Genomic DNA, 115343 nt, shown 5'->3' with positions numbered 1-115343 from the left:
ACCAATGGAAATGGAAGACCATGTACCTGATAGCACACCAATAAACATCGCTGTTGAGAAACCCGCTAGCGGTGCTCCCCCCATAATCCATAGTGCACCAACAGTAATCAGTGTTGTGCCTGAAGTCACCATCGTTCTAGAGAACGTCGCGATGACAGCCTGGTCATTGATGTCTTCCATTTTCCAACTTTGTTTCGCGATCAGTAGCTCACGAATTCGATCTGAAATGATGATCGAATCATTCAATGAGTAGCCTAAAATTGCCAATACGGCAGCAAAAACCGTTAGGTTGAATTCCATTTGGGTAACGGCAAAGAAGCCGAGGACGACAATTACGTCATGAGCCAGAGCAAATACAGAGCCACTCGCTAGGCGCCACTCAAAACGGAAACACAAGTAACCAAGGATGCTCAGCACACAAATCAATAGTGCTAAACCGCCTTGATCAAACAAATCCTGACCAACTTGAGCACCAACAATACTGTTGCTGACGACATCAACTTGATGTGAAACTGGCTTTAATACTTCTTCCACACTTGGCAGAGTTTGTCCTTCTTCTGGGGCGGAGTAGCGAATAAGCCAACGACCATCTTCACCTGTGCGGGTGACAGAGGTTGATTCACCAAGTTTTGGTTGCAGTGCATCAAGCAGATCGTGGTTGGTTAACGACTTATCGACTTTCACTTCTGTCACCATACCACCAGTGAAATCCAAGCCAAGATTCAACCCTTTAAAGCCCAGAGCACCAAGTGCGATCACCGTCAAAACGATAGAAACTAGCGTAGTAAAGTGGCGAATTTTACGAATATTTTGTTTTAGCATTTCGACCATGATTAAACCCTCACATCACGACGGGCATCTCGGCCCCAAATTAAATTGATCATTGCTCGAGAGGCAAATACGCCTGTAAACATACTGGTTAACAAACCTAATCCGAGTGTTAAGGCAAAGCCTTGGATCGGGCCGTTACCGATGGCGTATAAAATCACGGCGGTGATCATGGTAGTAATGTTGGCATCAAGGATGGTCGAGAACGCGCTATCAAAGCCTAGATCAATCGCTTGAGCGAAACTGCGGCCTTCACGCATTTTGTCCTTAATACGTTCGAAGATAATAACGTTGGTGTCCACTGCCATACCAACGGTTAACACCAACCCTGCAATACCTGGAAGCGTTAGCACCGCACCTGGTAACAAGGCAATTAGGCCAAGCAAACAAAGCATGTTGGCACAAAGCGCCACATTCGCCACCCAACCTAAGCGACGGTACCAAAGTGCCATAAAGGTCAGTGTTAACCCCATACCTAAAGCAAGTGCCGCAAAACCATTTTCAATGTTTTCAGCTCCCAAAGAAGCACCAATAGTACGCTCCTCTACGATAGTAACCGGGGCTGTTAGCGAACCCGCACGAAGTAATAGCGCTAACTGCTGCGCTTCGTCCATGCTGCCAGCGCCGGTAATACGGAACTGGCTACCAAGTTGAGATTGAATAGTCGCAACGCTGATAACGCGCTCGCTGCGCTCTGTTACGCCACGATCGTTTGTCTTGTATTCGCGATAAACCGTCGCCATTGGCTTGCCAATATGCGTTGCAGAGAAATCACTCATCTTTTTACCGCCCGCGTGGTCAAGCGAGATGTTAACTTCTGACATACCCATATTGTCGACGCCTGCACGAGCATTAACAATGTGCTCACCCGTTAGGACTGGTCGTTTCTCTAGAACAACAGTTCGGCCATCGTTATCTTTCAGTACAAGATCTTGGCCGCTTCGCGCTTGGCCTGCATCTTTCACTTCGTAGAATGCCAAACTCGCAGTGGCACCAATAACGTTTTTCGCTTGTGCTGGGTCTTGTACACCTGGGAGCTCAATACGAATGCTGTCTTTACCCTGACGCTGAACTAATGCTTCCGTAATACCTAGCTCTTCAATACGACCACGCATAATCTTCAAGTTTTGTTGCAATGTCGTTGATTGGAACTCTTGAATATTCTGCTCACTTGGCTCAAGAACAAAACCGCGAGACGAGCTTTTCACCAGCCAACCAGGATAGTTTTGACGCAAGAATTTGTTTACTTCAGCTAGGGCGGTATCACTCTCACTGTTTACCGCAATGCGGTTACCACTTTCTGCGCGAATTTGTACACCACGCACGCGCTGATCTCGCAGGCTTGCTTTGATCTCATCGATCAAAGCATTACGTTGCTCCTCAAATGCTTTATTTACGTCAACATTCAAGAGGAACTGTACCCCACCGCGAAGGTCAAGACCGAGTTTGATTGGGCTAAACCCCATCTCATTCAGCCACTCTGGAGCAACAGACACATATGAGAAGGTAATGCTGTCTTCTTTATTTAGCTCATTGTTTAGTAACGCACGAGCTTTGCTTTGCGCATTTTCATCATCGAATACAATGGTTGTTTTACCATCTTTTTCGATGATTTTGTCTGCTGAGATGTGATTGGTTTTCAGTAGTTGATTCAACTGAACAACCGACATTTCACTGCTGTTTTGGTTTGAAAACGTTAGCTGGATCGATGGTTGCTCACCGAACCAAGTCGGAATCGCGCTTAACGTTAAGATAATGACCGTCGTGATTAATACGACATATTTCCAAGCTGAATAGTGATTCATCAGCTTTCTGTTCTTTTGCTGCTTTGCTGTTTTTTTCATGTAAACATCATCCCTTCACTACGAAGTGAAGCTTTTAATAACAAGGCTTAACACACGACAGATGCCCCCAGAAAAAATTCAGGGTATGAAATGCTCAGGACGGTTACGCCCTGTTGAATACAATCGTCGTGTTAAGAGTGCACAATGGTGCAAATAGATGGTGTTTAGGCAGAAAACTGACTATTGAGTGCGACGTACATTGCGTTGGTCTCTTTCCAACCAGAAATGCGATGCTCGCTTGTGAAATGATAAAAAGTGTACTGGTTTTGACGCCAATTGATATCCATCAGGCTGTAGGCATAACCTGCGTCAGCATAGAAAGGCGTGTTTAGGTCACCAACAACGTCAACATGCTCATCATCGAGGCCTTCACGTAAGTGAGAAACCCAACGTTGAGTGTTAAATAGGGCTAGCGTATCGAGTCTTGCGTGACTTTCAGAAATCGGAGACTGCGTCGTTTCTTCTGAGACCTCAGAAAAATCGATTGAGGTATTTGCAAAAGCAATACTCGCAACAAATGGTTGCAGCTTAGAAAAGTAAGGTAAATGAGCTTTCTGATCGATTTGCGCAGCAAAAACATGCGCTGGTAGCAACACCATCGCAAGCAGCATAAAAAGCAATTTTTTCAAGCAAATCTGAGACATAATAACTCACTAAAAACAAAACGAGTCGAGTTTTTTCACTCGACTCGATGATAGTATTCCTATTAATTATGGTTCACAACTAAAAAGTTATAAATCTCTAGAGGCTTTAAACTAAAGGCGCTCTGTTAGCGGTAAAAGATATCGCCTTTATCGACATCTAAATAGATTTTGTTTTCTTGCTCCAAACCACCACAATAAATGAAGTACACATTGCGCTTGTCATAAGTAACCGAACGAACCCAGCCACCGAGCTCTTCAAAATCACTCGGATCACAGGTTTCATCGTCTAACAATTGCTGGGTTTTCTTGCGGAAGATGTCCAAGTGGACTTTTAAATCATCCGACTTCTGCAAATATCCATCCAGTATTTCCAAACGCTCTTGTTCTTTAATAACTGGCTCTGCATCAGATAATCCTTCGGCATTCAACCACTCAGCTTTTTCTTCACCGCCCTCTTCATAAACAAGGTAACCAGAGATTCGATACCAACCATCCACTTTTTCTAACACCGATACTTTTTCTCCCTTATAGAGCGTATCGACAACCAAAGCATTAGCATTTGGCTTATTGTAAACATTGATTCGACGCTCAATGACATAGTATTCAGTCACTTCAGGAGGGGAGGTTTCTAAATCCAGAATCGGTTTGGATGTTTCTTCTTCCACTGGCGCTTGCTCCACTTGCGCAGCTTTTGGCGCTTCAGGTTCATCTTTTTGCATAAAGAAGAAATAGTATCCAGCACCCGCCCCACCGAGCAACAGTATGACAATCAATGCGATGAGAATTTTCTTCATGTACTTTTCCTTTTCATTCTTTGTTCTTATCTCACCGGCAACACGCATGTCGCGGAAATTTGGGTATATACTCAAAAGGGTCGGTCAACTAACGCGAGCAATAATGATCAACAAACTCAATTGGATACTGTTGCTTCTTCTGTTCCCCATTATGGGGCACGCCAATATTCAATGTAACCCATCGTCGTGGAATGACAATCTTACCCAATTCAATCGTTTAGAGTCCAATTACAATAAGCATGTTGAGGTATTCAATGCACTTTTAGCCGAACATAAGCAGCGTCAGTTATTGTCCCAAACCTTTTCCCTACATGAACTCGTATTACTTTGGCGCGCCCGCTCGAACCAAAATGCGTTCAAAGCTCAATTAAAAGCCTCCATTCAATATAAAGAAGAACTCACGACTAAAGCTAATGAGTTGATTAAATTGAGCACACAATCTCAATGGTCAGCAAATGGATGGAAGAAACTTGCCCAAAAGTGCCGTGAGTCAAACGAAACTGCCAATCAAATCACTGCGGAGTGGTATAACACCAACGCTTTGCAACTTACCGAGGATTACAAACGCCTTTCTTCACAGTACCAAGCACTAGCGCAACTCTATGATAAAGAAGCGAGATCGCTTCAATACGCTCAAGATGTTTCGAGGTAAAAATCGAGCCCGTTTTGAAAAGACGATGTCGGTTTTTCACTCCAATATTGGACGTTATTCGTGCTTTAATTCCCTCTTTTAGTGATCCCAACATTATATGTAAAAAATGGGACTGTTCCCTTTTACAAACTTGACTAAACCATGACCAAGAGAGGCAACTTATAGAGACATACGTCACAATAATGCTTTACTTATGGCCAATTTTTGGTTAATTTACCCATTAATAAAATTTAATAAAAAGTCACATTTGGCTGGAGATGATGCTACAACCATGGTTATCAATCGATTAAGTAACAGGGACTGTCCTAATGCTACCAAAGCCAAGTTTTTGTCAGTAGTTAGGCACGTAAAAGAGTTTGGTTCAATCAGCGATTTGGACCTTTGTAAAATCTTCGGAGAAACAATTTGGAGTGATGGGAGGGAATACCATTCAGCTGCGTTCTCATTCAAGGTTGATAGATACACAGGTAACTGTGAAATCTCACAATACAAGCACCAATAAGGCTTAAGAATTTATAAGGCGGAGTCAGGAAACTGATTCCGCTTTTTTGATCATCGCGATCGTAAAGTCGTGATCGGAATAACCCTCGATCAATTGTGCGTCTGGACATAGCCATCGGCAATAGCGTAACACCCCAACTTTATTATGCGATGCGAGCATTCTCATGCTCGGCAGCTTTTCTTCATCCAATAAGTTAAACACGCACCCTTTCTCTGCGGCCCGGTACATTTTCTCGATCATCTCAATGGTATGATTTGGATTCGCGGATTGATAATTCAATGATCCAGAAGCAAAGACATAATCACTGCGGGGCAATACCAACGTTGAAAAGTCACCGCATACGAACTCACTTTGAGTACGAAAGTCCCGCTTTCTGGCCTCAGAGATAAACTGTTTTTGCTGATCAATGCCAATATAACTTTGGGGGCGCAGATTGTTGAACTCAATAAACGCTAATAAGTCTCCGTAGCCGCACCCAATATCTAAAAGACTTGAACCGTCTAACGTTAACCCACGGCACAAGGCTTCAAATCGACTGATTTGGCTGTACTTATCTCTCCATCCCAGCGTTCGCGCTCTGTCTGTACCGAACTGTCGGTATCGCTTTCGGTGATAGTGAGCAATCTTAAGTCTATCGAGAAATTTCATCTTTCTTATGCATAAATCGGCAAGCTTCCATTTCCTTTCACTTGTCTAATCGCCAAGTGCGTATGGATATCTTTTACGTTTTCTAATCGTTGTAGCTTTCTAGTGAATGTTTCATAGCCAGCGAGATCTTTGCTGACCACTTCTAACAAATAATCATAAGCCCCTGATACAACATGGCACGAGATCACCTCGTCCATTTCAACAACAGCATGTTCAAATTCATCAATCGAAGAAGCTTGGTGGTTGTTCAAACTGACTTCAACAAATACAGTCATCGCAATACCCACCGTGTCTCTGGACACAATGGCTCGATAACCGCTAATTACGCCCTCCTGCTCTAAACGCTTAATGCGTCTTGCACAAGGTGATGCCGATAATCCTACTTTGTCAGCGAGCTCTGCCGTAGTCAGGGTTGCATCCTTCTGCATCAAGTTGATCAGTTGCCTGTCAATTTTGTCCATTTATCCTTCCGTGCCAATAATCACTAACAATTGACATTTATACGCGCTTTATCACCAACATCAAGCTTAATTACGTCAAACTTTGCCTCCCTTTGGCACGAGTTTTATTCAACAATTAACACATCATTTACAAATGGACATGCCGACAATGATCTTGGGATACGCAGCTATATTAACGACCTTACTGCTTTGGTCTGGTTTCTTTATTTCTTTAAAAGGGGGCGCAATTTCTAACTTGCAGCCAGCCGATATCGCGCTAGTTCGCTTTCTAATCCCAAGTTTAATTTTATTACCATTTGTGATTAAGCATAAGCAGGCGCTTCGCGTCGTGCCTAAACGCTACCTAACTGGTGTTGTGGTAGGGAGTGGCCTGCCCTACCTGCTGGTCGTCGGCACAGCTATGCACTTCGCTCCCGTGGCGCACGGCAGTGCATTAGTACCTGGCACTTTGCCATTATTTGTTTCGGCTATCGCGGTGTTGTGCTATCAACAGTCGCTGAGTGCTCACCGCTTAATCGGGCTTTCTACGGTGTTGTTAGGGATTTTCGTATTCCTTCTTTCTAATAGCGGTGCAGAGTACAACTGGTCTCAATTACAAGGCCACATCCTGTTTCTAACCGGTAGCATTATGTGGGCAGTTTTCACTATCAGTGCTCGTGTTGCTAACCTTAATGCGCATGTCTGTGCTGGATTCGTTGCAATCGCGTCTTTGGCACTGCTCATCATTGCGGTTGGCTTCGGATGGGTAGATAGTTACCTAGCGATAACGCCGATCAGTCAGTGGCCGCGGGAAGAATTATTTGGCCACGCGATGTTGCAAGGTGTCGGCGCAGGCTTAATCGCCTCTTTTACCTTTATCTATGCAATCCGAATTATTGGCGCCGAAGCCAGTGCTGCTTTTGGGTCATTAACTCCAGTCGTCGCGACACTTCTTGCCGTTCCAATTTTTGGTGAACAACCAGATTCACTGACTTGGTTAGCGCTGATGCTGGTAACCTGCGGCAGTATTGTGGCAAGCCAAATCTTTATGAAAGATGGAATGAGCCAAACTTATCGCCCACCACTTCACAGATAGCGATAATTTTACAAAAACTTTTGTCCTACTATCTTGAATAACAAAATGGCGTTTTGATAGCCTCGATTTAACCAATAATTAAAACGCCAATGTAATGCCTGCCACTCATACTAAAGATGAACTGCATAGATTCCTCAAACCGGGAATGAAACTTTCGACTAATTTCGAGTTTGGGCCTAAGGACCAGTATACGTATTCCACCACCTATCTTGGGATGAAAGAGAACGCGTATTTGATTCTTGATATACCGATGCGTTTGCTTGAAGAGCAAGTGATGAGAAAACTCCCAAACGCCGATGTCATCGTGCGTGGTGTATCAGATACGGAGTTAGGCCATGTCATTGCATTTAAATCCAGTGTTCTAACAACTGCGGTTCGTCCTTCGCCCCTTTTATTTATTCGAATTCCAGGAACATTTGCAACCAAACCAGTCCGGGAACACGAACGATATAAGCTGCAAATGGATTGTAAGATTGTTCACGCGGGGAATGTTTACGACGGTAGCCTTATCGACTTCTCACTGGCAGGTATTGGTATCTCAACCTTTATAGAGCCAGAATTCAACGTTGGTGAAAGTGTCACTATCGACTCTTCTCTAAGTCACTATATCGGAGAAGAAAATCGGTGTGTCATTGCCAACATTAAGAAGTTGGTGAAAGGCTGGGTAATAGGAATTAAGTTTGAAAGCCCAATAGCGATGAGTCACGAGCTAAAAACAGAGTTACTGGAGCAGTCCTTTCTAACCAGTAACGTCTGAACTTACTGCTGGCTAAAGCGCGTCGCCTCAAAGCTGTTGAGCACTCTGTGCACCGCATAGGTCACGAGCAGAGTGACAACAATAGCAAACAAAATACTACTCACGCGATACAGAGCGCTGAACATTAAATCGCCATCCGGAGTAAGGTATTGGCCAAATAAAATACCTAATGTGGTTAATCCGCCAAATCCGGCTCCTGAACCACTAGACTCTTTTACGTGCATATAGCTGAACATCATCGCGCCAATCCACAGTAATGGGACGATAAACAGCAAGGTATCCGACCAATCGTATAGTACGAGCTGCCCAGCGATACCAAAGGTTACCCCCATCAAGGTCCCCATTGCTCTTTTGCGCGCATACCCTAAAGCACCGTTCCAATGCATAGGAAACAATAAAAGCAAAGTTGTCGCCTGAGCGGACATAGAATCACTAAGATCAAATAGCTGGAACACCAAGAAAGACATTGTAGCGATGCTCGCCCCCATAAGAGCTTCATGACGCATGCGGTGACTCTGTTTAGGCTGAGATGGTTTTGCCGGTAACTGACGAGGCTCTGCATCAGGGATCAAAAATGTCACGACGTAGGCCACGATCACTGAAATAACGTTCGCTTGTAGGTTGCTGAATATTAGATCATTTAAGTCGGTTGTTGGATAACTCGCAAAATGCAGCATGATGCTTAAGCTCAGCACGCTATTTGCCCCAAAGAGGAATAAGCTCCCTTTTGACATACAGGCGAACTTATACAAAAACAACCCGAAGGCGATGATCGTCATCATGCCAGGATGTCCACCAAATAGCCCACCAAGAATACCGACCTCCAATCCGCATACGACCGCTGAAAAAATCAGCTGTCGTGCAGCATGCAGGCTCATGACTGGTACCATTCCAAGTAACAACATCGGTGTTACGGTAAAAAATACGCCATAATTCCAGCCAAAGACCTTACATAAGGTGAAGCCAATGGTCGCGCCAGTTGCAATGCGCAAACACTGACGGAAGTCGTTTTCCGACATGGGATGATCCCATAACTTCATATCGCCTCCCCGTTAATAAATGTAATGAAGAAGACTCAAAAATCGGATCTGACATCTCGCTAACCAGCCAGATAACGAGTTTTCTGGCAACAGTTGCACAGTCGCACGTGCCCCGGCCGGAAATGCGCGCTGTTGAGGTTCATCGATAGCTAAATGTAAACGTAAACGCTGCGCGTCTCTCACCCAACGGTTTGAGTCAGTCGGTGTCGCTAAGCGGCCATCTGCATCAAACTGGCCTGAGCTTACCCCTGCATCCACACTCGTAATACGAGCTTCAAATACGTCACCTGGCAAGCTATCAAAAGCCACTAACGCCCGACTGTTCTGATTGAAGTGTCGCAGACTCTTTTCACGAAAGTCGGCAATAATATCCACGTCATCCGAGACTAAAGCCACAAGAGGCGTACCAGCTGCCGCATAGGCACCCGTTTCCAGCTGCAAGTTAGCGACAACGCCATCATGTTCAGCAATTACTTGAGTGTAAGACAGATTAAGTTCCGCTTGTTTTAGCTGGTTTTGTGCCACGCGGATATTTACATTCGTTGCACCTAAATCGCCTCGGTTTACTTCCAACTCTTTTAAACGAGCGCGTGCGGCCAGTAAGTTTGCTCTGGCTGCCGTTGCACTACTTTGTGCGTCATCACGCTGTTGTTGCGAGGTGCCATTGCGATGAAACAATGTATCAAGACGTTTGGCTTCGCGAACTTTTTGCTCGGCGACAATTTTGCTTGCTTCAACGTCCGCTTTTGCCGCTGCAATAGAGGCATCAAGCTGTTCATTATTTTGAGTCACACGCTCAAGGTTAAGTTGAGCCTTTTCTACGGCGAGCTGATAAGGCTGTGGATCAATCTGGAATAGTAGATCGCCTTGGCTTATTTCTTGGTTGTTGGCAACATAAAGATGCGTAATCTGTCCACTCACACGGGGAGCTACTTTAGTTACCACTCGCGTTGCCATTGCCTGGGGCGTCAGTGGCATGGCGAGATCTGCGACTAGAAAATAGGCAAAGACAAGGACAAACGCGACGCAAGAATACTTGATCCAACGTGCGAATTTTTGATCTGGAGTCATAGGCGTTTACTTCTCTTTTAATTCGGGTTTCTGACTTATTCGCTAAGTGAATCAAGTGCATTGTGAGCAATCTGATCGAGGATCAATGAAAGCTTTTGAAGCTCTTGGTCATTGATTTCTGTCAGTAGCTTGCTCCGTACTTGAAGAATTCGAGTCTCCATTTGCTTGAGTAGGGTTTTACCTTCTTCTGTAAGGCTAACAATGCGTGCTCGCTTGTCATGCTCACTGCAATGGCGAGTGATCAGAGATTGCTCTTCTAATAGCTTTAATGTGCGCATCAGCGATGCCAACTCAATCTCAAGCGCTTCAGCCAAATGCTTCTGACTAACGTTGTCGCCCATTCGATAAAGTTTCCATAACGCAGTCCAACGCGGGTACGTCAGGTTTAAAGGCTCCAACTCGCGATCTGCAACCATTTTCCACAAACGGGCAACACGAGATAACTTTTCAGCCAGAGAAAGGTCGCGCAAACTGTTGATGTCTTGAATCATAAGATCTACTCAATTACTTAGCTTGCTAAGTAATATAAAATAGTTAGCACGCTAAGTAAATAAATTTTTGTGATTTAAATCACATAGAATATGCCATTGGGGAACAAGTTTGCGTAACGCAACGTAGTACTTGGGTTGAATAGTAGTGATATACGACACTAAAGGTGATATCAGCACTCCTGGCTTATCAACAAGTGAAGCATTGAGATACAAAAAAAGCACAACCCTAAGTTATGGCGTTGTGCTTTTCGGTTTAGTGAGCGGTTGAATTATCAATTAAGGCTCATAGCGAATGAGTTCATCACGTTCGTTCAATTAAGAATCGCTGCTTGAAGTCAACAAAGGCTTCATGCAGCGCATTTTCTTTAATCGGTTTGAGCAATACGTAATTCGCGCCCGCCTCCATAAACGCATCACTGGTTTCTTTCGCCGTATCGGCAGTACAAGCATAAATTGGCGTGCCTAACTTCAGCTTCTGTCGGATCTCTTTGGTTGTTTCAATTCCTCCAAGATGCGGCAGTTGGTTGTCCATCAAAATCAAATCGTAAGTATGATCTTTTAAGAACTCCATCGCTTCCAATCCATCTTTTGCCCAATCAACCTGCATTTTGTACTTGTTACAAAATGCTTTAAGAATGAAGGCATTAGTATGGTTATCTTCTACCAACAGTACTTTTAGACTCTCTGCGAATAACTCACCAGGTTTAACTCTCAGGCTTGAATCAAGAGGGGTGAGCACTCGCTCACGATCTTTCACTGGCATTGTAATAACAAAGGTCGTACCCAAACCTTTTTGGCTACGTACTTGAACGTCACCTTCCAGCATATCGACGAGGCTTTTCACAATGGTCAGTCCCAAGCCACTGCCACCGTATTCTCGAGTGGTCGTTGCTTCCTCTTGAACGAAAGGTTCGAACATTTGGTCGAGCTTATCAGGCTCTATGCCGATGCCCGTATCCGTAATTTCCACTACCAACACACTATTTTCGGCGCCGTAGAACTGCTCCAGTTCAGCATGCAAGCGTACGCTGCCCGAGGGGGTAAACTTAACTGAGTTACTGACTAAGTTGAATAAAATTTGGTTCAGACGAACTTGGTCAGTAAAGATTTCAACATTGGGATCAATCTTGTTTTCAATGACAAGGTTAACGCCTTTATTTTCGCAAATTGGACGATAAATGTTTTCTAACGTTCGAATCGTGTCAGTGAACGAAAACGGGTGCTTTTGAATATTAAACTTACCCTGCTCAATCTTCGAAAAATCCAAAATATCATTCAAAACAGCAAGTAAGTGCTCACCACTATGTCGGAGTACATCAATTTGGTTATTCTGCTCTTCCGTTTCGACCGAGTCTTTTAATAATTGAGCAACTCCTAGAATGCCATTGATTGGCGTTCGGATTTCATGGCTCATTTTAGCCAGAAAATCGGCACGTGCTTGGGCGGATTTTTCTGCCTCTTTACGTGCCAAGTTACTTTGTTTTTCCGCTTCAATAAGCGTCGTAATATCCTGACCTTGAACAATGATACCGCTGATATCACCGTCAACTCGAATCGGCGATAAGTTCCAGCGATATACCTTGTCTCCAATTGGTACATTGACGCCAGTTAACGTGGCTCCTTGAGCTGCCATTCGCAGGTGAGGCATCAACTTTTCTTTGAAGCCTTTAAACACTGGGTGCATGGTTTCAATGTCGTTTTCCATGACCAATTCTTTACGGGCTGCCGGATTGATTTGGATGAGTACTCCAGACTCTGACCACACCATAATCGGCGATAACGCAAAGTTAAACAGATCGCGGAATGAACGCTTTTGCGCTTCCAGCTCTTCAAAGGTGTTTTCTAGTGTCGAACCAATATGATCGAACTCCTCGATATCCGATCCGCCAAATCGTTCGAACCCTTTTTCTTCACGAGCCGAACGAGTGTATGCCATCAACGAGCCAAGCTCTTCGACGACTCGATTCTCAATCCACTCTTTGGTCATCAACGCAATCATCACCATCCCGATAACTGAAGCCAACATCGCCAAAAGGTGCTGGATTTGCAGCGTCACAACACTCTGATTGTCTTGCACGGTTAGTAAACACAAATCCGTCGTGGCAGCATTGACTTCGATAGGGGTTTTAATGATCAACAACTGGTCAAGCTTTTGCTGAGACTCTCGCCGCTTCAGAACATCAAATATCTTGTACGCTTCATCTCCGACTAGTGAGCTGGCTAGTGGCGTATCGTTGGCCACCAAAACAACATTATCAACGTTTCCTTCGTTTTTTAGTCTTTCCATCAACCCGAAGTTGTTATCTAGAACAACAACATTGTAAGAATACCCCATCACTTCACCGGTTTTAGGTTGTAAAACCGGTACACGACGCAGTAACAGGTGGCGAGTTCCCATTGGGGTATGTGAAGGAAGGTAATACCAATTGTTGCTAAAAGTCACTTGGCTCGCGAGGTCATTGAGAATCAAGTTATTGATGCCATAGAAATGCGCATTCCCATCATCCCAAATAATGCCTTGGTGATCGGTGAGAAAGCGAAATTCTGGCGTATGAGAAGGATCACTCTGGTCAATACTCATGAAAAAGTAATTGAGAGCTTCTTCATCCCGTTCTGTATAAAAATCTAAAACAACATCACTCTTCGAGTTACTGTTGTGATGAATCTGAATCGCAGCAAAATGGCTATCAAAAATATTAAGAATCAGCGCTGACGTCTGTTGCTTGGTTCTATCCACTTCCTGCCAAATAATTTGCTTCGAGAAGTAATAACTCTGAACGAAGATGCCTAAAATGATCGGAGCAAGTACGAGAATGATTATTTTCGTAATAAGCGTCGACAATGAGCGACGCTTTCTTGTTTTTGATGTAGTTGTCATCAATTGTCTGAGTATCTAAATGCGCGTTTTCTTAATGCTTCAATTCTTTCTGGAGAATCAGATTTCGTGACGACTTCAAAATCACCAGAATAAACGGTTGGAACGGGTTTCCCTTCAAGATCCCACTTAATCGCTTCTGCCATTGCAATGCCAGTATCATCGTTCATACGCATAACAGTAACGTCTAACTCCCCTTTCGAAAGCGCTTCTAATTCTGCAGAGCCGCCACCCCAGCCGTTGATCATGACATCTTCACGCCCTAATTCTTTCAGCGCATCAACAGCCCCTAGCGCCACATCTGTAGAACACGCATAAATAAAATCGACGTCAGGGTATTTTTCCAAACTCGCTTTTGCTGCTTCATACCCAGACTGCTTTGTCGCTTTGGTATAGTAAGCAGATTGTAGTTCAAAGTTGTTATCACGGTTGACTTGATTGATAAAGGTATTACCTCTGATATCGCTGATATATCCTTCTGAAAAGTAGAGCACACTATAATGGCTCTGTTTTGGAAAACGCTTACCAAACTCCACGGCAAGCTCACGGCTGCCTTCAGCATGATCAAAACCAACATAAAGGAACGGTTGGTGATCCTCCCAATCTCTTACCGGTGTAGTGATATTTTGTAAGATCAACTTGGTTTTCTTTGAGTCTAAGACGTGTTCAACAAACTTACGATGCCTAGTGGTATCGAGAGTGAAAATCAGATAATCGGAGTTGCTCTTCAGCGCTTCCATTAAAGACAAACTTTGTTGCTTAATATCTGCGTTGGGACGGGTAAAAACTTGATTAAGTTGATAGTCGATATCAAGTTTATCTAAACGCTGTTCAAATGCGTCTATATTTCGAATCCAATAATCCGAAATCTGTTGACCTGGATAAACCACAGAAATTTTTAACGGACGCTTTTTGTCTCTTTCAACCGGAACAGGAGTCTCTCGCACGGCGTCAGCCAACGCATTCGTTAACTGCTTCTGTTCTGGAAAATGTTCTAAAAATTCTTGATATGCCCAATACCCGTTGAGGACTTGAGTGGCTTGCGCTATCGGCGCGACAGTGGCCATTGACATCAGGGAGAATACTAACGCTTTTTTCATCTACTGCTCTTTTAGCTTTTTATGAGCCTAATTCAGCTCTATTCGTTACCTAGCCGAGTCATCCTTTACTCTTGTAATCTACCTTCCTCTGAGTGCCTGTTTCAATAATAAATTGGTTCTTAGTCTGAGTTGGAACGAATAAACGTTTATTGTGTACCTAATTGTAAGGTCACAAAATATCATTTCTCCTTTTCATACTTTGAGTGTTTAAACAGAACACCAACCCATTATGCGTCAGTTTGTTCTTACATGGTACTCCAAAACTAAAAAGAAACCGCCTCAGTGGACGGTTTCTTTGTTATTCGGCATGTCGCGAACGCTTATTTCGATAAAGCCATTTCTAACATCATCTGCTGATTTTCATCAACGACAATACTTGCTTTTGACGTAACAAGTAGCTCTTTCTTAGCTTTTGTTAGTTGCTTAATATAATACTCAGCCCGCATGGCAAGTGTCTTTGAATCAAAATCCGAAGACCACTCCAATACCAAGGGACCTTTTCCTTTTAAAGCTTTCGCTCCTTTGCCCGTTTGGTGCTGATTAAATCTTCGCTCAACATTGTTTGTGACACCGCAATACAGCGCATTGCGGTTATTTCGTATCAAATAGACACTCCAACGCTGCGCTGTATTTTCAATCATGAAAGTAGTGACTCGACCTTAGCTTTTAGTTCATCGAGCTCTTCTTTAAGCTGAGCAACTTCGAGCTCTAACTGGCTGACTCGATCAGAATTAGAGCCAGCCGCTGACACTGGCACTGCTAGCTCAGAGACGTCAACGTCGCCACAGAACAAATGCATATAGCGTGATTCTCGCTTCCCGGCTTCACGCGGTAACTTGACCACTAATGGTCCTTTTTCTTCGCTTGCTAAGTGCTCCAAAACCGTTTCAACTTCTTTTACATCATGAAATGTCGCGAGACGATTGGTACGAGTGCGAATTTCCCCAGGCGTTTGAGCACCACGCAAAAGCATACAACATACGATTCCCTTCTCTTGTTCTGTCAGTTTTAAATCACCAAACTCCGTATTACAGAAACGGTGCTGATACTTGCTAACACGGCTGTTAAACGCACTTTCGTCACTGACGAGCCTACGTTCAATTAGAGCATCAACGGCATCGAGAACGTCTGACTCAGAGAGCGACATTACGGGATCACGGTTGCTTTTTTGATTACACGCGTTGGTTAATGCGTTTAGGCTGAGGGGGTAAAGATCTGGGGTGGTGACTTCTTTTTCGATCAAGCAACCAATGACTCGTGCTTCAATTGCCGTTAGCTCAACTTTCATAATGCATTTCCTTATTATTTTTGCATTTGACTTGGTACCTAAATCGCTTCGATATCATGCATCATACATTGGCAAAGAGATGCAAGAAGCGTTAGCGATTCAGGTGTCGGTGTCAGGCTAAAGCATAGCGCAAGACCTGGCACCCTTTGCGAATCGGGTCAGGTATCAATGCTCCGAGAGAATTGGCACTTTCGTCAAATTGCCATCTTGATCAACCATCATTATTTTTGAACGATTCAGCTCAACTTCGATGATTTCGAGTTGCTCGCGAGCGTTGATATACGCTGTTTTTAACTTTTCAGCCACAGAGCGAGTGGCTTGCTCATTATCTTGACTACTTACTTGCTCCGCAGTGTTCCCAGAGTCCATATCAAGTTCATCATTTTGCATTCAATGGTGTTGATAATATAGTGAAGGCCACGTTATGACAATGAATCGATGGATTCTACGATGTTGCCCAAAACTCGATTAGAGAAGCGTGATTATGTGGACACATCGCAATTGGTTGAGAAATGTTCAACTCTGCATTGTGATTGATCTAAAGACTGTTATGCCACTGGATGTTGTGCTTTAATCGAGGAAGATATTCATAAAATTAGGAAAGAGAACTATGAGTAGCGTATTTGAAATCGTTAACCAAGCTCGTCGTAAAAACAAACTAAAACGTGAGCTGCTTGATAACGAAAAGAAAGTTCGTGATAACCGCAAACGTGTTGACCTTCTAGAAAACCTTCTAGATTACATCAAACCAGAAATGACTCACGATGAAATCGTCGCAATCATCAAAAATATGAAAGCAGACTACGAAGATCGTGTTGATGACCACATCATCAAAAGTGCAGAAATCTCTAAAGCACGTCGTGACATCAGCCGTCGTATTCGTGAACTGACTGAAGAAGACAAGCAAACTAGCGGCAAAAAATAAACGCTTAAGCTAGATTTTCCAACCCCGAGTAAAGCTACCTTACTCGGGGTTTATTTTTGTCTCTAAACTAAGCGCCGTGTACAATCAATCCAACTCTTATTCCTAACGCATTCAGCTTTCTATGTCCTCAACTACGACAAGTACACAACCAACACTTGCAAAACAATTATTTACGATGACTTGGCCAATGCTATTTGGCGTTCTATCTTTAATGAGCTTTCAGCTTGTAGATAGTGCGTTTATCGGTCAGCTCGGCGTTTTACCTTTGGCCGCTCAAGGTTTTACTCTTCCGTTGCAAATGGTCATTATCGGAATTCAAGTCGGTTTAGGTATCGCCACGACCGCTGTCATTTCTAAAGCGCTTGGTGCGAATGAAAGTCGTTATGCCAAACAGCTCGGTGGCTTAGTTTTGATGATTGGCTCAATCGGTGTAGCCGTTTTTGGAGGGCTAATTTGGCTTTTGCGCTACCCCATTTTATCTCTATTAAGTGCTCCAGAGTCTGTGATGCCGATTATCAACAGCTACTGGCCTTGGTGGCTGCTAAGTTCATGGACTGGCGCGGTTTTATATTTTTACTACAGTATTTGCCGGGCTAACGGCAACACCATGTTGCCTGGCACAATGATGATGGTAACCAGCGGCGTGAACCTTGTGCTCGATCCACTATTTATTTTCACGTTTGACTTGGGTATTAACGGAGCAGCAATAGCAACCATCGTTGCTTTTGGGTTTGGTATTTTAGTCGTCGCGCCTCGCGTGAAGAAGAACCACTGGGCAACAACGCAGTGGCAAGACCTCAACGTGGCTAAAAGTGTTGCGTCTATCGGTAACATCATGGGACCTGCGATGATCAGCCAACTGCTGCCTCCGTTGTCGTCCATGTTAGCAACAAAGTTATTGGCAAGCTTCGGGACCGCCGCAGTCGCCGCTTGGGCGCTCGGTTCACGCTACGAATTCTTTGCTATCGTTTCGGTGTTAGCGCTGACAATGTCTATGCCCCCAATGGTCGGGCGCTTACTTGGCGCAAAGAACTACCAAGATATCCAATCGCTAGTCAGTATTGCCGTAAAATTCATTCTGGGCTTTCAACTTTTGATCGCAGCCATTACGTTTGCCGTCGCAAACCCACTTGCACTACTGATGACCAGTGATGTTCAAGTAGAGCAAGTATTAGAAATGCATTTGCTGATTGTTCCTGTCAGCTTAGGTTCACTAGGTGTATGTATGTTGATGGTTTCTCTTTGCAATGCATTAGGTAAGTCTTACACCGCGCTCACCATTTCAGCGCTACGCTTGTTTGTCTTTTTCCTTCCTTGCTTATGGGTTGGCGCTCAAATGGGGGGAATCCGAGGTCTACTTTTAGGCGCTTGTATCGGCAACATTCTGGCGGGCATTTCCGCTTACCTAACCTATCGACAAACCATACGTAAACTCGCTAGCGCTCAAGCAAACGCATAACAATGCATGGTTAAAATAAAGCCCCTTTGATTGTGGCTTTATCGTCTTGAAATGTTATCGATTTAGGCGAGTTTTAATTCATTGAAGAGCTCAAATAGCTGATTCGATTTATAAGGCTTAGGTAAATAAGCATCCATACCTGCAGCAAAACAGTTGTGAATGTCTTCTTCCAAAACACTCGCGGTGAGCGCAATAATGGTCGTTTTCTCACGCCCGGCTTTCTTTTCCCAACGACGAATTTCTTTCGTCGCGGTTAGTCCATCCATCACCGGCATCATACAATCCATTAAAATTGCATCGAATTCTTCTCCCTTTGTGATGGCTTCCAACGCTTCTTGTCCATTGCTTGTTATCAAATAGTCATACCCTGCTTTATCCAGAAAGAAACTCGCGATTTTCTGATTCATCAAGTTATCCTCCGCGATTAAGATCCTCCTGTGAGAGCGCGACGTTCGATATTCATACTTTGGAACACCATTAGTGACAGCGTCACTTGAAATGGTTTTTTCTACCTTCGCTAAATCGTCAATGACATGCTTAAATCGATTGCCAAGAAAAGGCAATGTGAGTACAGCATGTACTCTTTCTGCATTGTCGTAGGGAGTGGATAGATGATGCTGACAAATAATCACACGACGAAGATCATATTTGAGTGACAATTCATCTAAGGCTTCATCCGTATTGGAGTCGTCACTATGGCACAGAAATATGACATCAAAGTCATCGTTTATTGCTTTTACTTCATTAACATTATTCGCACCAAAGAGATTGATTTTCGCTAATCGACACTCTTTCAAAAGTTGATCAGCGTAATCGTAATTTGTGCAGATCAAGAGCCCTTTATTTATCACGTCCGAGCGCCAGCCAAACACCGGAATAACATCAACCTCAATAGAGAATTCAAAGCATGTGCCCACTCCTTTTGTGGATGTCGCTATAAGCTGCCCTCCCATCATGGATACCAGTTGACGACAAATTGCCAATCCCAGTCCCGTTCCGCCGAACTGCCTCGACACCCCTTCATCTTCCTGAGTAAAGGGTTCAAAAATCGTCGTTAACTTATCTTGTTCAATGCCTATCCCAGTATCTTCGACTTTAAACATCAGCGTTCCGCGCTCGTTCTCCGGTAACTCGTCATAACTGACATCAACATGTATATGACCGCTTTCGGTAAACTTGACCGCATTCGATACCAGATTCGTGATGACCTGCTTGATTCGATGATCATCAACCATCACTCGAGTTGGAATGTTTTCAGCTAAGTTAATCCCCAGCTCTAGCTGTTTAGATGTGGCTTTGGATTGAAATAAAACCATCGACTGGTACACCACCTCTCGGATATCGGCCTCGACTAACGACAACTCCAGTCGACCAGATTCGATTTTAGAAAGATCCAAAATATCGTTAAGCAAGGTAAGTAATGTTTGAGATGAAGAGTCAATGTCATCAACGACTTCTTGTTGATGGGAAGATAACTCGCTTTGAGAGAGTATCTCCGTCATGCCCATAATACCGTTTAGGGGGGTACGTATTTCATGCGACATGTTGGCAAGAAATACTGATTTAGCGCGATTAGCAGACACTGCTGACTCTTTAGCATGGAGTATTTCGTCTGTTTGTCTCTGCTTTTCTTCAACCACTCGATTCACTTGCTGAGCGAAAATCGTCAGTTCATCACTGCCATCGACTTTGACTTTCGTCTGTTTCTCTTCATCGTTGATCAGCGCCGTTAAGGTATGAATAATCGCATCTAGTTTGCTATTAACCCGAAACCAAGTGCCAAAGCCAAGCCAGCAAAGCATGACGATAACCAAAATAACGCCAGAGGTAATCATCGCAATATTGGTCTTTTGTTCATGAACTTGTGTTAGGAGCGACTGCTCTGTTTGTTTCGTGAACCCATCAATGAGTACTTGCAAGCGTTGCACACGGAAATCGAGTTCTCTCAAATACGCTTCATAGTCACTACGTGACATGTCCCCTGACATTAATCGCCCACGAGATGCCAAATTTCTCTGATATCTCGGCGACGTAAACAAGCCTAGCAATTTATCAACTTGATCGTATGACCCTCCTAAATTTAAAAACGCATCCAAATTTTGCTGCTGTCGATCAATAGCCTGAAAAAACAGACTCTGGCTCAACCGACTCTTAGGATCTTGAACTAGGCGATGTGTCAACCAGGCTTCTTTCTGTGTCCAAAAAGACAGCTGAGCAAGGTAAGCAATAAAATTCTGCATTCGAATACCGTCCTCACTGCCATACCACTGATGATTTTGTAGCAAAGAGCGCGACATATTTTGAAGCAGTTGAAATGCCCAATCGCCAAGGTCATCCATCTCGTCCAACCTACCGGATAATACCCCTAGCATGGCCTCTTTCAGCTCATCAGCATATTCAGCGGTATTGGGGTTACTGACGAATTTTTGATGCATGGAAGAAATAACACCGTCTTGTTCTTCTATATTAAGTGCGGCTGATGCTTGAAGCGTAGGCTGGCGGCGTGCTTTCTCTATGGAGTAAATAAAATGAGAGGCTTGGGATATCAACTGAAAACCTTGGATATTGATTACCGTTTGATTGAGACGGCTTACGCGCAACGCATTGTCAGAAAACTGCTGAACTGCAAAAACCACTATCACCACCGTGGGTAATAGTGCGAGGAGTGCTAAGCGTGTTTTTATTGATAATCTCAACATCCATCAGCCCAATGGTTGATCTCATCCGATTATTTAATACTAGACTAGTTTCTAGCATTGAAAGGCATATACGACATGGTTACTTTAAAACAACATTCACCTACCAAAACCATGGTCATTCCGCTTGTTTCGCCATCGGTCAATGAAATGGTAATTGTGACTCGAATCATACTTTTTGATCTTCAAGCTGAGTTCAAACAGTTAAGTTTCACTCATACCTAAGATGCACATCACTTTTCATAAAATTCCAAACCATATGTTCACCTATTTCGTTGCCTTATAGAGACAAATCACACAAAAATGCAAACGAATTCACAGTGACAACAAAACTAATTTGAAAACACACATTATCATCGCGAAAAAAGTGGATGACTTTTTAAATGTCAATACGTGAAAACCACCGCTTTAGTCACATTAATTCACCACTAACACGACCTTAACTAGTGTTTTACACTGGATTTAATTTTCCTAGCAGAATAAGGGCTCTGACCTTAGAATCCGCACACATAACTATTACAACCCGATTACATAACCCACCACACTCTTGCACGCTGCCGAAGAGGCAACAGCAGGGAGTATGGTTAGCCCCCAAAACGTGAAAGGTCTAATACAACAATGAGTCCAGAGAAATATCTCCAAGACTGGCAAACTAGCCAAACGATTGCTGAATCTATTTCCCCTCTAATTGGTAAGCTATATCGTCAAAAAGGAATCGAAGTGGTTCTGTTTGGTAAAACGCTTATCAATGCTACTACTATAGACATTCTCAAAACTCATCGCGTTGCAAGACGTTATACAGGCAGCCCACTCTCACTTGAGCACACGATGCCTATCATTCAAGCGCTATGTGAAATGAGCATTTCTTCGTGTCGTGTCGATGTTGGCCAATTGGCAACTAAGTACTGGAATGAGCATGACGATACTGCATCTCTAAATGATTTCCTTATCACTGCACTCGATGGCGCACGCGATGCAGACTCTTCATTGAAAGCGCGTGATGTAGTTCTTTATGGTTTTGGTCGCATTGGTCGACTACTAACTCGCCTTCTGATCGAGAAAAGTGGCCCAGGTTACCCACTACGACTACGAGCGATTGTGGTTCGTGGCGGTAAAAAAGGCGATTTAGAGAAGCGTGCTAGCTTACTGCGTCGTGACTCAGTCCACGGTCAGTTCAACGGTAGCATCGTGATCGATGAGGAACGTAAAGCTCTGATCGTTAACGGTAACTACATCCAAATCATCTACGCAAACAATCCAAGCGAAGTGGACTACTCTGCTTACGGTATTAGCAACGCGCTTGTTGTTGATAACACAGGTGTTTGGCGTGATTCTGAAGGTCTAAGCCAACACTTAGCGTGTCAAGGTGCAGAGAAAGTGCTGCTAACGGCACCAGGTAAAGGCGATATCAAAAACGTTGTATTCGGTGTAAATGAATCAGTTATTCAAGAAGATGACACCATCATCTCTGCAGCGAGCTGTACCACAAATGCAATCACGCCGGTTCTTAAAGCGCTGAATGATAAATATGGTGTCCTTTCTGGTCACATCGAAACCGTGCACTCATACACAAACGACCAAAACTTGATCGACAACTTCCACTCTGGTGACCGCCGTGGACGTAGTGCTTCTCTGAACATGGTTCTAACTTCAACTGGCGCAGCTAAAGCAGTAGCAAAAGCACTGCCAGAGCTAGCTGGTAAGCTAACAGGTAACGCAATTCGCGTACCGACACCAAACGTTTCGATGGCAGTCGCTAACCTAAACTTAGGTGAAGACGTAGACCGTGATTCACTGAACGATTACTTGCGTGAAATGGCGTTGAACTCTGAGCTTTCGGCACAGATTGACTACACCGATTCAACAGAAATTGTATCAACTGACTTAGTTGGTTCTCGCCATGCAGGCGTCGTGGATGGTCAAGCGACTATCGCACAAGACAAACGTTGCGTACTTTACATCTGGTACGACAACGAATTCGGTTACAGCTGCCAAGTTGTGCACTGTATGGAACAAATGATGGGTGTTCGTTACCAAACATTCCCTCGATAGGTGAACTTTGCTCCACAACGTTAACCACATAGCGTAACGGACAATATCTCATATTTGTTCTAAATAATAAGCGCGAAGCGCATTACTAATATTTTTCCCCGTTTATACGCCTGATCACCCTCAGGCGTTTTTTCATTTCGCTCATTTGACACTCTCCGGACAAAGTGAAGACTATCATTCATGTTTTGTTCATGTTCACAGCATTAATCTGAACACATGAATTACAGAGAGGTCATGATTATGAATCGGATTATTGTTACCGCACTAGCACTGATTACGGGCTTTTTTACATTAGTATTTAGCTTGATCATTGCGATTCCGTTGACCATCGCAGCATTAATTACAGGCAAACGTATTGAGAAGCGCGTGAAGAAAATGCAGAAAGAAATGCATGAAGAGTATGAATTCAATACTGGTAAAGCCGATGCTATTGAAGGTGAGTTCGAAGAGGTTCGCCGATAAGTAAATAGAATTTATATAAGTTTCTCTCCCCCGACTGCTCCTGAGAAACTTCTTGCTTTCACCCTGTCTTTTACAATGGCAGGGTGCTTTTTTACAAAAAAGGCAGCCACCTGGGCTGCCTTTAATATTTTGTTGTCTTGGCAAATTTATACGGTTACGACCACTCGAAGTGCCAATAGCATGAGAACAATCCCTGACAAACGATCAATTAACACCGCTTTAGAACGAATTCTGTCCACCACTTTAGAGCTCGATAACACTAGGGTGATAAAAGTATACCAAAGCCCGTCCACAACAAATGGTGTAACCACAATGATCATTTGATTGCTCAAATCATTACCTAGCGCTACAAACTGACTAAATAGTGCGATAAAAAACAAGGCAATTTTAGGACTTAAAATCGAGATAAAAAAACCTTCTCGAGCAGACTGGCTTACCGTTGTTTCCTCGCCTGACTCCAACTTCGCCGCCACACCGCCTTTCGAACGCAGCGCATTGAACCCTAAATATGCAAGATATGCCGCGCCTGCAAGGCTGATCGTCTTGAACAACATAGGGCTTTGCTGCAAAACAACAGCGAGGCCAATCAGCGTAATAAACGCATAAATGCCAATTCCAATAGCGTGTGCCCAAGCCGTTGCCAAGCCATTGATGCGTCCACCAGCCAAGGCATGTTTTGCCACAATCGCTAGGCTAGGCCCAGGTGACATAGCACCGAGTAAACACACGGTAAAAAGTGATAACCAAACTGTTAGTGTCATAAATAACCTCTCTCCATTTGAATTCAATCTATCAATTGAAGAGCTATAATTTGAAATCAAAGTTTCGCATAAAAGTCATGATTTAAAATCATAGCCTAATGGATGGAGTATTCCGATATTTTCATCACCGCGTGGATTTGCTCTCGCACCCACTGATGAGCTGGATCATTGTCGTATTTAGGATGCCACATCAGCCAGTATTCATGGGTAGGTGTCTCAAAAGGAAGCGCTTTATGAACCAAAGGCCAGTGCTTGGCCAAATTATTTGCAATGTGCTCCGGAACTACCATTAAGTGCTCACTTGAGACCAAACGATTTACCGCCGCAGAGAAAAAAGGCACTTTAAAGGTAACATGACGCATCAGCCCCCTGTTTTTTAGTGCCATATCAGTACTTGAGTCTTTGTCTCCCCCACCCGTCACTTGAATATGCGAATGACTGATGAGGTCCTCTATAGAAATCGAAGCCTTACCAGCTAAAGGGTGAGACGCCTTCATCAAACAAACTGATTTATCAGAACCAATATTGATGCTAGATACACCTTCAGGCTGAGTGGGATACATAGAAGAAGCAAGGTGGATTCCTAACTCGTGAAGCTTATCGATAAAATCTAGTTGCCACAGTTGATACGCCAAATCCAATTGTGGTGCTTGTTCACCTAAGTGAGATGCAATATCGGGCAAAACGTATTGTGCCACGTAATCACTTGAGGCAATAACCAGCTCGCCTTGCCACAGTTGCGGCTCAAAAGGTTTGTCATCGAGTAAATGGTCAAACTCAGCCAGTAACGCATCAAGCTTTGATTTTAATGCTATTGCTCGCGGGGTTGGTATCAGCTGATTACCTTGACGAATAAGCAGTGGGTCACCACACAGATCGCGCAATTGTGCAAGCTGTCGGCTAACCGCAGACTGCGTAATGTGCAAACGTTCTGCAGTTCGGCTGACATGACACTCTTCTAAAAGTACATGCAAGGACCTAAGTAGATTCAAATTGATGTTGTTTAACATACCGGCTCAAGAAGGTTTTAATAAATAATGGCACCCATGATGCTTATTTCACAAACTGGTTGCCAGTCGTATTAAAGAACTCAGCTAAAACGGTATGAGTCATGAGGTGCCTTAGCTCTGGGTAACGTTGAATTTGATCTCTGATTTCGTTCAAACGAGTCATCGTAGGTACTTCGACAAAAACCATCATATCCGTTTCACCACTGATTGCATGGCACCATTTTACGCCATCGATTTTGTATAGTTCGTCGGCATATGATTCACAATAATATGTGGATGTAGATTTATCGAACTTTAGAGCAAAATAAGCACAAATCGAGTCCCCGCCTGAAGAGGCAATTTCAGCGTGATACCCGAGAATCACTTTGTCATGTTCTAGCTTACGAATACGAGCCGTCACCGCAGAACGAGAAAGGTTCACTTTATCCGCAATTTCAGTCACCGACAGCCGAGCGTTGTGCCTGAGCAGATCCACAATCTTATGATCAAACTTGTCCATATACTTACCAAGCTTTCCTTATTTTTCTCATTCTATACCGATTCTAACTGCATAAGAAACCAACATTTTGTTGGAAATATTTAAAACAACCGTCATATTGACGGTTCAGTAAAGCATTTTGTTATTAAGATTTTGGATATGCTATTTGGTAAGCATGAGATGCGCACCGTTATCCATTCAAATAGAAGAGCGATAACGCATTGAAATCAAATACGCTTCTTATGTATTCAGCGCACTAGCGGGCTCATTAAACTCCAATAAATGAGATAATTAGAATCCACAAGCGTTTTCGTCATAAGCCCTACAACATTGGATGAATCAATTAGCATGGAACAGCTCAAAAAAGACATTTCACTCACATCCGGTATCGCCCAACTATCCACAACATTAATGGGAACGGGGCTTTTTATGATACCAGCCATTGCAGCAGGCATAGCGGGTCATTTTTCACTATGGGCCTGGATTTTATTATTCATCGCCATTTGTCCTATTGCGCTGACTTTTGCCCAGCTAGGCAAGCGATATCCCAACGCGGGCGGAACCGCATTTTTTGTGCGTAAAGCATTTAACGCCAAACTGGAAAGTAGTGTAGCTTGGCTATTTGTTAGTGTCATTCCGGTAGGGGTTCCGGCCGCGATTGCACTCGCCGCAGGCTTTCTACAGCAAATATTGCCAGAGCCTATTAGCAATAATCTGTTTGCACAAATTCTAACGGTATTACTTCTTGTGTTCGTCAACTTGATGGGCACTAAGTCATCAGGTCATTTACAAACTCTTATTGCTTTGAGTGTCTTTGCGCTCGTTGGCACATTTTTATGGAAAGGTGACGTTAACAGCGCCGATCTCGTGATGCCAGCTATCACACAAGAGTCAATTTGGCCTATTACCGCAGCGCTAGGCGTGATGTTCTGGTGTTTTGTTGGCATAGAGGCTTTTGCTCATATGGGGGAAGAATTCAAAAACCCTCAAAGAGATTTCCCTATTGCCATTATTGTCGGTTGTTTTGTAGCGGGAGCTACGTACTGGGCTTGCTCTGTTGTTATTTTAAAGTTTGGTGCATATGGTAATTCTCAATTCGATAATGCATCGATTCCATGGTTGAGTGCTCAACTACTTGGCGATGGGGCCAAATGGATAATCAGTTTGATCGGATTCTCCGCTTGTTTCGCGAGCGTTAACTTATACACACAGAGCCTAGCGCGAATGGTCTGGGCTCAAGCTCGGGAACATCGTCCTTACAGCCCACTAGCCAAGATTTCGCGTCGTGGTGTCCCTTTCTCAGCCACCTTATTAGTTGGCGGCGTACTGCTAATATCTTGCGTAATAGGAACGCTATCGCAGCTCGATCTGGAGTTTTTCCTAAAACTAGCAAATAGTGTATTCGTTTTGGTTTACATGTTGGCGATGTTAGCCGCTTATAAATTGCTTCGTGGGTTTGGTAAAGCGCTTGCGGGACTTTCTCTACTGCTTTGTACCGGTGTTTTTATATGTTTAGGCTGGTCAATGTTTTATGCACTTGGCATTTTCACTCTACTTTTACTGCCTTGGAAACAGTGGCGACATAAACGACAAACACGCGCAGTTGAATAGTCATCGCTTCCCATGTCGAAATATATGAGCTAAACGTTGGATACCAGCGTCTATGTTCTCTAACGCGATATTACCGTAACCAAGCACGGCACCATGCCAGTGACGTGCTTGGAAACCTGGATGTTCATAATAGCTCAAAGGTCGCAAGATGATCCCTTCATGCTCTGCCAGTTTTGTAAAACGCAGCTCATCCATACCGTTTTGCCATTTCAACGTAATATGAAGCCCCGCCGCTTGGCTAACGACGCAAACACGGTCGCCAAAATGCTGTTGAATGGATAAATGCATCTGTTCATGCTTAGTTTTGTACAGTCGACGCATTTTTCGAATATGACGTAATAACCCACCTTCAGTAATAAAATCTGCCAATGCTTCTTGAGTGTGCGTCGGTGAATCACCACTTAACGCATCTTTAACCACTAAGCATTGCTCTACTAAACGTTCAGGAACCACCAGGTAGCCAAGCCGCAATCCGTTAAACATCACTTTACTGAAGGAACCCACATACAACACATGCTCATCTCGACCCATTTGAGCGGCTAGCCCCTGTAAGCTGGTGTAGGGACGATGAGCAAACTGAAATTCGCTGTCATAATCGTCCTCGATGATCCAACTTGATTGCTCGACCGCCCAGTTGATGATCTTTCCTCTTTGCTCGGTATTGAGTGTGGTCCCCATCGGATATTGATTACTTGGTGTGATATACAGCGCATCGGCATCGCTTGAGGTCACAGCTTCCACATCAAAGCCTAATTTCTCTCTTACGAACAAAGGCTCAAATTGATAGTTTTGGAACTGAATCAACTTCCGCATTTGCGCGTAACCCGGTTGCTCCATCAAAACCTTATCACCTTGTTTTAGAGCTACCATCGTCGCGATTGACAACGCTTGCTGTGCCCCAGAGGTAATAATAATGCGCTCTGGAGAACAATTCACTGAGCGACTTGATGCGAGGTAGTCAGCTAAAGCACTGCGCAATGCCCAACTACCCTGAATATCTTGATTCCCCAACAAGCAGGGGCGGGACATGTGGCGAGCAAGTAACTTTTGCCATTGCGCCATCGGAAATGCGTCCAAATCCGGCACACCCGGTGCAAATGCGCGGTTGATGTCAAAGTTGGTTTTCGGTGATGAGTCTCTCTGAACTGAATTAGGTTCAGGCAAGTACTGCTCCGGCAGTTCTACGGCAACATAAAAACCCGAACCTTTTTGGCTGTTCAAGTAACCTTCCGCCACTAACTGCTCGTAAGCAGAAATCACGGTATTCCTACTTAGATTAAGCGCTTGTGAAAGCTTCCGCGTAGAAGGCAACTTCCCATTCTTCACCCACAATCCTTGAACAATTTTCTTGCGAATAGCAAAAAACAACGCTTGCTGACGCGTTCCATCACTGTCTTTTAAATGCAGGTCACCGATATCAATCAAAGACAAACTGGATCCATCCATTAGTTAAAAGTGGCTCTCTTTAAGCTACCAGTTAAACGCTACATTGCAATCAAAGAATGAGGATCAATCGCTCGTAATCGTGAGCAAACAAGGAGAGAAAATGCTATCCAACACCAATAGAACGGAAATTAAGAAAGGCGCACATAAAGCCGTCTCTGATGTTAGCAAACTGCACGCCATCATAGATGAAAGCCTAATCGCTCATATTGCGATAACCAACGAGTCAGGCCCTGTGGTCATCCCTATGCTGGCATGGCGTGTCGATGATTACGTGTATATCCATGGTGCCAACAACAGTCGACTGTTACGCTCACTCAAACAAGGAGTGCAAACGTGCTTAACCTTTACTTTGCTTGATGGTTGGGTATTGGCTCGAAGTGCATTTCACCACAGTGCGCATTATCGTAGCGCCGTGGTCTTTGGCCAGTTTGAGATGGTGGAGGATAACCAAGAGAAAGACAGGTTGTTGAATCACTTTATCGAACAGATCGCTCCAGGGAGAACAAAACAAGTCCGTTTGAGCAATGAAAAAGAGCTCAAAGCCACCATGCTGCTGCGTATCCCACTCACAGAGGCATCTGTGAAAATCAGCAATTTTGGCGTCAACGACGATGCGGAAGACATGGACATTCCTGTTTGGGCAGGTGTCCTACCCTACCGAACTGTCGTAGGTCCACTGCAAGCTTGTGAAGATTTGTATGAAGGTATCGCTGAACCAGACTACCGCAGTGCCTACTCTAATCGTTGGCAGGAATAAGCACCGTAAAACGTGCGCCGCCTAAGTGACTCTCGCCGACAGAAAGTTCCCAACCTAATTGCCTCGCTGCACTGGTAGCGATGGCAAGCCCTAAACCAAAGCCTTTCACGTCGGCGTTGCGGCTTTTGTCTAAACGCGAAAATGGCATAAATACTTCTTCTCGCATCGCTTCAGGTACGCCCGGACCATCGTCCTCAATATCGATACTCCAGCAATCCGCTACCATTCGAATCGTCACCTCAACGCAGGATTCACCGTAACGCTTGGCGTTTTGCAGTAAATTATCGAGGACGAGGTTACCCAAAGTAGGCTGAAAGTGAATCAATTGGTTCGCGAGTTCATTTTCCGCTCTCAACATGGCGGACTCTAAGCCTAGGTAATTCATACGGCTTTTGCACCAAAGTGGCAGTTCCATGGTTTCAACAGAATCGACCCAAGAGTGGTTTTTCACACTCAAGCGAGACAGCATGACGATGTCGGAAGTTAAATCCGTCACTACATCAACGTATCGTTCAATATCGTCATGTAACTCTGCCTGCATTTCACCACTCGTGCGCCTAGCTAAATCCGTCGCTAGCTGAATACGACTCAGCGGAGTGCGCACTTCATGAGGAATAGCTTGAGTAAAGATGTGTGTTTGGCGTACTCGTCTCTCAATCTCTTCAGACATGCAGTTGAAGCCTTGGGCGAGCTCTTTCACGGGTTGCGAAAATTGCTTTAGATCGACTCGCGTATTCAACTCACCAGAACCAAATTGTTGTTGTGCAGCCGTTAGTTGCCTAATTTGGCGGTCAAGACGTCGTACAGGTATGTAAACCATAATGCCTAAACTGCACACAACAACCAAAAGTAGAGTCAGTATAAATACAATCTCAGAATCTTCATTCCAATCAACATCTGGGCTAAAGAAATCCGTTTTTTCTTTGAAAACTAAACTCTTCGAGGTGTTAGGTAAAGGGAATACCGCAGCATAGGTACTGCCATCAATAAGATAAACAGGTATCCCCTGTATTCGGTACAGCAGCTTACAATCTCGACAAGGCGGTGATCCGTCCCAGTTTTCAACCAATGTTAAATCAAAGATAAAGAAATCTTGCTTGCCGTTTTCGGTTAACTTCTTGTAGAGAGAATCCGGAGTGCCTCGTTGCTCAATGTATTGATCGACAAAATAAGCACCATCACTCAAAAAAACACCGACTTCTGTTTTGCGCATGTACTCTTCCCCCATAAAGAGAAACAAAGCAACAGTCAGCGCAAGGCCAGTAACTAACCCCACATATAGACGAGTAAACAGGGAAAACATGCGTCATTTACCTGTCAGCATGTAGCCGTGGTGACGTATGGTCTTAATGGTAGCGGTATGGATATGAGCCTTAGAGAATTTCTTCCTTAGTGAGGATATACGCATATCAATCGAACGATCAGTAATGCAGTATTCAATGCCTCTGGCAAGACGGCAACATGATTCACGAGATACTGGCTTATCGACATTCAGCATCAGGAGCTCTAGAATTTCAAACTCAGAGCTCGTTAAACCAATATCTTTTTGCAAATAAAATGCTTGGGAGCGACGAAGACAAAGGCTAATGCCATATCGGCTCAGCTTTTCTTCTTCAACGGTATCAACTTGACGACGATAGCGACGCAACGCCGCTTCAATACGGGCGAGAAGGATGTTGCCTTTTATCGGTTTGGTAAGGTAATCATCAGCACCGAACTTAAATAAGCTCACCTCGCTCATTTCATCATCGGTTGCAGTCAAAACAATGATAATCCCATGATAAAATTTACGTGCCTCTTGGCATATTTCTGCGCCATTTTTTCCTGGTAACATCAAATCTAACAGCACTAGGTCCGGCTTGAGTTCCTTAATCGTTTCTAATGCATTTTGACCGTTGTCGATAACAGTTACTGTATAGCCTTCGGCTTCGAGGTACATTTTGGTTAATCGAGCAATCTCAGAGTCGTCTTCTACCAGTAAGATTGTATTGCCCACCATGAATCATTTACTCCACCAATATGATGGAGGGAGTATATCGCTCGTCCTATACTGCGCAACCCACTTAAATGATAATTTTAATAAAAAGCGGGCTTACATACGCTTACAAACCATACATATACAATAATCCTAATCATTCCACGCCCCTAAAACCATGCAATAACCTGATGTTTTATTTATTAGCAGAATATAGCTTCACATAAAAAATAAATTTCGGAATAAAAATCTACTACATTTTTAAATATATCGAATGATAGTCCTTACCAAAAAACAATATCGATATATATGACTTGGTTTGCTTATATAGACAGGACTTTATGTTGCTTCTAAGTTTCTTGCTCTAATAAAGTCTACGAGTAACATGAAATGAGATATTCCCAATTAACACCTTTAGCCATATTTTGCGCGATAAGTCTAACTGCTTGCGGCGGCAGTGAATCTAATTCGAAACCATCGACAACGACACCTCCAACACCACCAGCGCCAACATTGAGCACTGTCACAATCCCAACTGTCGTTTCTACAGAGCTTCCAGCCAAGTTAAAAGTGGCTGCTGATGCGGGCTTCACCCACTATGTGAAAATCTCCCTTTCTGAAGCAAATAACAATGATGCATTTCACATTGTGGCTGTTGATGACGGTGCGAATAATGAAAAAATCTTTCGTGCAGCCAAAATCATCCAACACCTTCTCACAAACCAACCAGACTCTAAGTACGGCGCTGACAAGTCTCGTATCGCTAAGACATTAGCCGAGCGTGATGCCACACTAATGCTGACCGAAAACGACGAACAGAATGATGAGATGCTAACCAAAATCTTTATCAACGAACTGATTCGCCAAGACAAACTGAACGATGCAGTGACAAACTCGGGCTTAGCACACTCTTTTGATACGAGTTCTCTAGAAAAGTTTGTTGTAAGCATGATGGTACTTAACGAAGATGATATGGATACACTTGTCACATCTATCGTGGCAACATTAGTAAATAGTAAAGAAACACCAAACTGGCTAAGGAACAGCCAATCTCTGATGTATCGAGAACTGACAGTTGAAGGCGATTGCCATTACATGAGTAATTTTGCCGATTACTGTGCCAATCTGGGTAAAAAAGCCGAACGAGACGCCGCTTTTGAAGAAATTTTACACTTGGTCCAAGCGCAAGGTATTGCACCTAACACGGGGACTGCGGCACTGCAAAATGACATTCAAGCTCATGCGTTAAAAATCTATAACGATATTCAAGCGGGCAAACCGACGGTGTGGCGCCCAACTCAGTATGACTGGGACGATTGGAAATCGGACGACTTCGATCCTGAAAGTGTTAAACAAACGGGCCCTTCATATTCTCACGAATACTTTGCTGCCGCTTTTGAAGCTTACATGGGTGTAGCAAAAGCAAACGGACAAGGTTTAGATGGCTACCAAGCGTTAACACGTGAAGAAATGCAAACTCAAGATCCACAAGCCGTTGATTGGATCAGCGGCTTATTCCACGGATACTTGCAATACACCGCGAACATCGACTCTGCGGGCGTCAAACTTTACACAGAAAAGACAAATCCAGGCACAGTGCCTACCTTCCGTATGGCTCCCAACAAAGACGGCTTGATAGAAGCATACACCTACAAATCTCAGTGGCTGACAAAAGTGAAGATCATTGGCGACGACGCGATGAATGTGATCGGTAATGACCAAGACAATACCTTTGAAGGCAACAGCAAAGACAACAGCATTTATGGTGAAGGCGGCGTCAACACCTATATCGTGCCACACAAACTGGCAGAATGTACCGTTATCAAAGCAAAGAGCGTTTCTGTTGAGTGCCCGAGTACAGGCACTGACGAGTTGTACGACATTCAAAAGATCCAATTCACCGACCAAATCTTAGATGTAACCGAGTTATAAACGATGAAAAACATGAAGAAACTTACTCTATTCGCTCCCCTACTCCTTGCAGGTTGTGGTGGCCTAGCCGTCATGGATCGTACTGATGCAGTAAAAGCACAACCAGAAATGCTGATCAAAACCGACGGAGATTTTTGGGGATTCGGTGCAGATGGTCATTTTGATTTTGCTGGTAAGTACAAAGGCAACTATTCACGCAGTGCTTCTAACTCAAGTTGGTTTAACCATATCTCTTTCAAAGACGGTACGATGGGCGCAGAAGTTACTCGTATCGACAACGGGGAAACTTGGCTTCTGAGCTGCTCTGGAGGCGGTATGTCGGTTAACTACATGGGCGTCGATTTTGGTGGGAATGATCCTTACACCTGTGATATCACCCAAGATGGCGTCAAAGTGGGAGAATTTGCTATGGAGCCAAAATCCGCTCTCATCGACATCAGCTTCGAGAAAAAAGAGACTGGCGTAGTGCGTATCGGCAGCACCCACTTTAATGTAGAAACCGTACATACTAGTCCCGACGCCATGATGGCGGTAGACATTCCATTGGGTTATAGCTTTAAGGAAGGCACACAAGAAATTGCCGCTGTACAGACGAACGGTACCATTGCGGTACAAATGCTCCCAGAACTTAGTGAACAAAAAAAGGATGTGATTGCCATCGGCGCTGTTGCAAGTGCACTAAGCTGGCGCCCTAAGAAATAGCCATTACATTAAACAACACCACACAAAAAATAATAAAGCCCTCTAACTTGAGGGCTTTTATTGCTTGTTTTCATAAAGACAAGTGAAGCATTACTTTTCTAATCTTCCCGCATACTGCTTGGGCGTTAATCCACGATGCTTCTTAAACATACGATTGAAGCTCGCCACATTGGTGTAACCAAGGCGCATAGCTATGTCATCAATGCTCACGCGCTTACTCAATAACCCAGCCGCAACATTACTCAATACATAGCCGGATACCATCGAGAAGTTGAGGCCTAATTTGTGCAAACGACGTTGAAACTGCTGTTCAGATAAATCAAGCAGAGAAGAAACGCGCTCTAACGTTGGCAATCCATAATGACTGCTGTAGTTCACCACTTCATAAATCACTTTCAACTCATCTTCTGGGTCGGGCATATTAAGCAAATCATCCAAATCGGAAAAACTCATCGCTAGACGGCGGTCTTCGCGATGGCTCACTTGGCGGGAAGCTAATCGGTCATCTCCCGGGATCCATATTTCTGTTTTTGGCTGACTCCATTCCACCTCGCAGCCGAAATATTCCCGGTATCGCTCAGTATTTTTTCTCGACCCTGAAATCTTGACGCGCAAAGGCTGATAGTCTTTACCAAGAAATTCGCGTAGCACTTTAATCATAAATACCGCACAACGGATACTATCGTGCACCTTTACTGACGTTTCTATAAACGGATTGTGGTAAGTCCATTTGATGATTTTGCCCGACTGTTCGCCAGCAAAAAACGCCCCAGATTGTAAGTTACTCGCACCATAATTAACGCGTCGAATCGCGCTGGCTAAATCATTCCCAGAAAATAGCCAGCGTCCCACAGGTCCAAGCTTTTGCAGTTCAATACCTCGGCTGAGGCTCAAAACCACATCCGGGTCACCACTGGCTTGTTCAACACAACGATACCATTCTGCGACGGCTTTTAGCGGGATCAGTGTCATTGGGTTGTGGAACACCGACGACGGAATCCCCAGTTTATCCGAGCCCAAATTGTATTTAGATAACGCGAGGTTATGCATGTTTTGAATGCCCATCGCACGAATAAACCGAACCGTCTTCATTACCAATCACATCAAATTTAATCCTCTATTGATTGAATCTGTCACAAAGAAAGACCTAAATCAAATCCAGATCACAATACGCCAACCGTTTGATAGAGGAGTGTTTAATGAGTTTACTGAGTGTCCCATTTGTCGGTACAGGCGCAGATACGGCGTTACATGTTGTCGCTGCTGTCGTTTTAATCGCGAGTGTCGCGGGCGCGTGTTACGGCTTTTGGAAAATCCATGAGTTGCCAATTAATAAGGCGCACAGCAAAGACCATCATCAGATAGGGCTCATCACTGCGCTCACCTGGATAGGGTTTGTCTGGCACTGGGTTTGGGTGCTAGCTGTGATCTTTGCATTCGTTGATATGGAAAAAGCCATCATCAATCTGCGTGATACATGGAGAAGTAAACCGCAAACAGAAACACAGCCAAAAGAGGAAGCGTAATGTTAGAAGGTTTAGCGGTATGGGCTCTCTTCATCTATCTGCTGCGTTTGGTTGGCATGCCTTGGAACAAAGCAACCAAATCGTTCGCTTATCTTGGCGGTTTGAGTTGGCTAATGTTCGTATGGGTAGGTTTGATTAATTTCACCCCGATGGATTTATCCGGTGGTTCTGTCGTGCAGTCACCACACATCCAATTGCGTCCAGATTCAACCAATGTAAAAGGTAAAGTTGACCACATTTACATTAAGCCGAATCAGCAAGTTAAAGAGGGTCAGCTCATTTATGAACTTGACCCAACGCAATACGAAATCGCATTAAATCAGGCGAACGTATCCGCCGATTCTGCACGAGTCGCATTAGCTACGGCAAAAGGCGACATCGAGATTGAAGAAGCGAATCATCAAGCATTGGTGCAAGATCTAGAAACATCAAAGAGCCAATTGGAAGCGGCGAAAGTTGACTACAAATTGCAGAAAAAGATGCTAGATCGTTATGTTGAGCAAAACCGAGTGGTGCAAAACACCATCACGGAAAGCGACATCGACAAACAATCGAGTGCGGTTGATATGGCACGTCACAACGTGTTGACCCTTGAGTCTCAAATTAAGAAGAAACAAGTCGATATTTCCCGCGCAAAACTGGCGATTCATAAAGCAGAGCTCGCAGTTGAAACCAAACAAGCCGAACTGCGCCAAGCTGAAGAGCAAATTGCAAAAGCGCAATGGGATTTGAACAGCACCAAAGTTTATGCCCCAACAGATGGCTTTGTGACCAACTTTATCCTGCGTGAAGGTCAGCGTGTATCGATGATGCCACGTATTAATATGTACACTAACGAGAAGTATGTGCTGATGCGAGTCAACCACCAGGCGATTCGTAACATCAAACCGGGTCAACCTGCGGAATTCTCTTCGTCTGTTTACCCAGGCAAGATCTTCTCAGCGACCGTCGAAGGCATTGTTGAAGCAACAGGTGAGTCACAAGGTAATCTGCTGGGTTTCGATGATTCTGTGCGTGTCACCACTGGAAAGAATTTACAGAACAAACACCACTTTGTTCGTCTTAAGATTGATGAGCCAGAAGGCTACGACATCCCTGTTGGCTCTGTTGGCCTCGCATGGGTCAGCGGTGAAAAACCGATAGGCTTCATGGCCTTCTTAGATGTGATTCGCGGGATCATCATCCGAATGAAGTCTCAACTGTACTTCTTCTACTCTATCTAAACTCGCAAACCGCCAGTTACGCTGGCGGTTTTCTTTTCATTTGTATCCAAACATATCCTTTTCCCGTATAACAATTAGTTAGTAAATAGCGGAGAAGATTCATGTCGGCAAAGGAAAGAAGCCTACCTACCCATCGCATCTCAAGATTCAGCAAATTCGCCTCACTTGCTACCCGTGTCGCAGGCAATGTGATTGCAGAAGGCACGAAGCAGATAGCCAAAGGCAATAAACCAAAAGCGAAAGACCTCTTGCTGACGCCACAAAACATCGCACGGTTGACAGACCAACTTGCTCACCTACGTGGCGCTGCAATGAAGCTTGGTCAAATGCTCTCAATGGATGCTGGTGATGTTTTAGAACCTGAACTCGCCGATATTCTCTCCCGTCTTCGCTCCAACGCAGACCCAATGCCTGCAAAGCAACTGAACGGAGTCATGGAAAGTTCGCTAGGAACGAGTTGGAAAGCTGAGTTTCTATCATTTAACTTCAAACCAATCGCCAGTGCATCAATAGGACAAGTGCACCAAGCCTACAGCGATGCGGGCGATAACCTAGCCGTCAAAGTGCAATATCCGGGCATACGAAAAAGTATTGATAGCGACGTCGATAATGTCGGTACACTGCTCAAGGTCGTTGGGTTGATTCCCGAGTCTGTCGACTACAAAGGATTGCTCGAAGAAGCGAAAAAGCAACTGCATGATGAAGCCGATTACACCCGAGAAGCGCAATTTGCGATTCGTTACCATGATGCTTTGAAGGAGCATCCTCATTTTGTCGTACCAAAGATTCACACTGAAAGTTGCTCAGACTCCGTTCTCGCCATGGAGTTTATTGACGGCGTACCCATTGAACACATCGAACATTATGATCAAAGTACGCGAGATTTTGTCATGCACAGTTTGCTCGAATTGCTGTTCAGAGAGCTGTTCGAATTCAAGATGGTGCAAACCGACCCTAACTTCGCCAATTACTTGTACATTGAAAGTACTCGCCAAATCGGCTTGTTAGATTTCGGGGCGACTCGCGAATACAGCGAACGATTCAGTGCCGGCTATCGCAAAGCCTTTGCGTCCGTCGTGAATAATGACGAACAAGGCTTGAATGACGCGCTTGAACAAATTGGCTTCTTCAGCCAAACCATCCTACCTGACCAGCGCCAAGCGATTCTCGATTTAGTAAAAATGGCATGTGAACCCATGTTGGTTGATGAGCCATATGATTTTAAAGCCAGTGGCTTAGCGCAAAAACTTCGCGAAGCTGGCACTATTTTGAGCATGGAACAAGAGTACTGGCATACCCCACCTGCCGATGCCCTATTTTTACATCGTAAAATTGGTGGAATGTATTTGCTCGCAGCGAGAATTGGCGCAAAAGTGAACATTCGCCAATTGGTACAGCCATATCTCACTATCAACAGCGAATAGCCTATTGTTTTTCTGTTACTTTCAAGTACCTTGAGCAAGGTTAAGATGCATAGTTGTGCATCTCAATAACATGCCATACTTCCATAAAACGAATTAACTATCGGGGTACTCGGTGAGCAAGTTTCAAGATCTCTCCACTCTAATCCAGCAAATTGGCCAAGCCGAAGAAGCGGATCAAGTCGCAACGCTCAATGAATCTATTGAAGCGGGTCTCGAACCTGGCGCAGTCGCCCTAATTCTGGAAGCCTTTCCAATCGATGATCGTGTTCGCTTATGGCGAGCTTTGCCACTAGAACTGCATATCGACGTGTTAACGGAAATGCGTGCCGACGTACGTTTTTCTATCATCAATGCATTATCTGAAGTCGAGCTAAAACTCACCCTCGCTAAACTTGATAACTTATCGCTGATCGAATGGGCGGATTCGTTGCCTGAGTCGATCATCAACGAAGCGCTCGCGTTAATCGAAAAAGATGAGTTAGAGCTTTACGATCAAGCAAACGAATATGAAGATGAAGAACTCGGCCACTGGGCTGAGCGTAAAATCATCACCCTGCCCTTTAATATTACGATTGGAACGGCTAAGCAGTTAATGGAGCGCTATAGCTACGACACGCCTCAACAAGTCTACCTGATCAACCGTAATAAACAGTATCGAGGGACAGTCAATTACTACGAAATTTTACGTAGTGATCCTGATACTCGCTTGAAAACACTCGTTATTGAAGCGGTGACGGTGCTAGACAGTAAGATGATGCTTCCCGAAGCGGTAGAAGCATTAGAGCACAGCACACTGCCCGCTCTGCCTGTGACTGATGCAGACCAAACTCTGATTGGTGAAGTCGATTGGCAATTTGCATTAAGTACGCAACGTGAAATCTACGAAGCGCGCTTAATGGCCGGTACTGGTATGGATGAAGGCGATGACTTGTTTGCGCCAGTATTAAAAAGCTCACAAAAACGCGGCGTGTGGCTGGGCATCAATTTGCTGACTGCAATTTTAGCGTCTGTCACTATCGGGCTATTTGAAGACGTGATTGCTCAAGTGGTGGCTTTGGCCGTACTAATGCCAATTGTTGCATCGATGGGTGGCATTGCAGGCAGCCAAACCCTGACTCTAATGGTTCGTGCGATGGCGCTTAATCAGATTACCCCAGGTAACCGATTCAAATTCTTAAAAAATGAGTTGGGTATTGGCTCACTGAACGGCATTGCTTGGGCGCTAATCATCGGCGGGTTAGCCGGATTGTGGTTCCAATCGCCAGTTTTAGGTGGAACCATTGCGCTGGCCATTATCGTCAACATTATTACCGCTGCTTTATTTGGCGTGTTGATACCCATTATTTTGGATAAGTTTAAATTGGATCCAGCCTTAGCAGGTTCGGTTATTCTAACGACGGTGACAGATGTGGTTGGTTTCTTCGCCTTTTTGGGAACGGCGAGTTTAGTCATGCTCTAAAAAGTCCACTGTTTATTAATCAATCATTAGCATAATAGAGTCAAATTGCATAACGCAGTTGCAAATTGCAAACAAACTCAAACTTTAAGCAACGCATGTCACAGAAACTACGTATTTTAGGGCATATTAAAGTTGGCACAGTAACTGCATTATATAAATCGACCCTTCTTAAGCCGAGGGTCACCTAGCCAACTGACGTTGTTAGTGAACTTGATTTTGTTCACATGTATATAAGCCAATCGCACTCTTTGCGGTTGGCTATTTTTTTATGTGGCTATTGCTCTCTTATCCTCTGACCGAGCTCGGTTGTACTTTTCCTGCCCACAACAGATTGTTTACTGTTTATAAAATTCAAATATTCGCCCACTAAACCATTAGAAATACCAGCTTCAACAAAAACAAATTACCTACATAAAATAAAACCAAGAAAACATACCCAAAAAAGAAAAAATAACGTCCAAACCAAAACGCTCATCATGAAATCGTTTTCTTTTCATAGAAATCGACTGAACAATCTAGAGTTATAGATAAATTTAATCCATAAACATAAATAGCAATTCAAAACATTCATTTCACATAGAAAACCTGTCTATAAATCATATAAAACACGTAAAAATAAACTTTTAATTTTTAGAACTTAAAAACCAAACCATTGTTATTTAAAGAAAAAACAGACGCCAAAAATCAAGCAAACGTTTAAATTGCAATTTTATCATTGACTATTAAATTTACATCACGATAATACGCGCCGTTTGCCTGAAAACCAGGTGCTATAATTTAATATTTCAATGTGCGGAGGTAATAATGGCTGGAGACAATAACTACAGTCTTGGACCAGTTCCCAACACGGCCAGAAAAGGCGTGGCATCACTAACCATGGTGATGTTAGGACTCACTTTTTTCTCCGCAAGTATGTGGACAGGGGGTTCTCTCGGTACTGGGCTCTCCTTTAATGATTTTTTCCTCGCTGTTCTCATCGGTAACCTAATCCTCGGTATTTACACTTCTTTCCTCGGTTACATCGGCGCTTCTACTGGTCTCTCTACTCACCTTCTTGCTCGTTTCTCTTTTGGTTCTAAAGGCTCTTGGCTTCCTTCTGCTCTTCTTGGCGGTACTCAAGTTGGGTGGTTTGGAGTTGGTGTCGCGATGTTTGCGATTCCGGTGCATAAAGCAACGGGCATCGATACCAATACTATGATCCTTGTCTCCGGTTTGCTCATGACCGCGACCGTTTACTTTGGCATCTCAGCACTGATGGTGTTGTCAGCAATTGCCGTTCCTGCCATTGCGCTACTTGGCGGCTACTCTGTCATCGAGGCAGTAAATAGCGTTGGCGGTATTAGCGAACTACAACAGGTTCAACCAACCGAGCCACTCGATTTTTCAATAGCTCTCGCGATGGTTGTCGGCTCTTTTGTCAGTGCTGGTACATTAACGGCAGATTTCGTGCGCTTTGGCAAAAAGCCGCGCAGCGCTGTGATGATCACAATGGTGGCATTTTTCATCGGTAACTCGTTAATGTTTATCTTTGGCGCGGCAGGTGCGTCGGTGACTGGTCAATCAGAAATCTCTGAAGTGATGATTGCGCAAGGCTTATTAATTCCCGCCATCATCGTACTTGGATTAAACATTTGGACGACTAACGACAACGCGCTCTACGCATCGGGTCTTGGATTTTCCAACATCACGGGCTTACCAAGTAAATACATCTCAATGGCGAACGGTCTTGTTGGCACACTTTGCGCTCTCTGGCTCTACAATAACTTTGTTGGCTGGCTGACCTTCTTATCGTTAGCAATTCCACCGATTGGCGGCGTGATCATCGCTGACTTCTTCACGAACCGTAAGCGCTACGCAAACTTTGAAGCCGCCCAGTTCCAAAGCATAAACTGGGCTGGCATTATCGCTGTCGTGATTGGCGTTGGTGCGGGACACTTCCTTCCTGGCGTAGTACCGATTAACGCTGTACTTGGCGGCGCAATTAGCTTCCTGATTCTTAATCCTATTCTCAACAAAAAAGCACTGGCTACACAGCCAGCGTAAGGAACCATCATGACAACACTACTGATCAAAAACGTAACGCTAAAAGGACAAAAAGGTCTGCAGCAAATTTTGATTGAAGATGGTCAATTCAAGCGCATTGAAAGCAACGATGTGGAGCTTAATCATAACGGTGACACCATCGATGCTGAAGGGGGCATGGCGGTGGCGCCTTTCTGCGAGCCGCACATCCACCTAGATACAACGCAAACCGCAGGCGAGCCAAGCTGGAACATCTCTGGCACATTGTTTGAGGGTATTGAACGTTGGGCTGAGCGCAAAGAAATGCTGTCGATTGAAGACGTGAAAACGCGCGCAAAACAAACCTTAAAATGGCAGATCGCAAACGGTGTACAACACGTTCGTACTCACGTCGATGTTTCAGACCCTACCCTAATTGCCCTAAAAGCGATGGTAGAAGTGCGTGAAGAGATGAAAGAGTGGGTAGATATCCAAGTCGTCGCCTTCCCGCAGGAAGGTATTCTCTCTTACCCAAATGGCAAAGAGCTGCTAGAAGAAGCCGTCAAATTAGGGGCGGACGTTATTGGCGCGATTCCACACTTTGAATTCACACGCGAATATGGCATTGAATCACTGCACTACGTATTCGAGTTAGCGCAAAAATACGACCGCCTGATCGACGTGCATTGTGATGAAATCGATGACGAACAATCTCGCTTCGTTGAAACACTGGCAGCATTAGCGCACAAGTTTGATATGGGGAATAAAGTCACGGCCAGTCACACCACAGCGATGGGTTCCTACAACGGTGCATACGCATCTCGCCTGTTCCGTTTATTACGCATGTCCGGTATCAACTTCGTGGCAAATCCATTGGTGAACATTCACTTACAAGGCCGTTTTGATGATTACCCAAAACGTCGCGGCGTAACACGAGTGAAAGAGATGCTGAATGCCAACATCAACGTCTGCTTTGGACACGATGATGTATTTGACCCTTGGTACCCACTAGGCACTGCAAACATGCTGCAAGTGCTGCATATGGGTCTGCACGTGTGTCAGGTGATGGGTTACGACCAAATCAATAACTCACTAGATCTCATCAGTACCAACTCAGCGCGCACATTGAACATTCAAGACAAATATGGAATTGAAGAAGGCAAACCAGGTAGCCTACTGATTCTTCCAGCGGAAAATGGCTTTGATGCAGTACGTCGCCAAGTGCCTGTGCGCTACTCGGTTCGTCACGGTAAAGTCATTGCAGAAACACAACCTGCAACGACTCATATTCATCTTGAACAAGCAGAGCATGTGACGTTCAAACGCTAAGGTTAGTAAAAATACCGACTAAAACGAAAAAGGGTCTGACGAAATCATCAGGCCCTTTTACTATTGGCAAACGTCACTGCTGCTCTGTGTCTTACGACCTTAGTAGCCAACTGAACGCACAAAAATGCTATTTAAGATGACCCGATACTTACTAAGTTGCATAAGGTTCTGATGGCTAAATCTCAATTACACTATCGAACTTGGAAATTCCTCTCTGCGTTCGGCATACTTCTGCCTTCACTTTAGTTGTAGATATAACTCATGACCTTATTAAGCCAGATAGAATCGCAATTTTTGGAATTTATGCAGCAAGAGATGCAAGTCGATGCGGCACATGACATAAGCCATGTTCAACGGGTCGTAAACACCGCAAAAAAACTGGCTATGGAAGAAGGCGCCGACTTATCTATTGTGCTTCCCGCCGCCTATTTACATGATTGTTTTACCTATCCGAAAGATCATCCAAACCGCAAGCAGAGCTCAATCATTGCAGCCAAAAAAGCGGTCGCGTTTTTAGAAAGTATCGATTATCCGCGGCAATACCATGATGCCATTGCCCACGCGATAGAAGCACACAGCTTTAGCGCGAATATCAGACCCAACACATTGGAGGCAAAAGTCGTTCAAGATGCCGACCGTCTGGACGCTTTAGGCGCAATTGGCATTACTCGCTGTATACAAGTGAGCACTGAGTTTGATGCGCAACTTTACGATGACAAAGACATCTTTGCTCAACAGCGAGAGCTCGACGATAAACAATTCACTCTGGATCACTTTCAAACCAAGTTATTCAAAATCGCTGAAACCATGAACACGGAGTCAGCGAGACGCGAAGCTCAAAAACGCAAAGCCTTTATGCAAGCGTATATAGAGCAATTACACGACGAGGTGACAGCATAAATGTCAGAAAGCTATACGTTAATTAAAGAGCTTAAACGCCAACTAAAGTTAGCTGGGCTGCATTATGCCGATGTTGCACAACACCTTGATTTAAGTGAAGGCAGCGTCAAACGGTTACTCGCTGAAGGTCAACACATTAGCCTTGAGCGCTTAGAACGCATTTGCCAATTGATTGGTTTAGAAATGGCGGAACTGTTTAAGCTCGCGGCTGCGCACAATAAAGGTCTAGAGTCGCTAACGTTAGAGCAAGAAAAGCAGTTGGTTGACGATAAAGCCCTGCTACTCGTGGCGATCTGTGTTGTAAATGGTTATCAGTTTGAACAAATCGTTCAGCAATACACCTTCAATGAGTTGGAACTGGTGCAAAAGCTGGCTCAGTTGGATCGTCTGAACATCATCGACTTGCAGCCAAATAACAAAATTCGTTTGCGTATATCTCCGACATTTAAGTGGCAGATGGGAGGCCCTATTCAACGTTTCTTCCAACAGCAAGTTCAAGATGCCTTTTTCCAAAGCTACTTTTCCGGTGAAGATGAAAAGTTGTCCATGGCAACAGGATTGATGAGCGTACCAACCAACAAGAAGCAGCAACAGAAACTGCAAAAGGTCATCGATGAGTTTTATCAGGCTTGCCAAAGTGATAGCCCTCTCGATATGGACGAAAAACACGGCACATCTCTGGTTATTGCGATGCGTCGTTGGACGTTCCCTCTGTTTGAACCATGGGAAAGAAAACCCACTCAGAAGTCTCGAAATTAGTAACTCAATAAACAAATGGAAATAGAAGTAACGAATTTCGTTACTTTTGGTGGCATGCAACGTCACTTGACAGAGAAAGCTGGTTTAATCGTTCATTGAGCATAAAGTGCTCCCATCTCATTCAACTTTGTTTAATCGGGGCCCGTATGTTTTTCTCAAAACGCTTTTTTCCTTACTTTGTGACGCAATGCCTTGGCGCACTCAATGACAACATCTACAAAAACGTTCTGTTATTGATGGTGACATACAGCCAAATTGATAACCTACCAATATCCGTCAATCTATTCGTTAATTTGGCGGCAGGCTTATTCATCCTACCTTTCTTTCTATTCTCAGCGCATGCTGGTGCCGTCGCTGACAGCATGGACAAAGCCAAATTAATACGACGTCTAAAGCTCATCGAGCTGGCTATCATGTCTTGCGCAGCAACCGCTATTGCGACCCAAAGTGCTATGCTGATGCTGGTTCTGCTGTTTATGACAGGCACTCAATCGGCCTATTTTGGTCCCGTAAAATACGCCTTGCTACCACAAGCACTCAAACCAAATGAGCTTGTTAAAGGAAATGCTTGGGTTGAAATGGGCACGTTCCTTTCGATTCTTATAGGTACGCTTAGCGCAGGCCTGCTGTTAGCCATTCCTAATGGTACCTTGATTGCTTCTTGTGTCGTTATTGCCTTGTCTTTGCTCGGGTTTATGAGCAGTGTGAACATTCCAACGATGCCTAGCCAATCGACTGACAAAGCGAAGTTTGAACCGATTTCTGGTTTAAAAAACACGTTAAAAGTGGCAAAAAAACAGAGAGGCATTTGGATGTCTATTCTAGCCATCAGTTGGTTTTGGTTCATGGGTGCGACTTACCTGACTCAATTCCCTAACTTTGCGCGTGAACATTTGTTTGCAGACAGCACTGTCGTTTCTTTACTGTTGGCATTGTTTTCCATTGGTATCGCGACAGGCTCTTGGTTGTGTGAAAAACTTTCCTTCAACCACGTTGAGCTTGGTATTTTGCCATTCGGTATCCTTGGTCTGACAGTCTTTGGCGTCGACTTGCTATGGGCAGTCCCAAGTTATCCATCACTTCCGGTGCACTTTTATGATGTGCAAAGTTTCGTTGCTGAATCCAAACATCTGCGCGTCATGATTGACCTGTTCCTTGTTGGTGTAAGCGGCGGTGTCTTTATTGTTCCTCTTTATGCGTTCATCCAATCGCGTTCAAACAAAGGGGAATGTGCACGTGCCATTGCTGCTAACAACATCATGAATGCGTTGTTTATGGTGGTGTCTGCTTTGGTTTCGATCGTTGCACTCAGCGTACTAGAACTTTCTATTGTGGAACTGTTTGCCATGATGGCAATAGGTAACTTCTTCGTGGCAATCTATGTCTATCGTCAAGTACCGGAATTTACACAACGCTTTATCAGTTATTTACTCAGCCATTGTATGTATCGTGTGTCAGTAAAGGGGCGCCAACATATTCCTGAACAAGGTGCTGCGTTAATCGTGGCTAACCATGTTAGCTATGTCGATGCGTTGATTTTGATGGGAACCTCTACTCGCCCGGTTCGTTTTGTGATGGACAAGTCCATCAGCGAGCTGCCTGTTCTTAGATATGTTTTCCGTCATGCAGGTGTTATCCCGATCTGTTCTCCACGTAAGTGTGCCGACACTTATCGACGAGCATTTGAACAGATTGAACGAGCACTTAACGACGGTGAAGTTGTCTGTATCTTCCCTGAGGGTCGTTTAACGTCTAACGGTCAATTGGGTGAGTTTCGCCCTGGTGTGGAAAAAATCCTTGAACGTAATCCTGTACCTGTCATCCCTATGGCACTAAAAGGGCTTTGGGGTTCTTTTTTCAGCCACAAAGGCGGACATGCTCTCACAAAACGACCGACTCGTTTTTGGTCAAAAGTGGACGTTGTTATCGGTGACGTGTTAAGCCCAGCTTCTTTAAATCGTCATCAATTGCAACAACAAGTACAGGATTTACTGGGCTGATATGCTTGCTTTACCGATCAAACTTTGCAGCAAAACGTAAATATGCACAACAAAGCACAAGTAGTTCTTTGTTAATTAGAGTAGGATATCTACAACGTCATAAATCTAGGAGGTATTATGAAAATCATCATCTTACATGGTCTTTATATGCATGGGCTGGTCATGCAGCCTCTTAGCCAAAAGCTGCGAAAGCTCGGATACGAAACGCAAGTACTCAGCTATAACACTGTTGCTATCGATGAGTCTTCACTGTTTGATTCTATTGACCATTCGCTTAACCCACTGACCGCAAACGTGCTCGTGGGGCACAGCTTGGGAGGCTTGATGATTAAGCGCTATCTCGCCAACAGACAACCGAGCACCAGCTTGATCTCTCATATTGTCGCTATCGGTTCGCCTCTTAAAGGCGCGTCCATAGTAGGTCGGATTCAAGATCTCGGATTGGGTGCAATTTTAGGCAATTCGCCACACCACGGATTAAACAGACATGATGACGCTTGGGATTTCCCTCAAAAACTCGGCAGTATCGCAGGAACGATGCCGATTGGCGCTCGCCCATTGTTGATCCGTAATGACAACACCATGTCGGACGGTACGGTTACCGTAGAAGAGACAAGACTGGACGGTATGCAAGATCATATCGAAGTGAAACAAACGCATACGAGCCTGATTTACAACACCTTCGTGCCACAGCAGGTTGATCACTTTATTCGCACAGATTATTTCCGTCGGTAGCACACTTTTCCATCATACAGATGGAATCGACTTTCCAAGCTATTCAGTTCGCAGTACTATCCTAGCTCCACTTCTTCACAACTTGAATGAAGTGGCACATTTTTAATTGTTCTCAGGGCGGGGCGAAATTCCCCACCGGCGGTATACTTTTCAAGTGAGCCCGCGAGCGCTCGATTCGTCGAGGTCAGCAGATCTGGTGAGATGCCAGAGCCGACGGTTATAGTCCGGATGAAAGAGAATAAGAATACACCAGCATAGCGAGTAAGATCGCGTTGAATGCTGGTGCACTTCTTTTTGATCGTATTTTACGACGATCTCTCATACCGCCCTGATTCTGGTGAAATTTAGGAGTTAACCATGAATCAGTCATCACTACTTGCCGAATTCGGCGACCCAATTACTCGCGTTGAAAACGCACTTATCGCTCTAAAAGAAGGCCGTGGCGTACTTCTTCTTGATGATGAAGATCGCGAAAACGAAGGCGATATCATTTATTCAGTCGAGCACCTCACCAACGAGCAAATGGCGTTGATGATCCGCGAATGTAGCGGCATCGTTTGTTTGTGCTTAACAGATGCTCAAGCGGACAAACTGGAACTGCCTCCAATGGTAGTAAACAACAACAGCGCAAACCAAACCGCATTTACGGTTTCTATTGAAGCGAAAGTTGGTGTAACAACGGGGGTTTCAGCAGCAGACCGAGTGACGACCATTAAAACGGCGGCAAACCCGCATGCGAAACCTGAAGATCTTGCTCGCCCGGGCCACGTATTCCCTCTGCGCGCACGTCCAGGTGGTGTAATGACTCGCCGTGGTCACACAGAAGGTACGATTGACCTGATGCAAATGGCAGGGCTTCAACCAGCTGGCGTACTATGTGAAGTGACCAACCCAGATGGCACGATGGCAAAAGCACCAGAGATCGTTGCGTTTGGTCGCCTGCACAACATGCCAGTGCTGACTATTGAAGACATGGTGATGTACCGCAACCAGTTCGAATTAAAACTGGCATAATTAAATCCCAGCTCTGAAAGAAGCCGCGCATTTGTGCGGCTTTTTTGATCGATCCTCTTTGCACTTGAGTAGTTATACTTATTGAAAACAAGGGGAACAACACCATGAAAGGATTACTGAAACTCGCCGCTCTCGTTAGCTTTCTCTCCATGAATTCGCTTGCTCTTGCATCTGAGTGCCCTGATATTCTTCAAGGTAAGCAAAGGTTGTTAAACTCAACAGAAGAAGTCGATCTATGCGAAAGCTTTAAGGGAAAGACACTACTAGTCGTCAATACAGCAAGCCAGTGCGGCTTCACTCCTCAGTTCGAACAGTTAGAAACCCTCTATCAAACTTACAAAGACCAAAACTTCACCGTCATTGGTTTCCCGAGCAATGACTTCCGACAGGACAGAGGAAGCGAAACAAACACTGCGAAAGTCTGTTATCTCGATTACGGGGTCACCTTTCCAATGATGGCTCGCTCCTCAGTATTAGGCGCAGATGCAAACCCCGTATTCAGCGAGATTACTAACCAAGCTGGCATCAAACCAAAATGGAACTTCTATAAGTTTCTAATTAGCTCTGAAGGCAAAGTTATTGCCACTTTTCCAAGCTCCACATCACCGACAAGTACTACGCTTACCAATATGATAGAGCAACAATTGTAAGGTGACGACCATGACAACACGCTCAACCATGCTACAACTCGGTTACTTAGGCCTGGTTCCATTTGTGTTTAGTTTAGGGCTGATTTTCACTGACATTTCACTCTTCAATTTAAGTGGCCAGCAATTTTTCATCGCTTACAGTGCCGTAATATTAAGTTTTTTATCCGGCATACTCTGGGGGAATGGCATTGAGCATTACTACCACCGCCTTAGCAGAAATATATTAATTCTCAGCAACCTTTTTGTCTTACTCGCTTGGGGCGCATTATTGCAGGGTCACAAACACTACGCGGTCGCTACCCTACTCTTAGCAATTGGGTATCTTGCTGTTTGGTATGCAGAAAAACTCGTGAGGAAAGTCGAACAAGACGCCGAGCCCAAGGGATATCAAGGAATGAGGAGCAAACTGACCTTCGGCGTAATCGTAATGCACGGATTGGCTTTAGTTTCATAACCTGGTCTGTCCAGTACTAAGATCACAAAAAAACGTCTTTTTATAAAACAATGTTCATTTCGTGAATGCACACATATTTTGAACACTGTTTTGTTTCATTTATGAATCAATCCACATATAAGTAATTCAAAGCATTCACAAAGGATATGAATATGTTTTTTCGCAAACTTTTGTTTAGCACTGCGATGATCAATGCAACGACAGGTTGCGTGTCTTACCAGGCACAACAAGCCGCCGCTCAAACAGTAAATAATACAGGCGCCGTGCTTACCAATGTGATTAAAACCACGATTGCTCAGCCATGTAATGTTGCAATCACTGCTGCTAGCTTGTTTTATCCGCATGCCATATTTATGACTAGTGTTCCGACTCAAGCATGTACAAGCGTTCTTAGATAATACGAGTGTGATAAGCATAAAAAATGGCGACTCTACCGTCGCCATTTTTAAGTATCAATGCTATTTATAGTTACAGCGTCAATAAGTAATTAACTAATTGATTGTACTCGTCGTAAGTACGAATTTCGTTGGCCAAAACAATGTATTTATTGTTCACAACCACACCCGGAACCCCTCTCAACGTGCTAGCAGAGAATTGCTTATCAAAACCTTTCTGCATTGAGTTTACGGCGAAACTGTTGTACGCCGCATCAAACTTCTTACCTTCTACGCCATTATCAACGAAGAGCTGTTTCAGCTCAGCTTCATCTTTTGGCGCTTGTCGCTTTTGATGAATTTGGGCAAACATGGCAGGAATCATTGTATCTTCAACCCCGAGCGACACCATCGTCGCGTAGGACTTGGCCATCGGAATCGCCATATCTCCGCCCATGAATCCCACATGTACCTTTTCAAACTTTGCCTCTTTTGGCAGAGCAGGTTTTAAACGCTCAATAAGCGACTCAAACTTGTAGCAATGTGGGCAATAAAAAGAAAAGAATTCCGTCACAACAGGTTTCGATGCTTTCTTAACATCCAGAACTTTGTAGTGCTTCCCTTCTTCAAATTGCGCTGCGTGAGCGGTAAAAGTCAGTAAAAGTGCACTACATAAGGCAAGTAGTTTTTTCATTGTTTATTTCCTTGTGGCATTCAAATGCCAAATCATTTCATTTGGTAAAAAGGGGGAAACCCCAAGTAATTTGAGATGAGGAATTAAACAATCGGAGGACGATAAAGCTTGGTGATCACTGTCACTACTTTTTCGACTAAAGGCCTATCAATCAATGCAAGGCTGTAAGGAAGAAGCAGTAAGTCGTTTTGAGATAAGTTGGCGGGAATTTTGACCATACAGGAAGAGCTACAACTCGTGTGAGACTGTTGCACGTTATTGATAGTTGACTCATCGTGATGTGATTCTACGCAGTCGTCATTGACGCCAAGTTGTTTGTGCAGAGCAGCCTGTTGAACAATAATATCGCGTACTTCAATTGTTTTCACCGGGGCTGAAGCCTTCGCCATAGGAGCGACACTGCTCAAAAGCATAGCGGCTAAACAAACTATCGCGGTCAACAATGTACGGTTAAACTTCAACATAGCTACATCAACAAAAATGGTGATTTAAGATAATACATGATAACGGTTTGACTTCAAGATACGGACTCTGAGTTCAGCCTCGCCTAAAAACTTGGTACGTTAACGGTTCCATATCCTTGAGGCGTCTCAATACCGCTCCCCTCTCACACGAACTCATAGCGATTAAGCTATTCATCATTCAGATAGTTCTTCACATGATACCAGCGACAATTCGATAAAACTTGAAATCGTTATGAAACATGAGTAATAGTTAGAGCAGTTTTTGTACGAACAAGGAAAGATCAATGCTTAAAAAGAGATTCTTTAAGACAAAAGATGAAGTTGAAGTCACGTTCGAGCTAGATAAAGACCAGTGGGACTCCATCCATATTGCTGGGGATTTTAACAACTGGCAGCCAGAACCGATGAAATTAGTGAAGAAAAGCCGTCAATTTAAATTTAAAACGCGCTTACCTAAAGAGCAGAATGTTCAGTTCCGCTACTTGCTCAATGATGCAAAGTGGGAAAACGATCCTCAAGCCGACGCTTATGTTCCCAATGCTTTTGGCAGCGACAACAGCGTCGTGTGCACCACCGAATAAAACGTAAGTTCACCCTAATATTCCATATTAAGGCGCAACAGTTGCGCCTTTTTTAGACTTTTCAAAATGTGATTAATGATTAAGTTTGAATCATTACTTGGGGTATTTATCGAATCAACTCATCCGATAACCTTATTCTGAGAAAGCTTTATTTGAAATAATTCGTAAATTTGTTTAAGTTCCAGTGATATTAAATATTGTATACATCACTCAAATGAACGCACAACAAGTCAAACCATCTTTAATCATTGTGGAAGACGATCCCAAATTACAAGCTATGCTGGGAGAGTATTTTGTTGAACAAGGTTTCCAGGTCAAATGTATCGACAACGGGACAGACGCACCGGAAGCGATTATTGACACACAGCCAGACGTGGTTTTGTTAGATTTGATGCTACCTGGACAAGACGGCCTGAGCGTATGTCGTCAAATCCGTGAATGCTACAAAGGCAAAGTGTTGATGCTGACAGCGAGTGATGACGACTTCGATCACGTCGCCGCATTAGAAATTGGCGCCGATGACTTTGTTACCAAGCCTATCAAACCTCGCGTGCTGCTGGCACGCATTCGCATGCTATTGAGAAGAAAAGAGGCAGCCTCTACCGAGTCCGAAAACGGTCTACAAATTGGAGTGCTGTGTTTAAACCGATTACGTAAATCATGCGTCATGAACCAGGAAGAAATTGCGCTGACTGACGGTGAGTTCGATTTATTATGGGTTCTCGCAACACACGCAGAAAAAACACTCTCACGTGAGTGGTTAACGAAAACACTACGTGGTATTGAGTACGACGGTACAGATCGCACCATTGACAACCGTATTGTGACATTGAGAAAAAAATTAGGCGATGCCTCTTGCTCTCCACAAAAAATCATCACGGTTCGCGGCAAAGGCTACCTATTTATGCCTGATGCATGGAATGAATAATGAGACGGATTTATCTGGAAAGCTTTGTCGGTCTTATCATTCTATTTATGGTGAGTTTGTGGGGTTACGAATTCTTAGTCTATGAGATCAACACAGATTACGATTACCTGCTACAAGAGCAAGAAGGTCAAGCTTTCCACGATCTTATCTATCCTATCTACGAAGAGCACGGACTAGAATACACTCAGCAACAGCTTGAGCAATTTGCCACGTCCAGCCATCGCTTGTTGATTCCTCACACGCTCGAAGAACTTCCAGAAGACATCAGAAAAGCATTTGAAAGTGACACCTCTGTTAACGTTGCTTACGACGAAGAAAGGGATATATGGTTCCGCCTAGATGCGGACACCCCTATTTTCAAAATGATCGATGATCCGGATAGCTCAGTTATTCAGGCAATTAACTTTGATGACAACATTGTATGGTTATTCTTTTTAGCCGGATTTGCTCTGTATTGCATACTGCTGATCTGGTTTTTGAGCCGTCGAATTCGTGAGTTAGAAAGAGTCACGGTCGAGTTTGCTTCAGGCAACTTCAAAGCACGAGCAAGCACCTCAAGCGCTAAGTCGGTTGGAACGCTGAACAAAAGCTTTAATACGATGGCTGACAAAGTTTCTCGCCTGATCACTAGCAATAAAATGCTGACCAATGCAGTTGCGCATGAATTACGCACTCCTATTTTTCGTTTGCAGTGGCAAGCTGACTTGTTATCGGACTCTACATTAACCGAACAACAGAAAAAGCATGTACGTAGTATCGTCGAGGACATTGACGAGATGGAAGACATGGTTGAAGAGTTGCTTTATTACGCCAAAATGGAACGCCCAGATACGGCGTTGCAAACAGAAAACGTAGCACTCGCCAAGTTAGTTAGTGAGTTAAAACAGAGATGGCAAAAAGAGACCAAATTATCAATCTCACTCAATGAAACAAACTCTGAAAACGCGCGCGCATTCGCCGATCCAAAACTGCTAAAACGTGCCTTGGATAATCTGCTACGCAATGCAATGCGATACGCAAATACTCAAATTATGGTTGAGATAAAAAGTGATCAGCAAAGCTGCTTAATCCATGTACATGATGATGGTATAGGTATAGAAGAGCAGCATTGGCCTCACCTTTTTGAAGCATTTTATAGCGCGGATGAGTCCCGAAACAAAAACACGAGTGGATTTGGGCTCGGTTTGGCGATCGTCAGGCAGATAATGGAACTTCAACATGGTGAGGTTTCGATTTCTCATAGCCCACTTGGTGGTGCTTGCTTCACACTTCGTCTTCCAAAATCAGACAGTTAAGTTAACGTCTTTCCTCCTTTACAGAAGACGACACTTCAATACACTCCAGCGACAGAGCTCAGCAATAAAACAGTGTACATTTAATCCATAAATTCACAGAACAAATGGATAATACTCATGTACAAACCTTTTATTCTGGTTATGACGCTTGCCTCTACTCTTAGCGCTTGTACTTATAATCAAAAGCCTGTTGTCGACATGACTAATGTTGACCCTGCTAAATATGAACAAGATTTTCTTTATTGCCAAGGGTATGCGGACAACGTAGACAAAACGGAAGCTGCAAAATCTGAAGCCGCTAATGGCGCAGTTACAGGTGCACTAATTGGGGCAGCAGCTGGAGCGCTAGAAAGCGGGATAGGTGGGGCTGCTGTAGGTGCCGCTGCAGGCGGTGCTGTAGGGGCTGGGGCCGGAGCGTTGAGTGGAAGCAATGACTCCACCAAGACACAATCTCTCGTACTGCGAAAATGCCTTCAGAATAAAGGCTATACCGTCTACGACCTTGATTAATTCAACTCTTTTTTCTTATTCAAACCCTATATCGTTGTGTGATGAATGCCATTCACAAATGTTTCACGCAAGAACGATTAGTCTCATTTCATCGTTTGGATAGATGCACAATCTAAATTATTAAGCTGTAGTAAGGTCATATTTTGAAGCCAGGAAAAACAGGTCTACGCCGTGTCATGGATGCGACCGGCTATTCATTTCAGGGATTGAAAGCCGCATGGAAATACGAAGCCGCCTTCAGACAAGAATTGATTCTAGCCTTAGTGCTTTCCGTCTGTGCTTTTTTCCTTCCAGTCACCGCATTTGAAAGAGTACTGATGATCAGTAGCCTGCTATTGGTCCTGATCGTCGAACTTATTAATTCCGCCGTAGAAGCGGTTGTCGACCGTGTTAGCGATGACTGGCACGAGCTCAGTGGTAGAGCCAAAGATATCGGCTCGGCTGCAGTATTTGTTGCGCTCACTCTTGCCCTTTTTATTTGGGCTTCGTTCTTGCTCTGATTTTGATTCAAGACATTTACTTATGAAGACACATAATTTGCAACAGAAAGGTATCTCGTACGTTACCTTTACTTTCTTGTTGGCATTCTATTTCGCGCTGGTTGTAAACATTCCTATTTACAAAGAGCTGAATGGTATTTTTTCAAGCCTAGATAATGTCAAAATTGGTTTTATTATTACGATACCCATTTTCTTTCTTGCCGCGCTCAATTTCCTTTTTAACTTATTTAGTTGGCCTTGGGTTGGAAAGCCATTCTTTATTATTTTGCTCATAATTTCGAGTATGGTGAGCTACGCAAGTTACAACTATGGCACGCTTTTCGATTCTGGAATGATTGCTAATATTGCTGAAACCGATTCGAGCGAGGCAAGCTCTTACTTAAGTACTTATTCTGTAATCTGGACGCTACTTATGGGGGGCGTCCCTGCGATGATTGTCTATAAGGTCAAGTTGCAATCTCAGCGCCACCAATTGCTGTATTTTTCTCTCACGAAGTTGGTGTCGATGTTGTCATCTCTTGCAGTAATTGCTGTTATTGCCAGTGTTTACTACCAAGACTATGCATCTGTCGGTCGCAATAACAGCTATCTGAAAAAAATCATTATTCCTACTCAATTCGTTTACAGCACGACTGGGTATGTAAAGGAGAAATACTTCACCACGCCAGAGCCGTATCGCGAGATTGGAATCGATGCAAAGCAGTCAGATAGCGCAGTAAAGCAAGCACAGAACAAGCCGACACTACTGGTGTTTGTTGTCGGAGAAACCGCTCGAACACAGAACTACCAACTCAATGGCTATAAGCGAGAGACAAACCCTTACACCAGTAAGCTGGATGTGATTTCATTTCAAGAGGTTGCGTCTTGTGGCACTGCAACTGCAGTATCTGTGCCTTGCATGTTTTCTCAGCTCACGCGAAGCGAGTTTGAACGGACCAAGGCAGATAACCAAGATAATGCTCTCGACATCATGCAGCGCGCTGGAGTTGACCTCATCTGGAAAGAAAATGATGGCGGAGACAAAGAAGTCGCCCACAAGATCAAGAAAATTGAAGTGAACCGAAAGCAAGCAAGTCCTCTGTGTAACGGTCTAACCTGTTACGATATGGCGCTGTTAGATCACTTTGATCAAGAAGTTGCGGATATGCACGGCAATCGCGTTGTCGCCATGCACCTTATAGGAAGCCATGGTCCTACCTACTTCCAGCGTTATCCTAGAGACAAAGCGTTTTTCAAACCAGACTGCCCACGTGCAGATATAGAAAACTGTAGCGTCGAACAAATCGTGAATACGTACGACAATACGATACGCTACACTGATCTTGTGTTGGCACAAACCATCAACAAACTCAAAGCATTAGAGTCTCAATATAATACCGCTCTCATCTACGTATCGGATCATGGTGAATCATTAGGCGAAAACGGATTGTTCTTACATGGCATGCCTTACGGCCTTGCACCAGACTTCCAAAAACGTGTTCCTTTGCTCATGTGGCTATCTTCCGGCTTTAAGCAAGTGAAACAAATAAACACCGACTGTTTGTCGAATGAAGCGCAAAAGGCAGGCCAGTACTCACATGATAACGTGTTCCACTCTTTATTAGGCGTTATGGATGTACAAACCCAAGCCTACGACGGCAAGTTGGATATATTCAAAGATTGCCGCACGACTTCCTAAGTGGACCAACAAAGCCTGACTCAAAATGTGAGTCAGGCTCTTTTCTAACAAGGCATTTAAACTCATCAGCTTGCCAAGCGTTATACTACAACCTGCCATCCATACATCGAAATAAGGACTAGGATGAAAATTGGTATTATTGGTTTAGGAGATATTGCTCAGAAAGCATACCTTCCCGTTATCACTCAGCTTCCAAATATCGAACTTGTATTTTGTACCCGCAACGCAAATGCACTTGAGAGTCTGGCTAAGCAATATCGAATCTCAGAGACCTGTCAAGACTACCAGCAGCTTCTGCACTTTGGCGTAGATGCTGTCATGATTCATGCGGCAACAAGCGTACATCCTCAAATCGCAGCATTCTTTTTGCAACATGGAATCCCAACCTTTGTCGACAAACCATTAGCGGACAATGCTGATGACGTGGAAAAACTGTACGATATTGCCGAAAAAGAAAAACAACCACTTTATGTGGGCTTCAACCGACGTCATATTCCGCTTTACAACCAACACATGCCAGAGGTACAGCAAGGCAACATTTCTGACCTAAAATCGCTACGCTGGGAAAAGAACCGTCACCAACTACCAGGCGATATTCGTACCTTTATATTTGATGATTTTATTCACCCATTAGACAGTATTAACGTGACAGCCAAGACCGATTTAAAAGAGGCTTATATAACGCATCAACTTGAGGGTGCCCAATTGGCGCGTTTAGACATTCAGTGGCAACACGGAGATACTTTACTCCACGCTTCGATGAATCGTCACTTCGGTGTGACTATGGAGCGCGTTCAAGCTTGTTATGCTAACAAAGCAGTGGAATTCGACTCTTTCGTTGAAGGGAAACGATGGCAAGCGAACCAAGAGCAAAAAATCAATTTGAAAGATTGGACGCCAATGCTGACGAGCAAAGGTTTCCATGCGATGTTGCTCGACTGGTTTAACGTCGTTGAATCTGGAAAAATCGCTAGTGAAGTAGTGAAACGCAACATTGCTAGCCATCAGTTAGCAGAGCAAATTTGTCAATATATCGAGAAAGTTAACTCTAGGTAGCTTAATTCTTGGCTATATGCTTAATCGAGTATTACGCTCTATACTAAAACAAACGTAGCTTCAGGGAGTCATTCATTCTCTGTTAATACTTATGCGGCTATTCTATCAAGCAAGTGAATGAGGGAACGGATCACGTTTATTAACGGAGTGGTTCTAGTTTTACATTACTATACCCTCAGGAACCTGCATCGTCATATTCAAGAGTAAAGGAAATAGAATGAGAACACTCGGTAACATCATTTGGTTTGTATTTGGTGGCGTATTTATGGGGTTGCTATGGTGGTTTTTCGGTATCTTAGCCTTTATTAGCATCATCGGAATACCTTGGGGGCGTGCGTGTATCGTTATGGGTAATTTTTCCTTTTTCCCATTCGGAAAAGAAGCCATTTCACGCGATGAATTGACCAATGAAATGGACATTGGTACGAGCCCTCTAGGCGTTATCGGCAACGTCCTTTGGTTTGTCTTTGCAGGTCTTTGGTTAGCAATCGGTCACGTACTTTCCGCCGCAGCGTGTTTTGTAACCATCATTGGTATTCCGTTTGCACTCCAACACCTGAAGCTTGCGGTTATTTCACTCGCACCAATTGGTAAAACGGTTGTGTCGTCAGAAGAAGCTGCAATGGCTCGGTACAATATCAACCGCTAACAAACAGCCAGTATACTTTCTATCCTCTGGGCAATCGTGCTCAGAGGGCAACTCCCGTCAAAAGTAAGCCTATTATCGCTATCGCATATTCAATAATGGTTGATTGTATATCCATACCGTCACCTTTAAGTTGAAGTTCACCCTAGCTCTGTACTACTTTACTTTTTTATTAATCAATGGATTAGCTTAACCCTCCAAGCTCACCCACGCTCAAAAATCAGTATTATTTCCGCTCATCTAAATTGAGTTCATTTACGAAAAGTCGAACTATAAGCATAGTTGATATTAATGATTTTTGACGATAAATAACTCACACCAATCCAGCGATAGTTCCAGCGTTTACTTTTTCTCAGTAAACGCAAGCCGTTACGAAAGCGGGTTTCTTCCCGATCAAAGCCACCACTTCGCATCACTATCGCTTTTCTTTAAAAGGCAACAAATATTCGTTGTTATCTTGAGTAAATTATTTTGTTTGTCGCATTTAAGTTCAATCAATATTATTCGCGACATCAGAGAAATAGACCATTGAGCTCCTTAGCATTTATCACAGACATAGAACGTAAAGCCCCTTTTTTGCTCGTTTTTCTTTTTACAAATGTTCTAACTCAACGTCTATTCAGACAGGAATACACCGTGGATAAATATCAAGCTGCTTATGCCAAACGTCTAGAGAAGTTAAAGGGTAATCAATCTCCAAAAACGATAGCCCGTCTTTCGGCTTGGGAGGCATTTCTTAACAAAGAGTACGAACTCCAAGACTTAGAATACCAACTATCAGACGCAGCACACCTACACTATGAACAATCTCATGTGAAAAATGATATTTCTTTTAAGGCGTTCAAGCGGGCGTTCTATAACGAATCCATCAAAATCTACAACCTAACCGATGGCGCCTCTATACAGAAAGTATTCACTCCGCTGCTCGCATTAACGACAGTTTGGGTGCTATTTATCTGCTTTTTTGACAAGTGATCATCACTTTTATTAGAACAATAAACTTAGGGCGCTTGCATCATGATTCAAAACGATAACCAGACGCACAACGCCCCACTTAAATATAAAAAAGGAGTTTGATCTTGTATGTCTAAGATGACACTTCTTTTAATTACAACAACGATCAGTATCGGAATTACAGGCGCCGCTTTCTGTGTGGGAGTGACATATTTATTCAGTGCGCTTTCACTAAATGAGCTGCTCAATAACCTGTAACTCCCTAGGCTTAATATAAAAAGGGCATCCATCGATGCCCTTTTCTTTTACTTAAGGAGATGCCCTAGCACTTAGGACCACTTGGGTATAAAACCGTTATGCGTTAAGCTGCATTCTATTCATCCAATAGGTAAAGAACGGAACACAGTGATGGAACAAGTAGGAGAGCGTGCGTTGATTGTCGAAGGTGGTGCGATGCGAGGTGTATTTTCTTGCGGCATACTCGATCATTTTCTCGCTAACGATTTCTCTCCATTTGATAGCTTTTGGGGCGTATCGGCGGGCGCAAGTAACTTGGCGGCGTATTTAGCTAAAATGCCCGGGCGCAACTTAAAAATCTATCTCGATTACAGTTTAAGGAAAGAATTCATCTCACCATCTCAGATTCTACGTGGCGGCGATATGATGAACTTAGATTGGATGTGGAACGTCACTCTCGAAGAGCTTGGTATCGACAAATCCGCACTAAAAGCGGATTCGAGACCTTTCTTTTTAGGCGTAACACGTCAAGACAATGGCCAAGCCGAGTACCATACTCCTAATGTCGACGAGCTCGCAGAAACAATGAAAGCCAGCAGCGCACTTCCCGTACTTTACCGAAATGGTGTCTTACTGAACGGCACCCGATACGTTGATGGCGGGGTTTCTGATGCACTTCCTGTCGCAGAAGCAATAAAGCGAGGAGCCAAAAAGATTATGGTTTTACGCAGTCAACCCTCTAGCTACCAAAAGCCGAAAGGAAAGTTCAGCGCACTAACCAAACGGATGTTGAAAGAAACGCCAGGATTAATTGAGCCGATGTTGACGCGTGAAGTTCGCTACAATCAAACGTTAGCACTGATCGACAATCCACCATCGGGAGTCGAAATCATCCAAGTTTGTCCTCCTGAATCATTTAAATTAAAACGATTGAGTCGCTCGCCAGCACCATTGCGCCAAGCTTATGAGTTAGGTATTGAAGCAGGAAAAGAAGCCATCATGCGATGGAATCAGAAGTAGAAAAAAGCCACGTGTATTAGACGTGGCTAACGCAAATTCGATGGCAGTGGATTATCGTATTTGCTTCTGGTCGAGCCCAATGGTCAGGCTCAAAACTGTTTATAACTGCGCTACTCACAGAAAAGGGAGTTAGGATGTTGATGCTAGTAGCTTTCAAACAATCCTGAATTGTAGTCTTGGATTGCTTGTTCTATTTCTTCCATGCTATTCATTACAAAAGGGCCATAGTGAACCACTGGTTCATTGATTGGTTCGCCAATAAAAATCAGAGCACCACTCTCCTTTTCGGCTTGTAATTCAACCCATTCACCTTTCGATAGAATCGCCATTTCGCCTTGATTGATCTCACGATCTTTTACCTGAATACGTCCTTTATAAACGTAAATCATCATGTTGTGGTCTTGCTCCGTGGTCAAATTCAAAGCGTGACCAACCATCGCTCTCCAATCGGCCACCGTGGCAGCAACACCTGTTTCTGTTAGAGGCCCCTGAATACGTTCGTTGTCTATAGTCAGATGACCAGCAATCAAGCGAACAACACCCGAGCTTTGAGTTTCGAATTCCGTTATCGTTTCAGGTTGAAAGTCATGATATTGAGCCGGTGCCATCTTATTTTTCGCAGGCTGGTTTATCCAAATTTGGAAACCATGCAATTCACCTTCCTGCATAATAGGCATCTCACTATGAATGACGCCTCTTCCTGCCGCCATCCATTGAGCGCCACCAGAACGAAGCTCACCAACATTATCCATGTGGTCACGATGCTGGAAATGACCTTTCAACATATAAGTAAGCGTCTCGATGCCGCGATGCGGATGAGGAGGAAAGCCACCAACATAATCAGCACGGTCGTCAGACTTAAGTTCATCAATCATCAAAAATGGAGAAAAACTCGCATTATTAAACCCTGCTACTCGACGAATTTTCACTCCGTCACCATCAGCAGTGGGTTGTGATTGAATAAGCTGACGAATTTCTCTGAATGTGCTCATACTATTTCTCCTCGTTTACCTTTGTGGCCGCTTGCAAACCGCATGTTCAGCCATGGTTATCGATATGGTTCTATTTTAGATTGAAGAAAAATAATCATGAGCCTTGCTATTTGAGCTACTTATTCAAATTTTTCGAACAGCCCACTAATCCAAGCTGTCGAAATATATTTAAAAATAAGTGTAGCTATTTCCTAAACAAGGTGTATAGTAGGCCTTGGCTCTTAGAAGAGAGCTGTTAATGCAACATTTAGTTTAAGTTTCCTCTCAGTAAAATCTTGAATCCCCCAATTCAGACACCTGCGTACAACTTCCTCTTGATTGAACATTCAATAGCTTAGAAAAGATCCACAAAACAAATTCAAATTTTAATGTTTAATTCAAAGGTATTTTTATGTCTAAAGTAAACGGCTCAGTAAAATGGTTTAACGAAACTAAAGGCTTTGGCTTCCTATCTCAAGACAACGGTGGTCAAGATGTATTCGTACACTTCAACGCTATCGTTTCTGACGGTTTCAAAACACTGACTGAAGGTCAGAAAGTAAGCTTCAACGTAGAGCAAGGTAAAAAAGGTCCTCAAGCGACTGAAGTAACTCCTCTATAAGACTGCTTTTCTTGGTGTAGCATGCCCATGCTGCACCAAATCTCTCTCCTTCAAAAATATTCTCACTTTAATCACTCAGCCTAATATCAGGCATTGCTTTGTGCTACCTAAAATAAATAGGATAGTACTGCTTAATTTATTATTTATAGGAAAAATCATGTCCTCAAAAAGAACAGGCCGTCAAAGGCATTGGTATCAATTACTTAACAAAGACAAAATCACTAAGAAACAGGAGAATAAATGTTAGAAATTGAATTTAATCTAGAACAACCTCACACCTCTTGGAACGCTAAAATACATCAATTAAATGGTGATATTTTACGAAGGCACGTATTACCTAAGCTTCATTCTCATAGCTACATGATCGATTTTGAATATTGTGAGAAAACGCAATCTGGAACTATTCTCTGTGATTCAGGTTCAAAGTTAGGAAGTTTTACTGTTAACTAATTCAGTTTTCATGCATTAATGAATGATGCAACTAATTTGGAAGGTATCCAATGGCTAGAAAAAGTAAGAAGCAAGCAGAAAAAGACAAGAAAGAGTCGGAGCAAAACGCGGCGGCGGTAAAACAAAAAACGCGACGCCGTATAGAAGACATTATGGAACAAAGAGAATTTGACAAGTTATTTGATCTATAAGCTACCCTTGACTCTCTCAATACTTTCTCTGCTCCATCGTTGTGCAAGGTACCGCCACCTACCTTTGCTCAAACGAAGCCTCACTCTTTTTCCTCACTTATAACAACACGATAAGCCTCGTTCACGCTTAAAAGCCAATTTGCTCCTCTATACCCAAGTGACTTATACGGTTGCCAGTTACTTTTCTTAGAAAAACCCTTCGACTACTGACAACTAGGTTATTTGCGTATAGCCAAATTGAGAATTTTGCGTATAATCGCCTCGTTTGCTTCGTATAACCCCAATGATATGGTTTGGGGGTCTCTACCAGTTCCCGCAAAGTGCTGATTACGAAGAGTTGAGATCATCGTGGGTCTTACTCTTTGTGATAGCGTTCGATTTATTCTTATCTATACCTATTCTTAGAGTAACTGCATCCACAATACACATAAGGTGGAATATGAACGCATTTATTCAAGGTCTTCCAAAAGTAGAGCTGCACTTACATATCGAAGGTTCACTTGAGCCAGAACTTCTCTTCAAGTTAGCACAACGAAACGGCATCGACATTCCTTACTCTTCTCCGAGTGAACTACGCAGCGCGTATCAGTTCGAAGACTTACAGTCATTCCTTGACCTTTATTACCAAGGGGCGGATGTTTTGCGTACAGAGCAAGACTTTTACGATCTCACTTGGGAATACTTACTGCACTGTAAAGCGGATAACGTTATTCATACCGAAATCTTTTTTGACCCACAAACGCATACAGAGCGCGGTATTGACTTTGACACCGTTATCCACGGGATCGCCCGCGCACTACAAGATGGGCACGAGAAGCTCGGCATTACTTCACAAATCATTGCGTGTTTCCTCCGTCACCTTTCAGAAGAAAGCGCTATGGAGACTCTGCAAGCCGTTCTGAAACACCGTGATAAGATCATCGGTGTCGGTCTAGATTCTTCAGAACAAGGCCATCCACCAGCTAAGTTCAAACGAGTATTTAAAAAAGCGGTAGAAGCAGGCTTACTGACTGTTGCTCACGCAGGTGAAGAAGGCCCCGCACAAAACATTACCGATGCAATTGAAATGCTTCACGTCAGCCGCGTGGATCATGGTGTTCGCTGTGTTGACGATGAAGCATTAGTCGAGTCGTTAATTGAAAGCAAAATGCCACTGACGGTATGTCCATTATCGAACCTTAAATTGTGTGTATTTGACGATATGAAAGATCACAATATTGTCGAGCTACTGCGCAAAGGTGTCGCTGTGACGATTAATTCGGACGATCCGGTATACTTTGGTGGTTACATGACAGATAACTTTTTAGCCGTCAACAACGCACACCCAATGAGTAAGAATGAACTAGCTCAATTCACAATGAATGCGATTGATGCTAGCTTCATCGATAATGAGTTGAAAGCGAAGTATCGCCATCTCGTTAGTCAATACGTAAGTCAGCATGAAGCGTTGTAATAAAGCCATCAGTGCTACATCTTAGGTCAAACACTTAGGTGCTAAAACCTTACAAAAGCTCTGTGGTTAACCGCATTTATAAGCGCTAGACTGAGAAAGCTAAACTAGCACACAAAAAGGAATAAAATCATGATTCAACAAGGCCAAGCTCTACCAGTTGCGACTCTAAGCGAATTGACTGCCGATGGTATGGTTAACCACGACGTTACTGAGCTGTTTGCAAACAAGAAAGTCGTACTCTTCGCTGTACCTGGCGCATTCACCCCAACGTGCTCGGAAGCTCACCTACCAGGCTATGTGGTATTAGCCGACGAGTTGAAGGCAAAAGGTGTTGATTTAATAGCTTGTGTTTCTGTAAACGATGCATTTGTGATGCAAGCTTGGGGCGAAGCTCAAAACGCTTCAGAAATCCTGATGTTGGGTGATGGCGACGCAAGCTTTACTAAAGCATTAGGTCTTGAAATGGATACCGGCGGCTTTGGTGGTATTCGCTCACAACGCTACGCCATGATCATTGAAAACGGCATTGTGACCAAACTTAACGTTGAAGAACCAAAAGAGTTTGAAGCAAGCAAAGCAGAAACGATTTTAGCGGCGCTTTAATCTTACCCTTAGATACAAAAACGGAAGCCATCGCTTCCGTTTTTTGTTGGCTAACGCATTCTCACAACACTCGTTTGTTGCTTACGCTGCATTTCCGCAAAAGTCAGCACAAATGGGGATGATTGCTTTACGCGGCTCGGCAGTGAAGAAAGCGCATTGTAGGCATCCTGTTTCGTTTTAAAATCGCCAACAGTTACCGTATACCAACGCGTGCCTCGGCTGTTTTTCCAGTTAACCCAAACCGGATGCTTAGGATCGATATAACGAATGTAATCTTTCACATCTTTTTCTTGCTTTAGCGCGAGTACCTGCATCGTGTAATGGTTTGGGTTTAAATAACCATACGCATCCTGAGAGGTCATTACTCCAACACATTGGCCACTATCGACCTGCTGCTGGTAAGGCATAGCGCAGCCCATGAGCGATAAAATCAATGTCAAAGATAAAATCTTGTGCACGTGTCACTCCATTTTTGTTCTAGTTTCTTTTTTCTCGCACTCAAAAACACAAAAACGCTTCTAATTAGGCGAAAATAGCCCATACAGAAGGTTCGATGTTTTAGCGCAACGAGTATTCCAAAAAAGTAAGGCGACCACGTTGGCCGCCTTAGTAAATTGATTTAATAGAACAATAACAAGATAGAGTGATAATGGCAGAAGTTAGCTGTTTTTTAGAGCCAACTCGCGACCAATTGCTTAAACCAGTCTAAAATTCGCTTGAATAAGCTGCCTTCTTCCACCGATTCCAACGCTACAAGTTCGGCTTCATTCACAACTTTACCTTCGACTTTGTAAAGCACTTTACCAACCACTTGTTGCTCAGAAATTGGCGCTACCAAATCGCCATTATATTCAACTTCAGCTTGTAGCTTTTTCACATCCCCTTTTGGTAAAGTGAGATAAACGTCATTGGCAACGCCTACTTTAAGCTCATCTTGTTCGCCCATCCAAATTCGAGCGTTCGCAACTTCCGTTCCTGCCTCGGTTGGCATTACCGTATCGTAAAAGCGGAAGCCATAACTTAACAATTGCTTGCTTTCGGATTCACGGATATTCTCACTTTTCGCTCCCATTACAACAGCAATCAAACGCATATCACCTTGAGTCGCTGAAGTCGCTAGACTATAACCAGCACCGCTCGTATAACCAGTTTTCATGCCATCAACATTCATACTGCGATCACGAAGCAAGCCATTGCGGTTATATTGCGTAATACCGTTGTAGGTAAACGAGGTTTCGCTATACAGTGGGTAGATGTCAGGTAAGTCACGAATAATAGCTTGACCCAACTTGGCAATGTCATAAGGTGTTGAATATAAACCGTCACTGTCTAGACCATGAGGGTTGGTGAAAGCCGTGTTAGTTAATTCAAGCTTAGCAGCCCAACTATTCATCAAGCTTACAAACCCTGACTCACTACCTGCGACATGTTCAGCAATGGCCACACTAGCATCATTACCTGATTGAACAACCAGGCCACGGTATAAGTCAGATAAAGAAACGGAAGTATTGACTTCAATAAACATCTTTGAGGAATCTGGGAAGTTTTTTGCCCAAGCATTTCGGCTAATGACGACCTCATCATCCAAAGTAATATTACCTGCGTTAATTTCTTGACCAGCCACATAAGCCGTCATTAACTTCGTTAAGCTCGCAGGATTTAGCCGTTTATGTGCATCACGTTCAACCAGCACTTTCCCAGTGTGAAAGTCCATCAAAACATAGCCACGAGAACTGAGTTCCGGTGCATTTGGCACAACGGTTGGTGCTGCATAAGCCAACGAAGATACAGCAGCGAACCCTGTAATTAACACTGTGTTTAATATAGTACTTTTTCTCATCATGACATCTTATCTTAGTAGCATTTAAGGCTTACAAACGGTACCCGAATGAATTCAAAGCGCAGGGTTACCTAGGTAAAGAGCGAGTATATTGAAACGGCGCTCAGTTACAGCCACCTTGTTACGATTAGTTACTTTTACTCAATGTTTGTCGAGAATAATGAGAGGCAGGTAGAGCTTTCGTCTAGAAAGATGAGACAAGAGGCGAGAAATCATGCCGTTATGCTATGTAATTAGTGTTCAGAGAAAAAACCGTACAAGCCAGATCTAAAACTAAGCTTGTACGGGAAAAGATAGCTAAAAATTTTATCACTATCTAACTAGGGGCAACTAAGAAAATCTACAATTCAATTAATAATCCGAACTAATCATTTACTAACCAATGCTTCATCTCGGTCATAACAACATAATAATTTATTGTCAGAATTTCAGATAAAAATAAAAATTTAATTTATATATAACCTAAATATTATCTATTACTAGACAGGAGAAAAGTATAATTTCCCTTTCTTAAAACTAAGGGAGGCTTTTTTCGATGCCTTTGAGTTTGTATCGTCATCAGTAAACTGAGTGTAACAATGAGGGATAAGGCATCCGGCTTTAGCGCGAAAAGATAAGCCACTGTTATTTAAGTTCACTCTCTGCTTTTTTATCACTAAAGACTTTAAATTTCGGTTACCTTCAGTTTGTATAGCAATTCTTTCACGTACCCCAACCCAGTACGACTCAAACGACGACATTATACATATCCTCTTTCATGGTATAAGTAGTTGTAATTAAACATTGCTCAAAGCTAGATGTAGAATTCAGTAAATTATTTAAATTTTATTTATCTATAAATTTTAATTTAAATAGATTAACCTGCACATTCCACACAAAATAAAAGGTTATGTCAAAGATTAATTATCATTAAGTTTATTTATACTAGATATAAAATTAAGTTATAAATTTAAGGTTATCTAAAGTATAAATTTTTAGAATATCATCAGCTAATAGTTAATAGAAATTCAGAGGGCTTGTTGAATATGAAAACGACAAATAGAAGCAAAGAACCATCTATAGATTGAATAATCTTCAACGGGGTTACAATTCAAATAAAAGTAGCGCATCTAGTAAGATGCGCTATGGATTTGATCAGTTTTGGAGTATGAGTTCGGATGAAAACAAACTTACTTGAAGTGACTGAGCCAAGTTTGCTTATGGTTTAAGCTTCAATACCTTATCAATATCTTCTGCGCTGTGACGTTCAGGTAACTGCTCCCACTCTTCTCCCCATGAGCGATTCACAATACGACCACGCTGGACAGCTTCTCGCTCATCAATCGCTTTCGCCCAACGCACAACGTTTTTATAGCTTTCTACGTCTAAGAATTCAGCCGCATCGTAAGCACGACCCAGTACAAGGTTGCCGTACCATGGCCATGTTGCGATATCAGCGATACTGTACTCATCGCCACCTAGGAATTCATTGTTTGCGAGGCGCTTGTCTAATACATCTAACTGACGTTTTGCTTCCATTGTAAAACGGTTGATTGGGTACTCGAACTTCTCTGGTGCGTACGCGTAGAAGTGACCAAAACCACCGCCTAGGTATGGCGCAGAACCTTGCAGCCAGAACAACCAGTTCATCACTTCAGCACGCTTTGCGCCCTCTTTTGGTAGAAAGTGACCAAACTTCTCTGCTAGGTAGAATAGGATGTTACCTGATTCAAACACGTTCACTGGCTCAGAACCTGAACGGTCAACTAGGGCCGGAATTTTCGAGTTCGGGTTCACAGCAACAAAACCAGAACCAAACTGGTCGCCGTCACCAATCTTGATCAGGTATGCATCATATTCTGCTTCTTTTACGCCTGCCGCCAGAAGCTCTTCAAACATGATCGTTACTTTCTGGCCGTTTGGAGTCCCCATGGAATAAAGTTGGAATGGGTGTTCCCCAACAGGCAATTCTTGCTCATGACGAGCGCCTGAGTCCGGGCGGTTAATGCTCGCCCACTGGCCACCGTTTTCGTTATCGTTTGTCCAAACTTTTGGTGGAATATATTCGTTAGCCATTGTTATCCCTTATTGTGTTTGAATGCATTATCAAACTGGCAAACTCAGTGCGCCAGCAAGCATGATGAAGTAACCCACCGCATTCGATAAATGGGCATACCCAAGATATTAGGCCGGAATCTTCAAATAAAAGTCCTGACCTTTCACTTAATTAGAACCTTTGGTTATGGGATTTTCTTTCACGCTATAAGGAAAAACGTTGTGTTAATGTGAGTTAGGTTCGAGATGCTAACAATAATGAGTAAGCCCAACTCGGCGGCGCATCTCTGTTTGGTGATTTAGAACAACCGCTTAACTTTACAGTCACTAAGAGCGAAGTAGTGTTAGATACTTTGATTCAGAAGACTTACGTACGTGAAAGATAGTTAGGTTAGATCGTTAGAAAGAAAAACGCCCTTCACTGAATCAATGAAGGGCGTTTTAATATCTTTGTAATCGAAACCGTTACTTAGCTGATTCAAACAAACCAGTGATGCCTTTCAAAGGGAAAAGCCTTGCTTGCTCCAACCCTCTCAACGTTACCTTATTGAGGTCATCAATAAAGAAACGACTGGTCATCGTGTGTTTGCCACCATTAATGAAAATCTCGATGACAGAATTGTCGATATATATATCAATCGCCTGCTTAGCGCCCAATCTTGGTGCTTTTCGAATGCTACCAAATTCTTCTGCGTACAAATGAGACATGTGACGACGGTCCAGCATAAACTCGTGCTCTGTCGCACTAAAGACGATGTTGTCACCTTTGAGGTTACTCAGCTCAAGTTCAAAGCCATCGACCACAAGGTCTAATTGTATCAAACAACTGGTGCTTTCCAGTGTATGGGATTGTGCAAAGACCACCTCTTCTTTTCTTAAACTCTTCAGCTCAGGGAGTGGAGTTTGAACAAGAAAACCATCTTTCAACGTTAGTTCTCTAGGAAGAGACAACATTCCTGCCCACTGGTGTGTGACCGATGGTGTGTCGATTTCTGGCAACCCTATCCATGCAATAAGAATGCGACGCCCACTCTCATCTAAATAGGTTTGTGGGGCGTAGAAATCAAACCCATAATCTGGCTGTAAAATATCTTGGTGGTTTTCTAAAGTCATCGACTCTAGGTTCAACTGATCACCCACGATATACGCGACAGAATAGATGTTTTTGAAATCATAAGGATTACTACTGCTCACGCCCTGTGGCGAAAACAACATCACCGACTGACCATTAATCTCAAAGAAATCAGGACACTCCCACATGTACCCAAGGTCAGAAAACTTGGTCTTGATAGGACCTTTATGCTGCCACGTTTTCAAATCTTTGCTTTGATAGAGCGCCATTGAGCCATGCTCGGTTTTGGTTTGAGCACCCACCACCATCAAATAGTCGTCGCCTTTCTTCCAAACTTTTGGGTCACGAAAGTGCTCCGTGTAATGTTCGTTCTCAATGACCACACCATGTTTTTCAATGTTGCCGTCTGAATCCATGGTGGCAAAGCACTGTGTTGGAATTCGGTTCCAGTTTTGGTCACGCTTGTTGCCAGTAAAAAACAGCAAAGCCTTGTCGTTTTCCACCAAAGCGCCGCCCGAATAGACACCATGTGAATCGTAGTCTTGGTCAGGATGAAGACCCACGCCATGATCAGTAAAATGGATGAAGTCTTTAGTAGAAAGGTGATACCAATACTTCATTCCATGGACTGGTCCCACAGGTGTCCACTGGTAAAAGATGTGGTGCTCACCATTGAAATAGCACAACCCATTTGGGTCATTTAACAGCCCAAATCTAGGGGCGATATGAAAACTAGGAAAGCCTTTATCTTGCTGACGTGAAAGTGTCATTTCTTCGATATCACACTGAGGGATTTGCTCAAGGCGGCGATATCTTTGCTCTACAGTCCAACGGTTGTTTAAGCTCATAATTTTTCTCAACTGAAATTGGATCTGAAGATCATTGCCCAATAAATCGCAGCAATTCTGTCTGGGTTGGAAGCGCGGTCATTGCGCCTTTTTGCGTCGTCGCTAATGCACCACAGCCATTTGCCCATTGAATCGCAGAGCTAACAACAGGATGATTTTTCCAATCCTCATGTTGAGACAGACATGCCAGTAGCCCTCCGACAAAAGCATCACCCGCACCTGTGGTATCAATCGGACTAACGACTTGACCTGCGATCAGTTCACTCTGACTTTCAAAGACGCGCCAAACACCTTTCGCACCTTGTGTCACTAAGACCAAAGCAATATTCAAAGCGGCTATTTGTTGTAAACCTTGTGCCATCGATGTTGAGTCAGTTAAGAACAAAAGCTCCTCTTCAGAGAACTTAACCACATCAGCCATCGCTACAGCCTTCATCACGACAGCTTGGATTTCTGATTGATCTTGCCACACTTCATCACGCAAGTTAGGGTCAAAGCTAATGAAACCACCAGCGGCTTTTGCTCTTTTGATCGCCTCAAATGTGCTGCTTCGACTTGGCTCATTTGCCAGTGAAATCGAGCAAACATGCAGCCAGTCACCTTGCTTAAAGTTTGGGATGTCTTCAACAGACATAAACTGATCAGCGCTCGGTTTTACCATAAACGTAAAGCTGCGTTCACCTTGATCGTCTAAATCCACCACCACTGTTGATGTTCTTTGCTCAGGGTCTTTAATGAGAAACTCCGTGCAAACGCCCTCTTGATCGAGTATTGATTGCATGAAGCGACCAAATGGGTCATCACCCACACGTCCAAAAAACGCACTCTTACCAGATAGACGAGCAATTGCTACGGCGACATTCGCTGGTGCACCACCGGGACATTTGAGTAAAGAAGTCTCAGATTCCGGTATTAGATCGACAACAGCATCACCAGTTACCCACACTTGATTCATCTTGCTTACCTTAAAATTAAAGCCCTGATAGTCCAACGTGTTGAACACCTTCACTACCAAGTAAAAATTGAAAAAGGCTAGCCAAGCCATTAGTGCTTGGCTAGCACCCCAAACATTTAGGAAAAGAAGTGGATTTTGGGGGACTCCACCCTTAAGGAGTTCAGATTAAGCCGCTGCTTTTTTACCGACTTTAGCGCGGTCACGCATACCAAGAACAATGGTGAGAACAAATGCGGTCAAGAACGCGATCACCATACCCGCGATGTAGTAACCAATCTTATCTGGCGTGATGGAAATGATGCCTGGAAGACCAGCGGCCCCTAATGCCTGAGCTTTCACATTAAACATTGTAATGAACGCACTTGATAACGCCGCAGCGCAAACTGCCGCAATAAATGGGTAACGTAGTTTTAAGTTAACACCAAACATGGCTGGTTCTGTAATACCCAGCAAACCCGTGACACCCGATGGAATCGCAATACCTTTCATCTTCTTATCTTTACTCATTATGCCCACCGCCAACGCTGCAGCACCTTGAGAAACGTTAGACATCGCCGCAATAGGAAAGATAAAGGTGCCGCCTGTCGTCGCAATATCCGCAAGAAGTTGCGTTTCAATCGCAATGAAGCTGTGATGCATACCGGTAATAACAAACGGAGCATAGATAAGACCAAATACCGCACCACCAACAAAGCCAGCTGTGTTGTATAGCCAGTTCAGACCATCACCCAATAGGAAACCGATATCACGCGTGAACGGACCGACGACAGTAAACGTCAGCAAACCCGCTATGAAAATCGCCAGTAATGGCGTTAAAAGGTTGTCTAAAACAGAAGGTATGACTTTACGTAAGCCTAGCTCAACCTTCGCAAGAATGAATGCCGATACCAAAACCGGTAACACTGAACCTTGGTAACCCACTTTTTGGATTTCAAAACCAAGAATATTCCAAACCGGAATGTTGCCAGACACAGATGCGCCGCCGAATCCCCAACCATTCAGCAAGTCAGGGTGAACCATCAACATACCTAGCGCTGCCCCTAAATATGGGTTGCCGCCAAACTTCTTGCTGGCTGAAAATGCCAGCAGAATAGGCAGGTAAACAAACGGCGCGTTTGCAAACGTGTTGATCATGTTCGCCAAGTCTGTCAGTCCTGGATTGGCCTCAATCAAGGATTTACCATCAATAAACAAGCCTTGGGCAGTCAGTAGGTTGTAAATACCCATCAACAAACCGCCAGCGACGATTGCTGGAATGATTGGGACGAAAATATCAGACAGCCCTTTCACCGCGCGCTGAACGATGTTTTGTTTCTCTGCGCCAGCAGACGCAACGTCGTTGGTGGACATTTCACTCATCCCCGTCAACTTCGCCATTTCTGCATAAACTTGGTTTACGATGCCTGATCCAAAAATGATTTGGTACTGACCCGCAACTTTGAACTGCCCTTTTACCCCTTCAAGGCTATCAATCGCTTGTTCATCTATTTTTTGCTCATCTGCAACGGCAAGGCGTAAGCGTGTCGCACAATGTGCAAGTGCGGTGATGTTGCTTTTACCACCTAATAGAGTTAACAACTCTTTTGCTACTGCCGGATAATTCATTTCATACCCCATTGGATTATTATCTGAGCTTGCTAAATTTTCGGGAACGTTTGCAAAACAGATTTTTGCTCAATAAAACCAAATGATCAAAGATAAAGCAGAGAGAGTGTGAGAATGATCGTCAAATTATCTCCCTAACAGCAGTATAGGAGGTTAGAATCGCTACTTATCAAAGAGCTTTTCATCTTCTCTTTGCAAACAATCCCAAAAACGAAAAACAGAATGGATAGGAACAATGGCGAGTCTGCATGATGTCGCCCGTCTGGCTGGCGTATCAAAATCAACAGTGTCACGGGTTATAAACGATGAGTATGGCGTAAAAGAAGCGACAAAACAGAAGGTCCGCCAAGCAGTAGCGGAGTGTGGCTATGTGCCGAACCAAGTCGCTAAAGATCTAAAATCTCAAAAGACCAATCTGGTTGGTGTCATTGTTCCTAGGGTTTCCTCTCATGCTACATCCCAAGGTGTCGATGGATTAACCGATGTCCTTGAAAAAGCTGGGAAACATGTCTTACTTGCTAGCACTCACCAAGCCCACGAAAAAGAACTGGAATACATTCAGATCTTTAACCAAAAACGGGTTGAAGGGATCATTCTTTACGCCACCCACCTCGATTCCAAGCTGGTAAAAGCAATTCAAAACTCAGCGGTCCCAGTTGTGCTCGTCGGTCAAGATGGTTCCATGTTTAATATTCCAAGCATCATTCATGATGACGCACGAGTAGGGTTTGAAGCGGGAAATAGACTGGTTGCAAAAGGTTGCCAAACCATGGGCTTTATTGGCGTACAAGGTGACGATATCGCGGTAGATAAGCAACGCTCTGAAGGATTTGTTCAAGCGCTGCAACACCATGGTTTTGAGCTCGCCTTTCATGCTCGTGGTGACTTTACCATCGACTCTGGCTATTCATTGGCAAAACAACACTTAACAGAGAACCGTAAGCTAGATGGCTTGTTCTGTGCGACAGACCGTATTGCTATCGGTGCGATGAGAGCGATTCAAGAGCTCGGGTTAACACCGGGTAAAGACGTTTTAGTGCTAGGAGTTGGTGATGATGAGCTCGCATCAGTGTGCACCCCAACCTTATCAACATTTAACTATGCATTTGATAAAGCAGGTGAAAATGGTGCGAAACTGTTGCTAGACAGAATTGCCAACAGAAGTTTTGAAATGAGTAAGATGGTGCTAACCTTCAAAACAATTGAGCGTCAGTCCTGTTGATGAAAAAGCGCCAACTGAAATCAGTTGGCGCTTTTCTTATTACTCTTTCTCGGTTAGAGCCCTTTAGAACCAAGTTTCCATTTGCAGTGCAAACAGAACTTCACCACCATCACCCATCGTTGCAGCGCCCGCATCCTGGCTAATCGAGTAGCCATTCAAGTCTTCGCTCCAATCAACGTAGCTAACAGCAAAACGTAGCTCCGGACGGTCAAAGAACCCTGCTGCGGTAGACATCTTAAGCGTTGGTGCAATTGTCGCTTTGTAAAAACTGCCACTTGCTTTATCAATCGCATTGTCTAGGTCCATGTATTGGTATGAGCCTTCATAAACCATCTCAAAGTTTTGTGTAAACTCTTGCGCTAAGCGGATGTTGAACGATGCCCACGTAAATTCATCATTTTTAGCAAAGCGATCTTGGCTGTGTTCTGCTAACAACGCAGGTGCTACACGCCAGTTGTCGCCGATGCGTGTTACACCATAACTGAACAAACGTACGGCTTTTGCGTCTTCTAGCAAATCACCGTTTGAACCAATGCCTTTAAGTTCTGCACCCAGTCCATCACCCATCAAAATACCTGTTTTAGACAAGCCTTCACTCATGCCAAAGAAGTTATCGCCATGGTAAGCAAACATCGCATGTAAACCTTTGTCCGCTGCACCTTCTACGCGATCATTGTTATCAGCAGACGTCATGCCGCTCAGCATCAATTGCCAATTACCAAAGCGGTTGTTCATTGTCGCGATATAGTTTTCAACATCCGTTGACGAGCTATCAATCTCACCAAAATCACGACCATAGATCGAGAAGTTTGCTTTCCACGAATCGCTCATTTGGACGTCATACACGCCTGCACCAGTACCAGATAGGAAAACGATATCCGAGTCAAAGAAGTGAATGTCAAAGTTATCACGGTCAAATCGTTTACCTGCCCAAAACGTTGCGTCAGCAAACGCACTTGATTGAGAGAACATGCTCAACTTGTTTAGCTCAGCATATACCTGACGAACGTTTAATTGACTCTCACTCGCTGTCCATTCGTTATTGGTTTCCGTACTATCTGCCAGCATGATTCGAAACAAAGCGCTGGAACCATCATCTGCAAAGCGTTTGTGAATAAGGTTTGCTTCCACATAATGATCATCCTCAACCCCTAGTCGTCCAATTGGCGCGCCAATAGCACCAGCTGCCGTCATGTAAGGACCAGTACCCACTGCACCATTCAGATCATCATTAATGAGCAGCCCGGAACGAGCGTAGCCATGAAACTCAAAGCTTGAGGCTTTTTCATTTGCTTCTACGGATACTTTTTCTGTCTGTTCAAGCCTCTGTTCTAATTCATTAATTCGCTTTTCAAGAGCGGCAACATCTGTTGTTGCGAATGCAGGTGCAGTAACCAGCCCAAGCGCTACTGCCATCGTCAAAGTGTGTAGTTTCATTTCCATAGTCTCACGTAAATTTATACTCAGGGTTTTGCAAACGTTCCCAAGAAAAATTGCAAACATATGGTGACTTTAAATGTCCATCTAAAGCCTGAATTTCAGAGCGCTCAGATACAGAGCGTCTCTATCACTTGTATCAATGGGGCGATAATATATAAAATTTTCGGGAACGTTACCGCAAGGAAGCGATTTTGTTACTTCTATCACGTTCAATTGTGTTACTTACAGAAAAATCATTAACCAGCGCACATTTGAATGGTAATGAGAAACAGGCATTGAAATTCAGCCTTATTAACAGGTGGCATTGTGGCAGAGACGTTGGCTCAACGTCTTTTATAGATTGTCTTGTGGTTAGAGCGCACAAAAAACTTCATAGAATCAGTGAGAGCATTGGCTCCATGCATTTTAATATCTACAAAACTCATTTTTTGAACATAAATGAGTTTTGTAAAATCCAATAATCTTGCTCATGGTCACATCGGTTTCGAAAAGCCACTCATTACCAAAAAGTAATCAAGCTAATGTAGTCTAATGCATCTCAACGTTATTCTCTTTAGCGACTAGTAAGTATTTAATTTGATGTTGAAAATCTGCCTCAATTATCTCTTCTCGACCTTTGGACATAACGGTGTCGTAAACCATGTTTACATATTCATACGGCAGATATTTATCAAAAACATGAACTATATCGTCGTTAATTAAAATTTCACCGTAACAAGCTAAGTCTTCATCAAACGTATTTTGGTAACAAGATATTTTAGAACTATCCCATCCAGAGTAAAATTTGACACTCTTGACATCGTCATACATCGCAATGAATAACTTTTCGATTCCAAGCTTTCCTTCAGCCTCAAACCTCGACTCAAAGTTAACATAGCCGATAGCAATACCTTCATTAGAAGCTGAGTAATCTTTATTAACTCCGTAGTGGACTTGGTTTTCTCTAAGTTTAGAATTGCCAATAGCTTTCCAAGTTAGGCGGTTCCCATCAATATTTTCACCAAATGTAAGCTCTTCTTTGACCTCAATGATTTGGTTCGCCAATTGGTAAGTTAAAGGCAGGTCAAGATCCGGAACGTTAGTGGCAAGACTTAGACCTTTCCTGCTATGTTTTTCGTATATTACCTGATGTTTTCTTGGCTCGGAGTGAGAGCTTACAACTATCCATCCGCTTTCTTCAGTAGATGGGTTAGTTGATTCGGAGTTACAGCCCAAAATAAGAAGAGTTGACGCGCTAAACAGTACAGTTTTTAAGTACATAGTGAGTATTCAAAGTTAATTATTTAGTGGCATTATCATTTAAAACAATATCATGGGCAATAAAATCATACTTTAATACCTCAATAGTTATTCTATTTCGAAGTTAATATTTTTGATTAGCTACATTGCTAGGTTAATAACAGAGAACGATGCCAGAATGAATTACGTGTTCTAACTCTATACTTAATCATACAAATCCGGCAGTGCGAAACGAATAAAGTGAACGTGTCAAAAGCCCGAATAGCGTTACCCAACAAAAACGCCCTTCACATAAGTAAAGGGCGTTTGTTATTTGAGATTTTGATTAGCGAGCTATAACACCAACCCACCATCAATCTTGAGCACTTGTCCGGTTATAAACGCACTTTTATCAGACGCTAGAAACGCAACGCCATTGGCAATGTCTTGCGCCGAGCCCATGCGTCCCAGAGGCGTTTTACTTTCCATCATTTGAATGACTTTTTCAGGCAAGCTCTTTGTCATGTCGGTAGCGATAAAACCTGGAGCAACACAGTTGACTCGGATTTGAGCGCCTTTTCTTGCTAACTCTTTCGCCCAGCCTTTGCTCATCGCTATCACGCCACCTTTACTCGCGCCATAATTACTTTGACCAATATTGCCATCCGTTCCCACGATAGACGAAATACTGACAATACTGCCTGCGCCTTGCTCTAGCATGACAGGTGCAACGCGCTGGGTGAGTAAAAACACCGCCTTTAGGTTCACGTCGATAACGCTGTCCCAGTCTTGCTCTAACATGTCTGGCAGCAGTGCATCTCTCGTTATCCCGGCGTTGTTGACCAGAACATCAATGCGTTGATGTTTCGCGACGATGCTGTCGACCACTTCACTTACCGCTGCGGCCTCACAGAGATTCACTTGATAACTTGAAAGGTTTGGCGACTGACTCCACTCCACAGGCGAGATATCTAGCCCCACGACGTGGAATCCATCTTCGAGTAATTGTTCGCAAATGGCCTGCCCTATACCGCGAGCAGCCCCTGTAACGACGGCGACTTTTTCGTCTTTCATCTTGGTCTTCCTTAAATGTTGAGAGTACAAATTCGCTTGTATCCCTAGCGTTTTTTGTTTTTATGCCTAGTCGCGCTACAGCTGCGCTTCTCATACGCAGGGTCTTTTATATCTTATAAAAACTATAGAAACAGTCTGGGAGTCGGATGTGAACTAATCAAGGCAACTTGATGACTATGGCAAGATCAACTTAAGAAAGTGTGTTGGAAGGAGCAAAGTTACACGATTGGAGGACTTGGATAGAAAAGTATTGATCTGATGACTCAAATACTACTTCATCAGACCAATATTACTTGTCTCTTAATCTCTTACAAAAGCTGGTTTTGTTATTTTCACCAGAAAAGGTTGAAGCAAAAGATTAAACAACATTCCAGTAATAAACAGGGTGATCACAATACTCGCACCACTTGGTAAGTCGTAGCGAGCCGATGCGGCAATACCCGATAAAATCCCAACAATACCGATGCTGATACTGGCGACAAAGAATCGAGTTCCCTTCAATGCTGCCGTACATAAAGCTGGAATCACCAACAAAGCAAATTCTAAATAAATGCCGGTTAACTTGACCGTAATGGGCATCAGGATAGCAAAGATAAGATAAAAACCACTACCGCGCATAAACGCAGGTTTTAACCAAACCAATAGCAACATCGCAGCGGTAATGAGTGCCAAAGGCCAAACGTCTGCCCAAGTCGCCCATAACAGTTGCCCATTAAGAATGCCTTGAATAAAGTCTCCGCCGTGTGGGTCTTTGCTCACCAGCAGGATCGCCAGCGATGCAGACACCACAAACAAGCTGCCAATCATGGGCTCTAAATGTTGCTGGTATCGTTTCTCCATTAAGGCAATCAAACCGCAAAGCATCAAAGACATAACCCAAGGGCCAATCATTTCACCAAAGAATGAGCCTGAGAACAGCGCGTATTGGCTCAACCAGTAGTGGCTTAGTGCTGCCCCCAATGCCGCAACTTGCGCCACCGCCAAATCTATAAAGATGATCTGACGATTAAGAACTTGTTGCCCCAGAACGATGTTGCCAACTAACGCAATTAAGCCACACAAAACCGCAGGTAAAAGCCATGCATAATCTGCCATGACTTAGATCTTCACTGGAACGGGTGGCACTAACACATCCAGTAAATCATCAATGACCTGATCGTACATCTCATCCAAGCTTTCACCCTCAGAAACGGTCAATGGCAGTTGAATCACAGGTTTGTCAGTATGCTCCTGCAACCAGTTCGCTGGACGCAGATCCTGATGAGAGGAGTAAACAATCGCATCAAAACTGTCGGCATCTAACTTGGTAAGTGATTGCAGGTGAGATGTGGTCGGTGAAATGCCCGGTTTAGGTTCGAGATCGGCAATCTGCTTCATTCCGAGCCAATCGTACAAATAACGATACGTCGCGTGATAACCGACAACTTGCTTACCCTTTAAAGCCGCGCCTTTCTCATTCCATTCATTGAGCTTTTTTTGCCACTGCGCGCGAAACTTCATACCATTCACTTGGTAACTTTGCGCGTTGTCGGGATCAATCGCTTTTAAGCGCTCCGTTACTTTACGAGATAATGGAATCATGTCATTTGCCGCAAATTGAACATGTGGGTTTCCGTGCGCATGAATGTCCCCCATGCTGCGGTCAACATGATCATGAGAGTCCAACATACGCACGAAATCGGTCGCATAAATCATGCTTTGAGCACCATTTTGAACGGCACTATTGCCACTTCGATTTTGAAGCATCGGCAACCAACCTACCTCCAACTCAGCGCCAGAGCACATCGCCATGTCAGCTTGGCGCATCTTGGCAATCAAAGACGGACGAGCTTGAACATAATGCGGATCTTGCTTAGCCGTGGTTGCTGAGTAAATGGTGGCGTTTGGGGCATGACTTTCAAAAAAAGCTTTCCATTCAGGCTCACAAACGAAAATGTTAAGAGCCAAAGCAGGCGAAGAGATGATGGCAGATCCCGCCGCCATCATCACTAAACTGCATTTACTTATCGCAAGTTTAGAACGCATGTGCACCGTGCGCTCCAAATGTCATTACGTATTGCAGAGTAAACACGTTGTCTGTTTCGCTGTCTTGGTTATCAATGCGAGTGAATTGCGCACGGATCGTACCGAAATGAGAAGAATCCCATGCGATCATCGCATCCATCTCTTTATCATTCAGTGCTGTGAAATGCATGTGATCGCCGTGTGCGTGGCCATCATAGCTTTCTGCTTCGCCGTAACGTAGGCCTGCAGACCAACTTGGGTTGAAGCGGTAAACGCCCGAAACATAGTATGCGCTTAGGTTGTCTGGTGACTCTGCATCGTTCTTGTATTTGCTGTCTACTACACCGTCTAACAACATGTATTCCGCAGATAGCGTGAAGTTGCTGTACTTGTAGTTACCATCTGGTGCCCACTTCCACACAAAATCTGCGCCGTATAGGTTTGCACCCGTTACAGCCGCAGCGTGGCTGTGGTCATGTTCTTCTTCGTGACCATGGTCGTGATCTTCGAATTCTTTAACTTTGCCATTTTCGTTACGCAGGTAACTTAAACCAAACTGCCAACTGGAAGATTCAGAGAAATCATTACCAAGCTTCATCGTTGTCGTGTAAACACCAACTTTAGAGCCATCTTCAACAGAAGACATCTTGTTGCCGCTTAATGCTTCTACACCAAACTTCACGTAAAGATCGGTTGGCAGAACGATGTTTGCGCGTACACCGTCATCATAGTAATGCGAACCAAGGAAAGTACGGTAAGCAATTGGGCGTTCAACGAAACTGTCAGTGTGCATGTGTTGATTGTTGAGGTAACCGAAGTCAGATAGGAATCGGCCTGCGCGCACGTTTACACCGTATGGCAATGCCAAAGTTTCGATGAATGCTTCTTCAAGCTCTAGTTCTGTCTCATCGCCATGACTTTCAAGAACAGCGGTCAACGCACCGTGAAACTTATCGTCAATATTTGATGATAAGTTCAATTCCGTATGGCCTAGGCCAAAGCCTTCTTCGCGCTCAGAATTATGACGTTGACCATCTTGGTAGTAGCCATCAACAACAACACCAATCTGTGGGTTCGATAATGTATCGGCAAAAACAGGGGACGCAAAAATGCTACCGATCGCGAGAGAAACCAATTTCTTATTCACTACTTCTTTCCTTTTGTTATGTTATAACATTTAATTTCGAGATGTTATAATATAACAATTATCATTACACAAGCAGAAATTTAACTCGGTTCCGACTGCTAGCTCGTATTCAATCCCTGATTTTGACTATCAACAAGTGAATCAATTGATGTTTTTTATACGTATACTATTGAGAGTCAATCATTAGATAAGTAAAGGAATTTCAGTATGTTGAATATGGATTTCTCGAAAAGAATCGTGATAGAAACAGGTGAACAGGAGTGGATCGCCAGCCCTTCCAAAGGCGTGTGGCGTAAACCTTTGGAAAGAGAAGCCAAAGAATCAGGGCACACCACCAGCGTAGTGAAGTATGAGCCAAACTCGCACTTTTCGACTCATCCTCATCCTCACGGAGAAGAAATATTAGTGCTCGAAGGAGTGTTCTCTGACGAAGATGGTGACTACCCTGCTGGAACCTACTTGCGTAACCCTCCTGGAAGTCAACATGCGCCCTATAGCAAAGAAGGCTGTGTGATTTTAGTTAAACTAAATCAATTCAATTCTGATGATCTAGAAACAGTTCGCATCAACACGAACGAAGCGAATTGGTTACCTGGCATCGGTGGGCTGAAAGTCATGCCATTGCATGATTTTCAGCATGAACATGTCGCATTGGTTAAATGGCCGAAAGGCGAGAAGTTTCAACCACACCGTCACTTTGGTGGTGAAGAAATTTTTGTGTTATCGGGGGAATTTAAAGACGAGCTAGGAACCTATCCTCCCTACTCTTGGATACGCAGTCCACATATGAGTGAGCACTTTCCTTTTGTAGAGCAAGAAACGGTCATTTGGGTAAAAACAGGCCACCTGCCACTCCAAGCTCCTGCTCAGCAATCCTAATGTTGGAATACTTGGCATCGTCCCTTGAAACTAAAATCGGCTCGTAGATTACGAGCCGATGATCATTGCGTCGCTAAGAGCCCATAATTCTCGAGTGGAGCCAATCTTTGAGCTCAGCTCGATTATGTTTTAACACGTTCATTTCGTGATCATCAATCGGGCTTCCTTGCAGTTCTAGTACGCGGATTTCCTTATCTAAAGCATTGTAGTTTTTAACGGTTTCAGCAAATGATGCATCGTTTTCGGCAAGCTGAGTAATGGTATCCAAATGTTCTGGGAATTCATGAGTTAATGAGTGATTTTCACCTAACATAGAGACCTCTTGGCTAGAGTTATTGATGTATATCTCCGCTCATTTTTTGAGCGACACATTCTTAACCATAGCACTTCATTGAGCACAATATCGTCGATTTGAGCACACTTTTACTGAACGTCTTAATGATGGTTCGTCACTGTTTTCGGCCCGGTAACTCCGCTCGTTGTTATTCTGTACTTTGTCAATAATCGGCTACATTTAATACACTTCTCATAAAAAGGTACATCTAATGAACAGCATGAAAATTGGCCTAATCAGTGCATCAATAGCCGTTGCACTTGTTGGCTGTAATTCAGACAGTGACTCTGTCAGTACAATGACTCCTGTTACTTTGTCTGTATCAGATGCCCCTATTGATGACGTATCAGAAGTGGTGATCACATATAACAAAGTTGCATTTCTTCCTCTGGATGGTGGCACACCACAAGTATTCGATGTGTATAAAACAGACGAAGAAGGCAATTTGGTCGACGAAGATGGTAACCCCCTTCCCGAAGGTGAAGATCCACTCCCACTAAGTGTTAACTTACTCAACTTCCAAGGCAGTGACGCGCAAGAATTGGTGGATGATGAACTGATACCAACTGGTAATTATAAACTCTGCGTGTTTGCTAATGATGGCGATCATCCAAACTACCCATCATATGTGATTGACGAAGCGACAGGAAATCAAATCCCACTGACCGTCAAAGGTGATGGGGCTTGCCCACAAGGTGTCGGAAAGGATCCTGACTCTGGAGTGCTGTTCTTTAACAACACCTTTGCAGTCAACCCTGACAATAATGAGTTCGTAGTTGAATTTGATCTGCGCCGTGGCTTAAAAGACGGAACAGGCCAAAACGAAGGCTACAGAATTCAACGCACCTCCGTCACTTTAATTAACACGGTGACAACGGGGGAGATTCAGGGTGATGTCGCAACATTGACCTATCAAAGCTGCGAAACGGATACCCCAAGTGCAAATGGATATGCGCACGCGATCTACTTATATCAAGGAAATATCGCCGAAGAAAACATGGGGCCATTTGCCGGCGCAGAAGGCCAAGCAATGCCAATCGCGGCAGCGAACGTGGTTCAAGACGTTGATGATGCAAATTACGAGTACGAATTCGGTTTTGTAGAACCTGGTACTTACTCAGTCGGTTATACCTGTACGGCAAATGACGATTCTGAAGAAGGTATTGTCGCTGGCGAAACTTTCAGCATTTATCAATCAACTAGCGGACTTAACGTATCCGTTGGTACTGATACAGACGCAAACTTTTAAGATCCCCTAGAAATGGCAGAGTCAGCACAAGCTCTGCCTTTTCTTCATGGCGTTCTTGGTCAGCTCTTTGCTCACCACAAATCGACTCACAAGATAATACGTTCGTTTTCATCCTTAGAAGAAGCTAATGGGCAGATAGAAATCCAGCTCAAACGCCTCATCATGGCTGAGAAAGTGATTTTTATGATAATGGACATAAGCGGGTGTAGAACGCTGTTTAAAGCCAGAGTTAGGCAACCACTTCTCTAATACCATACTCAGTTGAGGAAGAAGCTCACCATATACTCCCGTTAAGCGAAAGACGGCATGTAAACCGCCTGGGATGGTCATTTGATTCACGACGCCACGCACTTTGAGCGGCGTATCAATCTCCATACAAGCCACATAGCGACACTTGTCGAGTTCTACCCAAGCAGGGTTGGAGTGATGCAAGCCGTATTGAACCGAAAAGTCCCGATTCTCAGAACTTGCCCACGCTTTCAAAATCAGCCACGCATTGCGAATGGAACGGTTATAGCCCTCATGTCGAACATACGCCGCAAAGCGTTGTGGAACCTCCATAATTTTAGGTTCTGGCAACTCGCGTTTAGCAACACGATGATAACCCGCAGCCACTTCCGGATCCTTCAAATACGGTTTTTCTGCGACTTGTAAATCATGCTTTCGCCACGCACCAGGTGACATAGCGAACGTCGCTTTAAACGCTCGGCTAAAAGAAGATACCGAGCTAAAACCGCACTTGTTAGCAATGTCTAACACCGACGAGCTGGTATCAAACATCAGTTGATTGGCGGCGTATTCCATTCTTGTGCGGCGGATATATTGATGGACAGACTCCCCTACCACATCTTTAAAAATACGATGGAAGTGTTGCTCAGAATAGGCTGCTACATCTGCTAGCTCTTTAGCTGATAAATCTCTGCTAATGTCCTGATGAATGTAAAACAGCACGTCATTGATTCTGGAAACTTGTTGATGGCTCACGGAGTAAACTTTTGCTTAAATAGCATAAATGGACACGTTTAACAGCATAAATGGACACACCAAGCTTGGCAATTTACCTATACTATTTCTGACATAAAAAAAGACAATTACGAGAAGCACAGCACATGGAAATCGCACAGTCATTACAACAAACTAAGTCATCCTATATTCGAGAGATCCTCGCAGCAGCGAGCGATAAGAACGTTATTTCTCTTGCGGGTGGCTTACCGGACGAAAAAACCTTCCCGATCGACTTAATGAAACCGACGCTCGAAAACCTCGCGAACATGCCAGAGGTGTTTCAATACGGCGCAACAGCAGGCTACGCACCGCTACTTAACTTTTTGACCGATTATTACCAGCTACCAGAATCTCATTTGGCGATGATCACAACGGGTTCTCAGCAAGGGCTAGATTTGATTGCGCGTGCGTACGTGAATCCGGACGATAAAGTGGTGATGGAAGCGCCAAGCTACCTTGGAGCCATGCAGGTATTTGGTTTAGTGCAAGCCAATATCGTGACCGTTTCGCAAACAGAATGTGGTCCAAACCTTGAAGAACTTGAGCAATGCTTTGCTACGCAGCAACCGAAAATGTTCTACGCCGTGCCCGATTTTCACAACCCAACGGGCGTATGCTGGGCGCTAGAGACTCGCCAAAAAGTTGCCGAACTTTGTATCCAATACGACGTTGCATTCATTGAAGACGCACCATACCGCGAGCTGCGTTTTTCTGGTGAAGCACTACCGCTGGTTTCGGATTTCTGCCCGCAGCACTCCATCGTGTTGCGTTCATTCTCCAAAATCGCCTCTCCAGGCTTGCGTATTGGTATGGTAACGGGCAAACGCAGTTACCTTGAGCCACTCATCAAAATCAAACAAGGTGCCGATCTGCACTCTAGTATTCCTATGCAAGCTTTGCTGCATGGTCTACTGCGACATGACAACTTCGAAACACACATTTCAACCATCTGTGCGCTTTACAAATCGCGTTACGATGTCATGTTTGCTGAGCTGCAAAAACAGCTGCCAGAAAGTTGCGTACTCAAACCTGTCGATGGTGGCATGTTTGTATGGGTCGAAATTCCAGAATGCGACACCTTCGAACTTGCGAAAACCCTTCTCGCAAACTGGGTTGCTGTGGTGCCTAGCCCAGTATTTTATCCGGAAGGTTCAAAGGTAAAAGCCGCTCTGCGTCTTAACTTTACCAATGCCACACCAGAAGAACTGACGACTGCTGTCACTCGACTTGCGGATGTACTCAACGCTTTGTAATTAAGCGCATGCGTTAGAATCTGCCTTTGAGATTCGAAAAAGTCTCAAAGGCAGCATCAAAAAAAGTTCCCCAAAAAATTTTATATTTTTCTCTCAAATCAACTCTCTACAGTAAGTGCCTGTTTTCTCTTGATCCTCTCACTCATATAAAAATGAGAACCTAATCACATATTTGATGGTTAGAAAAGTTACGTCTATCTTTCAAACAAAAGACATCAACTTCGCAGCATTAATGTTCTCAATTTCAGACACTTTACTCAGTCGTGGCTTAGCGATTGAGTAAACGACTAGAAAGCATCTGCGGGCATACCCACTACGAAGGATTGACCAGAACCATTCTGAATGTCGCGAGCCAATCTTTTGATTGGCAATTACGTCAGTGAATCGCACCAAATGACAGAGGGGTTATCAGGATGAACACTCGAACCACGACAGGACTCGTCGCCACTGGCTGGTCCGTTATCTTTTCACTTTTTACCGCATTCGCCGCGTATGCGAATACGTCTCCAAACTGTAGTGATGTTTTAGCGGGCAACACAACTGCCGTATCGCAAAAAATGATGGTTTTACTGGGCGAAGACATCACTAAATCCAACCGCATCACCACGGTGATTCCAGCCAAAAACAATCCATTTGTGACCGAAGCACTGGTCTCGGTTTCCAACGACGTGTCACCCAATGGACGTTTGCCACAAAAGACATTGGAAGAGATCAGAAAAGTACGCTCAGATTTGGAAAAAGCCGCACTGGAAGTGAGCCGATTACAAGGCACTTTTGAAGTCGCATTTGTTAGCTTGATTGATGGTTACTGCCAGTTCTCGAACCACGAACTTACTCAGCATGCCAAAATCGACTTTGACCATTTGGAAGGTCTCACGTTGTATTCAATCCCCGCTTTGCTAGCAATGGTGGATCAATCTTACGCCATGGCAGAAAATAGAATTGCTAGCGAGCAGGAACAGTTAAGCAACATCGAGAAAGAACAACAGAGACAGAAACAGCAAGCCAGTGCTGCCGCAGCAGCTCGTTACCAAGACGGTAACGTGTTGGTGAAAGTCGAGAATTTTGATGGCTCTAATGTGACGTTTTCCGTCACTAACGTCGGTTCACAAGGTTCATTACAGCCAAACTTCAACACGTTTAATGCCTATCGCACCGAAAGCGGAGAGCTAGTGTATAAATCGGAGTCTTTGTTGAACTTAGCAGATACTGCGGGTAACACGCTTGAAACCATGGGGATCGCAGAGCTCTCATCACGAGGGGGAAACAACTTGTCAATCTCTCCGGGTGAAACCCGAAAATTCGTCACCAGTATCGCTTCAGAAGTCGCACCACACACACAGTTAAGCTTGGAGTTCCCGGCCAAAGTATTAAATACCGAACAGGACTTCACGCTGTCGTTTTCTGACACGACGGCAGTGGCTACAGCGAACGTAAATTAACTGAAAAGCGCTCATCACAACGCGCACAGACGTAAACTTGTTGTTTGGCAACAAGCTCAAAGACAGGCACATTTCGCCTGTCTTTTCTTTCGGAAAAGTAAAATTATGGCTGTTTGCACTTATAAGCATTGGCAAACATGGTAACCGATGTGGAGAAGTCCAACGGCTCATATAAGTACAATGTATCTGCGCCTAAATCTGCCGCTTTGATGCGCATTTGGTTTAACGTACCCCAGACCATGTCTTTATCTGCGTGCAGCCAATAATCATAAAAGTGCCCTTCCGAGCCAATTACCGTTCCCATTAGCTCGCAGTTTTCAATCGCATTCACGTTGTCCCAAAGCACTTGGACTTGCTCAGATTCTTGGGTCGGGAACGTCACACATCCCGTCAATGATGCCGCTAACGCAAGACACATCACTCGCTTTTTCATAGTCATATCGCCTAAAAATTATTTAGATGGCGGATTTTATGAATTGCTTATGTGATGACCAACAAAATATTTCTATCGCCCCTTTAAATAGAAATAATGGAAGCGAAGAAAACTCTAAAGGCAGCGTATACCGCTAGTAATCACATGGCATCTAAGATAAAACAGTAGCGATAATATACGGATGAGGGATAGAGTTTGGTTTCTAAAAATAAGCTAATTCGCTATACGGCTACGGAAGTCGCTGATGCATTTGAAAAAGAAGATGAGCTCATTAAACAAGTTCAGTCCAACCAACTCTCGCAAGTGCTATTGCTTTGGCAAGTAAAAAGCCCGACGATCGTGCTTCCCGCGGGTAAGAAATGGCCAGTGTCTAATGAGTTAGAACATGCGTTAAATGCGTCTGGCTGGAAACTCTTTTCTCGTAAAACTGGCGGTGCCCCCGTCCCTCAAGTACCGGGTATTATTAATCTATCCCACATCTATCACTGGCCAGACGGTGAGCCTTACGACATCAAGAAAGCGTATCTCGATTTGTGTGCGATTTTGACAGTTTTCTTTGAGCAACTGGGCGTGAAAGTAGATGTCCATGCTACGCCTTATTCGTACTGTGACGGCGAGTACAACCTCAATATTGGTGGTCAAAAAGTTGTGGGAACCGCGCAGCGCGTTTTACTGAAAAAAGGCGGTGGGCAAGTGGTGTTATCACAAGCATGCATTCTGATTGATGCCGACGTTGCAAAGATTGTCGCACCGGTAAAATTGTGTAATCAACTTTGCGGTCACAGCGATGATATTCGTGGTGATGTCCACACACCGCTCTTCAATCATATATCCGACCGCCCCTCGATAGATTCACTCTTTCAGCAACTGACTAGCGCGTTTTTAATGCATGCTAAAGGCAACTAAAGGCGCGTTAACAACCAAAAAAGAAAAGGAGCTTTCGCTCCTTTCCTACTCAATCAACCGACGCTAAAAGCGAACTTCCACTTCTACCCCTTCAATCCATCGACTTTTTTCCAACGGCTCATCAAAGCTCAGTGTGACTTTTAAATAGGCAGGCTGACCTTCAAATGGGCTTTGAAGTTCCGAAGGCAATTTGTTCACAACCTCAACCGGCTTCGATACCGTCGCATTAAACTTTCGACCATCAGGAAATACGACTTTTGCTTTGGTTTCCATATTACTGTATTCGAGGTATTTAGGATTTAGAAAAGCCGTAATTTCAGGTGTCACGTTGCGAGCAATCGTGAGCAATGGCGTATTTTCCGATACATTTTGCCCCTCATGCACATGAATATCGAGTACACGACCGTTCATAGGAGAACGGAAGGTGAGATCTTCTTGTTGAGCACGCTTTACTACCAGCTCACGCATTAAAGAACGATACTCTTGTGTCACTGGACCAGCCAACTCTAACTCTTCCAAGTTACGCATCGCATCCACATAAGCAATTTTCTGACTGCTTAACTGATTGCTCAGTGAGTTATTCACACTCACAATAGCCGCGTAATCCACCTCAGACACTTGCCCTTTCTTTCTGTAAAGGTCGTATTTTTTCTGAATATCACGGACCTTCTTCAAGCCTTCGGCTGAGCTTTCAATAGCACTTTTGTATAGCTCATCAGTACTTTGCACCTGATTTTTAGACAGTTTCACCAGCTCATCTTTAATGAAATCAATCTCTTTATTCAACGCATTATCTTTTAACAACAGCAGCGCTTGATCCTGAGTCACTTCCGTACCGACATTCACAGGCACCGGCCCAACAATCGCAGAGCGAGTTGCCGTCACCGTAAGTGGATGTGACGTGATAATGGCAGGCGCCGTCACTAACACTTGCGTTCTAAACAAGTAATAAGCCATAAACAAAAGCGGACTGATTACAATCGCTAAAATCAAGTACCAACGGAGACGATAACCGCCACGCTTTGCCTGTCCGTAGACGACTTTCATCCCGTTCTCAGACTGCGGTTTGTTTTTCTTATCTAAGTGAAAGTTAACTTTCATACTAAAACTTTTTACCTCGCTTCAATACCCACCAAGGTGCCATACTCGACTCTTCATGACTTCTCCTCACAACTTCATTAACCATTGAGAAAGCGGTAATCAAACGCATGAAAAACTGGTAGACAGGGTAAAGAAATAACCATTTCGCTGACTTCAAATCCTCTTTTTTTCTCTCTGATACAAGCCCAATGTAGACAACAAAAATCAGAGCAGATAAGAAGAGGTAGACAAAATAGAGCATTAGCATCAACGCCAATACAAATTTAAGTGGATAGACAATCACCATGTACACGCTAAATATCACCACAAGCAGCGGCAATAAAACGTTTTGAATCACGCCATAAGCCAAAGTGAATAAAAAGTTCCCCCAACCAAGTAGCCGTGGAGACAACCCTTCATTGTGTTTACGCAAAAACAAAAACAATAAATCGCCATCCCAACGCAGCCGCTGCAATACCAAACCTTTCAACGTATCTGGTACATCAGTATGGCCGATGGAGTGCGTCGAAAAGGCCAATTTATTATCAGGGTAACGACGTTTGTATTGCTTCAAGCGCATGGTTAAGTCGAGATCTTCTGCGGTATGCGTATCCCAGCCCCCCACTTGCTTAAGCAGGTTCTTCCGAAACGCTCCGAATGCGCCAGAAATGTTATTGAGAACACCCCATGTCGCCATCCCCGTTTTACCGGCTTGCATCGACAGCATGTACTCCAAGGATTGCATTTTGGTCAACAAGTTGGCGTTATGGTTGCGAACTCTTAACGCACCACCGCTCGCAATCACATTTTTATCCGCAAACTGTTTCATCATGGTGAAGACCATGTCGTTATCGAATGAAGTATCTCCATCCACGTTAATGACGATTTCACCACTAGCCATTGATAAGCCGGCATTCAGTGTTGAAACCCGGCCTCCTCGTTGCCATTTTGGCAACACGCGCACTTTACGATTACGAACGCTTGCATGCCTTTTCTCACCATTTAACGCGGCATGATAGGTATCTTGGTTTTGTACCGCCCCATCAACCACAGCAAGTACTTCAATATGACCTGGGTAAACTTGCTCAACTAACGTATCGATAGTGATCCCAATCGCATCACCTTCACCATAACAAGTAATAACGAAACTCACTGAAGGAAACCGCTTTAATTCTGGGTCTTCTTGCGCATATGACCAACGAAATATCCCTGTTAGCACCAGCAAATATAGAGGTAGCTCGATAATGATCATGACGGGAAACAGCAATAGCCATAACTCTTCATTGTGAAGTAGCATGCCTCGAAGATAGTCGAGCAGAACGAGACTATCTTGCAGCATAAATCTCACCCATCAGCGATTCCATCCAAACAGAAACACCGTCTTCGATGATCGGATCGGGCAGGTCCCAAGCAAAGACATCCAACTCAAACTCTTCGTCTTCAACAAGCTCACCCAGATCCGATAATTTTTGCTGTAAAATGGACAGGCTCGCGTTGGTCGTATTTGGCATTAGGACAAGCAACACATCCTGTTTGTACTGACAACAGATATCGGTATCTCTAAACAAGCCGCTAAGACGACGCGTCAGTTGATCCATCAATGAGAACAATTTTGCATCGCCATATTGCTTACCGTATTCATCGATCGTCGGTAAATGCAGTCCAAGTAGAAGGTGCTGTTCTTTGTGTCTCAGCGCGACTTTATTTAACCATGCAAGCAAATTTTGGAAAAAGCTGACTTCCACTTTGCCTTTGATCGAGAGCTCAGGAGCTTGAATGGACTTGCCGTGTTGGAAAATGTATTCACCCACTTCACCAAGTCGATATTGGTAAATTTTCCGGACAACAAGCTCTTCGACTTTGATCTTTGAGTCACAACTTAAACATTGACTGATCGTCGCAGCTTCAACAAATAAACTGGAGCAACTATTACAAACGTGGTTTTCAAGCGGGCGATCATAATCAACGCCGATATGGCGCAGCTGGGTCAAACATTTAGGGCACTCAAGCTTTCCACGGCGCTGAAAGCTGTGTTGTTCACCAACATGGCCACAAGTGAAACAGTGCAAAGAGCTTTGAGAGTCGATATCGATGCTGCTGCAATCCGGGCACACCTCTACATAATTCAAGTGTCCGCTGTTGCAATGAGAACAAACACGAATTCTATCGATCAGTACTTCCGCTTCTAATACTCCGCGACCTTGCTCTGAGAGCACGTATCGATAAGTCGAATAAATATCAGGAAAGAACATATCGATGATTGGATACGAATAAACCGACATAGACTCTAAGCTTTTTAAAGCAGTCACTCTTCGCTGACGATTGACCCCAAGCCAACCAATCAAAGGATCTAACACTTCCGGTTCATCAATGGCATCGAGCTTATTTTGAATGGATCGCCAAATTTTTATTGATTCTCTAGCTTCAAAGACACCGTCGGTAACGCATCGAGAATAAGGGGTTTCCACGGTGACATAAACCGCCCAAGACCAACGCCCTTTCTCCTGATAAAACGCTTTCAGCGCGGTATCTATTTGGTGTGGATCTTGATAAGCAATACACACCATGCCACCGAGTCCCGTTGCCACCTCATCAATATGATTAACCAAAACCATATCTTCAGCTAACTCACTGACAGGCTGTTCACCAACCCAGTAGAAATTGTTATTTATTGACGACATTTTATTAGTTCTCACAACCACAAAATTAATTCATAACATCAGAAATATAGAACTTGCAGTAACAAAGCACTTTAGGTAGACAAGCCTTGCCACCGTTAAATACAACAATAGAACAAATATTTAGAGAGCTTTAACTCAGGCAGTAAAAGCTGAAAGATCTCTGAATAAAGTGTGAAGGAGGCCGTGAGTAGAGAAATCGGATAGCAAAGCGCATAGTACAACCTTTTGTTAGCAAGCTGGGATAATAGTGCGATTTGATGCTGAATGAGATCCTTGCATTCACATCAAGCTCATTGTTTTATATCAGTCGATTCCTTTCTGCTCAGCATTTAACCACACCGACATGTATCAAATCTGAGACTTGGTAATACTTTACTAACTAATTTCCATTAAAATTGAGTGGCAAAACACTGAATAACATTCAATCATTCTGATTATTTATCAAACAAGCATTTTCAAGCCGATTGAGTGATTAATAATCACCATTTGTCTCGCTGTTTTTTCCGAAAGAACACGTAACACATTCAAACTACAGAATGAATCTACGTCACTTTTCTATGCTCTTTTTTGTTCAAAAAAGAAATGAGATCCAGTTCAAATATTTATCCATAACAGAATTAGTTGAAGCCAGCGCGTAAAAGCCTCAGAATGTCGCACTTTTCGTACCGATTTGTTTTCGGCGCGTTGTTATCTAACTCTACAATTGAGAATCATACATATGGGTTTTACCTCTTTAGGTCTATCTGCTCCAATCCTTAAAGCTATTCAAGAAAAAGGCTACGACACCCCTTCGCCAATTCAGGCAAAAGCAATTCCTGCTATTTTGGAAGGGAAAGACGTAATGGCAGCAGCGCAGACAGGTACAGGTAAAACTGCAGGCTTTACGCTACCGATTCTTGAGCGTTTATCGAACGGCCCGCGCGTTCGTGCTAACCAAGTTCGCGCACTTATCCTAACGCCAACACGTGAGCTTGCAGCTCAGGTGCAAGAAAACGTATTTATGTACGGCCGTCATCTTCCACTAAGCAGTGCGGTTGTTTTTGGTGGTGTGAAGATCAACCCGCAAATGCAGCGTCTTCGCAAAGGTGCGGATGTGTTGGTCGCGACACCAGGCCGCCTAATGGATTTGTACAACCAAAATGCGGTGAAGTTCGACCAACTGGAAGTGCTAGTACTGGACGAAGCAGACCGCATGCTGGATATGGGCTTTATCCACGACATTCGCAAAATCCTAGCCCTGCTACCAAAACAACGTCAGAACCTACTTTTCTCGGCGACTTTCTCGGATGAAATCCGCGACCTTGCGAAAGGCTTGGTGAACAACCCGGTTGAGATTTCCGTTAACCCGGCAAACTCGACAGCGAGAACGGTTGAGCAAAGCATCTACCCAGCAGACGTGAAGAAGAAAGCACCGATGTTGGTTAAATTGATCAAAGACGGCGATTGGAAGCAAGTGCTGGTGTTTACGAAAACGAAACACGGCGCAAACCGTCTGGCGAAGTTCCTTATCGAACAAAACCTACCGGCTGCTGCCATCCACGGCAACAAGAGCCAAGGCGCGCGTACTAAAGCACTGGCGGATTTTAAATCGGGTGAAATTCGTGTGTTGGTCGCGACGGACATTGCTGCGCGCGGTATCGATATTCCTCAATTACCACAAGTGGTGAACTTTGAGCTACCTAAAGTGGCAGAAGACTACGTTCACCGTATTGGTCGTACTGGCCGCGCGGGCGAAGTAGGTAAAGCGATTTCACTTGTATGTGCGCTAGAAGCATCTGAGTTGTTTGCGATTGAACGTTTGATTCAAGAAGTGCTACCACGTAAAGAGTTGGAAGGTTTTGCGCCAACCAATGTGGTACCAGAATCTAAACTGGATACTCGTCCAATCAAACCGAAAAAACCTAAGAAGCCAAAAGCGCCAAATGCTGCGGGTGAAAACGCTCCAGCAACCGAAAAGAAAGCAGGCAATGGTGCAAACAAACCTAAACGTCGCTTCAACAGTGGTAACAACGGCAACAAAAACAGCACCAACCAAGGCGGTGAGGGCAAGCCTAAAGGCAACCGTGAAGGCCAAGGTCGTGCAAACAGGAAACCAGATGACCGTAAACCTAACGGCAACAAGCCAAATGGCAATAAACCGAATGGAAATAAACCAAACGGTAATAAGAGTGGCAACGCTGGTAAACCGTCTGGTAACCGCAAGCCAAACAATGCTAAGCCTACAGGAAACAAACCATCAGGTCAGCGCCGTAAACCTCGTCCGCAGGCGGCAAACTAATCTGTAAACGGCCCCGATAGCAAATACAACAAAGCCGCTGATAATCTCAGCGGCTTTGTCTTTCTTAGAACACAATTTTTAGAACACAGCTTTGTTAAAACAGCCTACATTAAAGGTGTGATTCGAATATCTGCGATTTGCGCTTCGTTCTTTTCACCCTCAATACCACCAGCGTAGATGTAGGTTTCATTCGATGTGAGGTAACTCATATTGAAGTGGTCCTTCAGCGCGATCTGATAGGTTTTCCCCTGCTCCAACGCCACTTCAATTGGCGTTGAGTAACGCATACCTTGGTTTTCACCAATATGGCCCATCTGCAAGTAACCTTGACCAACCACTTTACCTGCATCATCCAATACCTCTAACAATTTCACGGTGTTCGTGATGCCGGTATTAAGTTGTCCTAGGTTATTGTTGTACCAAGCATCGAACTGGTAAGTGCCCGTTACAGGAGCTGTAAACGACTCTGCACCTTTTACGATACCACTGTCTTTGCTCACCGTAACCACTGAGACATTGTCTTTGAGTGGCTGATATTCGCCATCAAGTTTGATGCGGATCTCTTCACCGACACAAACCGGCTGGCTTGGGTTAGAACGGAAGCCTTTATCGTTAATGCTTTCAGCCAAATAACAAGCAAAATCTGTTGGCGTATCGGAATAAGATTGAGCAATCACGTTCTTTTGAATCAGCTCGCCATTGCGATACAAGTTCACGTTGTACTTGCTCGTCACATCAATCGAAACCGAATTATCAACGCTTTTTACTACCAGTTTTGGCTCTTGCGGAGAATAAACGCGACTGTCTTCACTCGCATACGGTTTCACCCCAGAAACTAAAGTAATGCTGCTATCTACATTCACAAGCGCGCCCAGTGTCACGTGGAAATGCCCCTCTTCGTCCATCGTGACATTTTCAACTGGGTAGTAACCTGTTTCATCTTTACTTGCTTCAGGCAAGTCAATCGTTACCGAGTAGTTCTTTCCTTTGAAGGCAAAGTTTTCCAACGTGATTTGTTCAGACTGAGCCAACAAGTTATTGCGCACCCAACTTGTGATAAATGGCTTCACTTCCAACTTACCTGTTTCGGTATGGATGCCAAATAGGGTCTCTACCACCATGTTCAAGTAGCCACCCACAGACCAAAGCTGACGCTGAGAGTTAATCACTGGGCCATCCAAGCTCGGATCTTCGCCATGATCACTATGGATGATGAATGACTTACCAGAAAGCCACTCTAAGTTTTCCATGTTGGATAAATTGGTCGCTGTACCACGAACCAACGATTGAATGGCATTGTTCGCCGCAGCCACGTTTTGTGTTTGATGCGCGGCGCGCAAGCTGTACGCGGTAACAAATGGCCAAATTGCGCGGTTATGGTACACAGGCACATCCGGTTGTTGAGGGAAATAAACCGGCACGCCAAACTCACTGTGTGGGTAATTGGCCATGATTTGTTTCGCCTGCGCATCACTTGCCACGCCACTGATGATCGCAAGTGCTTCGCCCAACATGTCGTATTTGTCGACCGCGATGTCTTTGCCATTATCAAACAAATAGCTTACGTACATACCGCGTTCGGCATTCCAAAACTGCTCGTTGATAGCGGTTTTTAACTGCTCAGCCCAATCGGTGTATTTGACCGCGTTGGTTGAATCGTACTTCTCTGCCAACTTAGCCGCGAGCTGAATCGCGCGGTAGTGAACCACGTTTGTCGATAACGCTTTGCTGCTACCAATCGCATTGACATCGTTTGGCGTCCACGTTGAATACGTTTGCTCACGCCAATCGAGGAATGATTGCTCACCAGTGTATAAACCAGATTTCGCATCAAAAGCCGCCAGGCGATCGGCTTCAAGTGTATTACTGATGGCTTTATATGCGCGCTCAGCAAACTGGTTGTACTCTTCTCCATCCAATGCCGAAAGTAAGCGTTCTGCACCAAGCGCCCAAGTCGTGCGGTCGGTACTGATTGGCCAGCTGCCGCCAGTGCCCGTGTCTTGCACAATCTGCTCGCCATCATATTGCTGATCAGTCGTGTCGCGGAAAGCAGACAATTTAAAGTTAAGACCATTTTGCACGCGAGTTGGATTCATCAAAGCAAGCGAAAGGTCTGCTGCGTACGCCAAATCACGCGTCCACACGTAATGCCATTTCGCGCCCGTCTCAAAAACTTCCGCTTTGATTGGGTTGTTGTAGTTGTAATTGCCATCTTTGATTTCAGAAACAGCAAGCTGGTCTAGCTCTTTCATCGTCAACGCAAACAACGCGTCAAACGCGACATCACCCGACACCACTCGCGGCCCTGTTTGTTCATTAATCACTAAGCCTTGGTCGAGCGCATCACGCAATTCTGTCGTCGTTGAAATACCAAATTCACGCTGCTTGGCTTTTGGGTCTTTCACCGAGAAAATCACGGTATCACTCGAGTCATCGTAATTGGCGAACAGTTTCACTTCTTTACTCTGATGCCCTTCATGCACCATTGCAGGGTCGAGAATCGCATCAGAGTAGTATTTTTCCGCTTCTTCTTGCGTTGCTTTTGTCACAGTCATTGTCGCGCGACTTTCATCGGCAAAGCTCACAGAAAACTTGTAATACCCTTTGTCTTCAAACGTGATCTCAGAGTTACAATCATCGTTCATACACGCTTCATTCGTGTCTGGTTTTGGCAGGTACTCCTGAGCTTTATCGAACGCCGCGGGCTCCTCAAAATAGGTGTATTGGATCTGCCAACCCGGATCAGCAATCTTGAACTGATTGCTGCCTCGAGCGACGCGCAGTACGGTTTCGTACTCGTTATTACCCAAATAGTTTAGCTTGGCATGCTCTGCCGTGCCCCAATCCCCATTTAAACCACGTAAATATAAGTCGGCTGAAATAATTGGTTTGTCGACTGGCACAGGCGCACCAGAGGAATCTGCCCCACATCCAGCAAGACCAATACAAGACGCGACAGCAAGCGCAATAAAACTCGGTTTCATGTTCATCCCTTAGATTGTTGTTTTGGCGACAGTCTAAAGAACACCTTTTTGAGGGGAAAATAGGAAGTCAGGAGCGAGCTATAGATAACATCTATACGTCAAACCCCAACAGTGATGTAGATCTATGAAATGCGCATAATTTCAATCAAATGAGAGTACAGATTTGTGATTTATAAATGAAATTGTGCAAAATACCCCTCGTTCTTAGAGGGGAAAGAAAATGGACAAATCTCTGCAGCAATTTTTACTGGTTGCACGCTGCCAAAGCATCAGCGCTGCGGCAAGAATGGCAGGGTTAAGCCAGCCAACGGTAACAAGCAATTTAAAGAAGCTGGAAGAGAATCTCGGCGTGACGCTGTTTGAACGTCATCCTAATGGCATGGTGTTGACCGAATACGGACGCATCCTCTATCGCCATAGCAACGCGATGCAGCATGAATACAACCAAATGATGCAAAGCATTGATGAACGGAAACAGTACCAAGTCGGAAAAATTAAAATGGGTACTGGCGATGCGTGGTGGCCGCTGTTCGTCAAACAAGCACTCAATGAACATCTGACCAAGCAGCCATCGGCATCTACGCACGTCGAATTTGGCAATCACTTAGGCTTGATGGATTCATTAATCAACGAACAGATTGAATTTTTCATCGGCCACGAGATTGTCGGCTTGTCGTCTAAATGCGATGTTACGTTTATTCCACTATTTCAAACGGTTGATGCCTATTTTGTTTCCCCAAGCCACCCACTTCTAGGGAAAACCGTCACCGAAGAGATGCTGCACGAATACCCCGCTCTTTCGGTCACTTATGACGCTAAGAAATTCGCTCACGTCATCGATAACCCAATCCCGAAACAAAATGAACGCGAAAGGCAGCAACTGGATGACAGACCGACTTACGAAGTGGATTCTCTGCTCGCCAGTATTGATGTACTGAAAGAAAGCGTCGCGGTGATGTCTTATACCCGCCATCTGCAACCGTATTTGGAATCCTTTGGCTTACGATGCTTAACCATGAAAAGCGAACCAAACCCTGGCACCGTTGGGATTTATCGCCACCGCCGAGAAACCTCGGAATCGCATCTAGAGCTGATTGCTGGTATCACTCAGCGCGCTAAATTGCTCAACTAGAAAGTCCAAAAACAGGCGAACTCTTTTCGGTTGATATTGACGGCTTTGATAAATGACATGCAGATCCGCTTCAGCGCCTTGCGAAAAGGCGCTGAAGTTTTTCATATACCCATCCAAAACCGTTACTAAACGTTGTTGTTTTAGGTCTTGCTGAATATCTAAAATCGATTTCAGCGCAATCCCCGCACCGTCCAACGCCCATTGTCGAATCACTTCACCATCATCAGAAAAGCGCTTTGGCGTGACCGTAATCGATTGGTGAGACTCTTCATCTTTAAAGTGCCACGTTTTTAATTCTTCATTGCTGCGCACCATGGCTAAGCAGCGATGAGCCGCGAGATCTTGTGGGCAGTTTGGGACACCTTGCTTCGACAAATAATCAGGTGACGCGCACAGCACACGTTGACTCGACGCCAGCTTGCGCGAAATGAGATTGCTGTCCGCTAACTCGCCGTAACGAATCACTAAATCGAGCCCCGATTCAGCCAAGTTCGATAAATTGTCATTAAGGTAAAGATAAGGCGTGACATCCGGATATTGCTCAGAAAAAGCCGACACCATCGGCGAAATAATTTGTTTGCCAATATCTCGTGGAGCTGAAATTTTCAACGTTCCGCGCACTTGCGAAATACCCGTTTGCAGTAAGTTTTCCGTCTCTTTCACGCTATCAATGATGTTCAGACAAGCTTGATGGTACATTGCCCCTGCGTCCGTGAGTGATACGTGGCGTGTGCTTCGGTTGAGCAGCTTTACGCCATAGCGTTCTTCTATCGCTTGCAGCCTTGCCGTTACCGTCGCCGGAGACAAACCTAACTCCCTTCCCGCCGCTGCCAGACCTTGATGTTTAACGATGCTGACAAACAACGTCATATCCGAAAACTTATCCATCTTCGCGTCCTTATTGTTTGGAAAAACTGAATAATCAATTCAGATATTACCCAATTATCAAATTAAATCGAATCCATATACTGACCCTATCGACATTGTTTAGACCCAGAACGTTATGTGACAGGGCAAAGTTAAACGCCGTAACGCTGTTCAACGCACAACAACACGCCCTGCCCAGCCAAGAGATAGGAAACAAAAATGAAACTGTACATTTATGAACATTGCCCCTTTAGCGCCCGCGTCCGTTTTGTTGCAGGCATGCTGAATATTCAGCTCGACGTCATCAACATTGCTTATGACGACGAGAGCACCACCACAAACATCATCGGCGCAAAACAAGTTCCTCTTTTGATCAAAGACGATGGTGAAGCCATGGCGGAAAGCTTAGACATCATCAACTACTTCCTTGAATTGGCATCTTCCAACGAAAGCAGCCAACCCTCAACACCGGTTTTAGACTGGCAAAAACAAGCGTTTTTACCGCTACAAAAAGTCGGGTATCCGCGTTGGTCAAACATGACATTACCGGAATTTGCAACAGAAACCGCTAAACAAGCATGGCGTGAAAAAAAAGAAACCGAAGCGTTAAATTTTGAAGCTTTGATTAACGATACACCTGCGATTGCGAAAGAAGTCGCCGCTTTGATAGAACAAACCAAACCCTTGCTCAACCTAAGTTCAGAAAAGCAAACATCACTGGTTGATCAGGCCATTATGTTCTCCATTCTACGCGGTTTTTTCAGTGCGCCCGAAGTGCAATGGGATCCAGCCGTACTTCACTGGATGGCAACCGCTCGTAAAGCGACCAACGTGCCAGTACTTATCTGAGGAGCGCAACATGAAACAAAGAACAAATAAGCTGTTTGAACCAGCTCAACTGAAAGCGTTGTCACTACAAAACCGTATTGTCATGGCACCAATGACTCGCGCACGCACCACTCAGCCGGGCAACATCCCGAATGAGATGATGGCAACGTATTATCAACAGCGCGCTTCTGCCGGGCTGATCATTTCCGAAGCCACACAAATTTCGGACGATTCTCAAGGCTACTCGTTCACCCCTGGCGTTTACACCGATGCGCAAGTGGCGGGCTGGCAAGGTGTGACCCAAGCGGTCAAATTACAAGGCGCAGCGATGTTTTGTCAGCTATGGCATGTGGGCAGAGTGTCTCACCCAACATTCCAAAATGGTGAACAGCCTATCGCACCATCTGCGCTCGCTCCGGTAGAGACGCAAGTTTGGATTGCAGATGAACAAGGCAACGGCAATATGGTCGATTGTGTTGAGCCACGCGCCATGACACAAGCGGATATCAACCGAGTTGTCGGTGATTTCGCGAACGCAGCCAAACACGCCATTGAATCGGGTTTTGATGGTGTAGAAATCCACGGCGGGAATGGGTATCTGATAGACCAGTTCTTAAGAACCAATTCAAACCATCGAACAGACAACTACGGCGGTTCACGAGAAAATCGTATCCGTTTTCTTATCGAAGTAGTGGATGCAGTTATCGCCGCTGTTGGTGCGCATCGAGTTGGAGTGAGATTGGCACCATTCATTACGTTTAAAGATATGGACTGCCCAGATATCGTGCCAACGATCTTAGAGGCATCAAAACAGCTACAGGAGCGCGACATTGCCTACTTGCACTTGTCCGAGGCCGATTGGGCCGATGCACCAACGATTCCCGAGACGTTTCGAATCGAACTTAGAAAGCGCTTTCGCAACGCTATCATTGTCGCAGGTCGCTACGATCCTCAACGAGCAAACGAAGTGTTAGAGAAAGGCTACGCGGATCTTGTCGCATTCGGACGACCATTCGTAGCAAACCCAGACTTAGTCTCTCGCTTGCAACATCACCATCCGTTGGCAGAACTCGATGGCTCAACGTTGTTTGGCGGAAACGAACGAGGCTACACCGATTACCCTGCTCTGCAACAGGAATGCACAGAACAGGCCTGATAAAAAAGCCCCAACCTAGCTGCTACGGTTGGGGCTGTCACCAAACTAAACTTGGTTTTGGCTAGCTTAAGTTGGCTAAGAGTTAAATCACTTCTAACGCACCGCTGCGCCAAGGTTCGATAACGACTTTGATGTGATCATTTGGCGTCATTAACTGTCTAAACGCATCTTCCACACCATCGATTCCCACTTTGGCGGTAAGCATTTTCTGCCAAGGCAACTTGTGTTCGGCAATCGCTTGAAGGCATTGCTCAAACTCGTGCGGTTGGTAGTAGTAAGAGAATCTTAAATCCAGCTCTTTTACCGTCGCGTAAGCGTAGTTAATGGTTGCTGGAGTCGTATGAATGCCTGATACAACGATTCGCGCTCGGGCAGGAGCGCGGCGCAGAAAATCGTCAATCAATGTATGCTTGCCAACACACTCATAAATGACCAGACGTGAGTTCATCGCGTACTGCTCACCAACGGCGCTCTCGTCTTCCTTGGTCGGGTTGATCAATCGATTTGCGCCAAACTCGCTGGCAAGTTGCAGCTTCTCTTCCTGAAGATGACCGCAAGAATGTTGCTCACACCTCGTTGTTTCAGTGCAGCAATCACCGCCAGCCCTATAGGGCCGCAACCGACAACCAGCGCTGTATCTTCCGTTTCGATTTCACTGCGATTGACCGCATGCAAACCGACCGCCAGCGGCTCGGTTAACGCTGCCGCTTCAGACGGCATTTCGTCGGGCACTGGCAGTAGGAGCGCTTCATCAAGTAGGAAATACTCAGAGTAAGCGCCGTAAGTACCCGGAGTGACACCAACGCCTGCGCCATTTTGGCTGAGCAACATCGGCACAGATGTGACTCGGCTACCGACAGGCAACGTTTGCTGCGTGTCAGCGCCGTATTCGACAATTTCCGCACAGAACTCATGTCCCAACATAACTTGAGCGTGCTCACCTACTTCATCAGGCATCAATCCAAGCTGGTGGAATACATCAAATACTTCATCGGCGTGTCGAGTAATGTGTAGGTCGGAGCCACAAATCCCACAGGCAAGGCTGCGAACCAACACTTGTCCTGCTGCGGGCTGGGGTATTTCGACTTGCTGCAGGCGGACACAGCCATCCAGCATTACGATACTGTTCATCTGTTGCATGGGGTTACTCCGCTAGCTCATCGCTGAGACCAGCAATCGCACCCGGTTTGATGTAGCGCGCGGTGAAGCCTTGTGCTTTCGCTGTTGCAATAACAACTTGCTCAATCCAACCTGCGTCCATGATGTTGAGAAAGTTACCCTCTTCGTCAAAGTTAATGTTCGCACCTTGGATCACCATAAAGCCATCTGCACCACCCGACTCTTCTGGACAGTGGAAGGTATGAATCGAACCACCTGGCTCATATAAATAGCTACCTGCGGTTTGAACTTGGTCTGGGTATTCAATGTAGTGCCAAGCGCCGCTTAGGGTATAGAAGTGCACCACACCAGTGTGGAAGTGCTTAGGTAGAGTCACGCCCGGTTTGAACTTGGCGCGAATCACCCACGTACCGTTTTCTGGATCAAGAAACAGCGGGTAAACATCAACACCCGGTAGCGCGTCTTTGATGATCGACTCTTCATTCGTATTAAGAGTTAATAGGAAATCTTGATGCTGAATAACTTCTGGTAATGACATAACTTACATCCTCACTATTGCTGTAATTTGGCGTGCTCGCCTATTCCATCTATCCCATGAGTGGGTACTTAAAATTCTCGAAACCGTCAGATGCGCTAATGGTGCAGCCGTTGATACAGTTTGCTTTTTCGCTGACAAGAAACGCTACCACGTTGGCAATCTCTTCTGGTTGCGTGAAGTTTTGGCGCATCTGTTCTTTGCGGATGTGGTTCCACAAGCCGATCTCTTCGTATTGCCTTAACATCGGAGTATCGACGCGTCCCGGAGCGACCGCGCACACACGAATATCCAGAGGCGCTAACTCTAAAGCGGCGCATTTGGTCATCATATCGACTGCGGCTTTACTGACGTTGTAGGTAAACGTCATCTCGGAGGCCATTTGGGCGTAAACGGAAGAGGTATTGAGGATCACGCCCGGTGTCCCTTGCGCTTGGAATTGTCGTCCAGCGGCGAGAATTCCATAGTAAACGCCGTTTTGGTTGACTTTAGAGATAGGCTCAAAGTCGGCGATAGGATCATGTTCAAGCAGAGGTTTCGGTGCGCCGATACCTGCATTGTTGACCATGATGTCAAGTGAGCCAAATTGTTCGACCGCGTACTTCACCATGGCTTCGACTTGTTGGTAATCGGTGACGTCCGCAACAAAGGTTTCCAACTGCTTAGGGCCAAAACTTGCGTACATTTGCAGTGATTGCTCTGAAATATCGACAGCAAGCACTTTGGCTCCTTGCTCTCTTAGCTTTGCAATAATAGCTTGCCCAATTCCACCCGCAGCGCCAGTCACGATGGCAGTTTTATTGATAAGTTCCATACAGCTTCTCATCCATGCGTTGTTGTTATCGAAATGTAACTTAGATCAACTCACTGACACTCACTTGACCTTTTACGAAGTAAATTTGATATATTGCGATTTACAACCTGTTAACATTTTAAAATCGAGACATGTATATCGTACGAAGTGGCGCTGCCGATAAATTTGATAGCTTGGTTTCAGAATTAGGTCAGAATCCGCAAGAGATAATGGCCGCTGTTGGCCTGTCTGCCGCGCAGTTTCGCGATCCCGATACCTATCTCGCCTACCCTAGGTTGGCTGAATTACTGGAAGAAGCGGCTGCTCGTTGTCAGCAACCGTTGTTTGGTGCGTTACTCGCCGAGCGCCAAAACCTGCAAAGTTTAGGCGATTTGCCGATGCTGGTTTCTCGTGCTGAAACGGTCGGTGATGCATTGGCGCGGGTGAATGATTATCTCTATCTGCATTCGTCAGGCGTTACTCTCAACATGACGCCACAGGATGATTGGGTACGATTGTCGCTCAATATTGATGTGAATAGTGACCGCGGTATTGCGCAGTTGATGCAGCTCAGTGTGTCACACTTAGCCATGTTTATCGCCAGTTTGCTCGATATTGAAGCAAGCCACTTCGCGCTACATTTGACTCAACACGCAACCTTGGAAGTAGAGCAAAGCAAGTTTGCCCAACAGAACAAACTGCGTTTCGGTGATAAGTTTGACGGTATCCTACTTAAAGCGAGTCTGCTTAACGCTAAGAACCACCAAGACGAAGACGCACTGGATCGCCACTTTCAACAGCACCTCAAGTATTTACAAACCCGCTATCCTAACAATCTGAGTGATCAAGCAGCGAATATGATTGGTCGTTTGTTGTCGACGGGAGAATGCAGCGTGGAGCGCGTTGCAAGAGCATTAGACCTGCATCCGAGAATGCTGCAAAGCAAGCTAAAGCAGCAGAGCACGAGTTATCGACAGCTGTTGCAGCAAGTGCGTCAGGATTTCGCCGAGCAGCGTTTAAGTGAGAATATTCAGAGTATTACCGATATCGCGTTGCAACTGGGTTATGCAGAAACTGCGGTATTCAGCCGCCACTTTCGCAGTTGGACAGGAAAGTCGCCTAGCCAATGGAGACTGGAGAACAGAATAAGTTGAACCAGTTTGAGAGCATAGATTAAAAAGCCGCCGATATTCAGCGGCTTTGAGCGTTTAGTCGATACTATCGAAACGCTAAATCACGTAAGAAAAGTGAAATCGAAGGGAAGAAAATCAGCATCACAGAGACCAAAAGCAAGATGAACACAAACGGTGGTGTCCCGCGAATCACTTCTACATAAGGGCGTTTAAACACGGCAATCGCGGTAAAAATATCACAACCGAATGGCGGCGTTGCAGAACCTATCGCTGCTTGCAAGGTCACGATGGTGCCGACAAGTACTGGGTCAATGCCAGAGGACTTAATCACAGGTGCAAAGATAGGGATCAAAATCAGCATCACTACGATTGGATCAACGAACATACAACCAATAAAGAACGCAATTGAAATAACGACCAGTAACTCGGTCTGCGAAAGATCATTAATCCCGATCATACCCAACAATTCTTGCGGGATCTGGGCAAATGAAATTACCCAAGAAAAAGCAGCCCCTGCTGCGACTAAGATAAATACCACCGCGGTAACCATGCCCGTAGAAAGCGCGATTTCGCCAAGCTCCTTCCATTTCACTTTACGGAAGATAACCATTTCTAATAACACAGCGTACAACACCGAAACCGACGCCGCTTCGGTAGGGCTAAATACTCCAGCATAAATACCGCCAACAGTAATGATCGGAAAACCAAATGGTAAAACCGCTTTACGTATTGTGGTCCAACGTTCTTTCCAGCTGGCTCGCGGGGCATTTTCTACAGAGCTTTTGCCTGCATAAAAATAACAGTAGGCAGAAAACATCAATAAAATCACGATCGCCGGTCCAATACCAGCAATAAACAGCTCAGCAACCGATGTTCCAGACACCACACCATAGATGATCATACCGATACTCGGTGGAATAAGGAGCGCTAAGTCAGAGGCGTTAATAATCAAAGCCAGAGCAAAGCTGTCTTTGTAACCATACTCCAACATTTTCGGTCGCATAATAGAGCCAACAGAAACAACGGTGGCTTGTGTAGACCCAGATACCGCACCAAACATCGCACAGCTAAGCGATGAGGTGATCGCCAGACCGCCACGAACGTGCCCAACAAACGCCATTGCGACATCTAGCAAGCGCGTTGCTGCCACGCCTCGGGTTATAATTTCTGCCGCGAGAATAAACATAGGCACAGCGATCAACGCAGCGGGTTTGATGCCAGCAAGCATTTGCTGGATCATAAAATCTGGCCCCAAGCCAAGAAAAACAATAAATCCCAACATGGTCGCCGCTAATAGCGGTACCAACATCGGAAAGCCAAAAGCCAACAACGTGATCATCGTTGCAACAAGAGCGGTCGTCATAGCGCTTTCTCCTGCTTAGTGGCAGAGCCGATGCCATCTGGTCGAGATGAGCGTGAAAGCTTTGTCAGCGTTATGAAACGTTTGATATGGCGACCACCCACACGCGCGAACTGAACCGTGCTAAAGAAAAGGCCAATCGGTGCGATTAAGTACACCCAACTCAAAGGTACTTGCATTGCAGGAGAAAGACGCCCCATTTGGCTCACCTTGCCAATGTATTGCCACGAATACCAAGTTAGTACCGCCACCAATGCAGCGGTGAGTAAATAAATAATGCCGTTGGCTAAAGTTTGTATACGCTTTGGAAGCATATCGGTAAATGCCGTCATACGGATATGGCGAGATTGGCGGGCAGCATAACTGCAACCAATAAACGTGACGGCGATAATGAGGAAATAATTGAGTTCTTCTGAAAAGTAGATGCTTTGGCTAAAGAGGTAGCGCCCTAATACGTTAGCAATTGAGTTCAACGCAATAAGAAGCACCGAACCAATGAGCAGTGCCGCCTCCGCTTTCTGTATATATTTATCTAGCCACTGAAAAATCCCTTTCATCCGCGCTGCTCCTGATCAACAAAAATGTTAATGAAACGTTATCTTTTTCATGACAATCAAGTCAATCAGGTGAATAAGAAAGATTTTCTGAACTTGGCGCTTTCGCAGAAAAAATTGGTCAGAGCATACTGCTCAGACCAAAAAGTGAGAGGTTGGAGGGTTTGTATCGAGAATTTCTGCAATAACAGACAACCCATGCTTGATGTAGCCTCGATTAGTCTCTGCTCCCAAACTGATTCGCACGCAAGGCATTGGCTGATTAGTATCGAGAACAAAAGGTTTATACCCCGTGATCTGCACCCCAGAACGCTTAGCCGAAGCGACCAGATCATCACTGCTCCACTGCTCAGGTAACCTCAACCAAATGTGCTGACCATTCGGGTGTGAGCTATAAACATGCCCTTCTAAAGTGGCTTTTGCTATTCGCTGGCGCTTGGCAAATTCATTGACTTGAAATCGAATAAGTCGATTTAATGTACCGTTCTCGATCCACAAATGAGCGACTTCAAACGGTAGCGGGGTCGCAGACCAACTCGTCGCTGCTAAACGGCCAATCGCATGCTGCAAAAAATGACGTGGGACCGTTAAATAGCCCGTACGCATACCTGGCGCTACGACTTTGGTTAAACTGGTGACATAAAAAGCCTGCTCGGGTAACAGTGCGGCGAGAGGTGGTACACGATTGGGCTCTAGTGCCCCATACACGTCATCTTCAATCACGTAGATCTCATACTGCTTCGCAATATTTGCTATCGCCTCTCGGCGCGAAATGTCCATATGCGCACTATTCGGATTGGCCATGCTCGGTGTGCAACACAGCGCCTTGATTGGTTTGTGTTTACATGCCCATTCAAATGCATCCGGCGTGATACCAAACTCATCCATCTCAAGCGGCTGTAACTTAAATCCAAGCATTCTCGAGCGAGAGATCAAGCCATGATCGACTAAGTGGCCACAAGCGACTAAATCACCGTGTTCAACAACGGTGCTTAAAGCCAAGGTCAAGCCATGGCATGCACCGTTTGTGAGTAATATTTGATCGGTACCAACGTCTAACCCTTGGCTACTGAGAAATCGCGCTCCGGACTCAATATGATGAGGCTGACCTGTTACTGGCTTTGCTTTACTGATCAAACTGCGATTGTTTGTTTGCCCAGCAATTTCCATTAACGCCTGATTAAAAAGCGTAATGTGGCGATCGGTTACTACCGGATGAGCGATCGACATATCAATTTCATCCGGCGTTTCTTTCATCTCTTGCGTCAGCATGAACTCCGTGTCCGTGCTTTCATCCACAAATCCTGATTTTACAAACGTACCGTTTCCCACCCAAGACTCGAGCGCACCTTTTTTCTCTGCATAACCATATGCATGACTGACGGTTTGTACGCTCACGCCAATTTGCTCCGCAAACTCACGATGTGTGGGTAGTCGAGTACCGGGTTTTAGGTAACCACTGCGGACACATTCGACAAGATAATTGCCAATGGAGATGTACTTAGCGGTGCCTGGGCGAATGATCGGGTTCAAAGAAATTGTCATGACACAATATTTTAATTGATTCATTTTTAACGCTCATTGTAACTTCAATTTAACAAATGGCGAGCTTTTAGCCATCAAATGCGGTGTAATGCACAAAAATGAGCCACAATTGTAATGATTGACATGAGATATATAGATTCAACAAACATGTTAAATGGCATCGTTTAATCCAAACCCAGCCGCAGTGATGAGTTGCAATAGTTTTTAAACGCAGGTCTGGCTGACCTGGTGGAAGGTAGAAATACCTCAACGTCTCCGAAGGCCCATAAGGCGTCGGATTTTTAACAAGGAGAAAATATGAGAGGCGTTGCTTTGCATTTTACACTGGATGAATTCCAGGACCGATTAACAAAAGTTCGGCAGTCGATGGAAGAACGAGAGTTGGATGTCCTTATCATTCACGATCCTTCTAACATGGCATGGCTGACAGGTTATGACGGTTGGTCTTTTTATGTCCCACAATGTGTCGTTGTAGGATCATCTGGCGAGCCTGTTTGGTTTGGGCGCTGCCAAGATGCCAATGGGGCATACAGAACTGCGTATATGTCGGCAGAAAATATCACCTACTACCCAGACCATTATGTAATGAACCCACCATTACACCCAATGGATTTTCTGGTAGAAGCGGTACTCGCCCCGCGTCTTTGGGATCGCGGTCGTATCGGGGTGGAAAAAGATAACTATTACTTTAGCGCCACTGCTTACGAGTCACTCACCACGCACTTACCGAATGCTCAACTTCTCGATGCAACCGGGCTAGTCAATTGGTGTCGCGCCGTTAAATCTGATCAAGAACTGGCTTATATGTACCGCGCAGCTCGCATTGTTGAAAACATGCATCGCGTCGCGTTCGATATGATCGAGCCAGGATTGCCGAAACATCACCTTGTCGCCGAGATTAACCGCCAAGCAGTACTTGGGCATGAAGATCACTTTGGCGATTACACCGCGATCGTACCGCTTTTGCCATCTGGTTCTGATGCTTCTGCACCTCACCTAACGTGGGATGATAGGCCTTTCAAAAAAGGCGAAGGTACTTTTTTCGAAATCGCTGGCGCGCATCGCCGTTACCATTGCCCACTCTCTCGCACTATTTTTCTTGGAGAACCGGACGACAAATTCAAACGTGCAGATGAAGCATTAACTTTAGGTCTCGAAGCAGGATTAGAAGTGGCAAGACCAGGCAATACCTGCGCCGACATCGCCAATGCATTGAACCAAGTCCTCGATAAAGCAGGATTCTCACGTGAAGGCGCCCGATGTGGTTACCCAATTGGTCTGAGCTACCCTCCTGACTGGGGCGAACGAACCATGAGCTTGCGAGACACCGATAAAACCGTATTAAAAGAAGGCATGACATTCCACTTTATGCCGGGGCTATGGTTTGAAGATTGGGGGTTAGAAACCACCGAAAGCATTGTGATCACCCGTGATGGTGCAAAAACACTGTGTGATTTCCCACGCCACTTATTTGTTAAACACTAACTTTTCAAACCGTAAGTTCTGTTGAACTAGGCTTAAGAACAAAAAGGACTCGATATGCAAAAGAGCTCGATCACAGCCACCGTAGACTTTGACCGAGAAGGCGTGCAGCACGGCTTTTTAGCGTTGCCCTATTCCCATGATGACTCCGCTTGGGGAAGCATCATGATACCTATCACCGTGATAAAAAATGGTCACGGGCCAACGGCGCTGCTTACTGGCGGTAATCACGGTGATGAATACGAAGGCATCACCAGCCTGCTAAAATTGGCAAACTCGCTGCAAGCAGAGCAAATACAAGGTCGCGTCATTATTGTGCCAATGATGAACTTACCTGCGGTACAAAATGCCTCGCGCACATCGTCTATCGATAAAGGGAATTTAAATCGCAGCTTTCCCGGAAACCCTGTAGGCTCAGTGACCGAAAAAATCGCGGATTACTTTACTCGTTACTTAGTACCCATGTGCGACTTTGCGTTAGACATTCATTCAGGTGGAAAAACGTTAGACATCGTGCCTTTCGCCGCAGCCCATCGTCTCGACAACCTCGATCAAGAAGAAGCATGCATCTTAGGTGCGAAACTGTTTGGCGCACCTTACACCATGATCTTGCTCGAAATGGACGCCACCAGCCTGTACGACACCGCAGTGGAATCTCAAGGCAAAATCTTCGTCACCACAGAGCTCAGAGGTGGCGGAACCAGCACTCCAGAAACCATCGCTTATGCCGACCGAGGTATTCGTAACTTCTTGCGTTTTTCGGGCAACTTATCAGGTGATTACGAAAAACCAACCCTGCCAACTAGGTTGCTTGATATGCCCGATGCAAGTTGCTACGTGCAAAGCCAGCACAACGGTATCACCGAATACTTATTTGAGCTTGGCGATACCATCAAACAAGACGATGTACTGGCAAGAATCTATTCAACCGAGCGTACAGGGAGCGACCCAATCGAATACAAAGCGCAGCGCAGTGGGATTTTTGCTGCACGTCGTTTCCCTGCCATGGTCAACATTGGTGACACGGTCGCCGTAATTGCCGAAGACTGTGGCGAATTAAACTAACTCTTACTAGGGCGTATTGACCTTTCGCGGTTAAATTTTGTTCGAGGTAAAATCGTTTTAGGCGCGGCGAAGACTATGCAGCCTAGTCATTCTAAGCAAATGGTCTTCAACAAAGCATAAAACGATTTTTGCGGGGGCGCCTAGCTCGAACCCTTCGGGCAGCCTTTGTGGTTCATTTCTACTGCGTTATCGGCTTTTTATGTAGGCCACCCACAAAGCGCAGCAAAAATCAGCTCGAAAGGTCAACACGCCCTAAACACGACACAACATCGGGTCTGGTGTATCACCTGCCGTTGGTGAATTGACTCACAAACTGATTAAGGAAGAAATGGATGAATCCGATGAAACACAGCTACCTAACGAGTGCCGTACTGATCGCAGCCAGCTTTGCCACCAGCAATGTTTATGCAGAAACGTGGAAATTCGCTCTAGAAGAAGTCAAAGGCTCGGTGCAAGATGCTTATGCGCAAGAGTTTAAAAAGCGCATCGAAAATGCAACCGATGGCGACGTCACAGTGGAAGTCTATCCATACGGCACATTAGGTCAGTCAGAAGATCTTACCGAGCTTACTGCGAACGGTATTATCCAATTTACCAACGCATCGCCAGGTATTTTTGGTTCATTCGTGCCCGAAATGCAGGTTTTCTCCATCCCTTACCTTTTGTCGCAAGACAATGATGTGAATAAAAAAGTGCTGAGTTCAAGCCTTACTATCTATGACACACTCGGCGGAAAGCTAGAACAGAAAAACCTCAAACTTCTCACTATGTATCCAGAAGGTGAAATGGTGTGGACGACCAACCGTGAGATTCGTTCTCCAAAAGATTTTGATAACTTCAAAATGCGCGTGATGGCATCGCCAATGCTGGTTGAGGCTTATAAATCGTTTGGAGCCGACCCTACGCCTTTACCCTACTCAGAAGTCTATGGTGCTCTGCAACTTAAAATGATCGATGGTCAAGTAAACCCCGTTTTTGCTATCGAAGAAATGAAGTTCTACGAAGTGAACGACTACATGATCTGGGCAGGACAACAACAATTTACTACTACTGTCATTACCAATAACAGCTGGTTCGAAACCCTCCCACAAGCCCGCCAAGATCAGGTCAATAAAGTCATCGCTGGTATGACTGACTTTATATTTGAAAAACAGGATGAGTTTAACCAAAAACGTCTTGATCAAATTAAGCAAGCAAAACCAGATATGCAGATGATCAAACTCGACAGTGACGAACGTGCAGCATTTAAACAAGCCTCTATGCCAATGCGGGACAAATACATCGAGCTTACAGGCGACAGCGGTAAAGCGGTGCTGAGCTCACTGGAGCAAGAGTTCAATCAATAACAGAATCAATAACAGAAAAAGGAGTGGCCTTCGGGCCACCTTATAGCGGTTGACCAGTCATCAACTATTCTGAACTGATTGGTATTTTACAGGGAGACCAATTATGCGCCTCGATCGCTACGACGTAAAAATTCTACAAATACTTCATGACAATGGCCGTATTACCAAATCTCACCTTGCCGAGGCCATTAACCTATCCGTGAGCCCTTGCTGGGAGCGTGTCAAAAAACTGGAAGAAGCAGGCATCATTGAAGGCTACGGGGCAAAAGTAAATACCGATGTTTTGTTCAAACGAACGTCGGTCATGGTTGAAGTTACGCTCAAAGAGCACAGCGCCCAAGCGTTCAAACGTTTCGAGCAACTGGTTCAACACTCACCAGAAGTCACTGATTGTTATGCCACAGGCGGCGGTGTCGATTACATCCTCAAAATTCAGTCGGAAGATATTGATCAATATCAGCGGCTTATCGACAACTGGTTAGAGTCAGAAGTGGGCATTGAGCGCTACTTTACTTACATCGTGACGAAAACAATCAAACGTGATGCAGGCACATTAGAAGTGAACCAAAACGCCTTGTTCTAAAAGGGAAAACACGCTTAAAAGACGACCAGAAAAATCACCATATCTGATGGTGTGGAAAAGAAAGTTTTGATGGTTTAAACCTCGGCATCAGAAATTATTTCGGTCACTTCTCCATTACAGTTTAACTATGGACAACGACGCTGGGAGAAGGACTCATGACAGCACTGCACAGCTTACATGCTGAGGAATTAAAAGCCTCGCACGACATGATGGCGATAATGAAAGACGTACGTTTGGTGAGAGGTTTAGCGTACATAAATGGCAAATGGGTAAGTGGTGACCAATTTCATCCGGTGGATAATCCAGCGGATGGTACGGTCATCGGCTACATCACCAAGCTATCTCAGCAACAACTCTATCAAGCGATTGATGAAGCCGACCAAGCCTTTCGTCAATGGCGAAAAATGCAAGCAGAAGAACGCGCTGAAATTCTCATGCGTTGGCACGATCTGATTTTAGAATCAAAACAAGATCTTGCTCGTTTGATGGTTATGGAGCAAGGCAAAACATTAAGTGATGCTTTGGGTGAAATTGACTACGGCGCATCCTTTGTTCGTTGGTTTGCAGAGGAAGCACGCCGCAGTTATGGCGAAACCATCCCAAGTCATATTCCGAATGCGCAGCTGTCAACGGTGCGCGAACCGATTGGTGTCGCAGCATTGATTACACCATGGAATTTTCCTAATGCAATGGTCACCCGTAAAGCCGCCGCAGCATTAGCGATAGGCTGTCCGGTGCTTATCAAACCTGCCAGTGAAACGCCTTTCTCCGCATTGGCCTTGGCAGAGTTAGCAGACCGAGCTGGCTTTCCACCTGGTGTATTTAACGTGATCACTGGCGATGCGGTGATGGTGTCACAAACCTTGTGTCACTCCGATAAAGTCAAAGCGCTCTCATTCACAGGTTCTACTCGAGTGGGTAAGTTGCTGCTGCGCGACGCGGCACAAACCGTGAAGAAGTGCAGTATGGAGCTCGGCGGTAATGCCCCTTTCATCGTGCTGCCAGATATGGATGTCGAGCAAGCAGCCAAAGCCGCCGTGGATGCCAAGTTTCAAACCGCAGGACAAGACTGCTTGGCCGCAAACCGTATTTTCGTCCCTGACGATAAGTACGAAGCGTTTTTGGAAGCGTTTGCCAAAGAAATGAACCACATTGTTTTGGGCAATGGTTTAGATGAAAAAACCACCATGGGGCCGCTGATCAATCGCGCTGCGGTGGATAAAGCGCATGATTTGGTGCGTGACGCACTCGACAAAGGCGCGCGATTGGTAGCGGGATACCACCAGCCCGTACCAGGCGAAAACTTCTTCGCGCCGACATTGTTGGCCGATGTCACCCCAGACATGGCGGTGTATCGCGAAGAGAATTTTTGTCCTGTGGCAGGCGTGTTGCCTTACCAAGACTTAGATACCGTGATTGAAATGAGCAACGACACTGAGTACGGCTTAGCTGCCTATGTTTATGGTCACGATATTCACCAAATTTGGCGCTGCATGCGTGGTTTGGAATTTGGCATGGTGAGCGTGAACTCCGTCAAGATGACTGGCCACCCTATCCCATTTGGCGGTGTGAAACAGTCAGGGCTTGGACGAGAAGGCAGTCGCCACGGCTTTGAAGAATACAGTGAAATCAAATACTGCTGCTTAGGCGCTTTACCAACCGTCAGTGGCAGTTAAGGCACGAAATATGGATATCCAATTATTCGAGGAGAAGGATCATGAGCAACAAAACCAAACAACTTTTAGAGATCGACCGTCAGAGAGTATTTCATGCCTCAACCCACCTGAAGCAGTATGCGGCTGGGGAGCTTTCGGGAAGAATTATC

The 115343-nt window shown here is 44.5% G+C and carries 108 protein-coding genes, 2 pseudogenes and 2 riboswitches (2 of these 112 running past the window's edge); of the genes and pseudogenes, 59 read left to right on the top strand and 51 right to left on the bottom strand.

The window, feature by feature from the left end:
- From secF to L3V27_RS01640, 4 genes are all read right to left on the bottom strand, one after another.
- Nucleotides 1-831: the 5' portion of a protein translocase subunit SecF gene (gene secF / locus L3V27_RS01655; protein ID WP_005397711.1), read on the bottom strand. The gene continues 72 nt to the left of window position 1, outside the view; 831 of the gene's 903 nt are visible here — the first part of the coding sequence; it begins with the start codon at nucleotides 829-831; its stop codon lies beyond the left edge, outside the window.
- Nucleotides 832-833: 2 nt separating this feature from the next.
- Nucleotides 834-2672 (bottom strand): protein translocase subunit SecD, encoded by a 1839-nt coding sequence (gene secD / locus L3V27_RS01650; protein WP_237310830.1) that lies wholly within the window; start codon nucleotides 2670-2672, stop codon nucleotides 834-836.
- A 164-nt stretch (nucleotides 2673-2836) separates the two neighbouring features.
- Complete coding sequence (locus L3V27_RS01645) at nucleotides 2837-3316, bottom strand: hypothetical protein (protein ID WP_145472767.1); 480 nt, start codon at nucleotides 3314-3316, stop codon at nucleotides 2837-2839.
- 125 nt (nucleotides 3317-3441) lie between these two features.
- A complete protein-coding gene (locus L3V27_RS01640) occupies nucleotides 3442-4110 on the bottom strand; it encodes an SH3 domain-containing protein (RefSeq protein ID WP_237310829.1) in 669 nt (222 codons plus the stop codon).
- Nucleotides 4111-4213: 103 nt separating this feature from the next.
- On the opposite strand from L3V27_RS01640, the gene L3V27_RS01635 reads away from it, so the two are divergent.
- Together L3V27_RS01635 and L3V27_RS23400 are read left to right on the top strand one after the other, a co-directional pair.
- A complete protein-coding gene (locus tag L3V27_RS01635) occupies nucleotides 4214-4762 on the top strand; it encodes an ATPase (protein ID WP_237310828.1) in 549 nt (182 codons plus the stop codon).
- Between the two features lie 271 nt (nucleotides 4763-5033).
- Nucleotides 5034-5264, top strand: a complete 231-nt coding sequence (locus tag L3V27_RS23400; RefSeq protein WP_031780651.1) for a hypothetical protein — start codon at nucleotides 5034-5036, stop codon at nucleotides 5262-5264.
- Between the two features lie 24 nt (nucleotides 5265-5288).
- Here L3V27_RS23400 and L3V27_RS01630 read toward each other — a convergent pair whose 3' ends face one another.
- Nucleotides 5289-5912, bottom strand: a complete 624-nt coding sequence (locus L3V27_RS01630) for a class I SAM-dependent methyltransferase (protein ID WP_005397716.1) — start codon at nucleotides 5910-5912, stop codon at nucleotides 5289-5291.
- Between the two features lie 5 nt (nucleotides 5913-5917).
- The gene (locus L3V27_RS01625; RefSeq protein WP_031780652.1) at nucleotides 5918-6373 is read right to left on the bottom strand and encodes an Lrp/AsnC family transcriptional regulator; all 456 of its coding nucleotides are present in this window, start codon (nucleotides 6371-6373) and stop codon (nucleotides 5918-5920) included.
- Between the two features lie 148 nt (nucleotides 6374-6521).
- Between L3V27_RS01625 and L3V27_RS01620 the strand changes: the two genes are divergently transcribed.
- Together L3V27_RS01620 and L3V27_RS01615 are read left to right on the top strand one after the other, a co-directional pair.
- Nucleotides 6522-7448: a DMT family transporter gene (locus L3V27_RS01620; protein WP_237311549.1), complete on the top strand. Its 927-nt coding sequence runs from the start codon at nucleotides 6522-6524 to the stop codon at nucleotides 7446-7448.
- 94 nt (nucleotides 7449-7542) lie between these two features.
- Entirely contained in the window at nucleotides 7543-8205 is a 663-nt protein-coding gene (locus L3V27_RS01615; RefSeq protein ID WP_065646235.1) for a flagellar brake protein, read from the top strand.
- Between the two features lie 2 nt (nucleotides 8206-8207).
- On the opposite strand, the gene L3V27_RS01610 is transcribed toward L3V27_RS01615, so the two are convergent.
- The 8 genes from L3V27_RS01610 to L3V27_RS01575 form a co-directional block, all read right to left on the bottom strand.
- Nucleotides 8208-9245, bottom strand: coding sequence for a DUF2955 domain-containing protein (locus L3V27_RS01610; RefSeq protein WP_114323366.1), 1038 nt, complete (start codon nucleotides 9243-9245; stop codon nucleotides 8208-8210).
- Between the two features lie 12 nt (nucleotides 9246-9257).
- Nucleotides 9258-10316, bottom strand: a complete 1059-nt coding sequence (locus L3V27_RS01605) for an HlyD family secretion protein (RefSeq protein WP_237310827.1) — start codon at nucleotides 10314-10316, stop codon at nucleotides 9258-9260.
- Nucleotides 10317-10351: 35 nt separating this feature from the next.
- The gene (locus L3V27_RS01600; protein ID WP_005397727.1) at nucleotides 10352-10807 is read right to left on the bottom strand and encodes a MarR family transcriptional regulator; all 456 of its coding nucleotides are present in this window, start codon (nucleotides 10805-10807) and stop codon (nucleotides 10352-10354) included.
- A 301-nt stretch (nucleotides 10808-11108) separates the two neighbouring features.
- Entirely contained in the window at nucleotides 11109-13685 is a 2577-nt protein-coding gene (luxQ, locus tag L3V27_RS01595; RefSeq protein WP_005397731.1) for a quorum-sensing autoinducer 2 sensor kinase/phosphatase LuxQ, read from the bottom strand.
- The gene (locus L3V27_RS01590) at nucleotides 13685-14782 is read right to left on the bottom strand and encodes an autoinducer 2-binding periplasmic protein LuxP (RefSeq protein WP_237310825.1); all 1098 of its coding nucleotides are present in this window, start codon (nucleotides 14780-14782) and stop codon (nucleotides 13685-13687) included. Before L3V27_RS01590 ends, luxQ begins: the two co-directional genes overlap by 1 nt.
- 320 nt (nucleotides 14783-15102) lie before the next feature.
- On the bottom strand, nucleotides 15103-15423 hold the full coding sequence (locus L3V27_RS01585) for a GIY-YIG nuclease family protein (RefSeq protein WP_012842363.1): 321 nt from the start codon (nucleotides 15421-15423) through the stop codon (nucleotides 15103-15105).
- Nucleotides 15420-16070, bottom strand: coding sequence for a YceH family protein (locus L3V27_RS01580; RefSeq protein WP_152815489.1), 651 nt, complete (start codon nucleotides 16068-16070; stop codon nucleotides 15420-15422). Before L3V27_RS01580 ends, L3V27_RS01585 begins: the two co-directional genes overlap by 4 nt.
- A 165-nt stretch (nucleotides 16071-16235) precedes the next feature.
- Nucleotides 16236-16439 carry a hypothetical protein gene (locus L3V27_RS01575; protein WP_031780656.1) on the bottom strand — a complete coding sequence of 68 codons (204 nt, stop codon included), beginning with the start codon at nucleotides 16437-16439 and terminating at the stop codon, nucleotides 16236-16238.
- A 241-nt stretch (nucleotides 16440-16680) separates the two neighbouring features.
- Here L3V27_RS01575 and L3V27_RS01570 point away from each other — a divergent pair, with 241 nt between their 5' ends.
- Nucleotides 16681-16995 (top strand): DUF496 family protein, encoded by a 315-nt coding sequence (locus L3V27_RS01570; RefSeq protein ID WP_005373603.1) that lies wholly within the window; start codon nucleotides 16681-16683, stop codon nucleotides 16993-16995.
- A gap of 121 nt (nucleotides 16996-17116) precedes the next feature.
- Nucleotides 17117-18454, top strand: a complete 1338-nt coding sequence (locus L3V27_RS01565; RefSeq protein WP_237310823.1) for an MATE family efflux transporter — start codon at nucleotides 17117-17119, stop codon at nucleotides 18452-18454.
- Nucleotides 18455-18516: 62 nt separating this feature from the next.
- Here the strand turns inward: L3V27_RS01565 and L3V27_RS01560 are convergent, their stop codons facing one another.
- Nucleotides 18517-21153, bottom strand: coding sequence for an ATP-binding protein (locus tag L3V27_RS01560; RefSeq protein WP_237310821.1), 2637 nt, complete (start codon nucleotides 21151-21153; stop codon nucleotides 18517-18519).
- A 615-nt stretch (nucleotides 21154-21768) separates the two neighbouring features.
- Here L3V27_RS01560 and L3V27_RS01555 point away from each other — a divergent pair.
- Together L3V27_RS01555 and L3V27_RS01550 are read left to right on the top strand one after the other, a co-directional pair.
- Nucleotides 21769-23202 (top strand): glyceraldehyde-3-phosphate dehydrogenase, encoded by a 1434-nt coding sequence (locus L3V27_RS01555; RefSeq protein ID WP_182034009.1) that lies wholly within the window; start codon nucleotides 21769-21771, stop codon nucleotides 23200-23202.
- Between the two features lie 240 nt (nucleotides 23203-23442).
- Entirely contained in the window at nucleotides 23443-23664 is a 222-nt protein-coding gene (locus L3V27_RS01550; protein WP_005397748.1) for a hypothetical protein, read from the top strand.
- A 146-nt stretch (nucleotides 23665-23810) separates the two neighbouring features.
- On the opposite strand, the gene L3V27_RS01545 is transcribed toward L3V27_RS01550, so the two are convergent.
- The 3 genes from L3V27_RS01545 to L3V27_RS01535 all read right to left on the bottom strand — a co-directional run bounded on the left by L3V27_RS01545 (nucleotide 23811) and on the right by L3V27_RS01535 (nucleotide 25934).
- The gene (locus tag L3V27_RS01545; protein ID WP_237310820.1) at nucleotides 23811-24425 is read right to left on the bottom strand and encodes a LysE family translocator; all 615 of its coding nucleotides are present in this window, start codon (nucleotides 24423-24425) and stop codon (nucleotides 23811-23813) included.
- A 95-nt stretch (nucleotides 24426-24520) separates the two neighbouring features.
- Nucleotides 24521-25435, bottom strand: coding sequence for a LysR family transcriptional regulator (locus L3V27_RS01540; protein WP_237310819.1), 915 nt, complete (start codon nucleotides 25433-25435; stop codon nucleotides 24521-24523).
- Nucleotides 25436-25478: 43 nt separating this feature from the next.
- A complete protein-coding gene (locus L3V27_RS01535; RefSeq protein ID WP_005396378.1) occupies nucleotides 25479-25934 on the bottom strand; it encodes an Lrp/AsnC family transcriptional regulator in 456 nt (151 codons plus the stop codon).
- A 327-nt stretch (nucleotides 25935-26261) separates the two neighbouring features.
- On the opposite strand from L3V27_RS01535, the gene yjeH reads away from it, so the two are divergent.
- Nucleotides 26262-27524, top strand: coding sequence for an L-methionine/branched-chain amino acid transporter (gene yjeH / locus L3V27_RS01530; protein WP_114323370.1), 1263 nt, complete (start codon nucleotides 26262-26264; stop codon nucleotides 27522-27524).
- Here the strand turns inward: yjeH and L3V27_RS01525 are convergent, their stop codons facing one another.
- Entirely contained in the window at nucleotides 27525-28970 is a 1446-nt protein-coding gene (locus tag L3V27_RS01525) for a PLP-dependent aminotransferase family protein (RefSeq protein WP_237310818.1), read from the bottom strand. It abuts the gene before it with no gap.
- Between the two features lie 100 nt (nucleotides 28971-29070).
- On the opposite strand from L3V27_RS01525, the gene L3V27_RS01520 reads away from it, so the two are divergent.
- Complete coding sequence (locus tag L3V27_RS01520) at nucleotides 29071-29727, top strand: pyridoxamine 5'-phosphate oxidase family protein (RefSeq protein WP_006741174.1); 657 nt, start codon at nucleotides 29071-29073, stop codon at nucleotides 29725-29727.
- On the opposite strand, the gene L3V27_RS01515 is transcribed toward L3V27_RS01520, so the two are convergent.
- Together L3V27_RS01515 and L3V27_RS01510 are read right to left on the bottom strand one after the other, a co-directional pair.
- Nucleotides 29708-31030, bottom strand: a complete 1323-nt coding sequence (locus tag L3V27_RS01515; protein WP_048624822.1) for an ATP-binding protein — start codon at nucleotides 31028-31030, stop codon at nucleotides 29708-29710. The genes L3V27_RS01520 and L3V27_RS01515 overlap by 20 nt on opposite strands.
- Before the next feature lie 3 nt (nucleotides 31031-31033).
- Nucleotides 31034-31726, bottom strand: a complete 693-nt coding sequence (locus tag L3V27_RS01510; RefSeq protein WP_005396371.1) for a response regulator transcription factor — start codon at nucleotides 31724-31726, stop codon at nucleotides 31034-31036.
- Between the two features lie 366 nt (nucleotides 31727-32092).
- Between L3V27_RS01510 and L3V27_RS01505 the strand changes: the two genes are divergently transcribed.
- Nucleotides 32093-33634 carry a hypothetical protein gene (locus tag L3V27_RS01505; RefSeq protein WP_150916947.1) on the top strand — a complete coding sequence of 514 codons (1542 nt, stop codon included), beginning with the start codon at nucleotides 32093-32095 and terminating at the stop codon, nucleotides 33632-33634.
- Between the two features lie 12 nt (nucleotides 33635-33646).
- Nucleotides 33647-34336, top strand: coding sequence for a hypothetical protein (locus tag L3V27_RS01500; protein ID WP_150916949.1), 690 nt, complete (start codon nucleotides 33647-33649; stop codon nucleotides 34334-34336).
- 90 nt (nucleotides 34337-34426) lie between these two features.
- Here the strand turns inward: L3V27_RS01500 and L3V27_RS01495 are convergent, their stop codons facing one another.
- The gene (locus L3V27_RS01495) at nucleotides 34427-35428 is read right to left on the bottom strand and encodes an AraC family transcriptional regulator (protein WP_237310817.1); all 1002 of its coding nucleotides are present in this window, start codon (nucleotides 35426-35428) and stop codon (nucleotides 34427-34429) included.
- Nucleotides 35429-35535: 107 nt separating this feature from the next.
- Between L3V27_RS01495 and L3V27_RS01490 the strand changes: the two genes are divergently transcribed.
- The 14 genes from L3V27_RS01490 (at nucleotide 35536) to L3V27_RS01425 (ending at nucleotide 50208) form a co-directional block, all read left to right on the top strand.
- Nucleotides 35536-35862: an MFS transporter gene (locus L3V27_RS01490; protein WP_046875867.1), complete on the top strand. Its 327-nt coding sequence runs from the start codon at nucleotides 35536-35538 to the stop codon at nucleotides 35860-35862.
- Complete coding sequence (locus tag L3V27_RS01485) at nucleotides 35862-37085, top strand: biotin/lipoyl-binding protein (RefSeq protein ID WP_237310816.1); 1224 nt, start codon at nucleotides 35862-35864, stop codon at nucleotides 37083-37085. Before L3V27_RS01490 ends, L3V27_RS01485 begins: the two co-directional genes overlap by 1 nt.
- 101 nt (nucleotides 37086-37186) lie before the next feature.
- Nucleotides 37187-38509, top strand: coding sequence for an AarF/ABC1/UbiB kinase family protein (locus L3V27_RS01480; RefSeq protein WP_237310815.1), 1323 nt, complete (start codon nucleotides 37187-37189; stop codon nucleotides 38507-38509).
- A 112-nt stretch (nucleotides 38510-38621) separates the two neighbouring features.
- Nucleotides 38622-39968, top strand: coding sequence for a magnesium transporter (locus tag L3V27_RS01475; protein ID WP_005396363.1), 1347 nt, complete (start codon nucleotides 38622-38624; stop codon nucleotides 39966-39968).
- Nucleotides 39969-40772: 804 nt separating this feature from the next.
- On the top strand, nucleotides 40773-42011 hold the full coding sequence (codB, locus tag L3V27_RS01470) for a cytosine permease (protein ID WP_237310814.1): 1239 nt from the start codon (nucleotides 40773-40775) through the stop codon (nucleotides 42009-42011).
- A 9-nt stretch (nucleotides 42012-42020) separates the two neighbouring features.
- Nucleotides 42021-43298, top strand: coding sequence for a cytosine deaminase (locus tag L3V27_RS01465; protein ID WP_237310813.1), 1278 nt, complete (start codon nucleotides 42021-42023; stop codon nucleotides 43296-43298).
- A gap of 261 nt (nucleotides 43299-43559) precedes the next feature.
- Complete coding sequence (locus tag L3V27_RS01460) at nucleotides 43560-44198, top strand: HD domain-containing protein (RefSeq protein ID WP_237310811.1); 639 nt, start codon at nucleotides 43560-43562, stop codon at nucleotides 44196-44198.
- Nucleotides 44199-44957: a helix-turn-helix transcriptional regulator gene (locus tag L3V27_RS01455; protein WP_237310809.1), complete on the top strand. Its 759-nt coding sequence runs from the start codon at nucleotides 44199-44201 to the stop codon at nucleotides 44955-44957. It begins immediately after the preceding gene.
- Nucleotides 44958-45103: 146 nt separating this feature from the next.
- Nucleotides 45104-46957 carry an MFS transporter gene (locus L3V27_RS01450; RefSeq protein ID WP_237310807.1) on the top strand — a complete coding sequence of 618 codons (1854 nt, stop codon included), beginning with the start codon at nucleotides 45104-45106 and terminating at the stop codon, nucleotides 46955-46957.
- A 117-nt stretch (nucleotides 46958-47074) separates the two neighbouring features.
- Complete coding sequence (locus L3V27_RS01445) at nucleotides 47075-47692, top strand: triacylglycerol lipase (protein ID WP_237310805.1); 618 nt, start codon at nucleotides 47075-47077, stop codon at nucleotides 47690-47692.
- Between the two features lie 104 nt (nucleotides 47693-47796).
- A riboswitch (FMN riboswitch) is annotated at nucleotides 47797-47936 on the top strand.
- Between the two features lie 113 nt (nucleotides 47937-48049).
- Nucleotides 48050-48706, top strand: a complete 657-nt coding sequence (gene ribB / locus L3V27_RS01440; RefSeq protein WP_006741191.1) for a 3,4-dihydroxy-2-butanone-4-phosphate synthase — start codon at nucleotides 48050-48052, stop codon at nucleotides 48704-48706.
- Between the two features lie 104 nt (nucleotides 48707-48810).
- The gene (locus L3V27_RS01435) at nucleotides 48811-49356 is read left to right on the top strand and encodes a glutathione peroxidase (protein ID WP_237310803.1); all 546 of its coding nucleotides are present in this window, start codon (nucleotides 48811-48813) and stop codon (nucleotides 49354-49356) included.
- 10 nt (nucleotides 49357-49366) lie between these two features.
- Nucleotides 49367-49810 (top strand): DUF3429 domain-containing protein, encoded by a 444-nt coding sequence (locus L3V27_RS01430; RefSeq protein ID WP_005396352.1) that lies wholly within the window; start codon nucleotides 49367-49369, stop codon nucleotides 49808-49810.
- A gap of 152 nt (nucleotides 49811-49962) precedes the next feature.
- A complete protein-coding gene (locus tag L3V27_RS01425; RefSeq protein ID WP_005373664.1) occupies nucleotides 49963-50208 on the top strand; it encodes a hypothetical protein in 246 nt (81 codons plus the stop codon).
- A 70-nt stretch (nucleotides 50209-50278) separates the two neighbouring features.
- Here L3V27_RS01425 and L3V27_RS01420 read toward each other — a convergent pair whose 3' ends face one another.
- On the bottom strand, nucleotides 50279-50878 hold the full coding sequence (locus L3V27_RS01420; RefSeq protein WP_005373667.1) for a thiol:disulfide interchange protein DsbA/DsbL: 600 nt from the start codon (nucleotides 50876-50878) through the stop codon (nucleotides 50279-50281).
- A gap of 83 nt (nucleotides 50879-50961) precedes the next feature.
- Nucleotides 50962-51342, bottom strand: coding sequence for a hypothetical protein (locus tag L3V27_RS01415; RefSeq protein ID WP_237310801.1), 381 nt, complete (start codon nucleotides 51340-51342; stop codon nucleotides 50962-50964).
- Nucleotides 51343-51626: 284 nt separating this feature from the next.
- Between L3V27_RS01415 and L3V27_RS01410 the strand changes: the two genes are divergently transcribed.
- From L3V27_RS01410 to L3V27_RS01365, 10 genes are all read left to right on the top strand, one after another.
- The gene (locus L3V27_RS01410) at nucleotides 51627-51923 is read left to right on the top strand and encodes an isoamylase early set domain-containing protein (RefSeq protein WP_005396349.1); all 297 of its coding nucleotides are present in this window, start codon (nucleotides 51627-51629) and stop codon (nucleotides 51921-51923) included.
- 214 nt (nucleotides 51924-52137) lie between these two features.
- Nucleotides 52138-52851, top strand: a complete 714-nt coding sequence (locus L3V27_RS01405; RefSeq protein ID WP_005396348.1) for a response regulator — start codon at nucleotides 52138-52140, stop codon at nucleotides 52849-52851.
- The gene (locus L3V27_RS01400) at nucleotides 52851-54146 is read left to right on the top strand and encodes an ATP-binding protein (RefSeq protein WP_006741195.1); all 1296 of its coding nucleotides are present in this window, start codon (nucleotides 52851-52853) and stop codon (nucleotides 54144-54146) included. Before L3V27_RS01405 ends, L3V27_RS01400 begins: the two co-directional genes overlap by 1 nt.
- Before the next feature lie 117 nt (nucleotides 54147-54263).
- Nucleotides 54264-54656 carry a glycine zipper family protein gene (locus L3V27_RS01395; protein ID WP_005396344.1) on the top strand — a complete coding sequence of 131 codons (393 nt, stop codon included), beginning with the start codon at nucleotides 54264-54266 and terminating at the stop codon, nucleotides 54654-54656.
- A 143-nt stretch (nucleotides 54657-54799) separates the two neighbouring features.
- Entirely contained in the window at nucleotides 54800-55156 is a 357-nt protein-coding gene (locus tag L3V27_RS01390; protein ID WP_275949282.1) for a diacylglycerol kinase, read from the top strand.
- 22 nt (nucleotides 55157-55178) lie between these two features.
- Entirely contained in the window at nucleotides 55179-56834 is a 1656-nt protein-coding gene (locus L3V27_RS01385) for a phosphoethanolamine--lipid A transferase (RefSeq protein WP_237310799.1), read from the top strand.
- Nucleotides 56835-56957: 123 nt separating this feature from the next.
- Nucleotides 56958-57890 (top strand): Gfo/Idh/MocA family oxidoreductase, encoded by a 933-nt coding sequence (locus L3V27_RS01380; protein ID WP_145534548.1) that lies wholly within the window; start codon nucleotides 56958-56960, stop codon nucleotides 57888-57890.
- 217 nt (nucleotides 57891-58107) lie between these two features.
- The gene (locus L3V27_RS01375; RefSeq protein ID WP_005373685.1) at nucleotides 58108-58539 is read left to right on the top strand and encodes a YccF domain-containing protein; all 432 of its coding nucleotides are present in this window, start codon (nucleotides 58108-58110) and stop codon (nucleotides 58537-58539) included.
- A gap of 633 nt (nucleotides 58540-59172) precedes the next feature.
- Nucleotides 59173-59511 carry a hypothetical protein gene (locus L3V27_RS01370; protein WP_006741201.1) on the top strand — a complete coding sequence of 113 codons (339 nt, stop codon included), beginning with the start codon at nucleotides 59173-59175 and terminating at the stop codon, nucleotides 59509-59511.
- Nucleotides 59512-59898: 387 nt separating this feature from the next.
- A complete protein-coding gene (locus L3V27_RS01365; protein WP_048624804.1) occupies nucleotides 59899-60747 on the top strand; it encodes a patatin family protein in 849 nt (282 codons plus the stop codon).
- 143 nt (nucleotides 60748-60890) lie between these two features.
- Here L3V27_RS01365 and L3V27_RS01360 read toward each other — a convergent pair whose 3' ends face one another.
- Nucleotides 60891-61739 carry a pirin family protein gene (locus L3V27_RS01360; RefSeq protein ID WP_237310798.1) on the bottom strand — a complete coding sequence of 283 codons (849 nt, stop codon included), beginning with the start codon at nucleotides 61737-61739 and terminating at the stop codon, nucleotides 60891-60893.
- Between the two features lie 391 nt (nucleotides 61740-62130).
- On the opposite strand from L3V27_RS01360, the gene L3V27_RS01355 reads away from it, so the two are divergent.
- From L3V27_RS01355 to L3V27_RS01335, 5 genes are all read left to right on the top strand, one after another.
- The gene (locus tag L3V27_RS01355; protein ID WP_005396336.1) at nucleotides 62131-62340 is read left to right on the top strand and encodes a cold-shock protein; all 210 of its coding nucleotides are present in this window, start codon (nucleotides 62131-62133) and stop codon (nucleotides 62338-62340) included.
- A gap of 240 nt (nucleotides 62341-62580) precedes the next feature.
- A complete protein-coding gene (locus L3V27_RS01350; protein ID WP_053807947.1) occupies nucleotides 62581-62790 on the top strand; it encodes a hypothetical protein in 210 nt (69 codons plus the stop codon).
- Nucleotides 62791-62840: 50 nt separating this feature from the next.
- Nucleotides 62841-62981 (top strand): hypothetical protein, encoded by a 141-nt coding sequence (locus tag L3V27_RS01345; RefSeq protein ID WP_005396335.1) that lies wholly within the window; start codon nucleotides 62841-62843, stop codon nucleotides 62979-62981.
- A 250-nt stretch (nucleotides 62982-63231) separates the two neighbouring features.
- Nucleotides 63232-63331: riboswitch (purine riboswitch) on the top strand.
- Between the two features lie 89 nt (nucleotides 63332-63420).
- Nucleotides 63421-64434 (top strand): adenosine deaminase, encoded by a 1014-nt coding sequence (locus L3V27_RS01340; protein ID WP_237310796.1) that lies wholly within the window; start codon nucleotides 63421-63423, stop codon nucleotides 64432-64434.
- Between the two features lie 129 nt (nucleotides 64435-64563).
- Nucleotides 64564-65037, top strand: coding sequence for a peroxiredoxin (locus L3V27_RS01335; RefSeq protein WP_005396331.1), 474 nt, complete (start codon nucleotides 64564-64566; stop codon nucleotides 65035-65037).
- Nucleotides 65038-65087: 50 nt separating this feature from the next.
- Here L3V27_RS01335 and L3V27_RS01330 read toward each other — a convergent pair whose 3' ends face one another.
- From L3V27_RS01330 to yghU, 3 genes are all read right to left on the bottom strand, one after another.
- Nucleotides 65088-65495 (bottom strand): SPOR domain-containing protein, encoded by a 408-nt coding sequence (locus L3V27_RS01330; protein ID WP_006741205.1) that lies wholly within the window; start codon nucleotides 65493-65495, stop codon nucleotides 65088-65090.
- A gap of 212 nt (nucleotides 65496-65707) precedes the next feature.
- Entirely contained in the window at nucleotides 65708-66877 is a 1170-nt protein-coding gene (locus L3V27_RS01325) for a D-alanyl-D-alanine carboxypeptidase family protein (protein ID WP_134646426.1), read from the bottom strand.
- Nucleotides 66878-68074: 1197 nt separating this feature from the next.
- A complete protein-coding gene (yghU, locus tag L3V27_RS01320; protein ID WP_074190461.1) occupies nucleotides 68075-68932 on the bottom strand; it encodes a glutathione-dependent disulfide-bond oxidoreductase in 858 nt (285 codons plus the stop codon).
- A 254-nt stretch (nucleotides 68933-69186) separates the two neighbouring features.
- Between yghU and L3V27_RS23395 the strand changes: the two are divergent.
- Nucleotides 69187-69297: pseudogene (locus tag L3V27_RS23395) on the top strand (dihydrofolate reductase); the annotation flags it as partial.
- A 79-nt stretch (nucleotides 69298-69376) separates the two neighbouring features.
- Here L3V27_RS23395 and L3V27_RS01315 read toward each other — a convergent pair.
- The 3 genes from L3V27_RS01315 to L3V27_RS01305 all read right to left on the bottom strand — a co-directional run bounded on the left by L3V27_RS01315 (nucleotide 69377) and on the right by L3V27_RS01305 (nucleotide 73391).
- The gene (locus L3V27_RS01315) at nucleotides 69377-70831 is read right to left on the bottom strand and encodes a sucrose-6-phosphate hydrolase (RefSeq protein WP_237310795.1); all 1455 of its coding nucleotides are present in this window, start codon (nucleotides 70829-70831) and stop codon (nucleotides 69377-69379) included.
- A 31-nt stretch (nucleotides 70832-70862) separates the two neighbouring features.
- Complete coding sequence (locus L3V27_RS01310) at nucleotides 70863-71786, bottom strand: aminoimidazole riboside kinase (protein WP_237310794.1); 924 nt, start codon at nucleotides 71784-71786, stop codon at nucleotides 70863-70865.
- 165 nt (nucleotides 71787-71951) lie between these two features.
- Nucleotides 71952-73391 (bottom strand): sucrose-specific PTS transporter subunit IIBC, encoded by a 1440-nt coding sequence (locus tag L3V27_RS01305; RefSeq protein ID WP_164665447.1) that lies wholly within the window; start codon nucleotides 73389-73391, stop codon nucleotides 71952-71954.
- Nucleotides 73392-73626: 235 nt separating this feature from the next.
- On the opposite strand from L3V27_RS01305, the gene L3V27_RS01300 reads away from it, so the two are divergent.
- Nucleotides 73627-74613 carry a LacI family DNA-binding transcriptional regulator gene (locus L3V27_RS01300; protein ID WP_237310793.1) on the top strand — a complete coding sequence of 329 codons (987 nt, stop codon included), beginning with the start codon at nucleotides 73627-73629 and terminating at the stop codon, nucleotides 74611-74613.
- A 63-nt stretch (nucleotides 74614-74676) separates the two neighbouring features.
- On the opposite strand, the gene L3V27_RS01295 is transcribed toward L3V27_RS01300, so the two are convergent.
- The 6 genes from L3V27_RS01295 to L3V27_RS01270 form a co-directional block, all read right to left on the bottom strand.
- Nucleotides 74677-76050: a carbohydrate porin gene (locus L3V27_RS01295; protein ID WP_237311545.1), complete on the bottom strand. Its 1374-nt coding sequence runs from the start codon at nucleotides 76048-76050 to the stop codon at nucleotides 74677-74679.
- 531 nt (nucleotides 76051-76581) lie between these two features.
- On the bottom strand, nucleotides 76582-77313 hold the full coding sequence (locus L3V27_RS01290; protein WP_012842374.1) for a hypothetical protein: 732 nt from the start codon (nucleotides 77311-77313) through the stop codon (nucleotides 76582-76584).
- Nucleotides 77314-77625: 312 nt separating this feature from the next.
- A complete protein-coding gene (locus L3V27_RS01285) occupies nucleotides 77626-78345 on the bottom strand; it encodes a beta-ketoacyl-ACP reductase (RefSeq protein ID WP_237310792.1) in 720 nt (239 codons plus the stop codon).
- Between the two features lie 300 nt (nucleotides 78346-78645).
- Nucleotides 78646-79440 carry a metal ABC transporter permease gene (locus L3V27_RS01280; protein ID WP_170892136.1) on the bottom strand — a complete coding sequence of 265 codons (795 nt, stop codon included), beginning with the start codon at nucleotides 79438-79440 and terminating at the stop codon, nucleotides 78646-78648.
- 3 nt (nucleotides 79441-79443) lie between these two features.
- A complete protein-coding gene (locus L3V27_RS01275) occupies nucleotides 79444-80370 on the bottom strand; it encodes a zinc ABC transporter substrate-binding protein (protein WP_237310791.1) in 927 nt (308 codons plus the stop codon).
- A complete protein-coding gene (locus L3V27_RS01270) occupies nucleotides 80360-81496 on the bottom strand; it encodes a hypothetical protein (protein WP_104972329.1) in 1137 nt (378 codons plus the stop codon). The genes L3V27_RS01275 and L3V27_RS01270 overlap by 11 nt, the downstream gene beginning before the upstream one ends.
- A 207-nt stretch (nucleotides 81497-81703) precedes the next feature.
- On the opposite strand from L3V27_RS01270, the gene L3V27_RS01265 reads away from it, so the two are divergent.
- Nucleotides 81704-82375 (top strand): cupin domain-containing protein, encoded by a 672-nt coding sequence (locus L3V27_RS01265; RefSeq protein ID WP_145472737.1) that lies wholly within the window; start codon nucleotides 81704-81706, stop codon nucleotides 82373-82375.
- Between the two features lie 73 nt (nucleotides 82376-82448).
- Here the strand turns inward: L3V27_RS01265 and L3V27_RS01260 are convergent, their stop codons facing one another.
- Complete coding sequence (locus L3V27_RS01260; protein WP_005392770.1) at nucleotides 82449-82688, bottom strand: YdcH family protein; 240 nt, start codon at nucleotides 82686-82688, stop codon at nucleotides 82449-82451.
- A gap of 232 nt (nucleotides 82689-82920) precedes the next feature.
- Between L3V27_RS01260 and L3V27_RS01255 the strand changes: the two genes are divergently transcribed.
- Nucleotides 82921-83958 (top strand): DUF4382 domain-containing protein, encoded by a 1038-nt coding sequence (locus L3V27_RS01255; RefSeq protein ID WP_237310790.1) that lies wholly within the window; start codon nucleotides 82921-82923, stop codon nucleotides 83956-83958.
- A gap of 114 nt (nucleotides 83959-84072) precedes the next feature.
- On the opposite strand, the gene L3V27_RS01250 is transcribed toward L3V27_RS01255, so the two are convergent.
- The gene (locus L3V27_RS01250; RefSeq protein WP_237308746.1) at nucleotides 84073-84942 is read right to left on the bottom strand and encodes a helix-turn-helix domain-containing protein; all 870 of its coding nucleotides are present in this window, start codon (nucleotides 84940-84942) and stop codon (nucleotides 84073-84075) included.
- 125 nt (nucleotides 84943-85067) lie between these two features.
- Between L3V27_RS01250 and L3V27_RS01245 the strand changes: the two genes are divergently transcribed.
- Together L3V27_RS01245 and L3V27_RS01240 are read left to right on the top strand one after the other, a co-directional pair.
- Entirely contained in the window at nucleotides 85068-86216 is a 1149-nt protein-coding gene (locus L3V27_RS01245) for a PLP-dependent aminotransferase family protein (protein WP_237310789.1), read from the top strand.
- Between the two features lie 413 nt (nucleotides 86217-86629).
- Nucleotides 86630-87658, top strand: coding sequence for a hypothetical protein (locus tag L3V27_RS01240; protein ID WP_145472734.1), 1029 nt, complete (start codon nucleotides 86630-86632; stop codon nucleotides 87656-87658).
- Between the two features lie 103 nt (nucleotides 87659-87761).
- Here the strand turns inward: L3V27_RS01240 and L3V27_RS01235 are convergent, their stop codons facing one another.
- A complete protein-coding gene (locus tag L3V27_RS01235) occupies nucleotides 87762-88091 on the bottom strand; it encodes a DUF4156 domain-containing protein (protein ID WP_005392758.1) in 330 nt (109 codons plus the stop codon).
- 195 nt (nucleotides 88092-88286) lie between these two features.
- On the opposite strand from L3V27_RS01235, the gene L3V27_RS01230 reads away from it, so the two are divergent.
- Nucleotides 88287-88997, top strand: coding sequence for a lipoate--protein ligase (locus L3V27_RS01230; protein ID WP_237310788.1), 711 nt, complete (start codon nucleotides 88287-88289; stop codon nucleotides 88995-88997).
- Nucleotides 88998-89060: 63 nt separating this feature from the next.
- Here L3V27_RS01230 and L3V27_RS01225 read toward each other — a convergent pair whose 3' ends face one another.
- From L3V27_RS01225 to L3V27_RS01215, 3 genes are read right to left on the bottom strand one after another with little or no spacing between them, the layout of a single operon-like run.
- Nucleotides 89061-90098: an HlyD family efflux transporter periplasmic adaptor subunit gene (locus L3V27_RS01225; RefSeq protein WP_074190450.1), complete on the bottom strand. Its 1038-nt coding sequence runs from the start codon at nucleotides 90096-90098 to the stop codon at nucleotides 89061-89063.
- A gap of 1 nt (nucleotide 90099) precedes the next feature.
- The gene (locus tag L3V27_RS01220) at nucleotides 90100-91416 is read right to left on the bottom strand and encodes a glycosyltransferase (protein ID WP_237310787.1); all 1317 of its coding nucleotides are present in this window, start codon (nucleotides 91414-91416) and stop codon (nucleotides 90100-90102) included.
- Entirely contained in the window at nucleotides 91403-92758 is a 1356-nt protein-coding gene (locus L3V27_RS01215) for a diguanylate cyclase (RefSeq protein WP_237310786.1), read from the bottom strand. The genes L3V27_RS01220 and L3V27_RS01215 overlap by 14 nt, the downstream gene beginning before the upstream one ends.
- Before the next feature lie 718 nt (nucleotides 92759-93476).
- Between L3V27_RS01215 and L3V27_RS01210 the strand changes: the two genes are divergently transcribed.
- The gene (locus L3V27_RS01210; RefSeq protein ID WP_237310785.1) at nucleotides 93477-95036 is read left to right on the top strand and encodes a DEAD/DEAH box helicase; all 1560 of its coding nucleotides are present in this window, start codon (nucleotides 93477-93479) and stop codon (nucleotides 95034-95036) included.
- A gap of 104 nt (nucleotides 95037-95140) precedes the next feature.
- Here L3V27_RS01210 and L3V27_RS01205 read toward each other — a convergent pair whose 3' ends face one another.
- The gene (locus tag L3V27_RS01205; RefSeq protein ID WP_237310783.1) at nucleotides 95141-98020 is read right to left on the bottom strand and encodes an amylo-alpha-1,6-glucosidase; all 2880 of its coding nucleotides are present in this window, start codon (nucleotides 98018-98020) and stop codon (nucleotides 95141-95143) included.
- 220 nt (nucleotides 98021-98240) lie between these two features.
- On the opposite strand from L3V27_RS01205, the gene L3V27_RS01200 reads away from it, so the two are divergent.
- Complete coding sequence (locus L3V27_RS01200) at nucleotides 98241-99152, top strand: LysR family transcriptional regulator (protein WP_237310781.1); 912 nt, start codon at nucleotides 98241-98243, stop codon at nucleotides 99150-99152.
- Here L3V27_RS01200 and L3V27_RS01195 read toward each other — a convergent pair.
- Nucleotides 99105-100040 (bottom strand): LysR family transcriptional regulator, encoded by a 936-nt coding sequence (locus tag L3V27_RS01195; protein WP_237310780.1) that lies wholly within the window; start codon nucleotides 100038-100040, stop codon nucleotides 99105-99107. The genes L3V27_RS01200 and L3V27_RS01195 overlap by 48 nt on opposite strands.
- A gap of 198 nt (nucleotides 100041-100238) precedes the next feature.
- Here L3V27_RS01195 and grxB point away from each other — a divergent pair, with 198 nt between their 5' ends.
- Nucleotides 100239-100868 carry a glutaredoxin 2 gene (gene grxB, locus L3V27_RS01190; RefSeq protein ID WP_025523058.1) on the top strand — a complete coding sequence of 210 codons (630 nt, stop codon included), beginning with the start codon at nucleotides 100239-100241 and terminating at the stop codon, nucleotides 100866-100868.
- A 10-nt stretch (nucleotides 100869-100878) separates the two neighbouring features.
- Nucleotides 100879-102003 carry an alkene reductase gene (locus L3V27_RS01185; RefSeq protein WP_237310778.1) on the top strand — a complete coding sequence of 375 codons (1125 nt, stop codon included), beginning with the start codon at nucleotides 100879-100881 and terminating at the stop codon, nucleotides 102001-102003.
- An 82-nt stretch (nucleotides 102004-102085) separates the two neighbouring features.
- Here the strand turns inward: L3V27_RS01185 and L3V27_RS23390 are convergent.
- The 3 genes and pseudogenes from L3V27_RS23390 to L3V27_RS01165 form a co-directional block, all read right to left on the bottom strand.
- Nucleotides 102086-103143 (bottom strand): annotated as a pseudogene (locus L3V27_RS23390) (zinc-binding dehydrogenase).
- A 4-nt stretch (nucleotides 103144-103147) separates the two neighbouring features.
- On the bottom strand, nucleotides 103148-103660 hold the full coding sequence (locus L3V27_RS01170; protein ID WP_025796094.1) for a 2,4'-dihydroxyacetophenone dioxygenase family protein: 513 nt from the start codon (nucleotides 103658-103660) through the stop codon (nucleotides 103148-103150).
- A 49-nt stretch (nucleotides 103661-103709) separates the two neighbouring features.
- Complete coding sequence (locus L3V27_RS01165) at nucleotides 103710-104471, bottom strand: SDR family oxidoreductase (protein ID WP_145472724.1); 762 nt, start codon at nucleotides 104469-104471, stop codon at nucleotides 103710-103712.
- Nucleotides 104472-104602: 131 nt separating this feature from the next.
- Here L3V27_RS01165 and L3V27_RS01160 point away from each other — a divergent pair, with 131 nt between their 5' ends.
- Nucleotides 104603-105604 carry an AraC family transcriptional regulator gene (locus L3V27_RS01160; protein ID WP_237310773.1) on the top strand — a complete coding sequence of 334 codons (1002 nt, stop codon included), beginning with the start codon at nucleotides 104603-104605 and terminating at the stop codon, nucleotides 105602-105604.
- Between the two features lie 64 nt (nucleotides 105605-105668).
- Here the strand turns inward: L3V27_RS01160 and L3V27_RS01155 are convergent, their stop codons facing one another.
- The 3 genes from L3V27_RS01155 to L3V27_RS01145 all read right to left on the bottom strand — a co-directional run bounded on the left by L3V27_RS01155 (nucleotide 105669) and on the right by L3V27_RS01145 (nucleotide 109066).
- Nucleotides 105669-106946 (bottom strand): TRAP transporter large permease, encoded by a 1278-nt coding sequence (locus tag L3V27_RS01155; protein WP_005392736.1) that lies wholly within the window; start codon nucleotides 106944-106946, stop codon nucleotides 105669-105671.
- Complete coding sequence (locus L3V27_RS01150; protein ID WP_047008059.1) at nucleotides 106943-107500, bottom strand: TRAP transporter small permease; 558 nt, start codon at nucleotides 107498-107500, stop codon at nucleotides 106943-106945. The genes L3V27_RS01155 and L3V27_RS01150 overlap by 4 nt, the downstream gene beginning before the upstream one ends.
- 132 nt (nucleotides 107501-107632) lie before the next feature.
- Nucleotides 107633-109066: a PLP-dependent aminotransferase family protein gene (locus tag L3V27_RS01145; RefSeq protein WP_237310772.1), complete on the bottom strand. Its 1434-nt coding sequence runs from the start codon at nucleotides 109064-109066 to the stop codon at nucleotides 107633-107635.
- A gap of 273 nt (nucleotides 109067-109339) precedes the next feature.
- Here L3V27_RS01145 and doeA point away from each other — a divergent pair, with 273 nt between their 5' ends.
- The 6 genes from doeA to L3V27_RS01115 form a co-directional block, all read left to right on the top strand.
- On the top strand, nucleotides 109340-110527 hold the full coding sequence (doeA, locus tag L3V27_RS01140) for an ectoine hydrolase DoeA (RefSeq protein WP_005392731.1): 1188 nt from the start codon (nucleotides 109340-109342) through the stop codon (nucleotides 110525-110527).
- Nucleotides 110528-110581: 54 nt separating this feature from the next.
- A complete protein-coding gene (gene doeB / locus L3V27_RS01135; RefSeq protein WP_006741395.1) occupies nucleotides 110582-111589 on the top strand; it encodes a N(2)-acetyl-L-2,4-diaminobutanoate deacetylase DoeB in 1008 nt (335 codons plus the stop codon).
- A 332-nt stretch (nucleotides 111590-111921) separates the two neighbouring features.
- Nucleotides 111922-112935: a TRAP transporter substrate-binding protein DctP gene (gene dctP / locus L3V27_RS01130; protein WP_237310771.1), complete on the top strand. Its 1014-nt coding sequence runs from the start codon at nucleotides 111922-111924 to the stop codon at nucleotides 112933-112935.
- A gap of 103 nt (nucleotides 112936-113038) precedes the next feature.
- Nucleotides 113039-113518 (top strand): Lrp/AsnC family transcriptional regulator, encoded by a 480-nt coding sequence (locus L3V27_RS01125; RefSeq protein WP_006741393.1) that lies wholly within the window; start codon nucleotides 113039-113041, stop codon nucleotides 113516-113518.
- 155 nt (nucleotides 113519-113673) lie between these two features.
- Nucleotides 113674-115194, top strand: coding sequence for an NAD-dependent succinate-semialdehyde dehydrogenase (locus L3V27_RS01120; RefSeq protein ID WP_237310770.1), 1521 nt, complete (start codon nucleotides 113674-113676; stop codon nucleotides 115192-115194).
- Nucleotides 115195-115235: 41 nt separating this feature from the next.
- Nucleotides 115236-115343, top strand: the 5' end (the start) of a protein-coding gene (locus L3V27_RS01115; RefSeq protein ID WP_199804230.1) for an aspartate aminotransferase family protein. 1299 nt of this gene lie beyond the right edge of the window; only the first 108 of its 1407 coding nucleotides appear in the window; the start codon lies at nucleotides 115236-115238; its stop codon lies beyond the right edge, outside the window.

It is taken from the genome of Vibrio sp. J2-3(2022) (assembly GCF_021725735.1).
In the GTDB taxonomy this organism is placed as follows: Bacteria; Pseudomonadota; Gammaproteobacteria; order Enterobacterales; family Vibrionaceae; genus Vibrio; species Vibrio diabolicus.
The sequence above is the reverse complement of the archived record's forward strand: the minus strand, read 5'-3'. Positions and strand labels throughout refer to the sequence as shown.

What these genes read in the sequence shown, in the direction of transcription:
- secD (WP_237310830.1), bottom strand. Translation starts at nt 2,672, where the DNA reads ATGAAAAAAACAGCAAAGCAGCAAAAGAACAGAAAGCTGATGAATCAC.
- L3V27_RS01645 (WP_145472767.1), bottom strand. Translation starts at nt 3,316, where the DNA reads ATGTCTCAGATTTGCTTGAAAAAATTGCTTTTTATGCTGCTTGCGATG.
- L3V27_RS01640 (WP_237310829.1), bottom strand. Translation starts at nt 4,110, where the DNA reads ATGAAGAAAATTCTCATCGCATTGATTGTCATACTGTTGCTCGGTGGG.
- L3V27_RS01635 (WP_237310828.1), top strand. Translation starts at nt 4,214, where the DNA reads ATGATCAACAAACTCAATTGGATACTGTTGCTTCTTCTGTTCCCCATT.
- L3V27_RS23400 (WP_031780651.1), top strand. Translation starts at nt 5,034, where the DNA reads ATGGTTATCAATCGATTAAGTAACAGGGACTGTCCTAATGCTACCAAA.
- L3V27_RS01630 (WP_005397716.1), bottom strand. Translation starts at nt 5,912, where the DNA reads ATGAAATTTCTCGATAGACTTAAGATTGCTCACTATCACCGAAAGCGA.
- L3V27_RS01625 (WP_031780652.1), bottom strand. Translation starts at nt 6,373, where the DNA reads ATGGACAAAATTGACAGGCAACTGATCAACTTGATGCAGAAGGATGCA.
- L3V27_RS01620 (WP_237311549.1), top strand. Translation starts at nt 6,522, where the DNA reads ATGATCTTGGGATACGCAGCTATATTAACGACCTTACTGCTTTGGTCT.
- L3V27_RS01615 (WP_065646235.1), top strand. Translation starts at nt 7,543, where the DNA reads ATGCCTGCCACTCATACTAAAGATGAACTGCATAGATTCCTCAAACCG.
- L3V27_RS01610 (WP_114323366.1), bottom strand. Translation starts at nt 9,245, where the DNA reads ATGAAGTTATGGGATCATCCCATGTCGGAAAACGACTTCCGTCAGTGT.
- L3V27_RS01605 (WP_237310827.1), bottom strand. Translation starts at nt 10,316, where the DNA reads ATGACTCCAGATCAAAAATTCGCACGTTGGATCAAGTATTCTTGCGTC.
- L3V27_RS01600 (WP_005397727.1), bottom strand. Translation starts at nt 10,807, where the DNA reads ATGATTCAAGACATCAACAGTTTGCGCGACCTTTCTCTGGCTGAAAAG.
- luxQ (WP_005397731.1), bottom strand. Translation starts at nt 13,685, where the DNA reads ATGACAACTACATCAAAAACAAGAAAGCGTCGCTCATTGTCGACGCTT.
- L3V27_RS01590 (WP_237310825.1), bottom strand. Translation starts at nt 14,782, where the DNA reads ATGAAAAAAGCGTTAGTATTCTCCCTGATGTCAATGGCCACTGTCGCG.
- L3V27_RS01585 (WP_012842363.1), bottom strand. Translation starts at nt 15,423, where the DNA reads ATGATTGAAAATACAGCGCAGCGTTGGAGTGTCTATTTGATACGAAAT.
- L3V27_RS01580 (WP_152815489.1), bottom strand. Translation starts at nt 16,070, where the DNA reads ATGAAAGTTGAGCTAACGGCAATTGAAGCACGAGTCATTGGTTGCTTG.
- L3V27_RS01575 (WP_031780656.1), bottom strand. Translation starts at nt 16,439, where the DNA reads ATGGACTCTGGGAACACTGCGGAGCAAGTAAGTAGTCAAGATAATGAG.
- L3V27_RS01570 (WP_005373603.1), top strand. Translation starts at nt 16,681, where the DNA reads ATGAGTAGCGTATTTGAAATCGTTAACCAAGCTCGTCGTAAAAACAAA.
- L3V27_RS01565 (WP_237310823.1), top strand. Translation starts at nt 17,117, where the DNA reads ATGTCCTCAACTACGACAAGTACACAACCAACACTTGCAAAACAATTA.
- L3V27_RS01560 (WP_237310821.1), bottom strand. Translation starts at nt 21,153, where the DNA reads ATGTTGAGATTATCAATAAAAACACGCTTAGCACTCCTCGCACTATTA.
- L3V27_RS01555 (WP_182034009.1), top strand. Translation starts at nt 21,769, where the DNA reads ATGAGTCCAGAGAAATATCTCCAAGACTGGCAAACTAGCCAAACGATT.
- L3V27_RS01550 (WP_005397748.1), top strand. Translation starts at nt 23,443, where the DNA reads ATGAATCGGATTATTGTTACCGCACTAGCACTGATTACGGGCTTTTTT.
- L3V27_RS01545 (WP_237310820.1), bottom strand. Translation starts at nt 24,425, where the DNA reads ATGACACTAACAGTTTGGTTATCACTTTTTACCGTGTGTTTACTCGGT.
- L3V27_RS01540 (WP_237310819.1), bottom strand. Translation starts at nt 25,435, where the DNA reads ATGTTAAACAACATCAATTTGAATCTACTTAGGTCCTTGCATGTACTT.
- L3V27_RS01535 (WP_005396378.1), bottom strand. Translation starts at nt 25,934, where the DNA reads ATGGACAAGTTTGATCATAAGATTGTGGATCTGCTCAGGCACAACGCT.
- yjeH (WP_114323370.1), top strand. Translation starts at nt 26,262, where the DNA reads ATGGAACAGCTCAAAAAAGACATTTCACTCACATCCGGTATCGCCCAA.
- L3V27_RS01525 (WP_237310818.1), bottom strand. Translation starts at nt 28,970, where the DNA reads ATGGATGGATCCAGTTTGTCTTTGATTGATATCGGTGACCTGCATTTA.
- L3V27_RS01520 (WP_006741174.1), top strand. Translation starts at nt 29,071, where the DNA reads ATGCTATCCAACACCAATAGAACGGAAATTAAGAAAGGCGCACATAAA.
- L3V27_RS01515 (WP_048624822.1), bottom strand. Translation starts at nt 31,030, where the DNA reads ATGTTTTCCCTGTTTACTCGTCTATATGTGGGGTTAGTTACTGGCCTT.
- L3V27_RS01510 (WP_005396371.1), bottom strand. Translation starts at nt 31,726, where the DNA reads ATGGTGGGCAATACAATCTTACTGGTAGAAGACGACTCTGAGATTGCT.
- L3V27_RS01505 (WP_150916947.1), top strand. Translation starts at nt 32,093, where the DNA reads ATGAGATATTCCCAATTAACACCTTTAGCCATATTTTGCGCGATAAGT.
- L3V27_RS01500 (WP_150916949.1), top strand. Translation starts at nt 33,647, where the DNA reads ATGAAGAAACTTACTCTATTCGCTCCCCTACTCCTTGCAGGTTGTGGT.
- L3V27_RS01495 (WP_237310817.1), bottom strand. Translation starts at nt 35,428, where the DNA reads ATGAAGACGGTTCGGTTTATTCGTGCGATGGGCATTCAAAACATGCAT.
- L3V27_RS01490 (WP_046875867.1), top strand. Translation starts at nt 35,536, where the DNA reads ATGAGTTTACTGAGTGTCCCATTTGTCGGTACAGGCGCAGATACGGCG.
- L3V27_RS01485 (WP_237310816.1), top strand. Translation starts at nt 35,862, where the DNA reads ATGTTAGAAGGTTTAGCGGTATGGGCTCTCTTCATCTATCTGCTGCGT.
- L3V27_RS01480 (WP_237310815.1), top strand. Translation starts at nt 37,187, where the DNA reads ATGTCGGCAAAGGAAAGAAGCCTACCTACCCATCGCATCTCAAGATTC.
- codB (WP_237310814.1), top strand. Translation starts at nt 40,773, where the DNA reads ATGGCTGGAGACAATAACTACAGTCTTGGACCAGTTCCCAACACGGCC.
- L3V27_RS01465 (WP_237310813.1), top strand. Translation starts at nt 42,021, where the DNA reads ATGACAACACTACTGATCAAAAACGTAACGCTAAAAGGACAAAAAGGT.
- L3V27_RS01460 (WP_237310811.1), top strand. Translation starts at nt 43,560, where the DNA reads ATGACCTTATTAAGCCAGATAGAATCGCAATTTTTGGAATTTATGCAG.
- L3V27_RS01455 (WP_237310809.1), top strand. Translation starts at nt 44,199, where the DNA reads ATGTCAGAAAGCTATACGTTAATTAAAGAGCTTAAACGCCAACTAAAG.
- L3V27_RS01450 (WP_237310807.1), top strand. Translation starts at nt 45,104, where the DNA reads ATGTTTTTCTCAAAACGCTTTTTTCCTTACTTTGTGACGCAATGCCTT.
- L3V27_RS01445 (WP_237310805.1), top strand. Translation starts at nt 47,075, where the DNA reads ATGAAAATCATCATCTTACATGGTCTTTATATGCATGGGCTGGTCATG.
- ribB (WP_006741191.1), top strand. Translation starts at nt 48,050, where the DNA reads ATGAATCAGTCATCACTACTTGCCGAATTCGGCGACCCAATTACTCGC.
- L3V27_RS01435 (WP_237310803.1), top strand. Translation starts at nt 48,811, where the DNA reads ATGAAAGGATTACTGAAACTCGCCGCTCTCGTTAGCTTTCTCTCCATG.
- L3V27_RS01430 (WP_005396352.1), top strand. Translation starts at nt 49,367, where the DNA reads ATGACAACACGCTCAACCATGCTACAACTCGGTTACTTAGGCCTGGTT.
- L3V27_RS01425 (WP_005373664.1), top strand. Translation starts at nt 49,963, where the DNA reads ATGTTTTTTCGCAAACTTTTGTTTAGCACTGCGATGATCAATGCAACG.
- L3V27_RS01420 (WP_005373667.1), bottom strand. Translation starts at nt 50,878, where the DNA reads ATGAAAAAACTACTTGCCTTATGTAGTGCACTTTTACTGACTTTTACC.
- L3V27_RS01415 (WP_237310801.1), bottom strand. Translation starts at nt 51,342, where the DNA reads ATGTTGAAGTTTAACCGTACATTGTTGACCGCGATAGTTTGTTTAGCC.
- L3V27_RS01410 (WP_005396349.1), top strand. Translation starts at nt 51,627, where the DNA reads ATGCTTAAAAAGAGATTCTTTAAGACAAAAGATGAAGTTGAAGTCACG.
- L3V27_RS01405 (WP_005396348.1), top strand. Translation starts at nt 52,138, where the DNA reads ATGAACGCACAACAAGTCAAACCATCTTTAATCATTGTGGAAGACGAT.
- L3V27_RS01400 (WP_006741195.1), top strand. Translation starts at nt 52,851, where the DNA reads ATGAGACGGATTTATCTGGAAAGCTTTGTCGGTCTTATCATTCTATTT.
- L3V27_RS01395 (WP_005396344.1), top strand. Translation starts at nt 54,264, where the DNA reads ATGTACAAACCTTTTATTCTGGTTATGACGCTTGCCTCTACTCTTAGC.
- L3V27_RS01385 (WP_237310799.1), top strand. Translation starts at nt 55,179, where the DNA reads ATGAAGACACATAATTTGCAACAGAAAGGTATCTCGTACGTTACCTTT.
- L3V27_RS01380 (WP_145534548.1), top strand. Translation starts at nt 56,958, where the DNA reads ATGAAAATTGGTATTATTGGTTTAGGAGATATTGCTCAGAAAGCATAC.
- L3V27_RS01375 (WP_005373685.1), top strand. Translation starts at nt 58,108, where the DNA reads ATGAGAACACTCGGTAACATCATTTGGTTTGTATTTGGTGGCGTATTT.
- L3V27_RS01365 (WP_048624804.1), top strand. Translation starts at nt 59,899, where the DNA reads ATGGAACAAGTAGGAGAGCGTGCGTTGATTGTCGAAGGTGGTGCGATG.
- L3V27_RS01360 (WP_237310798.1), bottom strand. Translation starts at nt 61,739, where the DNA reads ATGAGCACATTCAGAGAAATTCGTCAGCTTATTCAATCACAACCCACT.
- L3V27_RS01355 (WP_005396336.1), top strand. Translation starts at nt 62,131, where the DNA reads ATGTCTAAAGTAAACGGCTCAGTAAAATGGTTTAACGAAACTAAAGGC.
- L3V27_RS01350 (WP_053807947.1), top strand. Translation starts at nt 62,581, where the DNA reads ATGTTAGAAATTGAATTTAATCTAGAACAACCTCACACCTCTTGGAAC.
- L3V27_RS01345 (WP_005396335.1), top strand. Translation starts at nt 62,841, where the DNA reads ATGGCTAGAAAAAGTAAGAAGCAAGCAGAAAAAGACAAGAAAGAGTCG.
- L3V27_RS01340 (WP_237310796.1), top strand. Translation starts at nt 63,421, where the DNA reads ATGAACGCATTTATTCAAGGTCTTCCAAAAGTAGAGCTGCACTTACAT.
- L3V27_RS01335 (WP_005396331.1), top strand. Translation starts at nt 64,564, where the DNA reads ATGATTCAACAAGGCCAAGCTCTACCAGTTGCGACTCTAAGCGAATTG.
- L3V27_RS01325 (WP_134646426.1), bottom strand. Translation starts at nt 66,877, where the DNA reads ATGAGAAAAAGTACTATATTAAACACAGTGTTAATTACAGGGTTCGCT.
- yghU (WP_074190461.1), bottom strand. Translation starts at nt 68,932, where the DNA reads ATGGCTAACGAATATATTCCACCAAAAGTTTGGACAAACGATAACGAA.
- L3V27_RS01315 (WP_237310795.1), bottom strand. Translation starts at nt 70,831, where the DNA reads ATGAGCTTAAACAACCGTTGGACTGTAGAGCAAAGATATCGCCGCCTT.
- L3V27_RS01310 (WP_237310794.1), bottom strand. Translation starts at nt 71,786, where the DNA reads ATGAATCAAGTGTGGGTAACTGGTGATGCTGTTGTCGATCTAATACCG.
- L3V27_RS01305 (WP_164665447.1), bottom strand. Translation starts at nt 73,391, where the DNA reads ATGAATTATCCGGCAGTAGCAAAAGAGTTGTTAACTCTATTAGGTGGT.
- L3V27_RS01300 (WP_237310793.1), top strand. Translation starts at nt 73,627, where the DNA reads ATGGCGAGTCTGCATGATGTCGCCCGTCTGGCTGGCGTATCAAAATCA.
- L3V27_RS01295 (WP_237311545.1), bottom strand. Translation starts at nt 76,050, where the DNA reads ATGAAACTACACACTTTGACGATGGCAGTAGCGCTTGGGCTGGTTACT.
- L3V27_RS01290 (WP_012842374.1), bottom strand. Translation starts at nt 77,313, where the DNA reads ATGTACTTAAAAACTGTACTGTTTAGCGCGTCAACTCTTCTTATTTTG.
- L3V27_RS01285 (WP_237310792.1), bottom strand. Translation starts at nt 78,345, where the DNA reads ATGAAAGACGAAAAAGTCGCCGTCGTTACAGGGGCTGCTCGCGGTATA.
- L3V27_RS01280 (WP_170892136.1), bottom strand. Translation starts at nt 79,440, where the DNA reads ATGGCAGATTATGCATGGCTTTTACCTGCGGTTTTGTGTGGCTTAATT.
- L3V27_RS01275 (WP_237310791.1), bottom strand. Translation starts at nt 80,370, where the DNA reads ATGCGTTCTAAACTTGCGATAAGTAAATGCAGTTTAGTGATGATGGCG.
- L3V27_RS01265 (WP_145472737.1), top strand. Translation starts at nt 81,704, where the DNA reads ATGTTGAATATGGATTTCTCGAAAAGAATCGTGATAGAAACAGGTGAA.
- L3V27_RS01260 (WP_005392770.1), bottom strand. Translation starts at nt 82,688, where the DNA reads ATGTTAGGTGAAAATCACTCATTAACTCATGAATTCCCAGAACATTTG.
- L3V27_RS01255 (WP_237310790.1), top strand. Translation starts at nt 82,921, where the DNA reads ATGAACAGCATGAAAATTGGCCTAATCAGTGCATCAATAGCCGTTGCA.
- L3V27_RS01245 (WP_237310789.1), top strand. Translation starts at nt 85,068, where the DNA reads ATGGAAATCGCACAGTCATTACAACAAACTAAGTCATCCTATATTCGA.
- L3V27_RS01240 (WP_145472734.1), top strand. Translation starts at nt 86,630, where the DNA reads ATGAACACTCGAACCACGACAGGACTCGTCGCCACTGGCTGGTCCGTT.
- L3V27_RS01235 (WP_005392758.1), bottom strand. Translation starts at nt 88,091, where the DNA reads ATGAAAAAGCGAGTGATGTGTCTTGCGTTAGCGGCATCATTGACGGGA.
- L3V27_RS01225 (WP_074190450.1), bottom strand. Translation starts at nt 90,098, where the DNA reads ATGAAAGTTAACTTTCACTTAGATAAGAAAAACAAACCGCAGTCTGAG.
- L3V27_RS01220 (WP_237310787.1), bottom strand. Translation starts at nt 91,416, where the DNA reads ATGCTGCAAGATAGTCTCGTTCTGCTCGACTATCTTCGAGGCATGCTA.
- L3V27_RS01215 (WP_237310786.1), bottom strand. Translation starts at nt 92,758, where the DNA reads ATGTCGTCAATAAATAACAATTTCTACTGGGTTGGTGAACAGCCTGTC.
- L3V27_RS01210 (WP_237310785.1), top strand. Translation starts at nt 93,477, where the DNA reads ATGGGTTTTACCTCTTTAGGTCTATCTGCTCCAATCCTTAAAGCTATT.
- L3V27_RS01205 (WP_237310783.1), bottom strand. Translation starts at nt 98,020, where the DNA reads ATGAAACCGAGTTTTATTGCGCTTGCTGTCGCGTCTTGTATTGGTCTT.
- L3V27_RS01200 (WP_237310781.1), top strand. Translation starts at nt 98,241, where the DNA reads ATGGACAAATCTCTGCAGCAATTTTTACTGGTTGCACGCTGCCAAAGC.
- L3V27_RS01195 (WP_237310780.1), bottom strand. Translation starts at nt 100,040, where the DNA reads ATGGATAAGTTTTCGGATATGACGTTGTTTGTCAGCATCGTTAAACAT.
- grxB (WP_025523058.1), top strand. Translation starts at nt 100,239, where the DNA reads ATGAAACTGTACATTTATGAACATTGCCCCTTTAGCGCCCGCGTCCGT.
- L3V27_RS01185 (WP_237310778.1), top strand. Translation starts at nt 100,879, where the DNA reads ATGAAACAAAGAACAAATAAGCTGTTTGAACCAGCTCAACTGAAAGCG.
- L3V27_RS01170 (WP_025796094.1), bottom strand. Translation starts at nt 103,660, where the DNA reads ATGTCATTACCAGAAGTTATTCAGCATCAAGATTTCCTATTAACTCTT.
- L3V27_RS01165 (WP_145472724.1), bottom strand. Translation starts at nt 104,471, where the DNA reads ATGGAACTTATCAATAAAACTGCCATCGTGACTGGCGCTGCGGGTGGA.
- L3V27_RS01160 (WP_237310773.1), top strand. Translation starts at nt 104,603, where the DNA reads ATGTATATCGTACGAAGTGGCGCTGCCGATAAATTTGATAGCTTGGTT.
- L3V27_RS01155 (WP_005392736.1), bottom strand. Translation starts at nt 106,946, where the DNA reads ATGACGACCGCTCTTGTTGCAACGATGATCACGTTGTTGGCTTTTGGC.
- L3V27_RS01150 (WP_047008059.1), bottom strand. Translation starts at nt 107,500, where the DNA reads ATGAAAGGGATTTTTCAGTGGCTAGATAAATATATACAGAAAGCGGAG.
- L3V27_RS01145 (WP_237310772.1), bottom strand. Translation starts at nt 109,066, where the DNA reads ATGAATCAATTAAAATATTGTGTCATGACAATTTCTTTGAACCCGATC.
- doeA (WP_005392731.1), top strand. Translation starts at nt 109,340, where the DNA reads ATGAGAGGCGTTGCTTTGCATTTTACACTGGATGAATTCCAGGACCGA.
- doeB (WP_006741395.1), top strand. Translation starts at nt 110,582, where the DNA reads ATGCAAAAGAGCTCGATCACAGCCACCGTAGACTTTGACCGAGAAGGC.
- dctP (WP_237310771.1), top strand. Translation starts at nt 111,922, where the DNA reads ATGAATCCGATGAAACACAGCTACCTAACGAGTGCCGTACTGATCGCA.
- L3V27_RS01125 (WP_006741393.1), top strand. Translation starts at nt 113,039, where the DNA reads ATGCGCCTCGATCGCTACGACGTAAAAATTCTACAAATACTTCATGAC.
- L3V27_RS01120 (WP_237310770.1), top strand. Translation starts at nt 113,674, where the DNA reads ATGACAGCACTGCACAGCTTACATGCTGAGGAATTAAAAGCCTCGCAC.